The organism is Streptomyces narbonensis (genome assembly GCF_014649015.1).
GTDB lineage: Bacteria > Actinomycetota > Actinomycetes > Streptomycetales > Streptomycetaceae > Streptomyces > Streptomyces narbonensis.
In genome coordinates, this window is record NZ_BMSF01000010.1 from 115,344 (window position 1) to 229,158 (window position 113,815).

Annotated in this window: 104 protein-coding genes, 1 tRNA gene and 3 pseudogenes (2 of these 108 only partly in view); 52 read left to right on the top strand and 56 right to left on the bottom strand. The window is 71.6% G+C overall.

What is annotated here, in order from left to right:
* From IE124_RS20435 to IE124_RS20445, 3 genes are all read left to right on the top strand, one after another.
* Window positions 1–21 carry the end of an ABC transporter permease gene (locus IE124_RS20435; protein ID WP_189509298.1) on the top strand. It extends 759 nt beyond the left edge of the window, so only the last 21 of its 780 coding nucleotides appear in the window; the start codon falls outside the window, past its left edge; it ends in the stop codon at window positions 19–21.
* Window positions 22–209: 188 nt separating this feature from the next.
* A complete protein-coding gene (locus IE124_RS20440) occupies window positions 210–1,376 on the top strand; it encodes an ABC transporter ATP-binding protein (RefSeq protein ID WP_189509299.1) in 1,167 nt (388 codons plus the stop codon).
* The gene (locus IE124_RS20445; RefSeq protein WP_189509300.1) at window positions 1,373–2,209 is read left to right on the top strand and encodes an ABC transporter permease; all 837 of its coding nucleotides are present in this window, start codon (window positions 1,373–1,375) and stop codon (window positions 2,207–2,209) included. The genes IE124_RS20440 and IE124_RS20445 overlap by 4 nt, the downstream gene beginning before the upstream one ends.
* 12 nt (window positions 2,210–2,221) lie before the next feature.
* On the opposite strand, the gene IE124_RS20450 is transcribed toward IE124_RS20445, so the two are convergent.
* Window positions 2,222–2,551: an Rv1322 family protein gene (locus IE124_RS20450; protein WP_189509301.1), complete on the bottom strand. Its 330-nt coding sequence runs from the start codon at window positions 2,549–2,551 to the stop codon at window positions 2,222–2,224.
* A gap of 198 nt (window positions 2,552–2,749) precedes the next feature.
* On the opposite strand from IE124_RS20450, the gene IE124_RS20455 reads away from it, so the two are divergent.
* Window positions 2,750–3,784: an LLM class flavin-dependent oxidoreductase gene (locus IE124_RS20455; protein ID WP_189509302.1), complete on the top strand. Its 1,035-nt coding sequence runs from the start codon at window positions 2,750–2,752 to the stop codon at window positions 3,782–3,784.
* Between the two features lie 106 nt (window positions 3,785–3,890).
* Here the strand turns inward: IE124_RS20455 and IE124_RS20460 are convergent, their stop codons facing one another.
* Entirely contained in the window at window positions 3,891–4,283 is a 393-nt protein-coding gene (locus IE124_RS20460; RefSeq protein WP_055641302.1) for an SCO5389 family protein, read from the bottom strand.
* Window positions 4,284–4,511: 228 nt separating this feature from the next.
* Here IE124_RS20460 and nucS point away from each other — a divergent pair, with 228 nt between their 5' ends.
* A complete protein-coding gene (gene nucS, locus IE124_RS20465) occupies window positions 4,512–5,192 on the top strand; it encodes an endonuclease NucS (RefSeq protein WP_189509303.1) in 681 nt (226 codons plus the stop codon).
* An 85-nt stretch (window positions 5,193–5,277) separates the two neighbouring features.
* Here the strand turns inward: nucS and IE124_RS20470 are convergent, their stop codons facing one another.
* From IE124_RS20470 to IE124_RS20480, 3 genes are all read right to left on the bottom strand, one after another.
* Entirely contained in the window at window positions 5,278–7,983 is a 2,706-nt protein-coding gene (locus tag IE124_RS20470) for an ATP-binding protein (RefSeq protein ID WP_189509304.1), read from the bottom strand.
* A gap of 224 nt (window positions 7,984–8,207) precedes the next feature.
* Window positions 8,208–8,531 (bottom strand): STAS domain-containing protein, encoded by a 324-nt coding sequence (locus IE124_RS20475; RefSeq protein WP_024761898.1) that lies wholly within the window; start codon window positions 8,529–8,531, stop codon window positions 8,208–8,210.
* A 126-nt stretch (window positions 8,532–8,657) separates the two neighbouring features.
* Window positions 8,658–9,506 carry a 3-hydroxyacyl-CoA dehydrogenase family protein gene (locus IE124_RS20480; protein ID WP_189509305.1) on the bottom strand — a complete coding sequence of 283 codons (849 nt, stop codon included), beginning with the start codon at window positions 9,504–9,506 and terminating at the stop codon, window positions 8,658–8,660.
* 324 nt (window positions 9,507–9,830) lie between these two features.
* Between IE124_RS20480 and IE124_RS20485 the strand changes: the two genes are divergently transcribed.
* The 3 genes from IE124_RS20485 to IE124_RS20495 are packed head-to-tail and all read left to right on the top strand — an operon-like array spanning window position 9,831 to window position 12,627.
* Window positions 9,831–10,703, top strand: a complete 873-nt coding sequence (locus IE124_RS20485; RefSeq protein ID WP_189509306.1) for an EamA family transporter — start codon at window positions 9,831–9,833, stop codon at window positions 10,701–10,703.
* Window positions 10,700–11,464: a hypothetical protein gene (locus tag IE124_RS20490; protein WP_189509307.1), complete on the top strand. Its 765-nt coding sequence runs from the start codon at window positions 10,700–10,702 to the stop codon at window positions 11,462–11,464. The genes IE124_RS20485 and IE124_RS20490 overlap by 4 nt, the downstream gene beginning before the upstream one ends.
* Window positions 11,465–11,478: 14 nt before the next feature.
* Window positions 11,479–12,627, top strand: coding sequence for a cysteine desulfurase family protein (locus IE124_RS20495; RefSeq protein ID WP_189509308.1), 1,149 nt, complete (start codon window positions 11,479–11,481; stop codon window positions 12,625–12,627).
* 159 nt (window positions 12,628–12,786) lie between these two features.
* Here the strand turns inward: IE124_RS20495 and IE124_RS20500 are convergent.
* Window positions 12,787–13,278: pseudogene (locus tag IE124_RS20500) on the bottom strand (TetR/AcrR family transcriptional regulator); the annotation flags it as partial.
* Window positions 13,279–13,313: 35 nt separating this feature from the next.
* Entirely contained in the window at window positions 13,314–14,594 is a 1,281-nt protein-coding gene (locus IE124_RS20505; RefSeq protein WP_189509309.1) for an RNA-guided endonuclease InsQ/TnpB family protein, read from the bottom strand.
* 182 nt (window positions 14,595–14,776) lie between these two features.
* Between IE124_RS20505 and IE124_RS20510 the strand changes: the two are divergent.
* A pseudogene (locus tag IE124_RS20510) lies at window positions 14,777–14,920 on the top strand (ABC transporter permease); the annotation flags it as partial.
* Window positions 14,921–14,933: 13 nt separating this feature from the next.
* Window positions 14,934–15,506, top strand: a complete 573-nt coding sequence (locus IE124_RS20515; protein ID WP_189509310.1) for a cob(I)yrinic acid a,c-diamide adenosyltransferase — start codon at window positions 14,934–14,936, stop codon at window positions 15,504–15,506.
* On the opposite strand, the gene IE124_RS20520 is transcribed toward IE124_RS20515, so the two are convergent.
* Window positions 15,423–16,085, bottom strand: coding sequence for a hypothetical protein (locus IE124_RS20520; RefSeq protein WP_189509311.1), 663 nt, complete (start codon window positions 16,083–16,085; stop codon window positions 15,423–15,425). The genes IE124_RS20515 and IE124_RS20520 overlap by 84 nt on opposite strands.
* A gap of 143 nt (window positions 16,086–16,228) precedes the next feature.
* Between IE124_RS20520 and IE124_RS20525 the strand changes: the two genes are divergently transcribed.
* From IE124_RS20525 to IE124_RS20535, 3 genes are all read left to right on the top strand, one after another.
* Window positions 16,229–17,434 carry a sensor histidine kinase gene (locus IE124_RS20525; RefSeq protein ID WP_370468789.1) on the top strand — a complete coding sequence of 402 codons (1,206 nt, stop codon included), beginning with the start codon at window positions 16,229–16,231 and terminating at the stop codon, window positions 17,432–17,434.
* 54 nt (window positions 17,435–17,488) lie between these two features.
* On the top strand, window positions 17,489–18,142 hold the full coding sequence (locus IE124_RS20530; RefSeq protein ID WP_189509313.1) for a response regulator: 654 nt from the start codon (window positions 17,489–17,491) through the stop codon (window positions 18,140–18,142).
* A 123-nt stretch (window positions 18,143–18,265) separates the two neighbouring features.
* A complete protein-coding gene (locus tag IE124_RS20535) occupies window positions 18,266–20,110 on the top strand; it encodes a glycosyl hydrolase family 18 protein (RefSeq protein ID WP_370468790.1) in 1,845 nt (614 codons plus the stop codon).
* A 61-nt stretch (window positions 20,111–20,171) separates the two neighbouring features.
* On the opposite strand, the gene IE124_RS20540 is transcribed toward IE124_RS20535, so the two are convergent.
* The 25 genes from IE124_RS20540 to IE124_RS36015 all read right to left on the bottom strand — a co-directional run bounded on the left by IE124_RS20540 (window position 20,172) and on the right by IE124_RS36015 (window position 46,437).
* Window positions 20,172–20,618: a DUF2550 domain-containing protein gene (locus tag IE124_RS20540; RefSeq protein ID WP_015036211.1), complete on the bottom strand. Its 447-nt coding sequence runs from the start codon at window positions 20,616–20,618 to the stop codon at window positions 20,172–20,174.
* 145 nt (window positions 20,619–20,763) lie between these two features.
* Entirely contained in the window at window positions 20,764–21,138 is a 375-nt protein-coding gene (locus IE124_RS20545) for a F0F1 ATP synthase subunit epsilon (protein ID WP_024761909.1), read from the bottom strand.
* A 110-nt stretch (window positions 21,139–21,248) separates the two neighbouring features.
* Window positions 21,249–22,691: a F0F1 ATP synthase subunit beta gene (atpD, locus tag IE124_RS20550; protein ID WP_189509314.1), complete on the bottom strand. Its 1,443-nt coding sequence runs from the start codon at window positions 22,689–22,691 to the stop codon at window positions 21,249–21,251.
* Window positions 22,691–23,608, bottom strand: a complete 918-nt coding sequence (locus IE124_RS20555; RefSeq protein ID WP_150266029.1) for a F0F1 ATP synthase subunit gamma — start codon at window positions 23,606–23,608, stop codon at window positions 22,691–22,693. The genes atpD and IE124_RS20555 overlap by 1 nt, the downstream gene beginning before the upstream one ends.
* A gap of 20 nt (window positions 23,609–23,628) precedes the next feature.
* Window positions 23,629–25,227, bottom strand: a complete 1,599-nt coding sequence (atpA, locus tag IE124_RS20560) for a F0F1 ATP synthase subunit alpha (RefSeq protein ID WP_150266031.1) — start codon at window positions 25,225–25,227, stop codon at window positions 23,629–23,631.
* 142 nt (window positions 25,228–25,369) lie between these two features.
* Entirely contained in the window at window positions 25,370–26,185 is an 816-nt protein-coding gene (locus IE124_RS20565) for a F0F1 ATP synthase subunit delta (protein ID WP_189509315.1), read from the bottom strand.
* A complete protein-coding gene (locus IE124_RS20570) occupies window positions 26,182–26,727 on the bottom strand; it encodes a F0F1 ATP synthase subunit B (protein WP_150266034.1) in 546 nt (181 codons plus the stop codon). The genes IE124_RS20565 and IE124_RS20570 overlap by 4 nt, the downstream gene beginning before the upstream one ends.
* Before the next feature lie 40 nt (window positions 26,728–26,767).
* A complete protein-coding gene (gene atpE / locus IE124_RS20575) occupies window positions 26,768–27,034 on the bottom strand; it encodes an ATP synthase F0 subunit C (protein WP_055599282.1) in 267 nt (88 codons plus the stop codon).
* A gap of 94 nt (window positions 27,035–27,128) precedes the next feature.
* Complete coding sequence (gene atpB / locus IE124_RS20580; protein WP_150266036.1) at window positions 27,129–27,938, bottom strand: F0F1 ATP synthase subunit A; 810 nt, start codon at window positions 27,936–27,938, stop codon at window positions 27,129–27,131.
* A 222-nt stretch (window positions 27,939–28,160) separates the two neighbouring features.
* A complete protein-coding gene (locus tag IE124_RS20585; protein ID WP_189509316.1) occupies window positions 28,161–28,574 on the bottom strand; it encodes a Cg1360 family ATP-synthase-associated protein in 414 nt (137 codons plus the stop codon).
* Window positions 28,575–28,836: 262 nt separating this feature from the next.
* Window positions 28,837–30,144, bottom strand: coding sequence for an MraY family glycosyltransferase (locus IE124_RS20590; RefSeq protein ID WP_189509317.1), 1,308 nt, complete (start codon window positions 30,142–30,144; stop codon window positions 28,837–28,839).
* A 107-nt stretch (window positions 30,145–30,251) separates the two neighbouring features.
* Window positions 30,252–31,508: a serine hydroxymethyltransferase gene (gene glyA, locus IE124_RS20595; RefSeq protein ID WP_189509318.1), complete on the bottom strand. Its 1,257-nt coding sequence runs from the start codon at window positions 31,506–31,508 to the stop codon at window positions 30,252–30,254.
* Between the two features lie 410 nt (window positions 31,509–31,918).
* The gene (locus IE124_RS20600; protein WP_189509319.1) at window positions 31,919–32,566 is read right to left on the bottom strand and encodes an arsenate reductase/protein-tyrosine-phosphatase family protein; all 648 of its coding nucleotides are present in this window, start codon (window positions 32,564–32,566) and stop codon (window positions 31,919–31,921) included.
* Window positions 32,563–33,210, bottom strand: a complete 648-nt coding sequence (locus IE124_RS20605) for an L-threonylcarbamoyladenylate synthase (RefSeq protein ID WP_024761921.1) — start codon at window positions 33,208–33,210, stop codon at window positions 32,563–32,565. The genes IE124_RS20600 and IE124_RS20605 overlap by 4 nt, the downstream gene beginning before the upstream one ends.
* A gap of 49 nt (window positions 33,211–33,259) precedes the next feature.
* A complete protein-coding gene (gene prmC / locus IE124_RS20610) occupies window positions 33,260–34,105 on the bottom strand; it encodes a peptide chain release factor N(5)-glutamine methyltransferase (RefSeq protein ID WP_189509320.1) in 846 nt (281 codons plus the stop codon).
* A 46-nt stretch (window positions 34,106–34,151) separates the two neighbouring features.
* The gene (gene prfA / locus IE124_RS20615) at window positions 34,152–35,228 is read right to left on the bottom strand and encodes a peptide chain release factor 1 (protein ID WP_189509321.1); all 1,077 of its coding nucleotides are present in this window, start codon (window positions 35,226–35,228) and stop codon (window positions 34,152–34,154) included.
* A 97-nt stretch (window positions 35,229–35,325) separates the two neighbouring features.
* The gene (rpmE, locus tag IE124_RS20620; RefSeq protein ID WP_030321069.1) at window positions 35,326–35,544 is read right to left on the bottom strand and encodes a 50S ribosomal protein L31; all 219 of its coding nucleotides are present in this window, start codon (window positions 35,542–35,544) and stop codon (window positions 35,326–35,328) included.
* A 146-nt stretch (window positions 35,545–35,690) separates the two neighbouring features.
* Window positions 35,691–36,821: an LCP family protein gene (locus IE124_RS20625; RefSeq protein WP_189509322.1), complete on the bottom strand. Its 1,131-nt coding sequence runs from the start codon at window positions 36,819–36,821 to the stop codon at window positions 35,691–35,693.
* Between the two features lie 228 nt (window positions 36,822–37,049).
* Entirely contained in the window at window positions 37,050–39,140 is a 2,091-nt protein-coding gene (gene rho / locus IE124_RS20630; RefSeq protein ID WP_306432415.1) for a transcription termination factor Rho, read from the bottom strand.
* A gap of 483 nt (window positions 39,141–39,623) precedes the next feature.
* Window positions 39,624–40,541, bottom strand: coding sequence for a homoserine kinase (gene thrB / locus IE124_RS20635; protein ID WP_150502986.1), 918 nt, complete (start codon window positions 40,539–40,541; stop codon window positions 39,624–39,626).
* A gap of 324 nt (window positions 40,542–40,865) precedes the next feature.
* Window positions 40,866–41,936 (bottom strand): threonine synthase, encoded by a 1,071-nt coding sequence (thrC, locus tag IE124_RS20640; protein ID WP_189509324.1) that lies wholly within the window; start codon window positions 41,934–41,936, stop codon window positions 40,866–40,868.
* A 7-nt stretch (window positions 41,937–41,943) separates the two neighbouring features.
* On the bottom strand, window positions 41,944–43,236 hold the full coding sequence (locus IE124_RS20645) for a homoserine dehydrogenase (protein ID WP_189509325.1): 1,293 nt from the start codon (window positions 43,234–43,236) through the stop codon (window positions 41,944–41,946).
* Between the two features lie 147 nt (window positions 43,237–43,383).
* Complete coding sequence (gene lysA / locus IE124_RS20650; protein ID WP_189509326.1) at window positions 43,384–44,775, bottom strand: diaminopimelate decarboxylase; 1,392 nt, start codon at window positions 44,773–44,775, stop codon at window positions 43,384–43,386.
* Window positions 44,776–44,793: 18 nt separating this feature from the next.
* Complete coding sequence (gene nrtL, locus IE124_RS20655) at window positions 44,794–45,762, bottom strand: ArgS-related anticodon-binding protein NrtL (protein ID WP_189509327.1); 969 nt, start codon at window positions 45,760–45,762, stop codon at window positions 44,794–44,796.
* An 81-nt stretch (window positions 45,763–45,843) separates the two neighbouring features.
* Window positions 45,844–46,437 carry a response regulator gene (locus IE124_RS36015; protein WP_370468791.1) on the bottom strand — a complete coding sequence of 198 codons (594 nt, stop codon included), beginning with the start codon at window positions 46,435–46,437 and terminating at the stop codon, window positions 45,844–45,846.
* Between the two features lie 169 nt (window positions 46,438–46,606).
* Here IE124_RS36015 and IE124_RS20665 point away from each other — a divergent pair.
* Window positions 46,607–46,678 (top strand) — tRNA-Arg (locus tag IE124_RS20665).
* Between the two features lie 335 nt (window positions 46,679–47,013).
* On the top strand, window positions 47,014–48,645 hold the full coding sequence (locus IE124_RS20670) for an AAA family ATPase (protein ID WP_189509328.1): 1,632 nt from the start codon (window positions 47,014–47,016) through the stop codon (window positions 48,643–48,645).
* Between the two features lie 65 nt (window positions 48,646–48,710).
* Here IE124_RS20670 and IE124_RS20675 read toward each other — a convergent pair whose 3' ends face one another.
* On the bottom strand, window positions 48,711–50,210 hold the full coding sequence (locus IE124_RS20675) for a M4 family metallopeptidase (protein WP_189509513.1): 1,500 nt from the start codon (window positions 50,208–50,210) through the stop codon (window positions 48,711–48,713).
* A gap of 285 nt (window positions 50,211–50,495) precedes the next feature.
* Entirely contained in the window at window positions 50,496–51,449 is a 954-nt protein-coding gene (gene ku, locus IE124_RS20680) for a non-homologous end joining protein Ku (protein ID WP_189509329.1), read from the bottom strand.
* A gap of 51 nt (window positions 51,450–51,500) precedes the next feature.
* Between ku and ligD the strand changes: the two genes are divergently transcribed.
* From ligD to IE124_RS20715, 7 genes are all read left to right on the top strand, one after another.
* Window positions 51,501–52,397, top strand: coding sequence for a non-homologous end-joining DNA ligase (gene ligD / locus IE124_RS20685; RefSeq protein ID WP_189509330.1), 897 nt, complete (start codon window positions 51,501–51,503; stop codon window positions 52,395–52,397).
* Window positions 52,394–53,299: an ATP-dependent DNA ligase gene (locus tag IE124_RS20690; protein WP_229832638.1), complete on the top strand. Its 906-nt coding sequence runs from the start codon at window positions 52,394–52,396 to the stop codon at window positions 53,297–53,299. Before ligD ends, IE124_RS20690 begins: the two co-directional genes overlap by 4 nt.
* A 188-nt stretch (window positions 53,300–53,487) precedes the next feature.
* A complete protein-coding gene (locus IE124_RS20695; protein ID WP_189509331.1) occupies window positions 53,488–55,656 on the top strand; it encodes a HEAT repeat domain-containing protein in 2,169 nt (722 codons plus the stop codon).
* Window positions 55,657–56,015: 359 nt separating this feature from the next.
* The gene (locus IE124_RS20700; protein WP_189509332.1) at window positions 56,016–56,813 is read left to right on the top strand and encodes a hypothetical protein; all 798 of its coding nucleotides are present in this window, start codon (window positions 56,016–56,018) and stop codon (window positions 56,811–56,813) included.
* On the top strand, window positions 56,810–58,279 hold the full coding sequence (locus IE124_RS20705) for a histidine kinase dimerization/phospho-acceptor domain-containing protein (RefSeq protein WP_229832640.1): 1,470 nt from the start codon (window positions 56,810–56,812) through the stop codon (window positions 58,277–58,279). The genes IE124_RS20700 and IE124_RS20705 overlap by 4 nt, the downstream gene beginning before the upstream one ends.
* 67 nt (window positions 58,280–58,346) lie before the next feature.
* Window positions 58,347–59,744 (top strand): FtsW/RodA/SpoVE family cell cycle protein, encoded by a 1,398-nt coding sequence (locus tag IE124_RS20710; RefSeq protein ID WP_189509333.1) that lies wholly within the window; start codon window positions 58,347–58,349, stop codon window positions 59,742–59,744.
* Window positions 59,741–61,216, top strand: a complete 1,476-nt coding sequence (locus tag IE124_RS20715) for a penicillin-binding transpeptidase domain-containing protein (RefSeq protein WP_189509336.1) — start codon at window positions 59,741–59,743, stop codon at window positions 61,214–61,216. Before IE124_RS20710 ends, IE124_RS20715 begins: the two co-directional genes overlap by 4 nt.
* 222 nt (window positions 61,217–61,438) lie before the next feature.
* Here the strand turns inward: IE124_RS20715 and IE124_RS20720 are convergent, their stop codons facing one another.
* Entirely contained in the window at window positions 61,439–62,548 is a 1,110-nt protein-coding gene (locus tag IE124_RS20720) for a ferritin-like domain-containing protein (protein ID WP_189509337.1), read from the bottom strand.
* A 256-nt stretch (window positions 62,549–62,804) separates the two neighbouring features.
* Here IE124_RS20720 and IE124_RS20725 point away from each other — a divergent pair, with 256 nt between their 5' ends.
* From IE124_RS20725 to IE124_RS20740, 4 genes and pseudogenes are all read left to right on the top strand, one after another.
* Window positions 62,805–63,749 carry an AurF N-oxygenase family protein gene (locus IE124_RS20725; RefSeq protein WP_189509338.1) on the top strand — a complete coding sequence of 315 codons (945 nt, stop codon included), beginning with the start codon at window positions 62,805–62,807 and terminating at the stop codon, window positions 63,747–63,749.
* A gap of 80 nt (window positions 63,750–63,829) precedes the next feature.
* Complete coding sequence (locus IE124_RS20730) at window positions 63,830–64,552, top strand: TetR/AcrR family transcriptional regulator (RefSeq protein WP_189509339.1); 723 nt, start codon at window positions 63,830–63,832, stop codon at window positions 64,550–64,552.
* A 27-nt stretch (window positions 64,553–64,579) separates the two neighbouring features.
* Window positions 64,580–64,840, top strand: a pseudogene (locus IE124_RS20735) (DUF8847 domain-containing protein); the annotation flags it as partial.
* 248 nt (window positions 64,841–65,088) lie between these two features.
* Window positions 65,089–66,597, top strand: coding sequence for a C40 family peptidase (locus tag IE124_RS20740; protein ID WP_189509340.1), 1,509 nt, complete (start codon window positions 65,089–65,091; stop codon window positions 66,595–66,597).
* 41 nt (window positions 66,598–66,638) lie between these two features.
* Here the strand turns inward: IE124_RS20740 and IE124_RS20745 are convergent, their stop codons facing one another.
* From IE124_RS20745 to IE124_RS20780, 8 genes are all read right to left on the bottom strand, one after another.
* A complete protein-coding gene (locus IE124_RS20745; RefSeq protein WP_306432419.1) occupies window positions 66,639–67,052 on the bottom strand; it encodes an MFS transporter in 414 nt (137 codons plus the stop codon).
* A gap of 18 nt (window positions 67,053–67,070) precedes the next feature.
* A complete protein-coding gene (locus tag IE124_RS35545; protein WP_189509341.1) occupies window positions 67,071–67,211 on the bottom strand; it encodes a hypothetical protein in 141 nt (46 codons plus the stop codon).
* An 87-nt stretch (window positions 67,212–67,298) separates the two neighbouring features.
* Window positions 67,299–67,826: a DUF6584 family protein gene (locus tag IE124_RS20755; protein ID WP_189509342.1), complete on the bottom strand. Its 528-nt coding sequence runs from the start codon at window positions 67,824–67,826 to the stop codon at window positions 67,299–67,301.
* An 82-nt stretch (window positions 67,827–67,908) separates the two neighbouring features.
* Window positions 67,909–69,144, bottom strand: a complete 1,236-nt coding sequence (locus IE124_RS20760; RefSeq protein WP_189509343.1) for a styrene monooxygenase/indole monooxygenase family protein — start codon at window positions 69,142–69,144, stop codon at window positions 67,909–67,911.
* Between the two features lie 156 nt (window positions 69,145–69,300).
* The gene (locus tag IE124_RS20765; RefSeq protein WP_189509344.1) at window positions 69,301–70,017 is read right to left on the bottom strand and encodes a GTP-binding protein; all 717 of its coding nucleotides are present in this window, start codon (window positions 70,015–70,017) and stop codon (window positions 69,301–69,303) included.
* The gene (locus IE124_RS20770) at window positions 69,998–70,420 is read right to left on the bottom strand and encodes a DUF742 domain-containing protein (RefSeq protein ID WP_189509346.1); all 423 of its coding nucleotides are present in this window, start codon (window positions 70,418–70,420) and stop codon (window positions 69,998–70,000) included. The genes IE124_RS20765 and IE124_RS20770 overlap by 20 nt, the downstream gene beginning before the upstream one ends.
* Before the next feature lie 13 nt (window positions 70,421–70,433).
* Complete coding sequence (locus tag IE124_RS20775; RefSeq protein WP_189509348.1) at window positions 70,434–70,925, bottom strand: roadblock/LC7 domain-containing protein; 492 nt, start codon at window positions 70,923–70,925, stop codon at window positions 70,434–70,436.
* Entirely contained in the window at window positions 70,922–73,957 is a 3,036-nt protein-coding gene (locus IE124_RS20780; RefSeq protein ID WP_189509349.1) for a sensor histidine kinase, read from the bottom strand. Before IE124_RS20780 ends, IE124_RS20775 begins: the two co-directional genes overlap by 4 nt.
* A gap of 359 nt (window positions 73,958–74,316) precedes the next feature.
* Here IE124_RS20780 and IE124_RS20785 point away from each other — a divergent pair, with 359 nt between their 5' ends.
* The gene (locus IE124_RS20785) at window positions 74,317–75,111 is read left to right on the top strand and encodes a protein phosphatase 2C domain-containing protein (RefSeq protein ID WP_189509351.1); all 795 of its coding nucleotides are present in this window, start codon (window positions 74,317–74,319) and stop codon (window positions 75,109–75,111) included.
* A 149-nt stretch (window positions 75,112–75,260) separates the two neighbouring features.
* Here IE124_RS20785 and IE124_RS20790 read toward each other — a convergent pair whose 3' ends face one another.
* Window positions 75,261–75,743, bottom strand: coding sequence for a MarR family winged helix-turn-helix transcriptional regulator (locus IE124_RS20790; protein WP_189509515.1), 483 nt, complete (start codon window positions 75,741–75,743; stop codon window positions 75,261–75,263).
* Window positions 75,744–75,959: 216 nt separating this feature from the next.
* Here IE124_RS20790 and IE124_RS20795 point away from each other — a divergent pair, with 216 nt between their 5' ends.
* Together IE124_RS20795 and IE124_RS20800 are read left to right on the top strand one after the other, a co-directional pair.
* Window positions 75,960–76,790, top strand: coding sequence for a lysozyme (locus tag IE124_RS20795; RefSeq protein WP_189509353.1), 831 nt, complete (start codon window positions 75,960–75,962; stop codon window positions 76,788–76,790).
* A 217-nt stretch (window positions 76,791–77,007) separates the two neighbouring features.
* Window positions 77,008–77,895 carry a lytic polysaccharide monooxygenase auxiliary activity family 9 protein gene (locus tag IE124_RS20800; RefSeq protein ID WP_189509354.1) on the top strand — a complete coding sequence of 296 codons (888 nt, stop codon included), beginning with the start codon at window positions 77,008–77,010 and terminating at the stop codon, window positions 77,893–77,895.
* Window positions 77,896–78,022: 127 nt separating this feature from the next.
* On the opposite strand, the gene IE124_RS20805 is transcribed toward IE124_RS20800, so the two are convergent.
* Together IE124_RS20805 and lon are read right to left on the bottom strand one after the other, a co-directional pair.
* Window positions 78,023–78,631: a DUF4240 domain-containing protein gene (locus IE124_RS20805; protein WP_229832643.1), complete on the bottom strand. Its 609-nt coding sequence runs from the start codon at window positions 78,629–78,631 to the stop codon at window positions 78,023–78,025.
* 111 nt (window positions 78,632–78,742) lie between these two features.
* The gene (gene lon, locus IE124_RS20810) at window positions 78,743–81,154 is read right to left on the bottom strand and encodes an endopeptidase La (protein ID WP_189509356.1); all 2,412 of its coding nucleotides are present in this window, start codon (window positions 81,152–81,154) and stop codon (window positions 78,743–78,745) included.
* A gap of 131 nt (window positions 81,155–81,285) precedes the next feature.
* Between lon and IE124_RS20815 the strand changes: the two genes are divergently transcribed.
* The 7 genes from IE124_RS20815 (at window position 81,286) to IE124_RS20845 (ending at window position 87,041) form a co-directional block, all read left to right on the top strand.
* Window positions 81,286–81,924: a GNAT family N-acetyltransferase gene (locus tag IE124_RS20815; protein WP_189509358.1), complete on the top strand. Its 639-nt coding sequence runs from the start codon at window positions 81,286–81,288 to the stop codon at window positions 81,922–81,924.
* 44 nt (window positions 81,925–81,968) lie between these two features.
* Window positions 81,969–82,634, top strand: coding sequence for a hypothetical protein (locus tag IE124_RS20820; RefSeq protein WP_189509360.1), 666 nt, complete (start codon window positions 81,969–81,971; stop codon window positions 82,632–82,634).
* Window positions 82,635–82,690: 56 nt separating this feature from the next.
* Window positions 82,691–83,302, top strand: coding sequence for an RNA polymerase sigma factor (locus IE124_RS20825; RefSeq protein ID WP_189509362.1), 612 nt, complete (start codon window positions 82,691–82,693; stop codon window positions 83,300–83,302).
* Window positions 83,299–84,183: a zf-HC2 domain-containing protein gene (locus tag IE124_RS20830; protein ID WP_189509364.1), complete on the top strand. Its 885-nt coding sequence runs from the start codon at window positions 83,299–83,301 to the stop codon at window positions 84,181–84,183. Before IE124_RS20825 ends, IE124_RS20830 begins: the two co-directional genes overlap by 4 nt.
* Entirely contained in the window at window positions 84,180–84,995 is an 816-nt protein-coding gene (locus IE124_RS20835; protein ID WP_189509366.1) for an ABC transporter ATP-binding protein, read from the top strand. Before IE124_RS20830 ends, IE124_RS20835 begins: the two co-directional genes overlap by 4 nt.
* Window positions 84,996–85,104: 109 nt before the next feature.
* On the top strand, window positions 85,105–86,430 hold the full coding sequence (locus IE124_RS20840; RefSeq protein ID WP_189509368.1) for a hypothetical protein: 1,326 nt from the start codon (window positions 85,105–85,107) through the stop codon (window positions 86,428–86,430).
* The gene (locus tag IE124_RS20845; protein WP_189509370.1) at window positions 86,427–87,041 is read left to right on the top strand and encodes a hypothetical protein; all 615 of its coding nucleotides are present in this window, start codon (window positions 86,427–86,429) and stop codon (window positions 87,039–87,041) included. Before IE124_RS20840 ends, IE124_RS20845 begins: the two co-directional genes overlap by 4 nt.
* A 145-nt stretch (window positions 87,042–87,186) precedes the next feature.
* Here the strand turns inward: IE124_RS20845 and IE124_RS20850 are convergent, their stop codons facing one another.
* Complete coding sequence (locus IE124_RS20850; protein ID WP_189509372.1) at window positions 87,187–87,747, bottom strand: TetR/AcrR family transcriptional regulator; 561 nt, start codon at window positions 87,745–87,747, stop codon at window positions 87,187–87,189.
* 134 nt (window positions 87,748–87,881) lie between these two features.
* On the opposite strand from IE124_RS20850, the gene IE124_RS20855 reads away from it, so the two are divergent.
* Window positions 87,882–88,523 (top strand): DUF2867 domain-containing protein, encoded by a 642-nt coding sequence (locus IE124_RS20855; RefSeq protein ID WP_189509517.1) that lies wholly within the window; start codon window positions 87,882–87,884, stop codon window positions 88,521–88,523.
* A 23-nt stretch (window positions 88,524–88,546) separates the two neighbouring features.
* Here IE124_RS20855 and IE124_RS20860 read toward each other — a convergent pair whose 3' ends face one another.
* The gene (locus IE124_RS20860; protein WP_189509374.1) at window positions 88,547–89,188 is read right to left on the bottom strand and encodes a TetR/AcrR family transcriptional regulator; all 642 of its coding nucleotides are present in this window, start codon (window positions 89,186–89,188) and stop codon (window positions 88,547–88,549) included.
* A 172-nt stretch (window positions 89,189–89,360) separates the two neighbouring features.
* Between IE124_RS20860 and IE124_RS20865 the strand changes: the two genes are divergently transcribed.
* The 7 genes from IE124_RS20865 (at window position 89,361) to IE124_RS20895 (ending at window position 99,811) form a co-directional block, all read left to right on the top strand.
* Entirely contained in the window at window positions 89,361–91,106 is a 1,746-nt protein-coding gene (locus tag IE124_RS20865; protein ID WP_189509376.1) for a glycoside hydrolase family 3 protein, read from the top strand.
* A gap of 570 nt (window positions 91,107–91,676) precedes the next feature.
* Window positions 91,677–92,744 carry a 5'/3'-nucleotidase SurE gene (gene surE / locus IE124_RS20870; protein ID WP_189509379.1) on the top strand — a complete coding sequence of 356 codons (1,068 nt, stop codon included), beginning with the start codon at window positions 91,677–91,679 and terminating at the stop codon, window positions 92,742–92,744.
* Window positions 92,745–92,874: 130 nt separating this feature from the next.
* The gene (locus tag IE124_RS20875; protein ID WP_189509381.1) at window positions 92,875–93,546 is read left to right on the top strand and encodes a spermidine synthase family protein; all 672 of its coding nucleotides are present in this window, start codon (window positions 92,875–92,877) and stop codon (window positions 93,544–93,546) included.
* Between the two features lie 71 nt (window positions 93,547–93,617).
* On the top strand, window positions 93,618–94,355 hold the full coding sequence (locus tag IE124_RS20880) for a response regulator transcription factor (protein ID WP_056644011.1): 738 nt from the start codon (window positions 93,618–93,620) through the stop codon (window positions 94,353–94,355).
* Window positions 94,352–95,446 carry a HAMP domain-containing sensor histidine kinase gene (locus tag IE124_RS20885; RefSeq protein WP_189509383.1) on the top strand — a complete coding sequence of 365 codons (1,095 nt, stop codon included), beginning with the start codon at window positions 94,352–94,354 and terminating at the stop codon, window positions 95,444–95,446. Before IE124_RS20880 ends, IE124_RS20885 begins: the two co-directional genes overlap by 4 nt.
* A gap of 290 nt (window positions 95,447–95,736) precedes the next feature.
* Window positions 95,737–99,522 (top strand): multifunctional oxoglutarate decarboxylase/oxoglutarate dehydrogenase thiamine pyrophosphate-binding subunit/dihydrolipoyllysine-residue succinyltransferase subunit, encoded by a 3,786-nt coding sequence (locus tag IE124_RS20890; protein WP_189509385.1) that lies wholly within the window; start codon window positions 95,737–95,739, stop codon window positions 99,520–99,522.
* Window positions 99,523–99,625: 103 nt separating this feature from the next.
* A complete protein-coding gene (locus IE124_RS20895; protein WP_189509386.1) occupies window positions 99,626–99,811 on the top strand; it encodes a DUF6104 family protein in 186 nt (61 codons plus the stop codon).
* A gap of 21 nt (window positions 99,812–99,832) precedes the next feature.
* On the opposite strand, the gene IE124_RS20900 is transcribed toward IE124_RS20895, so the two are convergent.
* Entirely contained in the window at window positions 99,833–100,648 is an 816-nt protein-coding gene (locus IE124_RS20900; RefSeq protein WP_189509388.1) for a hypothetical protein, read from the bottom strand.
* Window positions 100,649–100,796: 148 nt separating this feature from the next.
* On the opposite strand from IE124_RS20900, the gene IE124_RS20905 reads away from it, so the two are divergent.
* Both IE124_RS20905 and IE124_RS20910 read left to right on the top strand, forming a co-directional pair.
* Complete coding sequence (locus tag IE124_RS20905) at window positions 100,797–101,702, top strand: DUF4097 family beta strand repeat-containing protein (RefSeq protein WP_189509390.1); 906 nt, start codon at window positions 100,797–100,799, stop codon at window positions 101,700–101,702.
* A 1-nt stretch (window position 101,703) separates the two neighbouring features.
* Window positions 101,704–102,663: a helix-turn-helix transcriptional regulator gene (locus tag IE124_RS20910; protein WP_189509392.1), complete on the top strand. Its 960-nt coding sequence runs from the start codon at window positions 101,704–101,706 to the stop codon at window positions 102,661–102,663.
* A 10-nt stretch (window positions 102,664–102,673) separates the two neighbouring features.
* On the opposite strand, the gene IE124_RS20915 is transcribed toward IE124_RS20910, so the two are convergent.
* From IE124_RS20915 to IE124_RS20925, 3 genes are all read right to left on the bottom strand, one after another.
* The gene (locus tag IE124_RS20915) at window positions 102,674–104,095 is read right to left on the bottom strand and encodes a cellulase family glycosylhydrolase (protein WP_189509394.1); all 1,422 of its coding nucleotides are present in this window, start codon (window positions 104,093–104,095) and stop codon (window positions 102,674–102,676) included.
* Window positions 104,096–104,174: 79 nt separating this feature from the next.
* Window positions 104,175–105,140 carry a zinc-binding dehydrogenase gene (locus tag IE124_RS20920; RefSeq protein WP_189509396.1) on the bottom strand — a complete coding sequence of 322 codons (966 nt, stop codon included), beginning with the start codon at window positions 105,138–105,140 and terminating at the stop codon, window positions 104,175–104,177.
* 195 nt (window positions 105,141–105,335) lie between these two features.
* Window positions 105,336–106,547 (bottom strand): NAD(P)-dependent malic enzyme, encoded by a 1,212-nt coding sequence (locus IE124_RS20925; protein ID WP_189509398.1) that lies wholly within the window; start codon window positions 106,545–106,547, stop codon window positions 105,336–105,338.
* 536 nt (window positions 106,548–107,083) lie between these two features.
* Here IE124_RS20925 and IE124_RS20930 point away from each other — a divergent pair.
* From IE124_RS20930 to IE124_RS20940, 3 genes are read left to right on the top strand one after another with little or no spacing between them, the layout of a single operon-like run.
* Window positions 107,084–108,061, top strand: a complete 978-nt coding sequence (locus IE124_RS20930; protein WP_189509400.1) for an ABC transporter substrate-binding protein — start codon at window positions 107,084–107,086, stop codon at window positions 108,059–108,061.
* Window positions 108,062–108,090: 29 nt separating this feature from the next.
* The gene (locus IE124_RS20935; protein WP_189509402.1) at window positions 108,091–109,029 is read left to right on the top strand and encodes an amino acid ABC transporter permease; all 939 of its coding nucleotides are present in this window, start codon (window positions 108,091–108,093) and stop codon (window positions 109,027–109,029) included.
* Window positions 109,026–109,787, top strand: a complete 762-nt coding sequence (locus IE124_RS20940) for an amino acid ABC transporter ATP-binding protein (protein ID WP_306432416.1) — start codon at window positions 109,026–109,028, stop codon at window positions 109,785–109,787. Before IE124_RS20935 ends, IE124_RS20940 begins: the two co-directional genes overlap by 4 nt.
* A 90-nt stretch (window positions 109,788–109,877) precedes the next feature.
* On the opposite strand, the gene IE124_RS20945 is transcribed toward IE124_RS20940, so the two are convergent.
* Complete coding sequence (locus IE124_RS20945) at window positions 109,878–110,213, bottom strand: hypothetical protein (protein WP_189509404.1); 336 nt, start codon at window positions 110,211–110,213, stop codon at window positions 109,878–109,880.
* Between the two features lie 285 nt (window positions 110,214–110,498).
* Window positions 110,499–111,248 (bottom strand): class I SAM-dependent methyltransferase, encoded by a 750-nt coding sequence (locus IE124_RS20950; protein ID WP_189509406.1) that lies wholly within the window; start codon window positions 111,246–111,248, stop codon window positions 110,499–110,501.
* Window positions 111,249–111,341: 93 nt separating this feature from the next.
* Between IE124_RS20950 and IE124_RS20955 the strand changes: the two genes are divergently transcribed.
* A complete protein-coding gene (locus IE124_RS20955; RefSeq protein WP_189509408.1) occupies window positions 111,342–111,971 on the top strand; it encodes a CGNR zinc finger domain-containing protein in 630 nt (209 codons plus the stop codon).
* On the opposite strand, the gene sodX is transcribed toward IE124_RS20955, so the two are convergent.
* Window positions 111,875–112,312: a nickel-type superoxide dismutase maturation protease gene (sodX, locus tag IE124_RS20960; RefSeq protein WP_189509410.1), complete on the bottom strand. Its 438-nt coding sequence runs from the start codon at window positions 112,310–112,312 to the stop codon at window positions 111,875–111,877. The two genes, IE124_RS20955 and sodX, sit on opposite strands and share 97 nt — an antisense overlap.
* A 171-nt stretch (window positions 112,313–112,483) precedes the next feature.
* On the opposite strand from sodX, the gene sodN reads away from it, so the two are divergent.
* Both sodN and IE124_RS20970 read left to right on the top strand, forming a co-directional pair.
* Window positions 112,484–112,879 (top strand): superoxide dismutase, Ni, encoded by a 396-nt coding sequence (gene sodN / locus IE124_RS20965; RefSeq protein ID WP_189509412.1) that lies wholly within the window; start codon window positions 112,484–112,486, stop codon window positions 112,877–112,879.
* 127 nt (window positions 112,880–113,006) lie between these two features.
* Window positions 113,007–113,815: the 5' portion of a hypothetical protein gene (locus IE124_RS20970; RefSeq protein WP_229832645.1), read on the top strand. It continues 310 nt past the right edge of the window; 809 of the gene's 1,119 nt are visible here — the first part of the coding sequence; its start codon is at window positions 113,007–113,009; its stop codon lies off the right edge, out of view.

Below are 113,815 nucleotides of genomic sequence, written 5' to 3' on the forward strand. Positions count from 1 at the left end.
CTGAAGAAGCGCGACGCCTGACCCCGCGAAGGTCACGGTCCGACCCGTAGGGGGCGACCTGGAAATCTCCCCCACCTTCCCTGCCGCTTCTCTTCCACTTCGCCGGAACCGTCAACGGCTGGATAAGCTCCTCATTCATACGGGGGGCTCCGGCCGTCGGCCGCCACGCCCCGACATGGATGCGACCGACCTGTCGATGGGGCTGGAGAATGATCGAGGCAGTCGGCCTGACGAAGCGCTACGGCGCCAAGACGGCCGTGTACAACCTTTCCTTCCAGGTGAGGCCCGGTGTGGTCACCGGCTTCCTGGGGCCCAACGGGTCGGGCAAGTCGACGACGATGCGCATGATCCTCGGGCTCGACCGGCCCACTTCGGGGCACGTGACGATCGGCGGCCACCCCTTCCGGCAGCTGCCGAACGCGCCCCGGCAGGTCGGCGCACTGCTCGACGCGAAGGCCGTGCACGGCGGCCGGAGCGCGCGCAGCCACCTCCTTTCGCTCGCCCAGCTGGCCGGCATCCCGGCGCAGCGGGTCGACGAGGTCCTCGGCGTGGTCGGGCTCCAGGACGTGGCCAAGCGCCGCTCCAAGGGGTTCTCGCTCGGCATGGGCCAGCGGCTCGGCATCGCGGCGGCGCTCCTCGGCGACCCGCAGGTGCTGCTCTTCGACGAGCCGGTCAACGGCCTGGACCCGGAGGGCATCCTCTGGGTCAGGAACCTGATGAAGAAGCTGGCCGCCGAGGGCCGGACCGTCTTCGTCTCCAGCCACCTCATGAGCGAGATGGCGCTGACGGCGGACCACCTGATCGTGATCGGCCGGGGGCAGCTGCTCGCGGACATGAGCGTCACGGACTTCATCTCGGCGAACTCCGCCGACTTCGCCCGGGTGCGGACCCCGCAGACCGAGCCGGCGCAGCGCGAGAAGCTGACGACGACGCTCACGGAGGCCGGCGGCCAGGTGATGTCGGAGCCGGACGGCGCGCTGCGCGTGACGGGCCTGCCCCTGCCGAGGATCAGCGACCTCGCGCACGACGCGGGCGTACGGCTCTGGGAGCTCTCCCCGCACCAGGCCTCGCTCGAGGAGGCGTACATGCGCCTGACCCAGGGCGCGGTGGACTACCGCTCCACCGACGACCGGCTCGCGCACCTCCAGGCGCCGCTCCAGCCCGGCCAGCCCGGGTACGGGATGCCGCCCCAGCAGCCGACGGCTCCCGAGGTGTCGCAGCAGGGCTGGTACGCCCCGCCGCCGCCCGGACAGAACCCGTACGCCGGCACTCCGCAGGCGCCCGCGCAGAGCCCGTACGCCGGAGCTCCCCAGCCGCCCGCGCAGAGCCCGTACGCCACCCCGCAGCCGAGCGACACCACCAAGGACGCCCGATGACCGCCCCCACCCACCACCACGCACCGGCGCCGCACGCCTACGTCTCCCCCATCCCGGTCCGCAGGGCGCACCTCGGTGACGCGCTCGCCTCCGAGTGGACGAAGATCCGCTCGGTGCGGTCGACGATGTGGACGCTCGGCGTCATGATCCTGCTGATGTTCGGCATCGGCCTGGGTGTGGCGGCCATCGCCTCGGCGTCCGAGGCGCCGATGGGCGAGGAGTCCGCGCTCGGCTTCGGCTTCTTCGGCATGCTTCCGGCGTCGATCTGCGTGATCACGCTCGGGGTCCTGACGATCGCGTCCGAGTACGGCACGGGCATGATCCGTACGACCCTGACCGCCTGCCCGAGCCGGGCCCGGGTGCTGACGGCGAAGGCGATCGTCTTCTTCCTGCTGGTCTTCACGGTGACGACGGTGGTCGGCGCGATCGTGGGCGCCGGACAGGTCGCCCTGGTGGACACGGCGGGCACCCCGACGGGGGCCGAGTGGCTGCGGGCGACGGTCGGCGCGGGCGCCTATCTGGCCATGCTCGGGCTGCTCTCGATGGCGCTCGGCGCGCTGATCCGGCACTCGGCGGGCGCGATCACGGTGATGATCGGTCTGCTGCTGCTGCCGCTGGTGGCGGCCCTCTTCATGTTCTCCGAGGCCCTGAAGTCGGTGCAGGAGTGGCTCTTCACCTACGCGATCCCCTCGCAGATGATCGCGCTGTACGCGGCGCAGCCGCCGTTCGGTGAGGACGGTCCCGCGGGCTGGGAGCCGCTGCTGATCATGACCGGGGCCGCGGGCATCGCGCTGGCCGGCGCCTACGCCCTGATGAACAGCCGGGACGTGTAGGGCCGCGCCTGCTCAGTACTTGGGCGCGTTACGGGACCGCTGCACCCTGCTGGTGCGGCGGTCCTTCGCGTTCCAGCAGGCCTTGTGCCAGTGGCGCCGGTCGTCCACGCCCCCGTACTCGGGCCAGGCGACGACGTGCGGGGCGCCGGGCGGGATCTCCTGGTCGCAGCCGGGGCAGCGGTAGCGCTTGCCGGGCGAGCTGGCCCCGGCGACGAGGCGGACGAACCACTCCTCGCCCTGCCAGGTCTCACTGCGCTGCGCGCCGCCGTACCGGTCGCCGGGTTCGCCCTGCTGATGCTCGGGCTTCTCGCCGCCTCGGGAGCGGTTGTGGCGCGGGGACACGGGCACACCTCACGGGGTCTGGGAACACGGACCGTTCTCTCCAGCCTACGGGCCGCGACGCGGTGCCCCGGGCCCCGCCCGTGACGGCTTAGCCGAAAATCGCAAGAACTTCATGAACGGCCGTTGCCTTTGGCACGTGTCAGACGTTGTTGCCAGTGCGAGGGGAGATACGCGTCGGCCGCAAGGAGGCAGAAGGCGATGCGCGTGGGTACGTTCGTTCTGGCCGCACAGTTCCCGGGCCAGGGACAAGGGGAGGCCCTGCACCGTGCGGTGCGGACCGCCGAGGTCGCCGAGGAGGCGGGGCTCGACTCCGTCTGGCTCGCCGAGCACCACTTCGTGCCGTACGGGGTCTGCCCCTCGGCCGTGACGCTCGCCGCGCTGCTCCTCGGGCGCACGCGGCGGCTGAGGGTGGGCACGGCGGTGAGTGTGCTGCCGACGGTCCACCCGGTCGCCCTGGGAGAGCAGGCGGCGCTGCTGCACCTGACATCGGGCGGCAGGTTCACCCTCGGGGTGGGCCGGGGCGGGCCGTGGGTCGACCTGGAGGTGTTCGGCGCGGGTCTGGCGGCGTACGAGGGGGGCTTCCCCGAATCGCTGGATCTGCTGCTGCGGTGGCTGCGCGAGTCCCGGGTCGGCGCCGAGGGGGAACGATTCGCTTTCCGCGAGGTGGCGGTGGTGCCCCGGACCGACGAGCTGATCGGCGGTGCCCCGGGGCCCGAGGTCGTGGTGGCCTGCACCTCGCCGAAGAGCGTGCGGCTCGCCGCGGAGCGCGGGCTTCCGATGCTTCTCGGGATGCACTGCGGCGACGAGGACAAGGCCGAGATGGTCGCGGCCTGGGCGCGCTGCGCGCGGGAGGCCGGGCGGGACCCGGACGAGATCGCACGGATCGGCGCCGGGCACGTCTCGGCGGGGGTCGTGCAGATCGCGGACCGGGGGGCGGACGCGGCGGAGTCGCTGGTGAAGGCGATGCCGGGCTGGCTGAAGCAGGGGCTCGACGCGCATGTGACGGTCGACGGCCGGCATCGGGCGATGCGGGACCCCGTGGCGTACACGGAGCTGCTGTGCGGGCTGCACCCGGTGGGCACGCCCCGCCTGGCGGCGGACCGGCTCGCGGCGACGGCGGAGCGCACGGGCATCACGCGGTTCGCTCTGCTCGCGGAGGGCTCGGGCGATCTCGCGGCGACCGAGGAGAACGTCCGGCGGCTCGGCGCCGAGGTCCTCCCGCTGCTGGTCTGAGGCCCGGCGGAGAGAGTGAGCCGCCGCTCCGGCATCTCTTCGTGGTCGACGCGTGTCGGCACGCGTCGACCACGTCTCCCGCGATGCGGAGCGGCAGCACCATGTCTCAGCAGTCGCGCATTTCCGGCGACTGGTTGAGCAGCTGCCCCCGTACGGACGTGAAACGGGCGAGCCGCTCGTCCACCGCCGGGTCGAGCGGGAAGACGGCCACGCGGTGGCAGTTCTGGAAGGCGAGACGCACCCCGAAATGCCGCTGCAGGGCGCCACGAATGGCATCGCTCGCGAGCGCACGCAGCAGCTGACCGCGTGCCTGCTCGTTCGGCGGCGGCGTCTGGTTGTCGGCGAACTCTCCGCCGTCGACCTTCAGCTGGGCCACCAGGGAACTGATCATCTCCCATGCGTAGGGCAGGGAGGTCCGGACGCAGTCGACGAAGTCGGCTTCGTCGACCTCGCCTCGCTCGGCCTGTTCCAACAGTGCCGGTGAGACGTCGAGCGACATGGGTTCTCCTCTCGCGACCCCGCGGACGGGGTCTTGCGGGCAGGGACGAAGGCCGGGCCGTGCGCCACGCAGCGTGCACGGACGACGACCTCCAGCTTCCACGGTAAGCGCGCAGACCTGGTCGCACCAGAAGATTGGGAACACAACAGGCTGATAACCGACGGGTGTTCGGCTAAGGATGATGCCCGAATCGCGCGGAAGAGCGCCCGTCTTGTAGCGTTGCGGACCATGCGTCTCGTCATTGCCCGTTGCTCCGTGGACTACGCGGGTCGGCTCACGGCCCACCTGCCCTCCGCGCCCCGTCTGATCCTGATCAAGGCCGATGGGAGCGTCTCGATCCACGCGGACGACCGGGCGTACAAACCGCTCAACTGGATGTCGCCGCCGTGCACCCTGAAGGAAGGCACCGACGGAACGGACGGTGAGGCGGGCATCTGGACCGTGATCAACAAAGCGGGCGAGAAACTGATCATCACGATGGAGGAGATCCTCCACGATTCCTCGCACGAACTCGGCGTGGACCCCGGTCTGATCAAGGACGGCGTGGAGGCCCACCTCCAGGAGCTGCTCGCCGACCGCATCGAGACGCTCGGCGAGGGGTACACCCTGATCCGCCGCGAGTACCCGACGGCGATCGGCCCCGTGGACATCCTGTGCCGCGACGCGGACGGCGCGACGGTCGCGGTGGAGATCAAGCGGCGCGGTGAGATCGACGGCGTCGAGCAGCTGACCCGCTACCTGGAGCTGCTCAACCGCGATCCGCACCTGGCCCCGGTGAAGGGCGTCTTCGCGGCGCAGGAGATCAAGCCCCAGGCGAAGGTGCTCGCGACGGACCGCGGGATCGGCTGTGTGGTGCTCGACTACGACGCGCTGCGCGGCATCGAGGACGACAAGCTCCGCCTCTTCTGACGGAGAACGACGAAGCGGTACGAGTACGGGGACGGCCCCGGGTGCGGTGAGCGCGCCCGGGGCCGTCCCCGTCTGCGTACACGGGTCAGGCGATCGTCGTCTCCGAGGCGGCGGGGCTGTCGGAGGCGGAGGGGCCGCCGAGGGTCGCCGAAGCGGAGTTGCTCGGGGAGTTCTCCTCCGCCGGCGGAGGAGCGCTGGTCGTCGTCGGCGGCGGCGACGTGGTGGTCGGGGGCGGGGTCGTCGACGGGGTGGTCGGCGGGGACGTCGTCGTGGTCGGCGGCGTCTGGCTCGACACCGTCGGACGCGGTCCGCCGGTGCTGGCGGAGGGGCTCGACGGCGGCCGGGTCGTGGACGGCGGGGTGGTGCCCGTCGGGCTGTCCGTGGGCGACGGCGGCGCGGAGGACGACGAGGAGGAGGACGAGGACGGCGGAGCCGAGGAGGAGCCGGGCGAGGAGGTGTCGCCGGGGCTCGTCGAAGGGTTCGACGGGGAGGTGCCGTCGGAGCCGGAGGGGCTCGGGGAGCCGGAGTGCGTGGGGTCGCCCGTCGTACCGGGGTCGCCCGGCTCGCCGTCCTCCCCCTCCTCGCCGTCGGCGGGCGGCTCGTCGCCGTCGATGCCGTCGCCGAGGGTGCTGTCGGTCGCCGTGCTGTCGGAGGTGACGCGGTTCGTGGCGGGGTCCTCGCCGTCGCCGGAGGTCGCGCCGAGGGTGACGACGGTGCCGAGGACGGCCACGAGGAGCGCGCCCGCGCCGACGGCGGCGAGATTGCGGCGGGCGCCGCTGAGGATGCCGCCCGCCAGACCCGGGCGGCGCCCGTCCCGCTCGGTGTCGGGGCGTGTGATGAGCGTCGGGCCCTCGTCGGCGAAGTCCGGGAACGCCGGGATCGGCGGGACCGCCGCGGCCCGCACGGGGCCGCCGGGCAGCGGGGCCGTGGGCGGCTCCGGGGCCGGGAGCGCGGGCCGGGCGGGGGTGCGCCGCAGGGCCGGGGTGCCGCGGGGCGGCGAGACCGGCTCCTCGGTGCGGGCCGCGACGGGGGTGCCGTGCTCTCCGGAGAGGTCGGCGACGAGGGCGAGCGCCCGGCGGCCGGCGACGGTGCCGCGCTTGTCGGCGAGCACCCCGCGCATCCCGATGGAGGCCTCCAGCTCGGCGCGGGCCCGCTCCAGGTTTCCGGCGCAGATCGCGAGGACGCCCAGCTCGTGGTGGAAGTACGCCTCCTCGGCGACGTCCCCGGCGAGCCGGGCGGCCTCCTGTCCGGCGCGCAGGGCCCGCTCCCAGGCGCCCCAGTGCAGACCGGCGGCGAAGGCGGGCGCGGCGGCGCGGGCGAGGAGGACGGCGGTGGCCCGGCGCTCCTCGTCGCCGGCGGTCCCGGTGCCGGGGACGAGCGCGGCCAGGACGGCGAGGAGGGCGTCGGACTCGGCGGCGGCGCGCTCGGGCGTGACGGAGGGGTGGCCGGCCCACCAGGCGTAGTGCTGGGCGGCGGTGTGGACGCGGTCGGCGGCGTCGTGCTCGTAGCCGTGGGCGAGGAGCTGGGTCAGGACGCCGGTGGCGAGCCGGTAGCGGGTGCCGACCGGGGAGAGCAGGCCGCAGGCGACGAGCTCGCCGAGGGCGGCGTCGGCGTGGGTGTCGCCGACCAGGGCCGGCAGGTGGGCCTGGTGCGGGACCTCGCCGCCGAGGGCCACGGTGAAGCGCAGGGCGGCCTGGGCGGAGCGGCTGAGCCGGGAGGCGAGGAGGGCGGCGGGGGCGGCGCCCTCGCCGAGGCTGGGCAGGGGTATCTCGCGGAGTTCGACGTCGGCGTCCTCGACGCCGTCGAAGGCGGCGGCCGCGGCGGCGGCGGCAGCCGCGGGGTCGGTGGGGCCGAAGGCCTCTTCGAGGGCGCCGAAGGCGTCGAACTCGGCCGGGGTGACGCGCAGCCGGTCGCGCTGGCGCAGCAGCGCCCCGGCCTGGACGAAGCGGAGGGGCAGTCCTTCGGACTCGAACCACAGGTCGCCGGCCCAGTTGGCCTCCTCGTCGGTGAGGGTGCGGCCGACGGCGCTCTCCAGGAGCTTGAGGGACGCGCCGCGCCCCAGGCCCGCGAGAGCGACCTCCTCGACGTGGGCGCCGGCCGTGGGGGCGGGCGCGTCGGGGGCGGCGGCGAGGAGGAAGGCGCACTCGGGGGCGGCGGCGAGGAGCTCGTCGAGGGCGGCGCCGCCGAACTCCAGGTCGTCGACGACGACGACGGCGCCGACGTCACGGAGCCGGTCGAGGAGCGCGGTCCGGTCGGGCCGGTGGTTCGGGGCGTATCGGACGGCGGTGAAGAGTTCGTGGAGGAGTTCGATGGGGGTGCGGTGGTGGCCGGAGAGGCGGACGACGCCGTCGGGGGCGAGCTCCGCGCAGTCGGCGGCGACCGCGTCGAGGAGGGTGGTCCGGCCGGATCCGGCCGGTCCGGTCAGGCGGGCGGAGCGGCCGCGGCCGAGGATCTCGGCGAGCCGCTCGCGCTGCTCCTGGCGTTCGAGGAGGGGCAGTGCGGGGGCGGCGGGCCCCGGCGGTACGGGCGGGGCGGCGGTGCGGGCGGCCTCGGCGCGCTCCTCGGGGGTGCGGCGGCGGGGGGCCGCGGGTTCCTGTCCCGGAGGGCAGGGTTCTATCTCGCTGCCGTCGACGGGGTTGACGGTGACGAGCAGGTCGCCGGAGACCAGCTTGACGACGCGGGCGCGCGCGGGGGCCGCGGGCGCGGGCGCGGGCACACCCCTGCCCTGACGGGTCTCGTCACCCTCGGTGTCGTGCCCGTACTGCTCCGACCCAGGGTTGATCGGGTCCATGGTGCAAGCCCCCAAGAAGCGGTGTCCGGTGCCCGCCGGATGGGTCCGTCAATGTGCAGGCGACCGAACCCTAGACCGTGGTCAGGCGCTCGGGAACAGGCGGGGTGCCACGGAGACCAAGACGTCACGGTCTTGTGAGGATTGAGCGTGACGCCTGGATCACACAGCTGCTTCACAGTCGGTAGCGCCCCGGGGAGCACATACGGCGGCAGGCGCCCCGGGGGTCACACCCGGGGCAGCGACTCCGCGGCGAGGCCGCCCTCGATGGCGAGGATGCGGTGCAGCCGGGTGGCCACGAGCAGTCGCTGCATCTGGGGCGGCACCCCGCGCAGGACGAGGCGCCGGCCGCAGCGGCCGGCCCTCCGGTGAGCGCCCATGATCACGCCGAGTCCGGTGGCGTCCCAGGAGTCGAGGCCGGTCAGGTCGAGCACCAGATCGCCGACTCCGTCGTCGACGGCCGAGTGCAGGACCGTACGGGCGTCCGCCGCGCTGCGGACGTCGAGGCGGCCCCCGACGACCAGCTCGACGTGGTCGCCCCTGATGTGCATATGCGCTCCCCGAGAGTGCTCCGTCTTCGCAACAACTGACTGCCGCACCGGCAGATACGTTGCGCCTTGTCAGCGAACCGATACCGAAATTCACCCCACGGGGTGAGGCGGGGTGGCGGACCGGTCTCAGTGCTTGTAGTAGCCCTGCCCGCTCTTGCGCCCGATGTCACCCGCGTCCACCATCCGGCGCATCAGCTCCGGGGGTGCGAACTTCTCGTCCTGGGACTCGGTGTAGATGTTGTTGGCGGCGTTCACCAGGATGTCGATGCCGGTGAGGTCGGCCGTCGCGAGCGGGCCCATGGCGTGGCCGAAGCCGAGCTTGCAGGCGATGTCGATGTCCTCGGCGGTGGCGACGCCCGACTCGTGGAGCTTGGCGGCCTCGACGACGAGGGCGGCGATGAGCCGGGTGGTGACGAAGCCGGCGACGTCGCGGTTGACGACGATGCAGGTCTTGCCGACGGACTCGGCGAACTCGCGGGCGGTGGCGAGGGTGGCGTCGCTCGTCTTGTAGCCGCGGACGAGCTCGCAGAGCTGCATCATCGGGACGGGCGAGAAGAAGTGCGTGCCGACGACGGCCTCGGGGCGCTCGGTCACCGCGGCGATCTTGGTGATCGGGATCGCGGAGGTGTTGGAGGCGAGGACGGCGCCGTCCTTGGCGACCTTGTCCAGCGAGCGGAAGATCTCGTGCTTGACGTCGAGGTTCTCGAAGACGGCCTCGACGACGATGTCGGCGTCGGCGACGGCCTCGAGCTCGGTGGTGGCGGTGATCCGGCCGAGGGCGGCCTCGGCGTCGGCGGCGCCCAGCTTGCCCTTCGCGACGAACCGGTCGTACGACGCCTTGATGCCGTCGGTGCCGCGGGTGAGCGCGGCATCGGTGACGTCACGCAGGACGACGTCCCAGCCCGCCTGTGCCGAGACCTGCGCGATGCCGGATCCCATGAGTCCGGCCCCGATGACGGCGAGCTTCCTGGCCACGATGTTCCACCCCTCAACGCCTGTTCACTTCTGACTCTCCGGCGGAGATTAGCGGGCCCGGAGCGCCATGTGACCGCTAAGTAACGCGCGTCACGCCCTCTTTGACGGACGTCACACTCGCGACACCTCTTCCGCGCGCGAATCCGGTCGCGTAATACCCCCCGGGGGTATAACGTCTTCGACGTCCCCGGTGATCAAGACCCGGAGCCGAGGCCTGGGCCGAGGCCTGGGCCGAGGCCCGGAGCCGAGGACCGGAGAGGAGGTGCCGTCATCCGTCCGTACGCCCTGGGAACCGTCCCCGCGCCCCTGCTGCTCCTGACCGGCATGGTCAGTCTGCAGTTCGGGTCCGCCTTCGCGAAACGTCTTTTCGAGGCAATCGGCCCGGCCGGCGCGACGCTTTTGCGCCTGCTCATCGCCGCCGCCCTGCTCTGCCTGCTGTCCCGGCCCGCACCGCGGCTGCTCAAGGCCCACTGGCGGCTGCTGCTGCCCTACGGAACCGTCTTCACCGTGATGCAGTTCGCCTTCTACGAGGCGACCTCCCGGCTGCCGCTCGGCGTGGTCGTGACGCTCGAGTTCAGCGGGCCGCTGCTGCTCGCCGCGCTCACCTCGCGGCGCGCGCGCGACCGGTTCTGGGTGGCCGTCGCGGCCGTCGGCCTGCTCGTCCTCGGCGGTACGCGGGGCCTGGACGATCCGGTCGGCCTCGCCGCGAGCCTCGTCACCGGCGCGGCGCTGACCGGCTACATCCTGCTCGGCGCCCGGGTGGGCCGCGCCGTGCCCGGCGGCTCCGGTCTGGCGCTCGGCCTGACCGTGGCCTCCGTCCTCGCGCTGCCCACCGCCCCCGCGCTCGGGCTGCCCCCACTGGGCGTCCTGCTCGAACCCGGGGTGCTCGGAGCCGCGCTGGCGGTGGCGGTCCTGACGACCGTCGTCCCCTTCTCGCTGGAGTTCGCCGCGCTGCAGCGGATGCCGCCCCGGGTCTTCGCCGTGCTGGCCACGGTGGAGCCGGTCATCGCGGCCCTCGTGGGCCTCACCCTCCTCGGCGAGCGGCTCTCCCCCGCCCAATGGGCCGCCGTGCTCTGCGTGGTGGCCGCCGCCGTCGGCACGGCCCGCCGGTCGACCGCACCCGCGGCGGCCTCCCCCGAAGACACCCCCGCACCATCCGATCGAACCCCTTCACCGAAGAACGGAGTGCACAGATGACCACCCTCGCCACCTACCGGAAGCCCGCCGTCCCACCACGGGTCGCACCCCTCCTGGAAACCGTCAGCACCTCGGCCCGCTCGGCGTTACTCGTCGCGGGCGGCTACTTCGAGACCACGGCCGGCATCGGGGAGTTCTCACTGAACTCGCTGACCCTGGCCCTGGAGACCGGAGCCGCCGCCCGCCGTCTGCACCGGGGCAACAAGGTCGTGTACGACGTCATCGTCAACGACCTCGGCATGTCCTGTTCCGACGACGTCTGTACGCTGCCGGCCGCCGGCCCCGCCACGACCGACGTCACCCCGCTCACCGAAATGGCGGCCGCGGCCGGGACCTCCCTCACCGTCACCCGCGAGCGGACCCTGCGCAATCGCGCCGCGCGCGCCATGAAGCGCAGACTGCGCGAACCCGCGGAGCACCCGCTGTTCGTCCGTGACGGTGACGAGATCCTCTTCCGCTCCCGCCAGTACGAGAAGGTGCTCGCCGGGGTCGTCAAGGACGACCACGTAGTCCCCCGCTGTCCGCTGATCGTCGCCGAGTACTTCGCGCGCTACTTCGCCCGCCTGCGCGCCGCCTTCCCCGACTGCTCCCACCGCCATGTGATCGACGTCAACTCGCTCGCCGACCGGGACAAGGTGACGAAGGGCGCCGAGATCTACCTCCGTACGCAGGCGGATCCCGACGAGGAGATCGTGCTCGTCTTCGCCGACGCGGCCTGCGCCGATCCGATCGCCCTGCCCTACACCAAGTACGACTTCTGACAGGGAGCACTGGCATGGCCACGATCTACCTCGACCACCAGGCCACGACTCCGCCGGACCCGGCGGTCGTCGAGGCGATGACCTTCGCCGCCACCCACTGCTACGCCAATCCGGCCAGCCCGCACGCCGCCGGCATCCGCGCCTTCCGCGAGGTGGAGCGGGCCCGCGGCGCAGTCGCCCGGCTCATCGGGGCCGCGCGCAGCGAGATCTGCTTCACGTCGGGCGCGACGGAGGGCAACAACCTCGCGATCAAGGGGGTCGTCACGCCCGGCGAGCGGCGCCATGTGGTGACCACGGCGGTGGAGCACAAGTCCGTCCTCGACAGCTGCCGTTCCTTACGGGCCGGGGGCCACGAGGTGACCGTGCTGCCCGTCGACGCCGAGGGCCGGGTCTCCGCGCACCAGGTGGCGGCGGCGCTCCGCCCGGACACCGCGCTGGTCTCCGTGATGCTGGCGAACAACGAGATCTCCACCGTCCAGCCGGTGGCGGAGATCGGCGCGGTCACGCGCGCCGCCGGCGTGCCGCTGCACTGCGACGCGACGCAGGGCGTGGGCTCGCTGCCCGTCGACGTCCGGGCGCTCGGGGTCGACCTCCTCACCTTCTCGGGGCACAAGATCTACGGCCCGAAGGGCGTGGGCGTGCTGTACGTCTCCAACGACCTGTCGGACCGGGCCCCGCTGGCGCCCCTCCTGCACGGCGGCGGCCAGGAGCGCGGGCTGCGCGCGGGCACCGTCAACACGACCGCCGTCATCGGTCTCGGCGCGGCCGTCGGCGTGCTGGCGGAGCACCGCGCGGAGGAGTCCGTCCGGCTGGCCGGCCTGCGGGAGCAATTCCTGTCCACGCTCGCGGAGCTGGTCCCGTACGAGCTGAACAGCGGCACGGGCCCGGGGTTCCTGCCGCACGCGGTGAGCCTGTCCTTCGAGGGCGCGGACGCGCAGCAACTGCTCCTGGAGGTCACGGAGATCGCGGTGTCGACGGGCTCGGCCTGCAACAGCGCGGCGCAGGAGCCCTCGCACGTCCTCACGGCGGCCGGTCTGTCGCCGGAGCGGATCCGGGGCAGCATCCGGGTGGGCCTCGGCCGCTTCACCACCGAGGAGGACGTCGTCCGCGCGGCCCGTGCGCTGGCGGCCGGCGTGACGAGCCGGGCGGTCGGGGCCGCCTGACGCCCCGGGGCCTGCCCGGCCCCGACCGGCAGGACACCTCCAGGGGTCCGACCCGACAGGACGCCCTCGGGGGCCCGCGCCCGGGGGCCGCCCGGCGGGCCGGCCCGGCGGGGCGGCCCGGCGGGGCGGCCCGGCGGGGCGGCCCCCTGGTCTGCTCGCTCAGACCTCGCGTACCGCGTACGTCAGGACCCTCTCGCCCAGTAGGTCCTCGATCTCGTCGAGGAGGACGAGGGCCTCGCGGGAGACGGTCGTCGCCTTGCGTCCCGCGGTCATCTCGCGGGTGATGTAGGCGACGACCGTGCTCTCGATCCAGGCGAGCTGGCCGCCGACGAGCAGCGGCAGGGGGTCGTCGTCCGCGGCCCCGGTCTCCTCGCGCAGGGTGGTGACGACGGCGTCGTGCACCTGCTGCTGGACGTGGAAGAGCCGGGCCTTGAGCGTGGGCGCGTGCTCGATGACGTTCATGAAGGCGTCGAAGCCGTCCATGAGTCCGTACGCGGGCGAGACGGCGCCGATGTCCTGGCGCAGCGCGCGCAGGACGGCCGCGGCGGCGGACTCGCCCCGGTCGCGGCCGCGGATCATCCGCGCGAGGCGCTGGGTGACGCCGTCCATCCGGTCGAGGAAGAGGTCCTCCTTGGCCGGGAAGTAGTTTTGAAGCGCTCTCCCTACGAGATCCGGGAGATTCCCTCCTACCTTGCAGTGGCGGGCTTGACGCGACCTGCGCGCCTGACGACTGCCCTTCCGGCAGCCGGGATGGCCGCAAGGCCCATCCGGTAGAGGTGCAGCACGTTCCTCGACGCGTTGTGGTCGGCATTGCCGGTCCATCCGCAGTCGGGGTTCTTGCACACGAAAGCGGCCTGGGACTCCCGGCTGCCAGGGGTGGTGTGCCCGCAGGTTGAGCAGCGCTGGGAGGTGCCGGGTGCCGGGACCTTGTACAGGACGCCACCGTAGCGCGTGGTCTTGTACGTCAGCAGCTTGACTGTGCGGCCCCACGCTTCTTGGGCGATGGAGCGGTTCAGGCCGGACTTCTGCGCGACGTTCCGGCCCGGGCTGTCAACCGTTCCCTTGGCACTCTTGACCATGCTCGTAACCTGCAATGCCTCCACCACGACGGTGCCGTATGTCCTGGCAATGGCCAAGGTGGTCTGGTGCTGCCAGTCCAGGTGCCTGCGCTTGGCTCTCGCGCGAAGCCCCTGAATCCGGTCATATGTACGCCGCAAGCGGCGAGAGGTCCTCTCTCTGGGCTTGCGGAAGCTCTTGCGGCGGGCAGCCCGCCGCTCCAAGCGGATCAGCGTGGCCTGTTCCTTCTTCGTCGACCACTCGTCGTGGGTGTACACGCTCCCGTCAGAGAGAGCGAGCGGGACGGCAACACCGACGTCGATGCCGACCTCGGGACCCATATGCTCCTCGGGCTCCAGCTCGAGTGTCTGCACGCGAAAAGCAATGTGCCAACCGAGTGCGTCCCTAACCAGCCGCGCCCCTGTCACCCGGTTCTCCTGGTTGGCATGCTTGCCCACGGGCAGACCTTTGGTCCACCGAAAGCGGACACGGCCGACCAGGGGGATCCTGACCATCCCCCATCGACGGTGCACACGGACGATGTGCAGATCTCGTCCCTGAGGGATGTCCACCGACATCAGCTCGCGGACGCGGGCTTTGAAGACCGGCTCACCAGCCCGGCCGTCCCAGCAGTTCCTCCACGCCTGGGCATACGCCTTGAGTACCGCCTGGGCGGCCTGCGCTGGAAGCGCTGCCAGCCACTCGATCTCTTTGCGGGCCTGGCGGATGGCCGCGTCCGCCGCCGCCAGTGAGCGCTTGTCCCGGGGAAGCATGCTCCACCAGTCGTGCAGCAGATTCCACGTGGTTCGCGCCGCGTGTGCCTGGTCGTCCATGGCTCGCACCTGCACAGGCGTCAGCGCCAGCCGGGCACGATGCCCGAACTGCCGCTTCACCCTCGTACGTCCGCTCACCACTCGAAGCTAGAGCACCTCAAGACGCCGCTGATGCGCTTGACGTCATTCGACGGACATTGCTGGAGAAGCACCCGAGCAGTTAGATATGGCTAACAGAGCGCGACCAGAAATGATCGTTAAACTCCGTCAGGCGCGACCGCCCCACGCGGCAACGGCGACGGTGAACCGCTTCCGTACGCCGCTATCTGGTGGACGCGGTCCGGGAGGCGTACATCGGCCACTACACGACACCGGCCATGCTGTACGGGGTGCTCGTCGCCCTCGGCCTGACGGCGCTCGCCGTGACGGTCGGCACACGGACGTTCCGAAGCGCCGGTGCCTAACTAGGCTGGGCCCATGGTCAATCTGACGCGCATCTACACCCGTACCGGCGACCAGGGCACCACGGCCCTCGGTGACATGAGCCGGACCGCCAAGACGGATCTGCGGATCTCGGCCTACGCCGACGCCAACGAGGCCAATGCCGCCATCGGCACGGCCGTCGCCCTCGGGCAGCTGGACGAGGAGGTCGTGAAGGTCCTCGTCCGCGTCCAGAACGACCTCTTCGACGTGGGCGCCGACCTCTGCACGCCCGTGGTCGAGGACCCGAAGTACCCGCCGCTGCGCGTCGAGCAGAGTTACGTCGACAAGCTGGAGGCCGACTGCGACCGCTTCCTGGAGGAGCTGGAGAAGCTGCGCTCCTTCATCCTGCCGGGCGGCACGCCCGGTGCGGCACTGCTGCACCAGGCGTGCACGGTGGTCCGGCGGGCGGAGCGCTCCACGTGGGCGGCGCTGGAGGTGCACGGCGAGACGATGAACACCCTGACCGCCACGTACCTCAACCGGCTATCGGACCTGCTCTTCATCCTTGCCCGGACGGCGAACAAGGAGGTCGGGGACGTGCTCTGGGTCCCGGGCGGCGACCGCTGATCCGTCCTCGCGGGCCTGGGCGCCGCCCTCGGCGGAGTCCCTGCCCTCCGGGGCCTTCTTCGGCCAGATCACGTAGGTGAGCGCGATCAGTCCGTGGATGCCCGCCGCCCGCCAGGCGCCGAAGATCCAGCTCCGCAGCCCGTCGGTGTCGCCGTCGTCCCCGACGTACCAGATCGCCAGGAGCAGCAGCGCGGAGGCGACGGACGCGGCGACGACCGAGCCGAGCCAGACCCGACCCTCGTGTCGGGCGCGCGCCATGCCGTACTGCGGCGGCTTCTGCGGCGGGGGGCCGCCGCCGAGGCGGTGGGCGGCGTGGCCGTCGAGCCACTTCACGGTCCGGTGGCCGTGGCCGACGGTGTAGCCGATGTAGACGGCGGCGAGCCCGTGCCGCCAGCTCGGCTCGGCCCCGTTCTTGAGGTCGATCGCGGTGACGACCAGGAGCAGGACCTCCAGGAGCGGCTCGCACAGCAGCAGCGCCATGCCCGCCTTGGGCATCTTGAGGAGATAGCGGGTGGCGAGGCCGGCGGCCAGCAGGACCCAGAAACCCACCTCGCAGATCACGATCAGCGTGACGATCACGACGTTCCCCTTTCGGTTCCCCCTCAGCGTCCCGTGGCTTCGGGCGGGATTCCTCGTCGTCGGTGACGAAGTCCGGCTACATCCTTCGACGGAGGGACGGATCGGCCGGGACGAGGAGGTCCCCTCTCGCGGAGACGTGTTGGATGGGGTACGTGACGCTCCCCCGCCCGCACCGCATCGACCTGTACATCGCCGCCATCGGGCTGGTCGGCGGCCTGATCCTGTGGTGGTTCGGACTCTTCGTGACCGGGGACCGCCTCATCGGTCCGCGCTGGGCGACGCTGGTGCCGCTGGTCGTGATGGCCACGATGGAGGCCCTGCGCCGCGCAGCTCCGCAGACCGCCCTGCTCGTCGCCACCGCGGCGATCGTCGGCGACCAGTTCACCAACGGCAACCTCGCCACGGTCCTGATGTTCACGGACGTGGTCTACGCGGCGGTGGTGTACGGCACGCCCGCCCAGGCCCGGCGCATCCCGTACACCATGGGCCTGATCACCGTCACGGTCACGGTGGTCTTCCTCGTCTGGTGGCAGAACGCGGTCGCGCTCCTCGTGGGCGTGCTCACGGGCATGCTCTCCTTCCTCCCGGCGATCACGGGCGCGATCGTCCGCAACCACCGGGAGGCGGCCGACTCCGCCCGGCTGCGCGCCGAGCAGACCGCGCTGCTTGCCGAGATGGACCGGACGCAGGCGGTGGTGGCCGAGCGGTCCCGGATGGCGCGCGAGCTGCACGACATGGTGGCGAACCACCTCTCCGCCATCGCGATCCACTCCACGGCCGCGCTCTCGCTCGACGAACCGGCCACCACCCGGCAGGCGCTGACCGTGATCCGGGAGAACAGCGTCGCGGGTCTCGCCGAGATGCGGCGGCTCATCGGACTGCTGCGGGACAGCAGCGGGGACACGGAGCCGGCCGCCGCGCCCACGCTCGCCGGCCTGGACGCGCTGGTGGCGCAGTCCGCGGCCAACGCCGAGCCGAGCGGTCTCGTCCTCGCCCTCGACGACACGCGGCAGAGCCCGGCGGCCCTCCCCGCGCCGGTGGAGCTGGCCGCGTACCGGATCGTGCAGGAGTCGCTGACGAACGCCCTCAAGCACGCGGCGCCCGGCGAGGTGCGGGTGACCCTGGGCCAGGATCCGGGCGCGCTGTGGATCCGGGTGACGAGCCCGTACGGGGAGCGCCCCGGGCCGACCGCGCCCGGTTCGGGCGCGGGCCTGTTGGGGATGCGGGAGCGGGTGGCCCTGCTCGACGGGGCCTTCGAGGCGGGCCCGGTCACCGACGACGAAGGACGGAAGACGTGGCGGGTCCGGGCGGAACTGCCCGTTGGCGCGAGCGACGAGGAGCGGACATGACGGAACGGACGCGCGGAGAGCGGACATGACGGAGCGGGCGGGCGGAGAGCGGACATGACGGTGCGGGTACTGGTCGCCGAGGACCAGAGCGCGGTACGGGCGGGGCTCGTCCTGATCCTGGGCAGCGCCCCGGACATCGAGGTGGTCGGGGAGGCCGCGGACGGGGAGCGGGCGGTGAAGCTGGCCCGCGAGCTGCGCCCGGACCTGGTCCTGATGGATGTGCAGATGCCGCGGATGGACGGGGTGACGGCGACCGGGATCGTCGTCTCGGAGGGGCTCGCGGACGTCCTCGTCCTGACCACCTTCGACCTCGACGAGTACGTGTTCGGCGCGCTGCGCGCGGGCGCCTCGGGCTTCCTCCTGAAGAACGCGGAGGCGCGGGAGCTGATCGAGGCGGTGCGGACGGTGGCGCGCGGCGAGGGGCTCATCGCGCCGTCGGTGACCCGGCGGCTGATCGCCGAGTTCGCCGCGACGGGCCGTCCGGCGCGGCCGTCGGCCGGGACGGACCCGGGGGTGCTCGACGCCCTGACGCCCCGGGAGCGGGAGGTGCTGTCGGCGCTGGGCGGCGGTCTGTCGAACGCCGAGATCGCGGCGCGCCTCGACATGGCGGAGGCGACGGTGAAGACGCACGTCAGCAAGGTGCTCAGCAAGCTGGAGCTGCGCAGCAGGGTTCAAGCGGCAGTGCTGGCACAGGAGTTGGGGGTCTGACCGAGATCGGCGACGTTGGTCTGGACCTCTTGACGATTGGTCCAGACCTTCCTACGCTCGCGGGGCGCGCGCAACTCTCTCGGACCACCCCCACCCAGAACGTCCGCAACTTGAGGAGCACCGTTGAGCACTCAAGCACCGACGCGCCGAAGAGGAATCAGAGCACGGGTCGCAGCCGCCGTGACCGCCCTGGCCCTCCCGCTCGCCGCCATGGTCGGTCTCGCCACCCCCGCGGAGGCGGCCACCTCCGCCACGGCGACCTACACCAAGACCCAGGACTGGGGCACCGGCTTCGGCGCCGGCTGGACCATCAAGAACACCGGCACCACCACGATCAGCTCGTGGAACCTGGAGTGGGACTACCCCTCCGGCACCCGGGTCACCTCCGCGTGGGACGCCACCGTCACCAACAGCGGCAACCACTGGACCGCCAAGAACGTCGGATGGAACGGCACCCTGGCCCCCGGCGCCTCCGTCTCCTTCGGCTACAACGGTGCCGGATCCGGCGCCCCCACCGGCTGCAAGATCAACGGCGCCGCCTGCGACGGCTCCACCCAGCCGGGCGACAACCCGCCCTCGGCCCCCGGCACCCCGGTCGCCTCGGACATCACCAACACCTCGGTGAAGCTCAGCTGGGGCGCTGCCACCGACGACAAGGGCGTCAAGAACTACGACGTCCTCCGCGACGGCACGAAGGTCACCACCACCACCGCCCTGACCTACACCGACCAGGGACTCACCGCCGGCACCGACTACACCTACTCGGTCGTCGCCCGCGACACCATCGACCAGACCGGTCCCGCCGCCGGCCCGACCCCGGTACGGACCACCGGGGGCGACACCCCGCCGCCGCCGAAGGCCGTCAAGCTGGGCTACTTCACCAACTGGGGCGTCTACGGCCGCAATTACCACGTGAAGAACATCGTGACCTCGGGCTCCGCGTCCAAGATCACCCACATCAACTACGCGTTCGGCAACGTCCAGGGCGGCAAGTGCACCATCGGTGACGCCTACGCCGACTACGACAAGGCCTACACCGCCGACCAGTCCGTCGACGGCGTCGCCGACACCTGGGACCAGCCGCTCCGCGGCAACTTCAACCAGTTGCGCAAGCTGAAGAAGGCCTACCCGAACATCAAGGTCCTCTGGTCCTTCGGCGGCTGGACCTGGTCCGGCGGCTTCGGCCAGGCCGTGCAGAACCCGGCCGCCTTCGCCCAGTCCTGCTACGACCTGGTCGAGGACCCGCGCTGGGCCGACGTCTTCGACGGCATCGACCTGGACTGGGAGTACCCGAACGCCTGCGGTCTCACCTGTGACACCAGCGGCGCCGCGTCCTTCAAGAACATGATGCAGGCCATGCGTGCCAAGTTCGGCGCGAACAACCTGGTCACCGCGGCCGTCACGGCCGACGCCTCGGCCGGCGGCAAGATCGACGCCGCCGACTACGCGGGCGCCGCGCCGTACTACGACTGGCTGAACGTGATGACGTACGACTTCTTCGGCGCCTGGGCGGCGCAGGGCCCGACGGCCCCGCACTCCCCGCTCACCTCCTACGCCGGCATCCCGCAGGCGGGCTTCAACTCCGCCGAGGCGATCGCCAAGTTCAAGGCGAAGGGCGTCCCCGCCAAGAAGCTCCTCCTCGGCATCGGCTTCTACGGCCGCGGCTGGACCGGCGTCACCCAGTCCGCCCCCGGCGGCACGGCGACCGGCCCGGCGCAGGGCACGTACGAGCAGGGCATCGAGGACTACAAGGTCCTCAAGAACTCCTGCCCGTCCAACGGCACCGTCGCGGGCACGGCCTACGCCCACTGCGGCACCAACTGGTGGAGCTACGACACCCCCGCCACCGTGAACTCGAAGATGAGCTGGGCCAAGAACCAGGGCCTCGGCGGAGCGTTCTTCTGGGAGTTCAGCGGTGACACCGGCAACGGCGAGCTCGTCGGCGCCATCAACACCGGTCTGAACTAACCCCGACCGGGAACGACGAAGCGGGGGCCGGCGCAGCACGCCGACCCCCGCTTCCTCACACCTACGCGACGTTCACCCTCTGCCCGGGCGGCGCCGCCTCCAGCCAGGCCATGAAGCCGGTCCGGGCGTCCTCGCTCATCGCGAGCTCCAGACGGACGCCCTCGTACATACAGGGCTGGATGACCATGTCGGAGAGGAGCGCGAGCTCCTCCTCGCCCTCGGGCATCCGGCGCTCCAGGGCCACGATGGAGGAACGCTCCAGGACCCGGCGCGGGCGGGGTGCGTACGAGAAGACACGGAACCAGGCGATCTCGTCACCGCTGTAGCGGGCGACGCCGTACACCCAGCCCTTGCCGCTCGGATCCGGCTCATCAGGGACGTTCCAGTGCAGGGAGCAGTCGAAGGTGCCGCCGGCGCGCTGGATCAGCCTCCTGCGCAAGCCGAAGACGAAGAGCCCGATCACCACCAGTGCGACGACCAGGCCGCACACGAGCAGAGCGAGGAACATCTTCACCGACCTCCTCGCTGCGTCCCGTAGCCGGCAGGGCCGACCGAACCGAAATACACCTGCATCTGCATCGCCTCAGCCGCGGCACGGTCTGGATAATTCCAGCCGTGCCGCGGCTGAGGGCACTTCTACTCGGCGCGGACCGTCAGCGGACCGCTACCGCGCGCAGCCGGACATCGGCGCGCCGCTCGGCGGCGGCGTCGGAGTCCGACTTCGCACGCTCCAGCGCGCGCTCGGCGCGCTGGGCGTCGATCTCGTCCGCCAGCTCGCAGATCTCCGCGAGCAGAGACAGCTTGTCGTCGGCGAAGGAGATGAATCCGCCGTGGACGGCGGCGACGACGGTCGCGCCCTCGCTCGTACGGATGGTCACCGGGCCCGACTCCAGCACACCGAGCAGCGGCTGGTGGCCGGGCATGACGCCGATGTCGCCGGAGGTGGTACGCGCGATGACCAGGGTGGCCTCGCCGGACCAGACACTCCGGTCCGCGGCGACCAGCTCGACGTGCAGCTCAGCAGCCAAGGGTGGCTCCTCGGGTCACCACCCGGCGGTCGTGCCGGGTGTTGGGGTCAATTCTAATGGGCGTGGTGAGGGGGGCGGGACAGGTCCCGCCCCCCTCGGGAGCACGGGGCTCAGGAGACGCCAAGCTCCTTGGCGTTCTTCTTGAGGTCCTCGACGCCACCACACATGAAGAAGGCCTGCTCGGGGAAGTGGTCGTACTCACCGTCGCAGATCGCGTTGAACGCGGCGATCGACTCGTCGAGCGGAACGTCCGAACCGTCCACACCGGTGAACTGCTTCGCCGCGTGGGTGTTCTGGGACAGGAAGCGCTCGACACGGCGGGCGCGGTGGACAACGAGCTTGTCCTCCTCGCTCAGCTCGTCGATACCGAGAATCGCGATGATGTCCTGGAGGTCCTTGTACTTCTGCAGGATTCCCTTGACGCGCGTGGCGGCGTCGTAGTGGTCCTGCGCGATGTAGCGCGGGTCCAGGATCCGGGACGTGGAGTCCAGCGGGTCCACGGCCGGGTAGATGCCCTTCTCGGAGATCGGACGGGAGAGAACCGTCGTCGCGTCGAGGTGGGCGAAGGTGGTGGCCGGAGCCGGGTCGGTCAGGTCGTCCGCGGGGACGTAGATCGCCTGCATCGAGGTGATCGAGTGACCACGGGTCGACGTGATGCGCTCCTGGAGGAGACCCATCTCGTCGGCCAGGTTCGGCTGGTAACCCACCGCGGAGGGCATGCGGCCGAGCAGCGTGGAGACCTCGGAACCGGCCTGGGTGAAGCGGAAGATGTTGTCGATGAAGAAGAGAACATCCTGCTTCTGCACATCGCGGAAGTACTCCGCCATGGTCAGACCGGCGAGGGCCACGCGCAGACGCGTGCCCGGCGGCTCGTCCATCTGGCCGAAGACAAGCGCGGTCTTGTCCAGAACGCCCGCTTCTTCCATCTCGACCATGAGGTCGTTGCCCTCACGGGTGCGCTCGCCGACGCCCGCGAAGACCGAAACACCGTCGTGCAGCTTGGCCACACGGACGATCATTTCCTGGATCAGAACGGTCTTGCCGACACCGGCACCACCGAACAGACCGATCTTTCCACCCTTGACGTACGGGGTGAGAAGGTCGACGACCTTCAGGCCGGTCTCGAACATCTCGGTCTTGGACTCGAGCTGGTCGAAGGCCGGGGCCTTGCGGTGGATGGTCCAGCGCGGCGCGTCGGCCACGGTGGAGGAGTCGGCGTTCAGCACCTCACCGAGCGTGTTGAACACACGGCCCTTGGTGACGTCACCGACGGGGACGGTGATGCCCGTGCCCGTGTCGGTCACCGGGGCCTGGCGGACCAGACCGTCGGTGGGCTGCATCGAGATGGTGCGGACGACGCCGTCACCGAGGTGCTGGGCAACCTCGAGCGTCAGCGTCTTGGTGCCACCCTCAACGGCCGGGTCCGGGACCTGGACGTTCAGCGCGTTGTAGATCTCCGGCATCGCGTCGACGGGGAACTCCACGTCGACGACCGGGCCGATGACCCGGGCGACGCGGCCCGTGGCGGCGGCCGTCTCAACAGTGGTCGTCATTACTTGTCACTCCCCGCGGTCGCGTCGGCCAGGGCTGCGGTGCCACCGACGATCTCGCTGATTTCCTGGGTGATTTCGGCCTGGCGGGCCGCGTTGGCAAGTCGGGAGAGGTTGTTGATCAAGTCTCCCGCGTTGTCGGTCGCCGACTTCATCGCGCGGCGCGTGGCGGCGTGCTTGGAAGCAGCCGACTGGAGCAGCGCGTTGTAGATCCGGCTCTCGACGTACCGGGGCAGCAGGGCGTCGAGGACGTCCTCCGCCGACGGCTCGAAGTCGTACAGCGGTCGGAGCGTGTCCGAGTCGCCGGCCTCCTTCGCCACCTCGTCGAGGCTGAGGGGCAGCAGCCGGGCCTCGACCGCCGTCTGGGTCATCATCGAGACGAACTCGGTGTAGACGATGTGGAGCTCGTCCACACCACCCTCGGCCGTGTCCTTCTCGATCGCCTCGATCAGCGGTGCCGCGATCGTCTTGGCGTCGCCGTACGACGGCTGGTCCGTGAACCCGGTCCACGAGCCGGCCAGCTTCCGCTCACGGAAGTTGTAGTGCGCGATACCACGACGGCCGACGACGTAAATCGTGACCTCGCGGCCCTCGCTCTCCAGCTTCGCCGTCAGCTTCTCCGCCGCCTTGATGGCGTTGGAGTTGAAGGCACCGGCCAGACCGCGGTCGCTCGAGAGGAGCAGAACTGCGGCACGGACGGGGTTCTCCGCCTCGGTGGTCAGCGGGTGCTTGTCGTTCGCACCCGTGGCCACCGCCGTGACCGCGCGCGTCAGCTCGGTCGCGTACGGAGTCGACGCCTGCACCTTGCGCTGCGCCTTGACGACACGCGAGGCGGCGATCATCTCCATCGCCTTGGTGATCTTCTTCGTCGCGGTGACGGATTTGATGCGACGCTTGTAGACCCGGAGCTGCGCTCCCATGAGTCAGGTCCCTTCCGTCGTCACTTCGAGACGTTGACGGCGGCCGGAGCGTCCTCGCCCAGCAGCTTGCCGTCAGAGGTCTCGAACTGCTTCTTGAACTCCGCGATGGCGTCGGCGACGGACTGCAGCGTGTCGTCCGACATCTTGCCGCCCTCACGGATGGAGGTCATGAGGCCCGAGTGGTTCTGGCGGAGGTACGCCAGGAGCTCGGCCTCGAAGCGACGGATGTCGACGACCGGGACGTCGTCCATCTTGCCGGTGGTGCCGGCCCAGACGGAGACGACCTGGTTCTCGGTGGGCATCGGCTGGTACTGAGCCTGCTTGAGCAGCTCGACCATCCGCTGTCCACGCTCCAGCTGCGCCTTCGAGGCGGCGTCCAGGTCCGAACCGAAGGCGGCGAACGCCTCCAGCTCACGGAACTGGGCCAGGTCCACGCGGAGGCGGCCGGAGATCTGCTTCATCGCCTTGTGCTGGGCGGAGCCACCGACACGCGAGACCGAGATACCGACGTTCAGGGCCGGGCGCTGGCCGGCGTTGAACAGGTCGGACTCCAGGAAGCACTGGCCGTCGGTGATGGAGATGACGTTGGTCGGGATGAACGCCGACACGTCGTTCGCCTTGGTCTCGACGATCGGAAGACCGGTCATCGAACCGGCACCGAGCTCGTCCGAGAGCTTCGCGCAGCGCTCGAGCAGACGCGAGTGCAGGTAGAAGACGTCACCCGGGTAGGCCTCACGGCCCGGCGGGCGGCGCAGCAGCAGCGACACGGCGCGGTAGGCGTCGGCCTGCTTCGACAGGTCATCGAAGACGATCAGGACGTGCTTGCCCTGGTACATCCAGTGCTGACCGATGGCGGAGCCGGTGTACGGCGCCAGGTACTTGAAGCCGGCCGGGTCGGACGCCGGGGCGGCGACGATCGTCGTGTACTCGAGCGCGCCGGCCTCTTCCAGGGCGCCGCGAACGGACGCGATGGTCGAGCCCTTCTGGCCGACGGCGACGTAGATGCAGCGAACCTGCTTGTTCACGTCGCCCGAGCGCCAGTTGTCGCGCTGGTTGATGATCGTGTCGACACACAGCGCGGTCTTGCCGGTCTGACGGTCACCGATGATCAGCTGACGCTGACCACGGCCGACCGGCGTCATGGCGTCGACGGCCTTGTAGCCGGTCTCCATCGGCTCGTGCACCGACTTACGGGCCATAACGCCCGGGGCCTGCAGCTCGAGGGCGCGGCGGCCCTCGGTCGCGATCTCGCCGAGACCGTCGATCGGGTTGCCGAGCGGGTCGACAACGCGGCCGAGGTAGCCCTCACCGACACCGACGGAGAGGACCTCGCCGGTGCGCTGCACCGACTGTCCCTCCTCGATGCCGCTGAACTCGCCGAGGACGATCGCACCGATCTCGCGCTCTTCGAGGTTCAGCGCGAGGCCGAGGGTGCCGTCCTCGAACTTCAGCAGCTCGTTCGCCATGGCCGAGGGAAGACCCTCGACCTTCGCGATGCCGTCGCCGGCCAGGCTGACCGTGCCGACCTCCTCGCGCGAGGCCGCGTCCGGCTGGTACGACTGGACAAAGTTCTCCAGTGCGTCCCGGATCTCCTCCGGCCGGATCGTGAGCTCCGCCATCTGGGTTCCCTGCTCTCCTTGTTGGGCCCGAAGTTTCTTAAGGGGTCTGGGGGCCGACCCCCAGGAATCTTCTGCAATCTCTGCACGGCCCAACCGGGCCGCTGGTGATGCTGTGATGCTTTTTGCTGTGGTGGCTAAGCCGTCAGCCGGCCAGTCGCCGGGTCGCCTCTCCGAGGCGCTCCGCGATGGTCCCGTTGATGACCTCGTCGCCGACCTGCACGGTGATCCCGCCGAGGACCGCCGGGTCCACGTCCAGGTTCAGGTGCATCTCCCGGCCGTACAGCTTGGCCAGTACGGCACCGAGTCGCTGCTTCTGCTGGTCGGACAGCGGCACCGCCGAGGTGACGACGGCGACCATCCGGTTCCGGCGCGCCGCGGCGAGCTTGGAGAGGGACTCGAGTCCCGCTTCCAGGCTACGTCCCCGGGGCTGGGTCACCAGACGGACGACCAGACGCTCGGTGGTCGCGTTGGCCTTGCCGCCGAGCAGGCTGCGGAGCAGCTCGCCCTTGGCGGTGGCCGTGGCGGCCTTGTCCGTCAGCGCCGAGCGGAGCTCGGGGCTGGAGGACACGATCCGGCCGAACCGGAACAGCTCGTCCTCGACGTCGTCGAGCGCGCCCGCCTTCTGCGCCGCGGTGAGGTCGGCGATGTTCGCCAGCTCCTCGGCCGCGTCGACGAGGTCGCGCGAAGACGACCAGCGGTTGCGCACCATGCCCGAGACCAGGTCGACGGTCTCGCCGCCCACCTGACCGCTCAGGAGTCGCTGCGCGAGCTCGGCCTTGGCCTCGCCCGACTGCGCGGGGTCGGTCAGGACACGGCGCAGCGACACCTCGCGGTCGAGGAGCGCGGTCACGGCGGCCAGCTCGTCCGAGAGCTTCTTCGCGTCGACCGACGTGTTGTCGGTCAGCGCGTCGAGGGACTCACGGGCGGCGGACAGTGCCTCGCGGCTCGCTCCGTTCATCGGACGGCCTCCGCCTTCTCCTCGAGCTCGTCGAGGAAGCGGTCGATCGTCCGGCTCTGGCGGGCGACGTCCTCGAGGGACTCGCCGACCAGCTTGCCGGCCAGGTCGGTGGCGAGCTTGCCCACGTCCTGACGCAGCGACGCGGACGCGGCCTTGCGGTCGGCCTCGATCTGCGAGTGGCCGGCCGCGATGATCTCCTCGCGCTGGCGCTGGCCTTCCGCCTTCATCTCCTGGATGATCGCGGTGCCCTGCTCCGTCGCCTCCTGGCGAAGACGCGCGGCCTCGTGGCGGGCCTCGGCGAGCTGGGCCTTGTACTGCTCCAGCACACTCTGAGCCTCGATCTGGGCCGACTCGGCCTTCTCGATGCCGCCCTCGATGGCCTCGCGACGCTCGTCCAGAACCTTGTTGATGTTCGGGAGGAGCTTCTTGGCGAGGAAGCCGAAGACGATGACGAAGGCGATCAGGCCGATGACGAGCTCGTCAAGATGCGGGATCAGAGGAGGCTGGGGCTCCTCCGCCTGCGCAAGAAGCAGCGCGTTCACATCAGTGCCTTCCGTAAAAGAATCGGGCTGTCGGTCCGGCTTACTGGTAGACGAAGCCCATGACGATGCCGATGAGGGCGAGCGCCTCACAGAAGGCGAAACCCATGATCTGGTTGGTGCGGATCAGGCCGGCAGCCTCGGGCTGGCGGGCGAGAGCCTGCGTACCGTTACCGAAGATGATGCCGACGCCGACGCCGGGGCCGATCGCGGCGAGGCCGTAGCCGATGGACGCGACGTTGCCGACGAGGGTGGTCTTGGCGGAGTCGCCGGGGGCGGCGAGGTTGACCAGTTCGAGAGCAGCGGACATGCCGTTACTTCCTTCTCTTTCAATGACCCGGTGGGGGTTGGCCACCGGACGACTGTTGGATTGGGGGTGAAGCTACGATCCGGGACGGATCGGCTCAGTGGTGCTCGGAGAGCGCGCCCTGGATGTAGCTGCAGGCCAGGAGGACGAAGACGTACGCCTGGACGGCCTGGATGAAGAGCTCGAAGGCGGTCATCACGAGGACCATCACGAACGAGGCGCCGGCGTAGACGAAGCCCAGGCCGTTCATGAGGTACCAGGTGGCCAGCGAGAACATCACGATCAGCAGGTGACCGGCGAACATGTTCGCGAACAGTCGCACCGCGTGCGTGAAGGGGCGGATCAGCAGGTTCGAGAAGAACTCGAGGACGACGACCATCGGAAGGATCGCGCCGAGCGACTTGTCGTAGCCGACGATGTTCTTCCAGCCGCCGACGAAGCCGTGCTTCTTGAACGTCAGCGAGATCCACATGACGTAGACGATCAGCGCGAGACCGGCCGGGAAGGCGATCAGCGAGGTGACCGGGAACTGGGCGAGCGGAATGATCGACCAGAGGTTCATGATCCAGACGAAGAAGAACAGCGACACCATGAAGGGGACGTACTTCTCGCCGTCCTTCTTGCCGATGATCTCGTAGACGATGCCGCGGCGCACGAAGTCGTAACCGGCCTCGCCGACCATCTGCATCTTGCCGGGGATCAGCTTGGGCTTGGCGAAGGCGGCCCAGAAGAACCCGACGACCACGATGGAGCCCAGGATGGCGAGCAGCATCGGCTTGGTGAACTCGATGCCCCCCACCGTGGCGATGGGCTCGTACATGAACGTGTGCAGGCCCGGCGCCGGGAAGCCACATCCACTGAAGATGTGGCAATCCGGGTCGAAGGCAAGCGTCTGGTCAGCACTCACCGCGGGCTCCTTCAGCGTGGCGCATAGGTACGGCAACCTCGTTGTGTCGGCGCGGCACGCAGCCGCGGGTCGGCACTGGACTGGTCTTACGGATAAGGGGGCGGCGGTTCGGCATCGAGCCTCGCGCTGGGACAGGCGTCTCGGATGCCCGCGCCCGCAGTGCCGCAGTTGGCACCGGACGATAGCAGGAAGCCGAACGTGGCTTTATCCCGGCCCTACCCTTCACGACTTCGGCCCCGAGTTTCCGGGGTCGATGTACGTGATCTTGGCCTTCATGTAGGCACGGGCCTGTGCGGCAACCCACACCACGGTCGCCGCGAGCAGCGTGAAAGCGAAAGCCTTGAAGTCGAACAGCGTGGTGTCCTTCAGCAAAGCCAGGAAGATGAAGAGCAGCAGCAACTGGGCCGTGTAGAGCATGAGCCCCATGGCCTGGAAGAGATGCGGGAACGACTTCGCCGTCCGCTGCAGGACGACCTGCCCGATCCCCATGAAGAGGAGCACGACCAGGGTGCCGACGACGGCGCCGAGCGCGCCCTTGCCACCGGCGACCACAGCGCTGATGACCGTGGCGATCGCGCCGACGGCAGCGGTGGGGATGACGGTGCGCAGAAGGATGCGTGCGTCGTTGGACGGCATGGCGGTGTCTCCGCTTGCTGAAGGGGGCGATGGTGTCGTCGAGGACGAGCGTAAGCCCGGTCCGAGGTGGGTCTCGGGGCCAACAGACCGTCGCACTACGGTCTTTCGGCACTGTCGCCGGGTCTCGTGAACGGTATCACAAACTATTTGAGTAGTTCTTTACCCGTAAGGTGTGCCAACTGTCACACATGAGAGTTAGTCCGCGCGTGTGTGCACGACACGAGGGCGAGTTGTCTGCTATTGGCCGCCTGAGCGGCTTTCGTCAACTCGGCGTTCCGGCCTTCCGCCGATCGGTGAAGCGCTCCCGGTTGCCGATGGCGGTGGCCCCGTGGAGCCCCGCGGGCACCGGAACCCGCTCCTCTGTCAGGTCCGCACCCACGCCCTCGGCCACGGGGGCCGGCTTGCGGCGCCGGTACCGCGGCGGGACGACGGCCTGAGCCCAGCGGGGCGCACGCGGCGTGAAGCGCGGGAGCAGGAGCAGGACGAGGCCGATCGCGCTCAGCACGGTGATGCCGAGGACGATCCACATCGACGCCGAGTGGACCGAGTACGCCAGCGTCCCGAAGGCGATCAGCGCCGACCAGAAGTACATGATCAGCACCGCGCGGCTGTGCGAGTGCCCGATCTCCAGGAGCCGGTGGTGCAGGTGGCCTCGGTCGGCCGCGAACGGCGACTGGCCCTTCCACGTACGGCGCACGATCGCGAGGATCAGGTCCGCCATCGGGATCGCGATGATCGTGAGCGGCAGCACCAGCGGGATGAAGACGGGCAGGGCCGCGTGGGTGGCCTCGCGGGTCGAGCCCTCGAAGATCTTCAGCGCGTCCGGGTCGACCTGTCCGGTGATCGAGATCGCCGAGGCGGCCAGGATCAGACCGATCAGCATCGAGCCCGAGTCGCCCATGAAGATGCGCGCCGGGTGCATGTTGTGCGGCAGGAAGCCCAGGCACATGCCCATGAGGATGGCGGTGAAGAGCGTCGCGGGGGCGGCGGCCTCGATCGTGTAGCCGTACCAGAGCCGGTAGGCGTACAGGAAGAAGGCCGCGGCGGCGATGCAGACCATGCCGGCGGCGAGGCCGTCGAGACCGTCGACGAAGTTGACGGCGTTGATGGTGACGACGACCAGGGCGACCGTCAGGAGCGTGCCCTGGCCCGGGGTCAGGGAGACCACGCCGACGCCGGGGATCGGCAGCCACAGGATCGTCAGACCCTGCGCGACCATCACGCCCGCCGAGATCATCTGCGCACCCAGCTTGATGAGCGCGTCCAGCTCGAACTTGTCGTCGAGGACGCCGATCAGCCAGATCAGCGCGGCGCCGGAGAGCAGCGCGCGCGGCTCGTTGGACAGCTCGAAGACACTGCTCAGGTTCTGCAGGTGGTCGGCGACGAGCAGGCCCGTGCACAGCCCGAAGAACATGGCGATGCCACCGAGCCGCGGAGTCGGTTCTCGGTGTACGTCGCGGGCGCGGATCTCCGGCATCGCCCCGGTCGCGATGGCGAACTTCCGCACCGGACCGGTGAGCAGATAGGTCACCGCGGCCGTGACACAGAGCGTCAGCAGGTAATCACGCACGGGCTGCCCCACAGGAATCGCTGGCCATCTCAGCCCCACACCCTAGCCGTGCCGTCCATGTGCTTGGAGACACGCGGGCCACCCGAACGGTTGCGCTCGGACTTTACTCAGCGTCCATACGGGGGAAATCGGCCGGTCAGAGCACGTACTTCCGCCCTGACGCGGGCGGTCTCGGCCGGATCGTCACGCAGCGCGGAGGTGAACAGTGCGGCAATTCTCGCCATCTCCGGGGCGCCCATGCCCTGGGTCGTGACGGCTGCCGTGCCGAGCCGGATGCCGCGCCCCTCCCCGTACGGGAGGGCGCAGGTGTCGAGCACCAGGCCGGCGGCGGCCAGCCGGGCCCGGGCGGTGCGGCCGTCGACGCCGAGGGGCGCGGGGTCCGCGGTGATGAGGTGGGTGTCGGTGCCGCCGGTGGTGAGCGCGAAGCCCTCGGCGGCGAGCGCGGCGGCGAGCACCCGTGCGTGTTCCACCACCTGATGGGCGTACGTGGCGTACGCCGGAGTGGACGCCTCGCCGAACGCGACCGCCTTGGCCGCGATCGTGTGCATCTGTGCGCCGCCCTGAGTGAACGGGAACACCGCCCGGTCGATCCGGGCCGCGAGCTCGGCACCGCACAGGACCATGCCGCCGCGCGGTCCACGCAGGACCTTGTGGGTGGTGGCGCAGACGACGTCGGCGTAGGGGACGGGGCTGGGGGCCGCTCCCCCGGCGACCAGACCGATGGGGTGGGCCGCGTCGGCGATCAGATACGCGCCGACCTCGTCGGCGATCTCCCGGAAGATCCGGTAGTCGAGGTGGCGGGGGTAGGAGATGGAGCCGCAGACGATCGCCTTGGGGCGGTGGTGCCGGGCGAGCGCGGCGACCTGCTCGTAGTCGACGAGGCCGGTCTCGGCGTCGACGCCGTACGGGACGAAGTCGAACCAGCGGCCGGAGAAGTTGGCGGGCGAACCGTGCGTGAGGTGCCCGCCGTGCTCCAGGCCCATGGCGAGGACGGTGTCCCCTGGCCTCAGGAGGGCCGCGTAGGCCGCCAGGACGGCCGAGGAGCCGGAGTGCGCCTGCACGTTCGCGTGCTCGGCTCCGAAGAGCGCGGTGGCCCGCTCGACGGCGATCCGCTCGGCGGCGTCGGCGTACTCGCAGCCGCCGTGGTGCCGGGCGCCGGGATAGCCCTCGGCGTACTTGTTGGCGAGCGGGGAACCGAGGGCGGCGAGGACGGCGGGCGAGGCGAAGTTCTCAGCCGCGATCAGCTGCAGACTGTCGCACTGCCGCCGCACCTCGCCGAGCAGCACGTCGGCGATCTCCGGGTCCTGCCGGCGCAGGACATCGAGATCGCTGAGATCCTCATCGGGAGGCGCGGTGACCGGCATGCCACCAATGTAGGCACGCACCCGCAACGGCGCGCGCCGACAGCTCCCGACGCGTCAATCGCGCGCCGAAACGCCCGTCAGAGCCGTCACCACCGGGTCCAGCGCCTGGTTGAGCCCCACCCCCGACGCACCCCTCGCACCCCTCGGCCCCGAGAGGGCCTCCCGGGCTTCGGGCCGCTGCGGCGGCCTCCGACCGCCGGACGTGCCCGGTGCCAGACGTGACCGTACGGCGTCAGTCGCGCGCCGAAACGCCCGTCAGAGCCGTCACCACCGGGTCCAGCGCCTGGTTGAGCCCCACCCCCGACGCACCCCTCGCACCCCTCGGCCCCGAGAGGGCCTCCCGGGCTTCGGGCCGCTGCGGCGGCCTCCGACCGCCGGACGTGCCCGGTGCCAGACGTGACCGTACGGCGTCAGTCGCGGGCCGAAACGCCCGTCAGAGCCGTCACCACCGGGTCCAGCGCCTGGTTGATCTCGTCGCCGATCGAGCGGAAGAAGGTGATCGGGGCGCCGTACGGGTCGTTGACCTCGTCCGCGTCCACCGACGGGGCCAGGAGCCACCCGCGTAGAGCCGCTGCCGCGCGGACCAGGGCACGGGCGCGTTCCACCATGCCCTCGTCGTGGGCGTCCGGGAGCGTGGCCGGGTCGATCGCGCGGACCAGGCGGGTGAACTCCTTCAGGGTGAAGGTGCGCAGGCCCGCCGAGTGGCCCATCGAGATGACCTGCGCCCGGTGGTCGCGGGTCGCCGTGAGGACGAGGTCGGCCCTGATGACGTGCTCGTCGAGGAGCTCGCGGCCCACGAAGCCGCTGTAGTCCGCGCCGAAGTCCGCGAGGACCAGTTCGGCGTTGGCCTCCATGGGGGCGCCCTCGTGGCCCCACGTGCCGGCGCTCTCCACGATCAGGCCGCCGCCGAGAGGGTCGCCCAGGCGGTCGCACAGGGCATGGCGGGTCAGCCGCTCGGTGATCGGCGAGCGGCAGACGTTGCCGGTGCTGACGTGGAGGATGCGGAAGGTGCTGCTGTCGTCGAACCCCGCTATGCCACGCCCCTCAGGGGCGGTCAATGTGCCACCTCGAGGTCGGGTACGACCTTCCGGAGCTCCTCCGGGGACAGCGCGCCCTCGCGCAGCAGCACCGGCACCTTGCCCGTGACGTCGACGATCGAGGACGGCACGATGCCGGGGGTCGGGCCGCCGTCGAGGTAGACGGAGACGGAGTCGCCGAGCATCTGCTGGGCCGCGTCGCAGTCCTCCGGCGACGGGTGGCCGGTGAGGTTGGCCGAGGAGACGGCCATCGGGCCGACCTCGGTGAGCAGCTCGATGGCGACCGGGTGCAGCGGCATGCGGATGGCGACGGTGCCGCGGGTGTCGCCCAGGTCCCACTGGAGGGACGGCTGGTGCTTGGCGACGAGGGTCAGCGCGCCGGGCCAGAAGGCGTCGACGAGCTCCCAGGCGTGCTCGGAGAAGTCCGTGACCAGGCCGTGGAGGGTGTTCGGGGAGCCGATGAGCACGGGCGTGGGCATGTTGCGGCCCCGGCCCTTGGCGGCCAGCAGGTCCGCGACGGCCTCGCTGCTGAAGGCGTCCGCCCCGATCCCGTACACGGTGTCGGTGGGCAGCACGACCAGCTCGCCCCGGCGGACGGCGGACGCGGCCTCGCGCAGGCCCGTCACACGATCGGTGGCCTCGTTGCAGTCGTATCGCCGTGCCATCAGTTCCCGGCCTCCTCGTTCGCGTGGTTCGTCGTCGCAGTCATGGCGGTCATGGCATTGCCTTGCGGGCGGTCGCGAAGCGCGGCCGGTTGTTCAGGTCCGGGTGGTCGGCGGCGTCGGCCCAGCCGGCCTCTTCGTTGAAGATCCAGGGAACCTGTCCGCCCTGGGTGTCCGCGTGCTCGATGACGACGAGGCCGCCGGGACGCAGCAGCCGGTGGGCGGTGCGCTCGATGCCGCGGATGGTGTCGAGGCCGTCCTCCCCGGAGAAGAGGGCCATCTCCGGGTCGTGGTCGCGGGCCTCGGGGGCGACGTACTCCCACTCGGTGAGCGGGATGTACGGCGGGTTGGAGATGACCAGGTCGACCTGGCCGTCGAGCTCCGGGAGGGCGGCCAGCGCGTCGCCCTGGTGGACGGTGACGCGGGAGCCCTCGGCGTTCTTCCGGGTCCAGACGAGGGCGTCGTCGGAGAGCTCCACCGCGTGCACGCGCGAGCGCGGGACCTCCTGCGCCATGGCGAGGGCGATGGCCCCGGAGCCGGTGCAGAGGTCGACGATGAGCGGTTCGACGACGTCCATGGCGCGTACGGCGTCTATGGCCCAGCCGACGACCGACTCGGTCTCGGGGCGGGGCACGAAGACGCCGGGCCCCACCTGGAGCTCCAGGTAGCGGAAGAACGCCCGGCCGGTGATGTGCTGGAGCGGTTCGCGGGCCTCGCGGCGGGCGATCGTCTCCCAGTAGCGGGCGTCGAAGTCCGCGTCCTTGACGTTGTGCAGCTCCCCCCGCTTGACGCCGTGCACGAACGCGGCGAGCTCCTCCGCGTCGAAACGCGGTGAGGGAACGCCGGCGTCGGCCAGCCGCTGGGTGGCCTGGGCCACCTCGGCAAGCAGCAGGTTCACGCTGGTCCTCCGTGGTGCGGGGTGGGGCTTACGGAACTTACGCCACTCAGGCCGCGGCGAGCTTGGCGGCCGAGTCGGCGTCGACGCACGCCTGGATCATCGTGTCCAGGTCGCCGTCGAGCACCTGGTCGAGGTTGTACGCCTTGAAGCCGACGCGGTGGTCCGAGATGCGGTTCTCCGGGAAGTTGTACGTCCGGATCTTCTCGGAGCGGTCGACGGTGCGGACCTGGCTGCGGCGGGCGTCGGCGGCCTTGGACTCGGCCTCCTCCTGCGCGGCGGCAAGCAGCCGGGAGCGCAGGATGCGCATGGCCTGCTCCTTGTTCTGGAGCTGGCTCTTCTCGTTCTGGCAGGAGGCGACGATGCCGGTCGGCAGGTGGGTGATGCGGACGGCGGAGTCGGTGGTGTTGACCGACTGGCCGCCGGGGCCCGAGGAGCGGTAGACGTCGATGCGCAGGTCGTTGGCGACGATCTCGACCTCGACCTCCTCGGCCTCGGGCGTGACGAGCACGCCGGCGGCGGAGGTGTGGATGCGGCCCTGCGACTCGGTGGCGGGCACGCGCTGCACGCGGTGGACGCCGCCCTCGTACTTGAGGCGGGCCCAGACGCCCTGGCCGGGCTCGGTGGCGCCGTTGCCGCCCTTGGTCTTCACGGCGACCTGGACGTCCTTGTAGCCGCCCAGCTCGGACTCGGTGGCGTCGATGATCTCGGTCTTCCAGCCGACGCGCTCGGCGTACCGGAGGTACATGCGGAGCAGGTCGCCGGCGAAGAGGGCGGACTCGTCGCCGCCCGCGCCCGCCTTGATCTCCAGGATGACGTCCTTGTCGTCGCTCGGGTCGCGCGGGACGAGGAGCAGGCGGAGCTTCTCGGTGAGCCCCTCCCGGTCCTTCTCCAGCTGCTTGACCTCGGCGGCGAAGTCGGGGTCGTCGTGTGCCAGCTCGCGGGCGGTCTCGATGTCGTCACCGGTCTGCTTCCAGGCCCGGTAGGTGGCGACGATCGGGGTCAGCTCGGCGTAGCGCTTGTTCAGCTTGCGCGCGTTCGCCTGGTCGGCGTGGACCGAAGGGTCTGCGAGCTTCGTCTCCAGGTCGGCGTGCTCGCCGACCAGTTCCTCGACCGCCTCGAACATCGGGGGCTCCTGGGTTTTTCGTCAGTTGCTACGGGGACGGCAAAGCGCCGGTCCCGGCCACCCGCGCGGGGCGACCGTGGACCGGCGCAGGGGCTCGCTACTTGGCGGAGCCGGCCTTGCCGAAGCGGGCCTCGAAGCGGGCCACGCGGCCGCCGGTGTCGAGGATCTTCTGCTTGCCCGTGTAGAACGGGTGGCACTCGGAGCAGACCTCGGCACGGATGGTGCCCTCGGTCAGGGTGCTACGAGTGGTGAACGACGCGCCGCAGGTGCAGCTGACCTGGGTCTCGACGTACTCGGGGTGAATCTCGCGCTTCAAGGTGTCTCCTAGTTTCGGGAGGGCTCCGGGTCGCCGCCGCGGTGTTGCGGACAGCGTGAACCGGGGCCGACGTACCAGTCTGCCAGGACCGGCCGCATCTCCCAAAACCGGGGTCCGGCCGAAAGTATTCCTCGGCTGCCCGGGGGCTACCGCACGACGCCGTCGGCCTTGCCGGTGGCGGCGTCCTTCGTGGCCGACGCGGGGATCGGCCGGTCGGTCTTGAGGGCCTTCCAGACCTGCCCGGACTGGGCCTCCAGCGGGATGACGCGGTTGGGGTCGGTGGGGTCGTACTCGACCGGCAGCGTGATCATGTGGACGTTCTGGGGGCCGATGCCCGAGAGGCCCTTGGCGAAGCCCATCAGCTCCTGGACCGAGTCGAGCTCGGAGTCCGGGGTGATGGCCTTGGTGGCCGCGTCGGCGAGGTCGAGGAGCTTGGCCGGGCTGGTGAAGACGCCGACGTCCTTGACCTGGCCGATGAAGGCCTTCATGAAGGCCTGCTGCAGCTGGATGCGGCCGAGGTCGCTGCCGTCGCCGACGCTCTTGCGGGTGCGGACGAGGCCGAGGGACTGCTCGCCGTCGAGGGTGTGGGTGCCCGGGCCGAGGTCGAGGTGGCTCTTGGAGTCCTTGATCGGCTGGGTGGTGGTGATCTCCACGCCGCCGAGTTCGTCGATGAGCTTCTTGAAGCCCGTGAAGTCGACCTCGATGTAGTGGTCCATGCGGATGCCGGACATCGCCTCGACGGTCTTGACGGCGCAGGCCGGGCCGCCGACCTCGTACGCGGTGTTGAACATCGCGCGCCGCTCGCCGGGGACGGGCGCGCCCTTGCCGTCGGCGCACCGCGGCCGGTCGACGAGGGTGTCGCGGGGGATGGAGACCACGCTGGCCTTCTTGTGGCCCTCGTAGACGTGGACGACCATCGCGGTGTCGGACCGGGCGCCCCCCTCGTCCTCGCCGTAGGCGGAGTTGTCGCCGGCGCGGGAGTCGGAGCCGAGGACGAGGATGTCCATCGATCCGTTGTCGACGTCGTCGGGGCGCTCGGTGCCGAGCTGGGCGTTGATGTCGACGCCCTTGATGTTGCCGTCGAGCTTGACGTACACGTAGCCCAGACCGGCCCCGCCCAGGACGAGGACCGCGGCGGCCCCCGACAGGAGGATCGTCAGGCGGCGTCGGCTCTTGGCGGGCGGCTTGCGACGGCGGCCGCTGCCCGCGCCTGGGGGTCCCCCCACGCCCTTGGGGCGTCGGGGGCGTATTCGGCCGCTGGTGTTCTGCTCGGTCATCGTCTTCCCTCGGGCCCTCGGTTCACCATATGTGACGGCGAAGCGCCCAAAAGGGTTGCATGCGGACCTGTGGGGTTTGGATGAGGCGACACCCGGAAACGCACCGCGCCCACCGTGCGAGGCACGGTGGGCGCGGTGGTTTACGCAGGTCACGACAGGGTTACGAGACCTCGGCCTCTCCCCGGTCGCGTGACCTTCGCGTGACGCAGGTCACGCGAAGGTCACGCGTCAGTCGTCGTTCTTGCCGCCAGGCGTCGTCTTCTGGATCTGGAGCAGGAACTCGCCGTTCGACTTCGTCTGCTTCATCTTGTCGAGGAGCAGTTCGATCGCCTGCTGCTGGTCGAGCGCGTGCAGCACACGGCGCAGCTTCCAGGTGACGGCGAGCTCGTCGGCGCCGAGCAGGATCTCTTCCTTACGGGTACCGGACGCGTCGACGTCCACCGCCGGGAAGATGCGCTTGTCGGCGAGCTTCCGGTCGAGCTTGAGCTCCATGTTGCCGGTGCCCTTGAACTCCTCGAAGATCACCTCGTCCATGCGCGAACCGGTGTCGACGAGCGCGGTCGCGAGGATGGTCAGCGAGCCGCCGTCCTCGATGTTGCGCGCGGCACCGAAGAAGCGCTTCGGCGGGTAGAGCGCGGTCGAGTCGACACCACCGGACAGGATGCGGCCGGAGGCCGGCGCCGCGAGGTTGTACGCGCGGCCCAGGCGGGTGATCGAGTCGAGCAGGACGACGACGTCGTGACCCAGCTCCACGAGACGCTTGGCGCGCTCGATGGCCAGCTCGGCGACCGTGGTGTGGTCCTCGGCCGGACGGTCGAAGGTCGAGGAGATGACCTCGCCCTTGACCGACCGCTGCATGTCGGTGACCTCTTCCGGACGCTCGTCGACCAGGACGACCATCAGGTGGCACTCGGGGTTGTTGTGCGTGATCGCGTTGGCGATGGCCTGCATGATCATGGTCTTGCCGGTCTTCGGCGGGGCCACGATCAGACCGCGCTGGCCCTTGCCGATCGGCGACACGAGGTCGATGATCCGCGTGGTCAGCACGCCCGGGTCGGTCTCCAGACGGAGCCGGTCCTGCGGGTAGAGCGGGGTCAGCTTGTTGAACTCCGGGCGGCCGCGGCCGGAGTCGGCCGCCATGCCGTTCGCGGAGTCCAGGCGGACCAGCGCGTTGAACTTCTCGCGGCGCTCGCCGTCCTTCGGCTGACGCACGGCACCGGTGACGTGGTCACCCTTGCGCAGGCCGTTCTTGCGGACCTGCGCGAGGGAGACGTACACGTCGTTCGGGCCGGGCAGGTAGCCGGAGGTCCGGATGAACGCGTAGTTGTCGAGGATGTCGAGGATGCCCGCGACGGGGATCAGGACGTCGTCGTCGGAGACCTGCGGCTCGCCGGCCTGGAAGTCGTCACGGCCACGACGGCCACGGCGGTCGCGGTAGCGACCGCGACGGCCGCGACGGCCGCCCGCCTCGTCGTCGTAGTCGTCCTGCGGACCGGCCTGCTGGCCACCCTGCTGACCCTGGCTCTGGCCCTGGCCCTGCTGGCCCTGACCCTGACCCTGGCCCTGGCCGCCCTGACGCTGGCGCTGGCCGCCCTGGCCACCGCCCTGCTGCTCGTCACCCTTGCCGCGCTCGCGCTGACGGTCACGGCGGTCACGGCGGTCGCCGCGCTCCCCGCGCTCGCCACGGTCACGGCGGCCACGGCCCTCGGCGCCGTCGACGGCGGCCTCGGCCTTGGCGTCGGCCTGCGTGTCGGCCTTGACGTCCGTACGGGCCTCGGTGCGCGCCTCGGTCTTGACGACCTGGGCGGCCTCGGCCTTGGCCTCGCCCTCCGGCGAACCGGCGGGGGCGGTGGCCCGACGACGGCGGCGCTCACCGGCCGGCTGGTCCTCGGAGGCCGGCTGGCCCGGGATGTCGATCTGCTGCTGGGCGACGGCCTTCTCGGCCTTCTCCGCCTGGGGCGCGGCGGCCTCGGCCGCGGTGTCGCCCGTACGGGTCTTGGAGGTGGCGCGGCGCTTCGGCTTGGTCTCGACAGCCTCTGTGCCCACTGCGGGCTTCGCGGCCTTGGCGGGCGCGGCGGTTCCCCCACCGGCCTGCGCCTCCTTGATGACCTCGATCAGCTGGCTCTTGCGCATGCGCGCGGTGCCCCTGATGCCGAGGCCTGACGCGACCTGCTGCAGCTCGGCCAGGACCATGCCGTCGAGGCCGGTGCCGGAGCGGCGGCGCCGTGCGGTGCCGCCGGTGGCAGCACCTGCGGCGGGCGCGGCGGCGTCGACACTGCTGTCGGCAGTCACGCCCATCAGATCGGTGGTGTCGCTCACGAAGGGTCCTTCCCTGGAGCGGACGTCGGCCATCTGGCTCGGCGACCGGTTGTGCTGTCCGGCAGCGGTCCCGTGTTGGGTGGACCGTGTCCGGGGCGGTGGTCCCGCCGGGTACGGCGGAGAGAGAAAACGTGCTGGGGTCCGGCCCGAGCGCCCCCTGCTCGGCCCTCACTGCAGAAGAGCGAGGGGTGTCGTGCCGGTTCCGGAGCGTGCTCGAAACTGCTCAGGCAGGCTGCTCAGGCAGTTGGGGAGGCTCCCGGAAGAATTGGTGGTCCCTGATGGGGACACTCAGCACCGCGCCACAAAGGCGCCGGGTGCTGACTTGAGGTTAACACTACCGGCTCCAACAAACATTCCCCCTCTCCCTCACCGGCAATCTCTTGTCCGGTTGTCTTCCGGCGCACCGCGTTGCCCGGGAGCACCGCCTTGTCCGGAGCACCGCGGGGGGACGCTGCCCGGCGCCCCCCGCCGTCGCGCCGCGCCCTAGGGCGCCAGCGGCAGCACGCTCGCTCCGGACGCGTCGAGGTCGAGCCGGTTCGCGGCCCAGCCCTCGCCCGCCAGTCGGGCGACCTTGTCGGCCGTCCCGTGTTCGGCCAGCGCGAGCACCGTGGGGCCCGCGCCGGAGATGACCGCGGGGACGCCGTCCGCGCGCAGTCGGTTCACAAGGGCGATGCTCTCCGGCATCGCGGGGGCCCGGTACTCCTGGTGCAGCCGGTCCTCGGTGGCCGCGAGCAGCAGCTCGGGGCGGCGGGTCAGGGCCTCGACGAGGAGGGCGGCGCGCCCGGCGTTGGCCGCGGCGTCCACATGCGGGACGGTGCGCGGCAGAAGTCCGCGGGCGGTCTCGGTCAGTACGGGCTTTCCGGGAACGAAAACCACCGGAACGATGGAATCCGAAGGATCCATCCTGATCGCCCGCGCGGCGCCGGACTCGGTCCAGGCGAGGGTGAATCCGCCGAGCAGACAGGCGGCGACGTTGTCGGGGTGGCCCTCGATCTCGGTGGCCAGTTCGAGCAGGGCCGCCTCGTCGAGCTTGGCGTCGCCCCCTATGGTCACGGCGCGGGCGGCGACGATGCCGGCGCAGATGGCGGCGGAGGAGGAGCCGAGGCCGCGGCCGTGCGGGATGCGGTTGGCGCAGACGACCTCGAGGCCGCGCGGCTGCCCGCCGAGCAGGTCGAAGGCCGTACGCAGGGAACGCACGAGCAGGTGGCTCTCGTCGCGCGGGAGGGTCTCCGCGCCTTCTCCGGCGATGTCGACGTGCAGCCCGGAGTCGGCGACACGGACGACGACGTCGTCGTAGAGGCCCAGCGACAGGCCGAAGGCGTCGAAGCCCGGGCCGAGATTGGCGCTGGTGGCGGGGACGCGCACCCGTACGGCGGCGGCGCGGAACGCTGGACCGGCCATCGCTCGATGACTCTCCTTGATTGCGACAACGGTGTTTCGAACAGCGGGTGTTGCGGACTGCTGGTTACTGCAGGTGTTTCGGACAGCGGGTGCTCACGACAGGTGCTCGGGGACCCGGGGTCCGTTTCGGCCTCGGAGGCGACAACGGCAACAACACCGCGCATATGCGTCGGGGCGGGTTCGGTACAGCCTATCGAAGGAAGGTTCTGTGGCGACATAGGGCGCACAGGAGGCGCACGATGCGTGTCGCGAGCCAACCTGTGCGCCTATGTACGTTCCTGATCGGGTTTCGATCAGGACTTCACCCCGCGCAGAGGGGTGGGATCAGGCCAGACCGAGACGCTCGGCGGCGGCCGCGGCGTCGACGGGAACAGTCACCGGCTGCGGCGCGCCGGCCACGGCCCAGTCGGGGTCCTTCAGGCCGTTGCCCGTGACCGTGCAGACGATCCGCTGGCCCGGGTCGACCTTGCCCTGCTCGGCGGCCTTCAGCAGACCGGCGACCGAGGCGGCCGAGGCGGGCTCGACGAAGACGCCCTCCTGCGCGGCCAACAGACGGTAGGCGCGCAGGATCTCACGGTCCGTCACCTCGTCGATGAAGCCGCCCGACTCGTCGCGCGCGGCGATCGCGTAGTCCCACGAGGCCGGGTTGCCGATGCGGATCGCGGTGGCGATCGTCGACGGGTCCTTGACGACCTCGCCGCGCACGAGCGGCGCGGAACCGGAGGCCTGGAAGCCCCACATGCGCGGCCGGTGCGTGGACATGGCGTCGGCGGCGTACTCGGTGTACCCCTTCCAGTACGCCGTGATGTTGCCGGCGTTGCCCACGGGCAGGACGTGGATGTCGGGGGCGTCGCCCAGCATGTCCACGATCTCGAACGCGGCGGTCTTCTGGCCCTCGATACGGACCGGGTTGACCGAATTGACCAGCGCCACCGGGTAGTTCTCGGAGAGGCTGCGGGCCAGCGTCAGACAGTCGTCGAAGTTGCCGTCGACCTGGAGGATCTTCGCGCCGTGCACGAGGGCCTGGCCCATCTTGCCGAGCGCGATCTTGCCCTGGGGCACGAGGACGGCCGAGACCATGCCGGCCCGTACCGCGTAGGCCGCGGCCGAGGCGGAGGTGTTGCCGGTGGACGCGCAGATGACGGCCTGCGCACCCTCCTCCTTGGCCTTGGTGATGGCCATGGTCATGCCCCGGTCCTTGAAGGAGCCGGTGGGGTTGGCGCCCTCGACCTTGAGGTGCACCTCGCAGCCCGTGCGCTCGGACAGGACCTGAGCGGGGACGAGCGGCGTGCCGCCCTCACGGAGCGTGACGACCGGCGTCGTGTCCGTGACCGGAAGGCGGTCCCGGTACTCCTCGATGATGCCGCGCCACTGGTGGGTGCCCTTGCTGGTCATGGGTCCTTTACTCCCCTTCAACACGCATGATGCTGGCGACACCGCGCACGGTGTCGAGCTTGCGCAGCGCCTCGACGGTCCCGGAGAGGGCGGCGTCGGGCGCGCGGTGGGTGACGACGACGAGAGAGGCCTCGCCGTCCTTGCCCTGCTGGCGCACCGTATCGATGGATACGCCGTGCTCGGCGAAGACCGTCGCGACCTGGGCGAGGACGCCCGGCTTGTCGGCCACGTCGAGGCTGATGTGGTACCGCGTCACCACGTCGCCCATGGGACTCACGGGCAGCTGGGTGTACGCGGACTCGCCGGGGCCGGTGGCCTCGTTGAGCTTGTTGCGGCACACGGCGACGAGGTCGCCGAGCACGGCCGAGGCCGTCGGGGCGCCGCCGGCGCCAGGGCCGTAGAACATGAGCTGCCCGGCGGCGTCGGCCTCGACGAAGACGGCGTTGTACGCCTCGCGGACGGAGGCCAGCGGGTGGGTCAGCGGGATCATCGCGGGGTGCACGCGCGCGGTGACGGACTCGCCGTCGGCGGCCCGCTCGCAGATCGCGAGCAGCTTGATGGTGCAGCCCATCTGCTTCGCCGAGGCGAAGTCGGCGGCGGTGACCTCGGTCATGCCCTCGCGGTAGACGTCGTCGAGACGCACGCGGGTGTGGAAGGCGATCCCGGCGAGGATGGCGGCCTTGGCGGCGGCGTCGAAGCCCTCGACGTCGGCGGTCGGGTCGGCCTCGGCGTAACCGAGGGCGGTGGCCTCGTCCAGCGCCTCCGAGTACCCGGCGCCGGAGTTGTCCATCTTGTCCAGGATGAAGTTCGTCGTGCCGTTGACGATGCCCATCACGCGGTTGATCTTGTCGCCGGCGAGCGACTCGCGGAGCGGGCGGATGAGGGGGATGGCGCCCGCGACGGCGGCCTCGTAGTACAGGTCCTGGCCGTGCTGCTCTGCGGCGGCGTAGAGCGTCGCGCCGTCCTGGGCGAGGAGCGCCTTGTTCGCGGAGACCACGGAGGCCCCGTGCTCGAAGGCGGTGGTGATGAGGGAGCGGGCCGGCTCGATCCCGCCGATGACCTCGACGACGACGTCGATGTCGCCCCGTTTGACGAGGGCGGTCGCGTCGGTGGTGATCAGCTCGGCCGGGATGCCCCCACGGACCTTGTCCGGGCGGCGGACCGCCACGCCGGCGAGCTCGACCGGGGCGCCGATGCGCGCGGCGAGGTCGTCGGCGTGCGTCGTCATGATGCGCGCCACCTCTGAGCCGACCACTCCACAGCCCAGCAGCGCCACCTTCAGCGGACGCGTACGCATCATCCGACCTCGTTTCTCGTACTACTTCGTCGTCGTATCTCTACGGTTTTCTACGGTGGAACCAGTCTCACTCACCGGACGGGGGTTTCCGCCCCCTGTCCGGATCCTGAGACATCTATTTCATCACTCGGCTAGGACTCGACTATTTCATCAGCCGACGTCGAGACGCAGAAGATCTTCCTCCGTCTCGCGCCGGACGATCACCCGGGCCTCGCCGTCACGGACGGCGACGACGGGCGGCCGGAGCGCGTGGTTGTAGTTGCTGGCCATCGAGCGGCAGTACGCGCCGGTCGCGGGCACGGCGATGAGGTCGCCGGGGGCCAGGTCGGCGGGGAGGAAGGCGTCCCGTACGACGATGTCACCGCTCTCGCAGTGCTTGCCGACGACACGGGAGAGCATCGGCTCGGCGTCGCTGGTCCGCGAGACGAGGCTGACGCTGTACTCGGCGTCGTACAGGGCGGTACGGATGTTGTCCGACATGCCGCCGTCGACGCTCACGTACGTGCGCAGCCCTTCGAGGGGCTTGACGGTGCCGACCCGGTAGAGCGTGAAGGCGGTGGGGCCCACGATGGCCCGCCCCGGCTCGACGGAGATCCGCGGCGTCCGCAGCCCCGCGGACTCGCACTCCCGCGTGACGATCTCGCTGAGCGCCTTGGCGATCTCGTGCGGCTCGCGCGGGTCGTCCTCGGAGGTGTACGCGATGCCGAGGCCGCCGCCGAGGTCGATCTCGGGCAGCTCGACGCCGTGCTCGTCCCGCACCTCGGCCAGGAGCTGCACGACCCGGCGCGCGGACACCTCGAAGCCGGCCATGTCGAAGATCTGCGACCCGATGTGCGAGTGGATGCCGATGAGCTCGAGCCCGTCGAGCTTCAGCGCCCGGCGAACGGCCTCGGCGGCCTGTCCGCCGGCCAGCGCGATGCCGAACTTCTGGTCCTCGTGCGCGGTGGCGATGAACTCGTGCGTGTGGGCCTCGACGCCGACGGTCACCCGGATCTGCACGCGCTGGCGCTTCCCGAGGGACTGGGCGATGTGGGCGACGCGGACGATCTCCTGGAAGGAGTCGAGCACGATGCGCCCGACGCCGGCCTCGACGGCCGTCCGGATCTCCTCCTCGCTCTTGTTGTTCCCGTGGAAGGCGATCCGCTCGGCGGGCATCCCGGCGGACAGAGCGGTGGTCAGCTCACCGCCGGAACACACATCGAGATTCAGCCCCTCCTCCTTCAGCCACCGCACGATGGCCCGGGAGAGGAACGCCTTCCCCGCGTAGAACACGTCGGCGTCCTTGCCGAAGGCCTCGGCCCAGGCGCGGCAGCGGGCGCGGAAGTCGCTCTCGTCGAGGAAGTAGGCGGGGGTGCCGAACTCCTCGGCGAGCGCGTCGACGCCCAGCCCCCCGACGGTGACGATCCCCCGCTCGTCCCTCGTGACGGTCCGGGCCCATACCTTGGGGTCGAGGACGTTGAGGTCGGCGGGCGGCGCGGTGTAGTGGCCCTCGGTGAGGACGTCGGCGTGGCGGGGGCCTGCGGGGTGGGCGGAACGGCTCATGTCTGGTCTTCTGCTCTTTCAGATCCGGTCGGGTGCGCTGATGCCGAGCACGGAGAGGCCACCGGCGAGCACCGTCCCGGCGGCTTCGGCGAGCGCCAGCCGGGAGCGATGGGTGGCCGAGGGTTTCTCGTCGCCGAGCGGAAGGACGGTGTGCTGGAACGCGAGCAGCGCGTCGGCGAGGGATTCCAGGTGCCGGGCGAGCCGGTCGGGGGCTCGGAGGCGGGCGGCGGTGAGGAGGACGGCGGGGTGGTCGCCGAGCGTGTGGAGGAGCGCGGGCGCGTCCACGAGGACCTCCCACTCGGGGCCGACCCCGAGCTGCTCGCCGTTGACGAGCAGCCGCCGGACCCGGGAGTACGCGTACCGCACCCGGAAGAGGGAGTTGCGCTCGTGCTGGGCGAGGAGGGGGACACCGTCGAGGGGCCGGTCGTGCGGCGCGGCGCGCAGGAGGGCCCAGCGGGCGGCGTCGCTCCCGAGCCTCTCGACCTCGTACGCCCCGGGAAGCACGTGCACCCGCTCGCCACCGACAGCCTGCGATTCGACCTCGGCGCCCTGCGACCGGAGCAGCCGCACGACGACCTCGGTCACGAGCGCGGCCCGCGACTCTGTCACCTCGGCGAGGCGGATGGTGGTGCCGGCGAGCGCGGTGCCGTGCCCGTACGACGATCCGGCGGCGCGGATCGCACGAACGACCTCGCTCCCCGCGTCGCCGCGGAGGGTGAAGTTCAGGAAACCGGGTCCGGTGATCTCGACGCCACGGAGTCCGGGCGCGTCACGGAGCCGTTCCTCAATGATCCCTGCGACCTCGCGGGCGCTGCGGCCGGCGGACCTCGCGAGGGTGAGGGCGACGTTACTGGCGTACTCCCCGGAACCGCCGGGCCGGGCCCGCTCCACCTTGATCCGCGGGGGCACCTCGACCCGCAGCGCACCGTCGTCGACCGCACGGCGCACGGCGTGCAGCACGGTGAGGGAGAGGTCCGCGGGGGTCACGGGACAAGCCTAGGGGAGGAGGGGGGTCAGAACGCGAACCGGTTTCGCCATGCGGGCACCTGCCCCGGCGCGGCGAGCTCCTCAATGACCGCCGGGCGCGCCATGGGCACGGCAGGTTTCCTCCGTGACGTCCTGCGACCCGTCACGCCGAGCACCCTCCCGGGGCTCCACCCGGGGCTCCACCCGGGGCTCCACCCGGGGCTCCGCTCGGTGCTCCACTCGGGGCTCCATCCGGGATTCAAGCCGCCCGTCGGCTGCGGGCGGCTCCTCTCCCCCCTCCGGCCCGGCGGCCTTCCGGGGCGCGCGGCGCTCGTGGTGCATCAACTGCCGCACGACACGGACGAGCTCGGAGGGCTCGAAGGGCTTGGCGAGAAAGGCGTCGACACCGGAAGCGACACCACCGCCCGCCTCGTGCTCACCGCAGGCACTGATGATCGCCACCGGCAGATGTCTGGTCCGCGGGTCGGCCCGCAGCCGCTCGGCCGTCTTGATCCCGTCCAAGCGGGGCATGACGACGTCGAGGGTGACGACATCAGGACAGACCTGATGAACGACATCCAGACACTCGGCACCATCGGCCGCGGTCACGACCTCGAACCCCTCGAGTTCGAGATTGACCCTGATCAACTGCCGGATCACCTTGTTGTCGTCGACAACGAGCACCCGACCGGACATGCCTGACACACGAATGAGAGTAGGACGCCCCGTTGAGCTGCGTCCGGGTTTTGCCCACTTCCGACCCGTGCGGGGGAACCAGCCCCTGGTGACACCACGGAAATACCTGTTCACGGGCACGCCCCACGAGCTGGTAGGGTTCTACCCGTCGCCGCCGAACGCGGCGGACGCCCCCGTAGCTCAGGGGATAGAGCAACGGCCTCCGGAGCCGTGTGCGCAGGTTCGAATCCTGCCGGGGGCACTTCGCAGGAAGTGCCACACAGACCCCGTGATCAGCGGAAACGCTGAGAACGGGGTCTTGTTGTATGTGCAGGCGTGTGCCGCGCTGCGCGGCCGTGTGACAGGGGGCGCCGCGTCCAGCGTGAGCTGATCGTTTCCTCCCGGTGACGGGGCGTCCGGCGCATGGCGCGAGCGCGGGTCGGGGAGATCGGCGCAGTACTACGCTGGAACCGGATCGCCTTGCAGGGTGGTGTTCTGACGGAGCATCACCACGGGGCTCGGGGGAGGAGAAGGATGGCGGGAGGGGCCGTGTCCAGGCGGGCCGCCGGGAAGTGTGAACGGGAATGGGGCTTGGGGGTGGCCTTGCTCCGACAAGGGCAGCTCGAGCGGGCCGCGCTTCGGTTCGGCGACGCCCTGCAGCACGATCCGACGGCCGCCGACGCATGGCTGGGACTGCACGCGACCGGCCGACAGCAGGCCGAGGCGGTCGATGCCATGGAGATGCACCGGCGGTCGTTCGGGGCGTTACGGACCAAATGCGGGCTGCCCCTCGGTTCCCGTTTCTCTCTGGGTGCCTATGCCACGTTCCGGTTGGAGACCGCGCGCGACCTCTGGCTGGCCGGTATCGCGAAGCTGCTCTCCGCGGGCCGTGTCGCCGAGGCGGAGCCGGCGCTCCTGACGGCTGTCCTCGACTGTGACGAGACGCGGTTCATCTGCACCCGTTTCGCCTTCCTCAAGCAGAACTGGCCGCTGGTCCTGCAGTACTCGCGGGGCATCAGCGACAGGTTCCTGAACGAGGAGGCCCAGCTGTACGCCGGTCACGCTCTCGTCCGACAGCACGTCTTCCACCAGGCCCTGAGCACCGTGGCGCCGCTCCCCCTCGCCATGGGCCGGGGAGGGGAGTTCCACGCCGAGGTCGCGTACGTGCGTGGCCTGGCCCACGAGGGGCTCGGCGACCCCGAGGAGGCGCTGCGCCAGTTCCAGTACGCCTTCCGCTGCTCACCCGGCCTGGCCGATGTCGCGGAGCGCGCGCGGGCACGCCTGTCCGCGCCCGTGCCACAGCAGCAGGGGTCGCAGGCGGCTGCCGCGCCGCCCGCCGAGGAGGTTGACGGCGGCGAGGTCGGGGAGCGGCTTCTCGACGAGGCGCTCGCGCGACTCGACCGCATGATCGGGCTCGAACCGGTGAAGCGGCAGGTGCGAACCCTCGTGGCGCAGCTGCGGATGGCCACCGTACGCAAGGAGCAAGGGCTGCCGACCTCCGCCGGGCCGCAGCACTTCGTCTTCGCCGGCCCCCCGGGGACGGGCAAGACGACGGTGGCCCGTGTCATCGGCGACGTCTTCGCGGGACTCGGAATGCTGGAGACGGGCCAGTTGGTCGAGACCCAGCGGGTCGACCTCGTCGGGCAGTACCTCGGGTCGACGGCGCTCAAGACGAGCGCGGTCATCGATTCCGCTCTCGGTGGCGTCCTCTTCGTCGACGAGGCGTACGCACTCTGCAACAGCGGGTATTCCGGTGGTGACGCCTTCGGGAACGAGGCGCTTCAGGTGCTGCTCAAGCGCGCCGAGGACGACCGAGAGCGCCTGGTCGTGATCCTGGCCGGCTATCCGGACGAGATGACCGAGCTGCTCGCCGCGAACCCCGGCCTGACCTCCCGTTTCAATACGCGGGTGGACTTCCCCTCGTACTCGGCGGCGGAACTGCTCCGGATCGTCCACGTGGTTCTGGAGGCCCAGGGAGACACCCTCGACGAAGACGCGGAGACCGTTCTCGAAGCGCACTTTCACCGCGTCGAGCGGGACGGGCTCGTGGACCGTCTCGGCAACGGGCGCTTCGCGCGGGAGCTTTGCCGGAAGGCGGCCTCGGCGCGTGATCTGCGGCTCTTCGACACTCACGGCGGGAGCGCCTCTCCGAGCCGGGACGAGCTCACGACCCTGCGCGTCGCAGACGTCAACGCCGGATACGAGGAGCTGCGCTCCGCCCTCGGCTGAGACCCAGGGCCGCCCGGCCTATGCGTGGTTCCGGGCGGCCCTGGGGTGCAGCGGTGAGTTGCGGGTTACTTGACGTTGATCGCCGTCCAGGCCTTCGCCACCGCCGTGTACTCCGGGCTGTTCGCGCCGTAGAGGTCGGTGGCCGCCGAGAGGGTGGCCGTGCGGGCGCCGGCGTAGGTCGTGGAGGAGGTCATGTAGGTGGAGAGGGCCTTGTACCAGATCTTGTAGGCCTTCGTGCGGCCGATGCCCGTGAGGGTGGAGCCGTCGTAGGTGGCGGAGTTGTAGGTGACTCCGTTGAGCGTCTTCGTGCCGCTGCCCTCGGACAGCAGGTAGAAGAAGTGGTTCGCCGGGCCCGAGGAGTGGTGGACGTCGAGGCGGGCGACCTTGGTGGACCAGTAGTCGGCGGAGCTGCCGTCCCTGCTGGGCGTGTCCATGTAGCGGAGCGGGGTGCCGTTGCCGCGGATGTCGATCTTCTCGCCGATGAGGTAGTCGCCCGCGTCGGTGGCGTTCGCCGCGTAGAACTCGACCGCGGTGCCCAGGATGTCCGAGGTGGCTTCGTTGAGGCCGCCCGACTCCTTGCTGTAGCGCAGGCCCGCGGTGGCGGCCGTCAGGCCGTGGGTCATCTCGTGGCCCGCGACGTCGAGGGACGTGAGCGGCTTCGCGTTGCCCGCGCCGTCTCCGTACGTCATGCAGAAGCAGGAGTCCGACCAGAAGGCGTTGACGTACGCGTTGCCGTAGTGGACGCGCGAGTAGGCCGCGACGCCGTCGCCTCGGATGCCGTTGCGGCCGAGTTCGTTCTTGTAGAAGTCCCAGGTGACGGCCGCGCCGTAGTGGGCGTCCGCGGCGGCGGTCTCGCGGTTCGACGCCAGGCCGTTGCCCCAGGTGTCCGTGCTGTTGGTGAAGAGGGAGCCGGTGCCGTTCGTGCCGCCGTTCAGGTCGTACGTCTTGTGGCCGCCCCGGGCCGCGTCCGTGAGGGTGTAGCCGGGGGTCGTTCCCAGCGTGACCTGGCCGCTGTACTGGGTGTTGCCCGTGCCCGTCTCGATGGCTTCGTAGGCGTAGAGCTCCTTGCCGGTGCTCGCGTCGGTGATCACGTGGCGCTCGCTCGGCGTGCCGTCGTGCTGGACGCCCGTCACGACCGTCTCCCAGGCCAGCGTCGGCTTGCCCGTCGCCGCCCAGATCACCTTGCGGGCCGTGCTCCGCGCGGTCGCCGCCGGGGCCTCGGCCTCCGTCGTCGGGACCGATATGCGGGCGCCGGTCGCCTTCGTCGTCGCGCGGGCGCCGTTCTTCTTCTGGTGCACGACCAGGTCGCCGCCGAGAACCGGCAGGCCTTCGTAGGTGCGCTCGTAGCGCGTGTGCACGGTGCCGTCGGCGTCCTTGACGACGTCCCTGACGAGCAGCTTCTCCTGGCCGGAGAGGCCGATCGCCCTGGCGGTCGCGGCGGCTCCCGCCTGCGCCTCCTGGACGGCCGCCGCGCGCTGCGGGCCGGTGAGGACGAGCGCGGTGGCGCCCGCCTCCCGCTGGGCGTCCGCGTTGGCGGATCCGGTCTGGACTCCGACGACGATCATGGCCGCCGAGGCGATGAGGGCGGTCGAGAGGGCTGTGCGGCGGTGCGAGGACTGCTGGCGGATCACGCGGGCTCCTTCGCTGAAGCACGTGGGGGTCGTGGGGGGGGTGGCGCGGCTGTGAGCGTGCCAGCGAAGAAGGATCTTTGGCAGGTCTACGACAAGGATTTGACCATTTGTTGTCCGAAGGTCGGTCACTCCTGTCCGGAGTGCGGGGAGTTGGTCCGTGTGGATCGGCGCACAGGGCAGCGAGAAGCCCCCGGATCTTCCGGGGGCTTCTCGCTGTTCTCAGGCCGGGCGTTTGCGGGTCGCCTTCTTTGCCTGGGTCGTCTTCTTTGTTGCTGTTGTCTTTTTTGCCGTTGTTGTTTTCTTTGCCGGGGCTGTTTTCTTTGTTGTTGTTTTCTTTGCTGCCGCCTTCTTCGCCCTCGGCTTCAGCTCCGTCACCTCCGCGCCCTCCCCCCGCGCCTCCTTCGCCGCCCGCACGCTGCTCTCCAGTGCCGCCATCAGGTCGATGACCTGGCCGCCTCCGCCCTCCTCGCCCGGAGTCGGGGGTGCCACCGCCTCGCCGCCCTCCGCCTTGGCCGCGATCATCTCCTCCACCGCCGTGCGGTAGTCGTCGTGGAGGGTGCCGATGTCGACCTCGCCCAGGGTGGCCATCAGCGCGTCCGCCAGGTCCAGTTCGGCCTCCCGTACCGTCACCGGCGTCTCCGGGGCCACGCCCTCCGGCGCCCGGATCTCGTCCGGCCAGAGGAGGCCGTGCATCGCGATCACCTCGTCCACGACCCGCAGCATCCCGAGCCGCTCCCGGCCCCGCAGCGCGAACTTCGCCACCGCCACCTTGTCGCTGCGCTTGAGCGCCTCCCGCAGCAGCGTGTACGGCTTGGCCGCCGGCACTCCGTTCGCCGAGAGGTAGTACGCCGCCTCCATCTGGAGCGGGTCGATCTCCCCGGCCGGCACGAAGGCCACGATCTCGATCGTCTTCGCCGTCGGGAGCGGCAGCGCGGCCAGGTCCTCGTCGGTGATCGGGATCATGGTCCCGTCGGCCTCCTCGTACGCCTTGCCGATGTCCGCCGCGGCGACCTCCTCGCCGTCGAGCTCGCACACCTTCTTGTAGCGGATCCGGCCGCCGTCCTCGGTGTGGATCTGCCGGAACGAGACGGACCGGCTCTCGGTGGCGTTCACCAGCTTGATCGGGATGCTGACCAGCCCGAAGGAAATGGCGCCGTTCCAGATGGATCGCACGGTTCTCCTCTTTCGCGGAGGAATGCCGGGAAAACGTGGGATTCTCATCGTATGACGCCCATCACAGAGGTGGAGGGGCGGCGCCTGGCGCTCAGCAACCTGGACAAGGTGCTCCACCCGCTCACCGGGACAACCAAGGGCGAGATGCTGCACTACTACGCCACCGTCGGGGCCGCGATCCTGCCGCATCTGCGCGATCGACCCGTCTCCTTCCTGCGCTATCCCGACGGGCCGGACGGGCAGCTCTTCTTCACCAAGAATCCCCCGCCCGGCACACCCTCCTGGGTGAGGACCACCCCCGTACCCCGCTCCGAGGACCCGCGGGCCCGGCAGGTGGTGATCGAGGAGCTCGCCTCGCTGATGTGGGCCGCGAACCTCGTCGTCGAGTTCCACACGCCCCAGTGGCGGGCCTCCTCCCCCGCCGTCGCCGACCGGCTCGTGTTCGACCTCGACCCCGGGCCGCCCGCCACGGTCGTCGACTGCTGCCGGGTCGCCCTGCACCTGCGCGAGCGGCTCGCCGCCGACGGTCTGGAGGCCTTCGCCAAGACCTCCGGCTCCAAGGGGCTCCACCTGCTGGTCCCGCTCACCCCGACGCCCTCCGGACAGGTCTCCGCCTACGCGAAAGAGCTCGCCGTCGAGGCAGAGGCGGAGCTGCCGCGGCTCGTCGTGCACCGGATGGCCCGCGCCCTGCGCCCCGGCAAGGTCTTCGTCGACCACAGCCAGAACGCCGCCGCCAAGACCACCGCCACCCCCTACACCCTGCGGGCCCGCGCCCTGCCCGCCGTCTCGGCGCCCGTCACCTGGGAGGAGGTCGCGGACGGCGCCGGGCCCGCGGCCGATCCGGAAGAGCTCGTCTTTCTCATGGACGACATCACGCCACGTCTGGAGCGGTACGGGGACCTCCTGGCGCCCCTTTTCGCGCCCGAGCGCGCCGGGGGGCTGCCGTGAAGGGGCGTGCGGGGCCGGCGGTGGCGCTGTTGCCGCCCGTCGACGTCATGCGGCCGCGGGCCGCCGACGAGATCCCCGGGCAGGCGGAGCCGCCGCGGGAGCTCCAGTACTCCCTCAAGCTGGACGGGTTCCGCGCGCTCGCCTTCGTCCTCGACGACGGGAAGGTCGTCCTCCAGTCCCGCTCGCGCCGCGACCTCGCTCCCGAGTTCCCCGAGATCGCCGCTCACCTGCGCGATCAGCTGCCGCCCGGGACCGTGCTCGACGGCGAGCTGTGCGCCTACCGGGACGGGCGGCTCAGCTTCACCGACCTGCTCCGCTCACACGGCGACCGCGTACGGACCGGGGTGCCCGTCTCGTACATCGCCTTCGACCTCCTCGCCGTGCCGGGGCGGGACGTGCGCGCGCTGCCCCTCCGCGACCGGTGGGAGCTGCTCGGAGTGGCCCTCCGGGAGGCGCAACCTCCACTTCAGCGCGTCCTCGCCACCCTGGACGAGGAGACCGCCCGGGGCTGGTTCCGCGACCTGCGGGCCGCCGGCGTCGAGGGGATCGTGGCGAAGTCGCTCGGCTCGGCCTATCGGGCCGGCGGCACCTGGGCCTGGCGCAAGATCCGGCACGCCGATACGAGCGACGGCACGCTCCTCGCGGTGACCGGCCCGCCCGAGCGGCCCCGTGACCTGCTCGTACGGCTCCCCGACGGCCGTACGGTGACGACCTCGCCCCGGCTGACCCCGGCACAGTCCCGACAGGTCGGCGCACTGGTCGCCGACCGCGCCGGCCCCCTCGCCGAGGACCCCGAGCACGGCCCGGTGCGGTGGGTGGACCCGCCCCTGCCCGTCGAGCTCCGCCGGCTCGCGGGACGGCACGAGAACGTGGCGTTCGTCCGCGTCCGGTCGGAGGGGTGACGGGTGGGAAGCGACGGGCATCCGGGTCGCCACCCAGAGCAACCACCCTGCTCCGCCCCGTACATGGCGGAAAGAGGCCGCAACCAGGCCTCCGCGCGCGGCTGGTGGCGTCGGCACGGCGTTCTTCCCCTTCTTGTGGTGCACACTTGCTCACTGGTACAGCGCTCACGGGGGAAGGTGGCCTGGCAATGCTGACGGGGATCGAGGAGGTCGACTGGGCCTCGCTGGGGCACGCCTACGGCCCCGCGGACGACGTGCCGGCACTGCTGCGCGGACTCGCCTCCGCCGATCCCGCCGAGCGCGAGACCGCCCTCGACGGCATGTACGGCGCCGTGCACCACCAGGGTGACGTCTACGACTCCACGCTCGCCTGCATTCCCTTCCTCATAGAGCTCGTCGCCGACCCCTCCGTCCAGGACCGGGGCGGCATCGTCGAGCTGCTCACCAGCATCGGCGGGATCGAGCTGGACGACGACGAGGAACTGGACGAATTCGACCCGGACGACGAGGAGTTCATACCCGCCGCCAACTACGCGATGGCCGCGGCCGCCATCGCCGCCGGCGCCGACGTGTTCCTCGGGCTCGTCGGGGACCCCGACCCCGAGGTGCGGCTCGCCGCGCCCTGCGCGCTCGCCTCGCTGCACCCCGAGCCCGCCCACGTCCTGACCCTCCTGCGGGAGCGGCTCACCGTCGAGCGGGACACCGAGGTGCGGCTCGCCCTCGTGTCCTCCGTCGGGCGGATCGCCCTGCGGCACGCCTCGCTGCGCGCCGAGACCGTCGAGTGGCTCGACTGGCTCGCCCGCGCCGCGCAGGACCCCGGGCTCCGCCTCGCGTCCCTCGCCCAGCTCGCCCGCTGCGCGCCGAGCGAGATCCCGGACGACATCGTGCCGTGGGTGACGGAGCTCCTGGAGGAGATCCGGACCCTCTCCCTCCCGAAGGAGAGAGGGAGAGGGGATGCCGGTCGGGACGGTGACGGGGCCGGAGGCGCGGGCGGGGGCTGCGCCGGGGCCGACGGCGGGTGGCCCGGTGTGCCCACGCTCGCCGGGCAGGTCCGAGAGATCCTGGAGGAGCACGTGGCGGGACGGCCCGCCCCCTGGACCGAGGAGCTGCTCCGGACCCTGCACGCCGCGCTCGACGACCGCGTCGACGACCGGATCGCGCTGATCCTGGCCCAGCTGCGCAGCCCCGACCGGTGGCAGCGGTCCGACGCGATCTGGCTGTGCGGCGGCCTGATCCGGGTGTGGCGCGGGCGGTACGAGGAGATCGTCCGGCTCGTCGGCGCGCAGCTCCACGATCCGGAGCCGCGCCTCCGCGAGGCCGCCACCTCGTTCCTGGAGCGGCTCTTCGAGCTGGGCGGGCCCGCCGCCGACTCGCTCGTGATCCGGCTGGCGGGCGACCCGGGACTGCACGGCTCCTCGCGGGACGGCTCCTGCGGGCTCGTCGGGCGCTCCGGGCGGGACGGGGCGCTCCTCGCGCTGGCCCGCGCCGGGGACACCCGCGCGGTTCCCCTGCTCGCGCGCGCTCTGGAGGAGCCCGACGTGCGGCGCGAGCTCCTGTACGCCATGGACGGCCTCGGGCCGGCCGCCGCGGGCCTCGCCCCGCTCCTGCGGCGCCGGCTCGCCGAGGTCGAGCTCGACGAGGGGCTCTTCGACCGTGCGGCGCCCTTGCTGTACGCCCTCGCGGCCGTACGCGGCGGGCAGGCCGTCCCCGAGGTGCTGCGGGTGCTGCGCGGTGCGCCGGAGCACCGGCGCGACTGGGTGCGGGAGGCGGCCCTGCGGACCCTCGCGGCCTTCGGCCCCGCCGCCCGGAAGGCCGTACCGGAACTGCGCGGGCTGCTGACCGCCGACTCGGCCGCGGTCTCCTCGGCAGCGGCGCGGGCCCTGTGGGCCGCCGAGGGCGACCGGGGGGACGTCCTGCCGGCCCTGGAGCGGTGGCTGCGGCCGGGCTCCTCGGCCCCGGAGTGGTGTTGCGCGGCGCTGGCCCTGGGGGCGATCGGCCCCGCCGCGGCCGGTGCGGCGGCCGCGCTCCGGCCCGGTCTCGCCTCGCGGGACCTGTGGGTGCGGGTCCGCAGCGCCTCGGCCCTGTGGCGGGTCTCCGGCCGCGCCGACCAGGCGCTCCCGGTGCTGCTCGCGGCCTGGGAGGAGAACCGGCACGCGCGCGTGGACATCGCGGAGTGTCTGGCGGAGATGGGCCCGGCGGCGTCGGAGGCCCAGCTCACGATCCTCACCGAGCTCACCCGCAGAGGCCGTCACAACGCCCGCGAGGGCGGCTCGGGCAGCCACGACATCCACCAGGACGAGAAGCTCCTGACCTTGTGCAGGGCGGCTCTGGCGCGGATGGAGCGAGGCGCTTTCTAGAACGTCCTCCGGATTTCCGGAACGGCCGGGGCTCACGGAGCGTCCGGGGTTTCTGGAACGTCCGCTGGGTCTTTGGTACGCCCGCAGGGGATTCTGGAAGGTCAGCAGGGGGTTTCTGCAAGGTCGGCAGAGGATCTCTGGAACGTCCGTAGGCGATTTCTCGGGACGTCCGGCAGGTTTTCCGGAAGGTCCGGGAGGTCTCGGGGGCCCTGCGGGTCCGAGGCGCCGGGGTCACTCAGCGGGTGAACAAAACGGGCGTCCCGTTGAATAGGGTCTGTGCGGAGTCCCTGCCGACCCGTCGGACCGGACAGACCGGTCGGAACCGCCCCGCCGTACCGCCGCCCGCCCCGAGGAGCCGTGTGAGACCGCACCACGTGCAGCTCGTCGCCGCCCTCGGCCTGCTGTGCGCCCTCCTCCTCACGGGCTGCGGCAGCGGCGAGGGCGGGCTCAAGAGCGCGGGGCCCACGTCCACCGCCGTCGGGCCCGTACGGCTCTGGCCCGAGCTGCCGCCCGCCACCGACCCGCCGATCGACTACGGCGAGTCGGACACCCAGCGCGTCCCGGGCGTGAAGGTGCCGGACAACGACGTCCACTCCGTCACCCCCGCCGCCGTCGTCCTCGCCGAGGTGCGCGCGCACCCCGACACGTACTCCGGCGCCGACGGCCTGTACGAGGAGACCGCCCGGGCGATCGAGGCCTGCGGCACGAAGCCCGCCGGGTGCCCCGTCCTGCAGCCGTACTACCGCGACCTCACCGGCAACGGCCGGGACGAGCTGATCGTCGGGATCCGGATGCCCGACCAGCAGGTCGGGGTGCGCGTCTACCTCGCCGAGAACGGCGGGCTCACCCGGATCATGTCCACCGTCGACCAGGTCATCAGCGTGGAGCTGGCCGGCCGGGACCTGATCATGCGGGTGAGCTCGGCCGGCATCCCCGGGTACGAGTACCGCACCGCCTGGTCCTGGGACGAGCAGCAGCACAGCATGCTGCCCACCCGGGACGAGATCATCCGGGTGAAGCCGCCCGGCACAGGGGCGGCGTCCCCCGTGCCGCCCGCACCCCGCCTGGTGAGCCCGACGCCCACGCCCGCGTCGGGGGCCGTGCCACCCGTCCCCGCACCCACCCCCGCCCCGCTCTCCCTGGAGCCCGGCCTGTGAGGGCTCCCCGGCTCCGGCTGCCCGCCTGGACCGCGACCCTCACCTGGAAGGCCGCCGTCTTCATCGCGGTGATGTGCTGCGCCCTCGCCGCGCTCCTCGGCGTCCTCGTCCACGTCTCGGTGACCGGCCAGACCGTGCACGACGCCCGCGAGAAGGCCCTCACCCGGCTCACCGAGGTCACCCGTCTCTACGAGGCGGGCGAGCCGCTCCCCCGGTTCTCCGGCATCGACCCGGAGGGGCTCCCGGCCTCGCTGCGGGCGCTCGCCGAGCGGGGCGAGCACGGCACGATGGTCGCGAACCACGAGGGCCGGCCGACGATGTGGGCGGCGGGCCCCGCGGACGGCCGCGCGCTCGCCATCCGCTTCGACTACACGCAGAGCGCGGAGACGATCGACGCGCTGGACCGGTCGATCCTCGGCTCGTCCGTCCTCGCGATCGGCGCGACGCTGCTCGTCGGCGCCTTCGCCGTCACCCGGGTCACGCGCCGGCTGCACCTCACCGCCCAGGTGGCCCGCCGGATCAGCGCCGGGGACCTGGACGCGCGCGTCCACGACCCCCGTACCGAGGACCCTTCGCGGCCCCAGGACGAGGTGGCGACGGTCTCCGGGGCGCTTGACACGATGGCCTCCTCGCTCCAGCGGAAACTGCAGAGCGAGCAGCGGTTCACCGCCGATGTGGCGCACGAGCTGCGGACCCCGCTGACCGGGCTCTCGGCCGCCGCCGAGCTGCTGCCGGACGGGCGGCCCTCGGAGCTCGTCCAGGACCGGGTGAAGGCCATGCGCGACCTCACCGAGGACCTCCTGGAGATCTCCCGGCTCGACGCCCGCAACGAGGCCGTGGACCTCGCGGTGCACGAGCTCGGTCCGCTCGCCGCGCGGGTCGTCCGCGCCTCGGGCACGCCGACGGAGGTGCGGGTCGTCCGGGACGTCACGGTGGAGACGGACCGGCGGCGGCTCGAACGGGTCCTCGGCAATCTGATCGCCAACGCGCACAAGCACGGGGCCCCTCCGGTGGTGGTGACGGTCGACGGGCCGACGGTGACCGTGCGGGACCACGGACCCGGCTATCCCGCGTACCTGCTGGCCTCGGGGCCGCAGCGGTTCCGTACCGAGCACGGGGGCAAGGGGCACGGCCTCGGGCTGACGATCGCCGTGGGGCAGGCGGAGGTGATCGGCGCGGAACTCGTCTTCGCGAACGCCGAGGGCACGGAGGACGGCCGGGGTGAGGAGCCCGGCCGGGGTGAGGATCGCGGCCGGGGTGAGGATCGCGGCCGGGGTGAGGATCGCGGCCGGGTCACGGAAGGCGGCCGGGGTGAGGATCGCGGCCGGGGGGCGGACGGCGGCCGGGGTGAGGATCGCGGCCGGGGGGCGGACGGCGGCCGGGGGGCGGAAGGCGGCGGGGGTGCGGTCGCCCGGCTGCGGCTGCCCGAGTACGTGCGCCTCGCCGACCCCGTACCGGAGGACTGAACGGCACCGCACGGCACACCGTCACACAAAAGGGACATAGGGCATACCGCTTGCTACGTTGCGGACCATGACCACTCCGCGCACGGACGCTCCCCCGCCCGGGGTACGCATCCCGAAGCGCCGCGGCGTGGAACTCTCCCTCCTCGTCTGCGCCGTCCTCATCTCCGTCTCCGGCTACGCCGCCGTCGGCCTCGCCCGCAGCGGCGCCGTGCCGCCGGACGCCGTCCGCTACGGCGCCGGACTCGGACTGCTCGCGCTCGTCGCCCATCTCGCGGTCCGCTTCCGCGCCCCGTACGCCGATCCGCTGCTGCTGCCGATCGCGGTCCTGCTCAACGGCCTCGGCCTGGTGCTGATCTACCGCCTCGACCTGGAGACGCCGAACGACCAGGCGGCGGCGACGCAGCTCGTCTGGTCGACGCTCGGGGTCGCGCTCTTCATCGTGGTCGTCCTGCTGCTGCGCGACCACCGTGCGCTCCAGGGGTACGCGTACGTCTCCGTGGCCGCCGCGCTCGCCCTGATGATCCTGCCGATCTTCTTCCCCGCCGTGAACGGCGCCAAGATCTGGATCAGGATCGGCGGGCTCTCCTTCCAGCCCGGCGAGTTCGCGAAGATCCTGCTCGCCGTCTTCTTCGCCTCCTACCTCGCCGCCAACCGCAACGCCCTCGCGTACACCGGCCGCCGGATCTGGAAGTTCCAGTTCCCCGCGGGCCGGGTGCTCGGGCCGATCGTGGCGATCTGGCTGCTGAGCGTCGGCGTCCTCGTCCTGGAGCGGGACCTCGGCACCTCGCTGCTCTTCTTCGGCCTCTTCGTGATCATGCTGTACGTGGCGACCGGCCGGACCGGCTGGATCGCGGTCGGGCTGGTGCTGGCCTCCGCCGGGGCCTTCCTCGTCGGCTCGCTCGAACCGCACGTGCACAGCAGGGTGGAGGACTGGCTCGACCCCTTCGCCTCGATCCGGGCGGGCGAGGGACCGGGGCAGCTCGCGCAGTCGCTCTTCGCCTTCGCCGCCGGCGGGATGCTCGGCACGGGGCTCGGTCTCGGCCATTCCGTCCTCATCGGATTCGCCGTGAAGTCGGACTTCATCCTGGCGACGGCGGGCGAGGAGCTCGGGCTCGTCGGCCTCACCGCCCTCTTCCTGCTGTACGCGCTCCTCGTCGCCCGCGGCTACCGCGCCGGCCTCTCGCTGCGCGACCCCTTCGGGCGGCTGCTCGCGATCGGGCTCGCCTCGATCGTGGCGCTCCAGGTCTTCGTGATCGCCGGCGGGGTGATGGGGCTGATCCCGCTGACCGGCATGGCGATGCCGTTCCTGGCCCAGGGAGGTTCTTCGGTGGTCACCAACTGGGTGATCGTGGCGCTCCTCATCCGGGTCAGCGACTCGGCCCGCGCGCCGCAGCCGGACTCCGCCGACACCGGGACCCTCGCCCCGGTCAGGGAGGACACGCGCTTCCGGGAGGGCGCCCCGTGATCCGGTACATCCGGCGGGCCGCCGCCCTCTGTCTCGTCCTCCTCGCCGCCCTCCTCGTCAACGCGGCCCGCGTGATGGTGTTCGAGTCCGGGGAGCTCGACGACAACCCGGCCAACCGGCGGATCGCCATCGACCGGTACGCGAAGCCGCGCGGCGAGATCGTCGTCGACGGGAAGCCGGTGACCGGCTCCCGGGACAGCGGACAGCAGCTGCGCTGGGAACGGACCTACCGGCAGGGCCCGTTGTACGCGCCGGTGACCGGCTACGCCTCCCAGACGTACGGCACGACGCTCGTCGAGCACGCCGAGGACCCCGTCCTCGCCGGGACCGATCCGATGCTCGCGCCCCTCCCCCTCTGGAACGACCTCACCCGGGGGCGGCAGCCCGGTGGCGACGTCGTGACGACGGTCCGCGCGCCCATGCAGGAGGCGGCCTACCGGGGGCTCGACGGGAAGCGGGGCGCGGTCGTGGCGATCGAGCCGTCGAGCGGCCGGATCCTGGCGCTCGTCAGCTCGCCCTCGTACGACCCCGGGGTCCTCTCCGGGACGGGCGGGAAGGTCAAGGACTCCTGGAAGCGGCTCAACTCCTCGCCGAGCCAGCCGATGCTGAACCGGGCGCTGCGCTCGACGTACCCCCCGGGGTCCACCTTCAAGATCGTGACGGCCGCGGCGGCCCTGGACGCGGGGGTGGTGCGGGACGTGGACGCGCCGACCGACACCCCGGACCCCTTCGTCCTCCCGGGCACCCGGCAGGTGCTGCCGAACGAGGCGAAGGGCTGCGCGGACGCCTCCCTCGCGTACGCGATCCAGTGGTCGTGCAACACGGTGATGGCCGGGCTCGGGGTGGAGGTCGGGCTGACGGGGATGGTCGACGCGGTGGAGAGGTTCGGCTTCAACGACAAGGGGCTGCGGGTGCCTTCCTGGGTCGCGAAGTCCAACTTCGACCGGGCGATGAGCCCGGACCAGCTGGCGCTGTCGTCGATCGGACAGTTCGACACGACGGCGACCCCGCTCCAGATGGCGCTGGTAGCGGCGGCCGTGGCGAACAACGGGGAGATCGCCCAGCCGTACCTCGTCGACCGCACCACGACCTCCGGGGGGACGACGGTGGACCGCACGGGCCGGCGCACCTACCGCCAGGCGATGAACCCCTCGACGGCGATCCGGCTCCAGCGGCTCATGGTGAAGGCGGTCGAGGAGGGCACGGGCACGAACGCGGCGATCCCGGGGGCCGTGGTCGGCGGCAAGACCGGCACCGCGCAGCACGGCTTCGGCAACACGGGCACCCCGTACGCCTGGTTCATCGCCTGGGCGCAGGCGGAAGGCTCGGCCCAGCCGGCGGTCGCGGTGGCGGTCGTCGTCGAGGACGCCGAGGCGTCCCGTACGGACATCAGCGGTGGCGGCAGCGCGGCGCCGATCGCCCGGCGGGTGATGGAGGAGGCGCTGCGGCTGGAGGCGGAGGCGCGGGGGTAGGGGGCGGAGGAGGTAGAAGGGCGGGGGGGGGGAGGGGGACGGGGGGGCAGGAGGACGGGGGGCAGGAGGACGGGGGGTAGGAGGACGGGGGGGCAGGAGGACGGGGGGGCAGGAGGACGGGGGGTAGGAGGACGGGGTGCGCCCTTTCCCCTGGGCGCCCTGCTCCGGTGCCGCCCGTGAGGGGCGGACGGCCCACTCCGATGCCATGGGCGACGCGTCCGCCTACTCCGGCGCCGCCCCCTCCGCGATCGCCTCCGCCACCTCCGCGACCCGCGCCCGCTCCTCCGCCGCGAAGCGCTCCGCGTCGAGCCGCTCCGCCATCTCCTCGTCCTGGGTCATCAGCAGATCCAGGTTGGAGTCGCCGAGGTCGAAGACGCCCATGTCGAGGTAGGCCTTCTGAAGCCGCTCTCCCCAGAGGCCGATGTCCTTCACGCAGGGGACGATCCGGCTGAAGAGGAGCTTGCGGAAGAGGTGCAGGAACTCGCTCTGCTCGCTGAGCTCCTCCGCCTCCCGCTTGGGGATGCCGAAGTTCTCCAGGACCTCGACGCCGCGCAGCCGGTCGCGCATCAGGTAGCAGCCCTCGATCACGAACTCCTCGCGCTCCCGGAGCTCCGCGTCCGACAGCTGTCGGTAGTAGTCGCGCAGGGCCATCCGACCGAAGGCCACGTGCCGGGCCTCGTCCTGCATCACGTACGCGAGTATCTGCTTGGGCAGCGGCTTGTCGGTGGTGTCGCGGATCATGCCGAAGGCGGCGAGGGCGAGACCCTCGATGAGGACCTGCATGCCGAGGTAGGGCATGTCCCAGCGGGAGTCGCGCAGGGTGTCGTCGAGGAGGCCCTTGAGGTTGTCGTTGATCGGGTAGAGCATCCCGATCTTCTCGTGGAGGAAGCGGCCGTAGATCTCGGCGTGCCGGGCCTCGTCCATGGTCTGGGTGGCCGAGTAGAACTTGGCGTCCAGGTCGGGGACGGACTCGACGATCCGGGCGGCGCAGATCATGGCGCCCTGCTCGCCGTGGAGGAACTGGCTGAACTGCCAGGAGGAGTAGTGCCGGCGCAGGTCGCCCTTGTCCTTCTCGGTCATCTTCGCCCAGTGGCGGGTGCCGTAGAGGTTGAGGACCTCGTCGGGAGTGCCGAGCGGGTCGTACGGGTCGACGTCGAGGTCCCAGTCGATGCGGGTGGCGCCGTCCCACTGCTTGTCCTTGCCCTTCTGGTAGAGGGCGAGGAGGCGCTCGCGGCCGTCCTCGTACTCCCAGGAGAACCGGGCGGCGCCGGCCGCGGGCACCTGCCAGGTCGGGGTGGACGGGGCCGTGGTGTAGAGGTCGCGCGTCGACACTGACGCCTCCTTGGGGGTCGGATGGCCGTTCCCGTGGTGCGAGTCCTTCGAGCAAGGCCCTCATGCAGGTCTCGGTCTCTCGTACGAGCCCTTCGCGCGAGACCTTCGCGGGCGTTCTCCGGCCAGGCTCACACGGTGGTAGACGGATCGTCAACAAGTCGCGCGCGAGGGATTGACGGGCTTGCTGACGAGCAGTCTGATAGCTGGTGACCCCCGGTAACGTAACGCCACGGCGACCACAGCGAGGTGCGTCCGCATGACCCCCTTCCGCGAGTCCCCCGGTCCCGACTTCAGCCTCCTCCGGGACGCCCTGGGGCCGCTGCGCGACCGTGAGCAGGTCGCCGAACGGCTCCTGGAGTCCTCCCGCAAGCACTCGTACGACCCCGACACCGAGCTCGACTGGGATGCGCCCTTCGAGGACGGCAAGTGGTTCTGGCCGCCCGAGCTCGTCTCCCTCTACGACACCCCGCTGTGGCGCCGGATGTCCGAGGAGCAGCGGATCGCGCTCTCCCGCCACGAGGCGGCCTCGCTCGCCTCGCTCGGCATCTGGTTCGAGATCATCCTGATGCAGCTGCTCGTCCGGCACATCTACGACAAGTCCCTGACCAGCCATCACGTCCGCTACGCGCTCACCGAGATCGCCGACGAGTGCCGGCACTCGATGATGTTCGCCCGGCTGATCCAGCAGGGCGGCACCCCCGCGTACCCGGTGCCCAGGCTCTACCACAATCTGGCACGCCTCCTGAAGACCGTCTCCACGACGCCCGGCTCCTTCGCCTCCACCCTCCTCGGCGAGGAGATCCTCGACTGGATGCAGCGGCTGACCTTCCCGGACGAGCGGGTGCAGACCCTCGTCCGCGGGGTGACCCGGATCCACGTGGTGGAGGAGGCCCGGCACGTCCGGTACGCCCGGGAGGAGCTGCGCCGCCAGATGATGACCGCGCCACGCTGGGAGCAGGAGTTCACCCGGCTGAGCTGCGGGGAGGCGGCCCGCGTCTTCTCCACCTGCTTCGTCAACCCCGCGGTGTACGAGGCCGTGGGCCTGGACCGGCGCGAGGCCGTGGCGCAGGTGAGGGCGAGCGGGCACCGGAGGGAGGTCATGCAGTCCGGCGCGAAGCGTCTGACGGACTTCCTCGACGACATCGGGGTGCTGCGGGGCGCGGGGCGCCGTCTGTGGCGGTCCTCGGGGCTCCTCGCCTGACGGGGGCGGGGCACGCTCCCGGCCGTCGCCGGTTCCGGACCGGCCGCCTGACCGGCCCGTTCCGCGGATACGCTGCGGGCATGACAGGCGCCGCCACCCCCGCGTACCGCAGGCTCAGTGTCGAGGAGCGGCGCGGGCAGCTGCTCGACGCCGCCCTGGGGCTCTTCGCCCACCGGACGCCCGAGGACGTCTCGCTCGACGACGTCGCCGAGGCGGCCGGCGTCTCGCGGCCCCTCGTCTACCGCTACTTCCCCGGCGGCAAGCAGCAGCTGTACGAGGCCGCCCTGCGCTCCTCGGCCGACGCCCTGAACCGCTGCTTCAGCGAACCGCCCGTCGGGGCGCCGACCGAGCGGCTCGGCCGGGTGCTCGACCGGTATCTGACGTTCGTCGACGAGCACGACGCCGGGTTCAGCGCCCTGCTGCGGGGCGGCAGCGTCGCCGAGACCTCCCGGACCAGCGCGATCGTGGACGAGGTCCGGCGGGCCGCGGCCGAGCAGATCCTCGTCCACCTCGGCGCCGAGCGGCCGGGCCCCCGGCTCTCCATGCTGGTGCGGACGTGGATCGCGGCCGTGGAGGCCGCCTCGCTCATCTGGCTCGACGAGGGGAAGCAGCCCCCGGCGCGCGAACTCCGGGAGTGGCTGGTCGACCATCTCGTCGCCCTCCTCGCCGCGACCACCGCCAGCGACGGGGAGACGGCGGCGGTCGTCGGGCGGCTCCTCGCACAGGAGACCCCCGAGGGGCCGGTCGCGGCACTCGCCCGCAAGGTGATCCCCGTCGTGGGCGAGGCGGCCCACCTGCTGTGAACCGGGGCGGCGGGAGAGACTGGAGGGGTGAGAAGCGAGAACACGCCCTTCCGCGGCGGCCCCCTCGACGGCCGGGTCCTGCCGATCCTGCTCGGCCCGACCGGGCACCCGCCGAAGTGGTACGAGGTGCCGGTCCCGGCCCATGACGGACGCCCGCCGATGCTGCACGCGTACCGACGCGAGGCCGCCGGTCACACGAAGCGGCTCGGCATCCAGCGCGGCTGGGTCTACGAGTACGCCCCCGAGGGCCGCGAGCGGCGCGAGCTGAAATGGCCGTGGTCCAAGCCGGGCGGTGGGGCGGGTGGTGGGACGCGGCCCACGGACGCCGGGCCGACGGGTGCCGGGCCCACGGACGCCGGGCCGACAGGTGCCGGGCCCACGGACGCCGGACCGACGGGTGCCGGGCCCACGGACGCCGGGCCGACAGGTGCCGGGCCGACAGGTACTGCGCCGAACGAGTGAGCACGCCGAACGACTCCCCATTCGTACGGTAATCAGATGAAGTGACGCGTCATCATCCCCGTGGAGGTGGTGACGTGTCGCGAAGGCTGCTGCGTACGGTCTGCACGGGAGCGCTGGCCGCGGCGACGGCCCTCACGGGGGTGGTCACGGCGGCGGGAGCGGGGCCGACAGACCCGCCCGCGGAACCCTCGGCGGAGGCCCCGATCGCCTGGGCGGACCCTGCGGCGGAACCGGTCGGCCCGGTGGATCCGGAGGCCGGGGCGGGATCGGTGACGGAGCCGGTCGATCCCACCGATCCGGTGAATCCGGGAGCCGGGGCGGGATCGGTGACGGAGCCGGTCGATCCCACCGATCCGGTCGATCCGGTCGATCCGGCGGACTCGGAGGCCGGGGCTGATCTGGTCGGTCCGGCCGACCAGGCCGATCCGACTCTCGACCCGCCCGACGCGCAGGTCGATCCCGCCGACCCCACCGCCCCTCTCCACCCCACCGACCCCACCGACCCCACCGACCCCACCGACGACGACGCCGCCGCTCTCCCCCCGCCCGGCGGCGACTCCGTCACCGCGCTCCTCACCCGGCTACGGACGCTCTACCAGCGCACCGAGGAGGCCACCGAGCGGTACAACGCCGCCGACGAGGCCCTCAAACTCCAGGCCGCCGACACCAAGAGGGTCACGGCCCGGCTCACCACCGCCCGGACCGAGCTCGCCCGGGGACGGGCCGAGGCCGGGCGACTCGCCAGGGAGCAGTACCAGGGCAGGGCAGCGTTCACCTCGTTCCCCTCCTCCCTCCAGGCCCTCTTCGCCGAGGACCCCCAGTCGGCCCTGGACCAGGGGCGACTGCTCGCACGCGCGGCCCGCGACCGGGCCGGCACCCTCTCGCGGCTCGAAGGGGCCGAGCGCCGGGCCGGCGCGCTGGCGAGCGCGTCCCGCAAGGCCCTCGACCGGCAGCAGTCCCTCGCCGCCGCGCAGCGCGTCCGGCGCGACGACGTGACGGCGAAGCTGCGCGAGGTCGAGAAGCTGCTCGCCTCCCTCTCCCCCGATCAGCTCGCCCGGCTCACCGAGCTGGAGCGCGTCCAGACCGCGGGCGCCCAACGCGAGCTGCTCGACTCGGGCGTCCTGGACGGCCCCCGCACCCCGTCCCGGGCGGGCGCGGCGGCCTTGCGGTTCGCGATCGGCCAGATCGGCAAGCCGTACGTGTGGGGGGCCGAGGGCCCGGAGTCGTACGACTGCTCGGGGCTGACCCAGCAGGCGTGGGCGGCGGCGGGGAGCGAGCTTCCCCGGACCAGCCAGGAGCAGTGGGAGCAGCTGCCCCGGGTGCCGCTGTCCGAACTCCGGCCGGGCGACCTGGTGGTCTACTTCCCGGGCGCGACCCATGTGGCGCTCTATCTCGGCGAGGGCCTGGTGGTGCAGGCGCCGCGGCCCGGCGGGAAGGTGAAGGTCTCCCCCGTCGCGGCGAACCCGCTGCTCGGGGCGGTCCGGCCCGATCCGGGCGGGGAGGCCCTGGAGACGTACGCGCCGCCGGAGCTTCCGGCGGGGGCCACGGCCGGGGGCGACGAGGGGTACGACCATCTCTCGTGAACTACCCCTGCCCGCAAGCCTCTTGCTCTCGCTCGTAATAATCACGAAGAGCGGGGCCCTCCGGCGGCGGGCGAGGGCGCGACGGGCGGCAGGGCGACGAGGACTACCGCGGCGGCCGCGAACGCGAGGGCGTTGCCGACGACCAGGATCCGGTACGCGTCCAGGGTGCCGACCTGGACGGCCCAGCCCGCGAGCAGCGCCCCGAGGGAGATGCCGACGTTGGTCACGGCCCGCAGATAGGAGCGGAACTCCTGGGGCCGGTCCCCGCCGTGGTGCCGGATCAGCGGGGCGCGGGCGGCCAGCCCGGCGGCCTTGGCCCCGGTGGCCGTCGAGACGGCGACGACGAAGGGCCAGAAGCCGTCCGCGAGGACGAAACCCGCCGTGGCCACCGCCTGGACGACCAGGGTCGCCGTGTAGACGCCGCGCGCTCCGTGCCGGTCCGCGAGACGGCCGATCGCCCTGCGGGACCGGCCCTACCTCCTGCTCACCGCGCTCGACGGCGTCATGGCCATCCAGTTCAAGGTGCTCACGGTCGCCGTCCCGCTGTGGCTGGTCGGGGCCACGACCGCGCCGCACTGGCTGGTCTCGGGCGCGATGCTCGCGAACACGGTCATCGTCGTCGGACTCCAGGTCCGGGCGAGCCGGGGCATCGACTCGCCCCGGGCGGTCCGGCGGGCGGAGGCCGCACGCGCCGGGACGGCTCAGTCGAAGAGCGAGATGACGCCCAGGACCCACACCGTCACGAAGGCGATGACGCCCACGGCGCAGCCGACACCCGCGAGCACCCCGCCGACGGTCCACGGCTCGTCGGGCGCCTCGTACTCCCCGTCCGCGTCCTCGTCGTAGGTGGCCGGGTCGTCCCAGTCGACCGGGTGTCCCAGCTCCTCCGCACAGGCGGCCCGCACCGCGACGAGCCGCTCCTCGGCGAGCGCCGTGCCGGCCAGCGCCTCGGGGCCACGCCAGGCAAGGGCCTTCATGCGCCACCCGGGGGAGCCGTACCGCTCCTCGAAGGCTGCCGTCTCGTCCGCGTCCCGGTCCTCTTCGAGGTACATCCAGCGCCCCGCCTCGGCGGCGTCGCCGTACAGCCGGTACACCTCGGCGAGGCGGCGGCGGACGGTCAGGTCGTGCGGGAAGGACGAGACGAGGCCGCGCAGGCGCTGGCGCGCCATCGGCACGCGGCCGGCGGCCAGGTCCGCGTCCACGCGGACCAGGGTGTTCGAGAGGGGCATGCCCCCATCATCGAACACCCTGGCGCCGCGAATCGACCGGATTTCGCTGGCCGAAACCGTTCGAACGCGGGTCGGAGCCTCGTCAGGCTCCGGCGACCTCGGCCAGGTACGCGTTCGTCTTCTCCGGGTCGAAGAAGAAGTTCTCGAAGTCGGCCGGGTTGTCGAAGCCGTTCGCGAAGCGGTCGGCGACCGGCTGGAGTTCGCCCGCTGCGCCGATCAGGTTCAGGACGTGCTCCGGAGGGACGCCCAGCATCGCGTTCGTCCACTTGGTGACGTGCTGCGCGGTCTCCCAGTAGCGGTCGAAGGTGGCCTGCATCCAGGTCTCGTCGAAGGGCTTGTCGCCGTGCTCGACGATGGCCGCGAGGTACGCGGCGGCGCACTTGGACGCCGAGTTGGAACCCTGCCCCGTGATCGGGTCGTTGGCGACGACGACGTCGGCGACACCGAGGACGAGCCCGCCCCCGGGGAGCCTGCCTACGGGGTGGCGGACGGTCGGCGCGTACCGGCCGGCGAGGGTGCCGCCCGCGTCGGTCAGCTCGACCTTGGTGGCACGCGCGTACTCCCACGGCGTGAACTTCTCCATCAGCTCCAGCGTCAGCGCCAGGTGCTCGGAGGGGTCCTTGATGCCCTGGAAGACGTCGACCGGGCCGCCGGGGACACCCTCCCAGAAGAGGATGTCGGCACGGCCGCCGGTCGTCAGGGTGGGCATGACGAAGAGCTCGCCGACACCCGGGACCAGGTTGCAGCGGACCGCGTCGAAGTCCGGGTGCTCGGGGCGCGGGCCGAGGCCGTGGACGTACGCCACGGCGAGCGCCCGCTGCGGCTCCGCGTACGGCGAGCGGGACGCGTCCCGGCCGAACATGGAGACCAGCTCGCCCTTGCCCGCGGCGACCAGCACCAGGTCGTAGTTGCGGGAGAAGTAGTCGAGGTCGCTCACCGCCGCGCCGTGTATGACGAGCTGGCCGCCGCGCTGGGCGAAGGTCTCCATCCAGCCGGCCATCTTCACGCGCTGGTCGACGGACTGCGCGTAGCCGTCGAGCCTGCCGACCCAGTCGATCGCGCGAGCCGAGTCGGGGGTGGCGACGGAGACGCCGAGGCCCTCGGTCCTGGGGGCCTGGGACTCCCAGAAGTTGAGGCCGAGGTCGCGCTCGTGCCGGAGGGCCGTGTCGAACATGCACTGCGTGGACATGACCCGCCCGGAGCGGATCTCGTCCGCCGTCCGGTTCGACATCAGGGTGACCTCGTACCCCTGCGTCTGAAGTCCGAGGGCGAGCTGCAGACCGGACTGGCCGGCGCCGACTATGAGTATCTTCCGCATGGGTGGTGCTCCTGCGACTGGTGCTGCGACGGTACGGGCTGTTCGCTGTTCGGCTGTTCGCTGTTCGGCTATTCGGTTGTTCAGCTGTTCGGCTGTTCGGTTGTTAGACTCTTCGGTTGTTTGGCTCTTCGGCAGTCTGGCTCGTCGGCCGGCCGGCTATTCGGGGGAGGCTTCCAGGGCGTGCGCGACCATGGAGAGCAGGGTCTCGACGACGCTGTAGCGCTTGCGCGCGTCCATGATCACCACCGGCACGTCCGGGGAGACCGTCAGCGCCTCCCTGACGTCCTCCGGCTCGAAGCGTTCGGTGCCCTCGAAGTGGTTGACGGCCACGATGTACGGGAGGCCGCAGCTCTCGAAGTAGTCCAGGGCCGGGAAGCAGTCGGTCAGCCGGCGCGTGTCGGCGAGCACTATCGCCCCGATCGCCCCGCGCACCAGGTCGTCCCACATGAACCAGAAGCGCTGCTGCCCCGGCGTACCGAAGACGTACAGCACGAGGTCGTTGTCGAGGGTGATCCGGCCGAAGTCCATCGCGACCGTGGTGGTGAGCTTGTCCGGGGTGGACGTGAGGTCGTCGGTGTCCTCGCTCGCCCGGGTCATCAGCGCCTCGGTCTGCAGCGGGGTGATCTCCGAGACCGCACGGACGAAGGTGGTCTTGCCGACGCCGAAGCCGCCCGCGACCACGATCTTCGTCGCGATCGGGGCCCGGGTGTGGTCGAGCTGCCAGTCCTGGGCGCCGTCCTCGGCGTCCGGTTCCGCTTCCCGTTCCGGTTCGTGCGGACCGGCCTGGGGCTGGGCGGGGATGCCGGCGGCGACCGCCGGGGCTTCCACCGGTGATTCGGAGACGGCGGTGGCGTCAGAGACGACGGAGTCCACTCAGCACCCTTTCGAGGAGCGCGCGGTCGGGCTGGCCGGTGCCGTGACCGGTCCCGTACACACGGATCTTTCCCTGGTCGGCCAGGTCGCTGAGCAGCACCCGGACGACTCCCAACGGCATCTTCAGCAGCGCCGAGATCTCCGCGACCGTCCGCATGCGGCGGCAGACCTCGACGATGGCCCGCATCTCCGGCATCAGGCCGCGGACGGCGGGCCCGCCGTCCGTCAGGACCTTGCGCACGGGGGCCGCTTCGAGCGCGGCGACGAAGGTCTCGACGAGCAGGACGTGGCCGAAGCGGGTACGGCCTCCGGTCAGCGAGTACGGGCGCACGCGCGAGGGGCGCCGCCCGTCACCGCGCACCGGCAGTTTGTGGGCGTGAAAGGCCGCGGACGCAAACGTCACTTGGTGCTCTCCCTCACTGGCTGCTCTCCATCGACTTACGCAGCTCGCTGCGGACTTCGGGGGTGAGGACGTGTCCGGCGCGGCCCACGAAGAGCGCCATGTGGTACGCCACGACACTCATGTCGCAGTCAGGGGTGGCGTGCACGCCGAGCAGCGAGCCGTCGCTGATCGACATCACGAAGACGCTGCCGTCCTCCATCGCGACCATGGTCTGCTTGACCCCGCCGCCGTCCATCAGCCGTGCGGCGCCGATGGTGAGGCTGCCGATGCCCGAGACGATGGTGGCCAGGTCGGCGCTGGAGCCGCGCGGCCCGTCGGGCCGGACGGTCTCGGCGGCGGCCGCGCCGGCCTGCTGCACGGCCGGGTCGGACGAGAGCAGCAGCAGCCCGTCGGAGGAGACGACGGCGACCGAGCGGACTCCCGGTACCTCCTCCACGAGATTGCCCAGCAGCCATTGCAGGTTGCGGGCCTCCGTGCTCAGTCCGAACGTTCCCGTCGCGGTCAACTGCGTGCCTCCTCGACTGTGTCCCCCGTCATCTCCTCTGTACGTGCAGGCCCTGCGGCGGCTATCCGTGCCGCCGCGTCCGTCTCCGTCCCGATCTCCGCCTCCACGTCCCGGCGTCCGGCCTTGGCCCCCTGGTGGAAGCCGCCGAGCCGGCGGCGCAGGGCCTCGGCGTCCACGCCTCCCTTACGGGGCGCGGTGGGGGCACCGGGCTGGCGGATCACCTGCGGGGTGCGCTTGGGGAGTCCCTTGTCGGTGACCCGCTCCCACTGGGCGGCCCGGGGTCCGGGAACCGGCTGGTCGGAGACCGGGTCGGGGACGGCGGGGGGTGCGGTGGGAGCGGCGGCGACGGGGTCCCCGTCGGCGGCGCGCTCGTGGGTGTCCGGCTCGGGCTGCGGGTCGGGCAGCCGGACCTGGAGCGTGGTCTCGGAGACGGACTCCCCGAGTCCGACGGGCTCATACGCCTCGGTGGGCGCGGTCGCCTCGACGGGCGCCGGCTCGTACACCTCGGTGGGCGCGGTCGCCGCTACGGGCGCCGGCTCGTACACCTCCGCGGGCGCGATCGCCTCTACGGGCGCCGGCTCGTACGTCTCCGCGGGCTCCTGCGCCCCCACGGGCGCGGGCTCCGCTTCTGCCTCCGCCTGGGCTTCTGCCTGGGCCTCCGTCAGGCCTTCCGCTTCAGCCTCCGCCGCGAGGAACGCGCGCTCCGCGGCCTCCACCAGCGGGTCGCGGTTCCGGGACGGCAGGGTGTTGGAATTGGCCTCCGCCGCCGAGCCGGGCAGGTGGATCGTGGGCGCCGTGCCCGCCACCCGTACCGGCTCCGACACCACGGTCGGCGGGGTCGTGGGGAGCAGGGGCAGCGGCAGGACCACGACGGCCGCGATACCGCCCGGCTTCTGCTCGCGCAGTTCGACGCGGACCCCGTGGCGGGCGGCGAGGAGGGCGGTCACGCGCATGCCGAGGCCCTCGCCCTCGAAGGCGTCCGGGTCGGCTTCGGCGAGGCGGGCGTTGAGCTCGGTGAGCCGGGAGCCGGTCATGCCGATGCCGGCGTCCTGGACGGAGAGCATGACCTCGCCGGTCTCCAGGAGCCAGCCGGAGAGCTGGACCTCGGCGTCGGGCGGCGAGAACGACGTGGCGTTCTCCAGGAGCTCGGCGATCAGGTGGCTCAGGTCGTCTGCGGCGAAGCCGGCGATCTGGGCGTGCGGCGGCAGGGACTGGATGGTGACCCGCTCGTACCGCTCGATCTCACTGACGGCGGCGCGCAGCACGTCGACCAGCGGGACTGGCCCGGCGTGGCCGTGGACGTGCTCGTGGCCGGCGAGGACGAGGAGGTTCTCGCTGTGGCGGCGCATGACGGTCGCCAGGTGGTCGAGCCGGAAGAGCGTCGCGAGGCGGTCCGGGTCCTGCTCGCGCTCCTCCAGCTTCTCGATGACGCCGAGCTGGCGCTCGACGAGCCCGAGGCTGCGCAGCGAAAGGTTGACGAAGGTGTGGTGGACGGTGTCCTTGAGGCGTTCCAGGTCGGCGGTGAGGAGCGCGACCCGGCCCTGGAGGTCGGCGCGCTGGGCGGCGAGCTCCGCGCCGAGAGACTCCTTGGCGGCGGCGAGTTCGGTGTTCTCGCGGGTGAGCCGCGCGCTGTGGGCGGCGAGGCCGGCGAGCTTGCCGTGCAGGGTGTTGAGGGAGCGGACGGCCTGGGCGAACTCGTCGTTGCGGCCGGTGAAGCGGACCGGCTCCTCGGTGTGCGGCTCCGGCGCGGCGGCGAGCCGGGCGGCGCCGATGCGGAGCACGGCGAGGGGCCGGGTGAGGGTGCGGGCGACGTACGTGGAGATGCCGATCGCGAGGACGAGGCAGCCGCCGAGGAAGGCGAGGCGCAGTTCGAGTGCGGTGACGTCGTCGTCCCGGAGGGCGGCGAAGTGCTCGACCCGCTCGGTGGAGAGACGGGACTCGACGCCGCGCATCTGCTCGATACGGGCGGACAGCGCGGCCTCCAGGCCGGCCGGGTCGGTACCGCGCTCGGCCTCGGTCAGCCGGGGCTGGTCGGTGAGCGTGGCGAGCGAGCGCTCGGCGCTCTTGACGTCGGGGCCGGTGACGGTCGTGGCGATCGCGTCGCGGGCGGCGGTACCGGCTGCCTGGTCGAAGTCGCCGAGGGCGGCCAGTTCGCGGACGCGGGCCAGCTGGGCGGCGGCCGTGAGGGCGTCGCGGGCGCGCTCTGCCTCGTCGGCGCCCTCGGGCACGTCGGGGACGTAGGTGCCGGTGGTGGGGTCGTAGTGGACCTCGCCGGTCGGCTCGGGCTGCGGCACGGCGAGCGCGGCGACGAGCAGGCCGCGGGTCGCGGAGGCCTGTTCGACGGCGCGGCCGAGGGCGGCGGGGGCGCGGGTGGCCTCGGTGAGCGCGCTGCCGGCGGCGCGGGGCGGGGTCTGCTCGGCCAGCTCGTCGGAGAGGGCCTGGAGCTTGCTTATGACGTCCGTGTAGGCCTTGTGGGCCTCCAGGGCCGTGCCCTTGCCGGTGAGGGCGGCGCGGCGGATGGAGGGGACGCCGGCGAGGTCGCGGCGGAGCTCGGTGGCGGCCGCGGGCCGGATCTCGTCGATCTGGCGGTCGACTCGGGTGGACCGGGTGTCGGTGACCTGGCGCTTGTCCTTGGCGGAGCCGGTCTGCGCGTCGCGGCCCGCGGCGATGTAGGCGACGACCTCGTCGCGCTCGTCGGCGAGGGAGTGCGCGAGGGTGACGGCCTGCCGGTCGAGCTCGGCGAGGGTGACCAGGCGCTGGGAGTCGGTCAGCTCGGAGGAGGCCGTGAGGATCGCGGGGGCGCCGGCGACGAGGACGGTCACGCCCACGAGGGCGACACCGGCGACCAGGCGGTTGCGGACGCGCTTGGAGCGCCCGGCCGGGGGCTGCGGGGCGGGCGTCGCGGCGGGCTCCGAGGGATGGCCGCCGGGGGGCGTCGCGGCGGTGCCGACCGGGGTCGGGGCCGCACCGGGGGTCTGGCTCCGCGCGCCGTTGTTGCTCCGAGGCCGCTTCTTCTCCACCGGTGCTCGCATTCTTGACTCGTCCGCCCACAAAGCAGAGGTGACGGCCGGTCACGTGGAGCGCCCCCACCCCTGGTACGGCTTCCGACCATTCCAGCGGTTCTGGGAAGGGGACGCGCATCGGCCGCTCCGCCACCCGAACGAGTGAACAACACTCATGAGTTGGCGAACAACTCTCCAGGACGGGTGCCGCGGCCCTCCCCGGGCCCCCGGTTGGATCTTCCGCGCGGGCTTTGGCAGGATGCCCGCCCGCAGCTCGACGGAGGTACCGGTTCCGCCTCTCGCGCTGCCTCCGGCCGGTTGGTACAGGCCTTTTACGGCCGTTTGGAGGCGCCGTGAAGGAGTGTGGCGGGGCGGGCACACTGGTCGTCATGCGCAGCGACGTCGCCACCCTCCCCGGCAGCCCCGAACGCCCCAACGAGGACTGGGCAGCCGCAGCTCTGCCCGCCTCGGGCGGCGGGGGGACGGTCGTCCTCCTCGACGGCGTCACACCACCGGCCGGTGATGACGGTTGTGTGCACACCGTGCCGTGGTTCACCGCTCGCCTCGGCGGGGCTTTGACCGAACTGTCCGCTTCTCGCCCGGACATGCCCTTGCCGGAGATCCTGTCCGCGGCAATCCGGCGCACCGCGGAAGCCCATCACGGCACCTGTGACCTTTCTCACGTGCGTACGCCCCAGGCGACGGTGGTCCTCGCGCGCTGGGACGAGGCCTCGGTCGAACATCTCGTCCTCTCCGACTCCGCCCTCCTCCTGGAGGCACCGGACGGCTCGGTCCGTGTGGTGCTCGACGACCGGCTCGACCGGATCCCGGACGAGGTCCTGCGCTCCCTGGAGGCGACGGACCGGCTGCGGAACCGGGAGGGCGGCTTCTTCACGGCGGCGGCCGACCCGTCGGTCGCCGGGCTGGCCGTGACGGGGACGACGCCGCGCGCGGAGGTACGGGCCCTGGCTGCGCTCACGGACGGGGCGAGCCGCTGGGTGGAGCTGTTCGGCGCGGGCGACTGGACGGAGTGCTTCGGCGTCCTGCGCGCGGAGGGCCCGTCGGGGCTGCTCCGGCGGGTGCGGGCGCTGGAGACGGCGGACGCGGAGGCGGGTGGCCGGCGCCGCTGGAAGAGGCACGACGACGCGACGGCGGTGTACGCGGAACTGCGCGCCCTCGCGTGAAGCCGTTCCCTGCCCTCACCTGAGGCCCATGGCCGAGGTCCAACCGTGAGGCCCATGGCCGAGGTCCAAGCCTGAGGCCCATGGCCGAGGTCCAAGCCTGAGGCCTCACGTGCGCACCGTCGCTCAAGCCCGCCCCTCCGGGCCCCGCGTCAGCCCTCGGAGCGGACGTTGAAGTGGTGGAGCAGCCTCGCCAGTTCGGCCACCTCGGCGCGGTCCCAGTCGACGAGCTTGCGGACGTACCGCTCACGGCGGGCGTCCCGGACGTGCCGGAAGCGGTCCCGGCCCTCTTCCGTGAGCCGCACCAGCGAGGCGCGCCCGTCGGCGGGGTCGGGGTCGCGGACGACGAGCCCGAGCATTTCGAGTGCCCGCAGCTGGCGGCTCATGGTCGCCTTGCCGACGCCGAAGTACCCGGCGAGTTCGGTGGCGCGCTGGGGGCCGGCGTCGTCGAGGCGGACGAAGAGCCCGTAGGCGGCCGGCTCCAGCTCGGGGTGCACCTCGCGGGCCATCTCGCCGGACTGGGCGCGGGCACGGCGCAGGAAGACCGCCAGTTCCCGTTCGAGAGCGAGGAATTCCGGGTCCACCCCGGGGGGCGTGACGGCCCGGCCTTCACTTCCCGTACCGCTTCCGTGCACGTCAGCACCTCCCACGCTTTCTCCGACGACTTCCCGGCCGCTGAAAGTTTCTTCCCTCCACGGCCATCGCCGCAGCTCCTTCAGTATTTCGCAGGCGTAGACCAACGGCGGTATCCGGCCCCCCTTCCGCCGGACGGGTCTACGTGCGTAGCGTCATGCATGACATGTTCACACCAGACATGTCGACAGGTCCCCCACCGCCTTTCGGAGGCACGCATGCGTGTGCACAGATCCGGAACGACCCTCGCCGGCGCCGCCCTCGCGGCCCTGGCCCTCCCCCTCCCCCTCGCCGGGTCCGCCGGCGCCGCCCAGGACCCGGGCGCCCGGCAGGTGCCCGCGCGCGGCACCGCCTCCATGGGCATGGGCGTCCTGAAGCACGACGGCCGCGACGGCAAGCCCGGCGGGATCTCGACCCAGGCCGTCCAGACGGAAGGCGTGGACGTCTCCTCGCACCAGGGGAACGTCGCCTGGTCCACGCTGTGGAACAGCGGGGTCAGGTGGGCCTACGTCAAGGCGACGGAAGGCACGTACTACAAGAACACCTACTTCACGCAGCAGTACAACGGCTCGTACGACATCGGCATGATCCGGGGCACGTACCACTTCGCCACCCCGGACACGACGACCGGAGCCGCCCAGGCCGACTACTTCGTCAACAACGGCGGCGGCTGGTCGAAGGACGGCAAGACACTGCCGGGCGTCCTCGACATCGAGTGGAACCCGTACGGCGCGACCTGCTACGGCAAGACCCAGTCCGGGATGGTGACCTGGATCCGCGACTTCCTGAACCGGTACAAGTACCGGACCGGGCGCGACGCGGTCATCTACACGGCGACGAGCTGGTGGACCCAGTGCACGGGCAACTACTCCGGCTTCGCGACGACGAACCCGCTGTGGATCGCGCGGTACGCCTCGACCGTGGGCGAACTCCCGGCCGGCTGGCAGTACTACACGATGTGGCAGTACACCTCCACCGGCCCGACGGTCGGCGACCACAACCACTTCAACGGCGACTACTCGCGCGTCCAGGCGCTCGCCAACGGCTGACCTGGCACTCCCCCTTCTCTCCTCGCCCGGCGCGGCGACGGCGGCCCTCCGGGTGTGCGGCACCCCGGGGGGCCGCTGCGGCTTTTTCCGCCCGGCCCCTTGCTCATTGGTATGGACCAATGCGAGGCTCTACGGCGGTCGCACGGAATTCAACTTCCTTGCACCCAGCGCGCGTTGCTCGTTCCGTACTCCCCCACGCACGAGAGAGAGCCCCCGCATGCCCTCGTACCGCCGCACCTCCGCCGTCGCCGCCTCCGCCCTGTCCGCCGCCGCACTCGTCGGCCTCACGCCCGCCACGGCCGGTGCCCACGGCGCCGTCTTCAACCCCGTGAGCCGGGTGGCGGCCTGTTACGCCGAAGGCCCCGAGACGCCCAAGTCGCAGGTGTGCAAGGACCTCGTCGCCGACTCCGGCACCCAGCCGCTCTACGACTGGAACGAGGTCAACATCGCCAACGCCGACGGGCAGCACCAGGCCCTCATCCCGGACGGCAAGCTCTGCTCGGCGAACCGCGCCAAGTACCGGGCGCTGGACTGGGCGCGCACCGACTGGCCGGCGACGCCGGTCGCGGCGGGCTCCTTCGACTTCAAGGTGCGGGCGACGGCGGCCCACTCGGGCACGATGACGGTCTACATCACCAAGGCGGGCTTCGACCCGACGCAGCCCCTGAAGTGGTCGGACCTGGACGCGACCCCGGTCGCCGTCCACAACACCACCCGCACGGCCACGGACGGCTACTACAACTTCACTGGCAACCTGCCGGCCCGCACCGGCCGCCACATCGTCTACAAGGTGTGGCAGCGCAACGACAGCCCCGAGGCCTTCTACAGCTGCTCGGACGTCACCTTCGGCGGTACGGCGGCGGCGTCGTCGACCCAGCTCAAGGCCCAGGCCCCGACCGAGGCGAAGATCGAGGCTGGCGCCGACCTGTCCACCGTCAGCCACGCCGGCCACGGCGGCGACGAGCAGGCCCCGGCGCTCTCCGCCGAGGCCACCGGCGCCCCCTCCTCGCCGCTCCCCCTGGCACTCGCGGGCGCGGGCGCCCTCGCCGCCTTCGCCGGAGGCACCCTGCTCCTGGGCCGCCGCCGGAACTCGTCCGCCGCCTAGGCCTGTCCGGCGCCTAGGTCTGTCCGGCGCCCAGGACCGTCCGCCGGGCCGGTCCGCCCCGAGGACCGTCCGGAGCCCAGGACTGTCCGGCGGATCGTGGCCCCCGCCGTGATCCGCCGGACAGGACTCAGGAGCCGGACGACCCGAGCGGGAAGAGGGCGGCGAGCCGGGGTATGGCCACCCCCTCCGGCCGGACCCCCCGGGGTTCGCCGTCCTCTTCCTCTTCCTCCGCGAGGTCCCCCTCCTCGGCCGCTTCCGCGTCCTCCGCCTCCTCGACCGCGTCGAGGAACTCGTCCCCCTCGTCGTCCTCCTGGCCGGTCAGCTCGTCGTACGCGTCCTGGGCGACGTAGTCGAGCTCCTCCCACTCGGGCCACTCGTCGTCGTCCCACTCGTCCCGGTCGCGGCCCACGAGGGCCCTGATCCCGGGCACGTCGGCCAGCGCGTCCGGGTCAGCGACGACCGACTCGTACACCTTCCGCCCTTGGCCGACCAGCCAGAGCGTGAAGTAGTGGAAGCCGTCCTCCGTGCAGTCGCCGCCCTCCACGCGGTTCGCCGCGGTCCAGACCGCGCGGGTGTCGGCTCTCTCGCAGACCTTCTCCAGGCGCACCTGGAACGCCACGCTCTCGGCCTCCGGACGCCGCACCAGCTCCGCCCGCAGCCACTCCAGCCGCTCGTCCCGGTCACCCGGGCGGCGGCTCAACTCCTCGATGAGAGCCCAGAAGGCGTCTTCGTTCATGCGTACGAGGATGCCAGCCCCGACTGACATCCGGACACGGATATGAGGGAAGGCCGGAGCGGGGTGCCCCCGAGGGGGACACCCCGCTCATCGCAAGGGAGTTCGGCCCGGTTACGCGGCGACGGCCACCGGCACCGCCGCCGGGGCGAGCGCGATCTCCAGGACCTGCCGGACGTCTGTCACCGGGTGGACCTCCAGCTTCTCCAGGATCTCGGCCGGGACGTCGTCCAGGTCGGCCTCGTTCCGCTTGGGGATCACGACCGTCGTGATGCCCGCCCGGTGCGCGGCGAGCAGCTTCTGCTTCACGCCTCCGATCGGAAGGACCCGGCCGGTGAGGGAGACCTCGCCGGTCATGGCCACGTCCGTACGGACCTGGCGGCCGCTCAGGAGGGACGCGAGGGCGGTCGTCATCGTGATGCCCGCGCTCGGCCCGTCCTTGGGGACGGCCCCGGCCGGGAAGTGGATGTGGACACCCCGGTCCTTGAGCCCGGTGACGGGCAGCTCCAGCTCGGCGCCGTGCGAGCGGAGGAAGGAGAGCGCGATCTGCGCGGACTCCTTCATCACGTCGCCCAGTTGGCCGGTGAGGGTGAGCCCGGCGGCGCCGGTCTCCGGGTCGGCGAGGGAGGCCTCCACGAAGAGGACGTCTCCGCCCGCGCCGGTCACCGCGAGTCCGGTGGCGACGCCCGGCACGGCCGTGCGCCGCTCGGCCGGGTCCTGCGCCGACTCGGGCACGTGGTGCGGGCGGCCGATGAGGTCCCGCAGGTCCTCCGGGGTGACCGTGAACGGCAGCTCGCGGCCGCCCAGTTCGTGCTGCGCCGTGACCTTCCGGAGCAGCCGGGCGATGGCGCGCTCCAGGGTGCGGACGCCGGCCTCGCGGGTGTACTCGCCGGCGAGCTTCCGCAGGGAGGCGTCCTCCAGGACGACCTCGCCGGGCTCCAGGCCGGCCCGCTCCAGCTGGCGCGGGAGGAGGTGGTCGCGGGCGATGACGACCTTCTCGTCCTCGGTGTACCCGTCGAGCCTGACCAGCTCCATGCGGTCGAGGAGCGCCTCCGGGATGGCTTCGAGGACGTTGGCCGTGGCGAGGAAGACGACGTCCGAGAGGTCGAGTTCGACCTCCAGGTAGTGGTCGCGGAAGGTGTGGTTCTGCGCGGGGTCGAGGACTTCGAGGAGGGCCGCGGCCGGGTCGCCCCGGAAGTCGGAGCCGACCTTGTCGATCTCGTCGAGCAGGACCACCGGGTTCATGGACCCGGCCTCCTTGATGGCGCGGACGATCCGGCCGGGCAGGGCGCCGACGTAGGTACGCCGGTGACCGCGGATCTCGGCCTCGTCGCGGACGCCGCCGAGGGCGACGCGGACGAACTTCCGGCCCATCGCGTGGGCGACGGACTCGCCGAGCGAGGTCTTGCCGACGCCGGGCGGGCCGACGAGGGCGAGGACGGCTCCGCCGCGGCGGCCGCCGACGACGCCGAGGCCGCGCTCGGCCCGCCGCTTGCGCACGGCGAGGTACTCGGTGATGCGCTCCTTCACGTCCTCCAGGCCGGCGTGCTCGGCGTCGAGGACCGCCTGGGCGCCCGGGATGTCGTACTGGTCCTCGGTGCGCTCGTTCCAGGGCAGTTCGAGGACGGTGTCGAGCCAGGTGCGGATCCAGGAGCCCTCCGGGGACTGGTCGCTGGACCGCTCCAGCTTCTCGACCTCCTTGAGGGCCGCCTCGCGGACCTTCTCGGGCAGGTCGGCGGCCTCGACGCGGGCGCGGTAGTCGTCGGACTCGTCACCCTCCGCCTCGCCGTTGAGGTCGCGGAGCTCCTTGCGGACGGCTTCGAGCTGGCGGCGGAGCAGGAACTCGCGCTGCTGCTTGTCGACGCCCTCCTGGACGTCCTTGGCGATGGTCTCGGCGACGTCCTGCTCGGCGAGGTGCTCGCGGAGCTGGGCGGTGGCGAGCCGGAGGCGGGCGACCGGGTCGGCGGTCTCCAGGAGTTCGACCTTCTGCTCGACGGTGAGGAAGGGCGAGTAGCCGGAGTTGTCGGCGAGGGCGCCGACGCCGTCGATCTGCTGGACGCGGTCGACGACCTGCCAGGCGCCGCGCTTCTTGAGCCAGCTGGTGGCGAGTGCCTTGTACTCCCTGACCAGCTCGCCGACGGAGCCGGGCAGCGGGTCGGGCAGGGTCTCCTCGACGGTGCTGCCCTCGACCCACAGGGCCCCGCCGGGTCCGGTCGTACCGGCGCCGATGCGGACGCGGCCGAGGCCGCGGATCAGCGCGCCGGGGTCGCCGTCGGACAGCCGTCCGACCTGCTCGACGGTGCCGAGGACACCGGTCCCGGCGTAGGTCCCGTCGACGCGGGGCACGAGCAGCACCTTCGGCTTGCCGCCGCCCGGGCGGGCGGCGGCCTGGGCGGCCTCGACGGCGGCCCGTACGTCGTTGTCGGAGAGGTCCAGCGGCACCACCATGCCGGGCAGCACGACCTCGTCGTCGAGCGGCAGCACAGGCAGAGTGAGCGGCGCGGACGCCTTGGACGCAGAAGCCATGATCTCCCCTTCGGCAGTCAAGTTGAGCTGTACGGACTCAATGCACATGAGCCCAGGAATGTTCCCCGGCCGCAGTTCGCTCTGAGCGATCACTCTTTCGCGGGGCCGCGAGCTGCCGGTGTAATACCTCTATGGATATCGCAGCTATTACCTCTGTGTGGGTGGCCGGCTGGACCGTCTCCCGGGGGACCCCGTCCGCGGTCGTCGAGCCCTGGGGCTACCGGATCGACGTCGGCCTGCCCGGGCACGTCGTCCGACACGTGCTGCCCGCCCCCGACGAGGACTCCGTCGGCGCGCTCTGCGAGCGGCTCACCGAGCCGTACAGCTGGCTCAAGGTGATGGCGACGCCGGAGGACGTGGCGCCCTGGATCACCGAGGGGTGGACGATCCCCGACGACCCGGGCTTCATGATGGTCAAGCCGCTGGACCCCGGCGCGCGCCCCGCGCCACCCGAGGGGTACGCGCGGACCACCGAGGTCCGGGACGGGGTCATCCGGGTCCGCGTCCTCGCCCCGGACGGCACCCTCGCCGCGCGCGGCCAGATCGCCCCGACCGGCTCCACCGCCGTCGCCGACCAGATCGAGACGGACCCCGCGCACCGGCGGCGCGGTCTCGGCGCGAACGTCATGCGGACCCTGGAGGCGGCCGCCGCGCAGGCCGGCGCCGAGACCGGCGTGCTGTCGGCGACCACGGACGGCCTCGCGCTGTACGACTCCCTCGACTGGCGCTACCGCGGGCCCCTCACCGGGATCGTCCGGTCGGGAACCTGACCGTCCGGCTGCGCGGGGCACCCCCCACGGGGCATGCTCGACCCATGGTGCGAGGCCGAGGCGTACGGGGGAAGTGGTGCGGGGCCCTGCTGCTGGCGGCGGTCCTGGCCGGCGGCACGAGCGCGTGCGGGCCCGAGACGCCGCCCGCGCCGGGGGGACCGGCGTCGGGCATGTCCGTACCCCCGGCTCCGAGTGCGCCGAGCGCGCCGGGCGACAGCGGGGAGCCGACCCGTACGCCCGACGCGACCGCGGGGACGAGCACCACCGCGGCCCCGAGCCCGCGGACGAGCACGACCGCGGCCCCGTCCACGAGTACGAGTGCCAGTGCGACCGCGACCGCGACCGCTCCCACCGACGAGCCCCAGCCCGGCGAGGTCCTCGTCGAGGTGGTCGTCAACGGCGGCCTCGCCGGGGTCCGCAACAAGCTCGTCGTCCACTACGACGGCAGCTGGACCAGCCGCTCCGGCACCAAGCCGCCCCGCACCGGGCAGCAGACGCCCGCCGAGGCCGCCGAGCTGCGGGCCGCCCTGGAGGACCCGGCCTACGCGCGCGTCCCGGACCGGCCCACCGGGAGCCCGATCGCCGACGGGTTCCAGTACTTCGTCACCTACCGCCACCGCCTCGTCGTCTCGGGCGACGGCGAGCGGCCGGCGGCCCTCCAGCGCGTCTTCACGGCCCTGCCGGAAGGCGGCCCGCCGACGAGCCCCTGAGCCGGGGCTCCGGACCGCCGTGAACCGAACCGGGGTCCGGGCGCGATAGAGAGGGCGTGAGACTGTTGCGCCCCTCAGGGGCAGGCCCCACAGGGGGAGACGAGGGCGGGGGAGAGGACGACGCGGCGCTGCTGCGCGCGGTCGCCCGGGGGGACTCCGAGGCGCTCGGCGTCCTCTACGACCGGCACGCCGGCTGGCTGCACGCCCGGCTGGCCCGGCGCTGCCCGGACGAGGAGACCGTGCGGGAGGTCCTCCAGGACACCTTCGTCACGGTCTGGCGCTCGGCCGGCTCCCACCGGGGGCGGGGCGAGGCCGGCGGCTGGCTGTGGGTGATCGCCGCCCGACGGCTGGTGGACGCCCAGCGGGTCCACGCCCGCGCCGACCGCGCCGCCGTGCCCACCGAACCGCCCGCCCCCGCGCCCTCCGCCGAGGAACGGGTGCTCGCGGGCCTGGAGTACGGCGAGGTGGGCGCCGCCCTCGACCGGATCTCGCCCGAACTCGCCGAGGTCCTGCGGGCGACCGTCGTCGACGGCCTGACGACCCGCGAGACCGCCCGGCTGCTCGGCATACCCGAAGGCACCGTCAAGACCCGCGCCCTGCGCGCCCGCCGCGAACTGCGCGCCGCCCTCGGCGCCGGCGGCCCGTACCCCCTGGGAGGCACCGCATGACGTCCCCCACGCCACCCCCCTGGCACGTCACCGACGCGCTGGCGCTCCGCTACGCGGAGGGTGCCGCGGCCGAGACGGACGCCTGGTCGCTGGAGAAGCACGTCGAGTCCTGCTCCCCCTGTGCGGGGCGCGTCTCGGCCGCCGTCCGCGCGGGAGCGGCGGGCCCGGCCCTGGCCGCCGTTCGGGCGGAGCTCCTGGCGTCCGTGGGACACCGGCCGGCACCGGCGGCCGCGCCCGCGCCCGCCCGGCATCCTCTCGGGCGGGGCGCGCGGATCTGGTGGGCCGCCGGGCCCGCCCTGCGCGGTTCCTGGGTCGTGGCCGTGGCGCTCGTCCTGGGCGGCGCCTTCGCCCTGGCCTACGGCGCCGGGTTCCAGGGCGCGCGGAGCTGGCTGCTCGCCGCCTCCCCGGTCCTCCCGCTCGGCGGGGTCGCCGTCTCGTACGGACGCCACGCCGACCCGCTGTACGAGATCACCGCCGCCACCCCCTCCGGCGGGCTGCGGCTGCTCCTCACCCGCACCGCCGCCGTGCTCGCCGTCTGCGTACCGCTGCTGACCGCGGGCGGGGCGCTGCTGCCGCCGGTGGCCGGCTTCCCGGGGGCGGCCGCCTGGCTGCTGCCGGGGCTCGCGCTGACCCTGGCGACCCTCGCGCTCGGCTCCTTCGTCGGCTGCCGGGCGGCGGCCGCGACCCTCGCCGGCGGGTGGCTGCTCGCCGTGACGGGCCCTCTCCTCGGGCAGCCGGGGGCCGGCACGGGCGGCGCGGCCGTCCTGACCCGCTACTTCTCCGGCCTCGTCGCGCAAGGGAGCTGGGCTGCCGCCGCGCTGGCCTGCGCCGCCCTGCTCGTGCTGCGGCGCCGTTCCTTCGACCACCTGGAGACCCGGTGAACCAGCCCGCCACAGTCGCGGTGACCGGACTGACCGTCCGGCACCGCCGCACCGTCGCCCTCGACGCGCTCGACCTGTCCCTCTCCCCCGGCATCCACGGCCTGCTCGGCCCGAACGGCGCCGGGAAGACCTCGCTCATCCGGGTCCTCGCGACCGTCGCCGCACCCGCCTCCGGGCGGGTGGAGCTGCTCGGCGGGGACGTCGGCAGCCACGGCGAGCGCACCGGGATCCGGCGCCGGCTCGGCTATCTGCCGCAGGAGTTCGGCTACTACCCGGCCTTCACGGTCCGCGAGTTCGTGGCGTACGTCGCCTGGCTGAAGGAGGTGCCGGCGGACCGTGCCGGAGCGGCCGTGGAGCGGGCCGTCGAGCGCGTCGGGCTCACCGACCGGATCGACGCGCGGATGAAGACCCTCTCGGGCGGCATGGTCCGGCGGGCGGGCATCGCCCAGGCGATCGTGAACGAACCGGAGCTGCTGCTGCTCGACGAGCCGACGGCCGGCCTCGACCCGGAGCAACGGGTCGACTTCCGGGCGCTGCTGCGGGAGCTCGGCACGGAGGCGACGGTCGTGGTCTCCACGCACCTGGTGGAGGACGTCGCAGCGGCCTGCACCGATGTCGCCCTGATCGAGTCGGGAGTGCTCGCCTTCCGCGGCACCACCGCCGAACTCGCCGCGCTCGGCGGCGAGTCGGCGGATTCGGACGACTCGACGACGAACGCGATCGAGCGCGGCTACACGGCGGCCCTGCGCGCCCACCGCGACCGCCGCACCGGAGGCCCCGCCGGGCGGCGCGTGAAGGAGTCGCAGCGATGACGGCACCGGCACCCGTCTCCGCGCGCCCTGCGCCTGAACCGGCTGCGATGACGACACCCCCACCCGCGGCGACGGCGCCCGCCCGAGCCCTCCCGAAGGAGTCGCTCCGATGACGACGACCCTCAGCCCGCCCCGTACGGAGAAGCCGGCTCCGGTACGCCCGCCCGCCCCGCTCCGCACCGAGCTGCGACGTGGCCTCGGGCCGTGGTCCGGTGCCGCCGTCGCGCTCACCGTCCTGGTGACGATGTACGGCAAGGCGCCCGAATGGCAGGGCCGTTGGGCCGACGTGACGAACCTGCTGCACGTCTCCGCCGGACTGCTCTGCGGTCCCCTCGCGCTCGCGGCGGGCTGCTGGCAGGGCGGCCGGGACCGAAGGCGGCGGACGACGGAGCTGTGGGAGTCCGTCCCGCGCTCCCCGCTGCGCCGCCTCCTGGTCTCCGTGGCCCCCTCCGCGCTCTGGCCCGCCGCCGGGCTGCTGCTCGCCGACGCCGTCTGTCTGCTCGCGACCTGGCCGTACGTCTCCGCGGGGCGCCCCTTCCTCGAACTCCTCGCCGCCGACGCGGTCGCCGTCGCCGCCCTCGGCGCGCTCGGCCACCTCGTCGGGCGGGTCGTCCGGTGGCGGCTGACGGCCCCGCTGCTGGGGATCGTCGGGTACGTCGCGCTCGGGCTCGGCGCCTACACGGAGGGCCCCGCGCGCTGGCTCGGCCCTGCGGGCGAGCACCAGTTCTTCTGGGACGGTCCGGTGTGGTGGTTCGGCCCGGTGTCGATGGCGTGGACGGCGGGGCTCGCGCTCGCCGCGCTCCTCGCGTACGGGCTGCGTCCGGCCCGCCTACGGGTGCTCGCCCTGGTCCCGCTGGCCGTCGCGGTCGCCGCCGCCGGCCTGATCCTGCGGCTGCCGCAGGACGAAGGACCGTGGCGCCCGGATCCCGCCCTGTCCCGGCAGGTCTGCGACGACGGCACGCCGCAGGTCTGCGTGACGGCGGTGGACGAAGGGCTGCTGCCCGACGTGTCGGCGGCGCTGGCCCCGCTGAGCGCCCGCCTCAAGGGGGTGCCCGGCGCCCCGGTCCGCTGGGTGAGCGGCCCGGGCGGACCCGCGCTCCCCGGCGACGTCGAACTGCCGGACGCCCGGCGGGACTCGGTGCGCGACCGGCTCGCGCGCCCCGACCTGTACCTCAGCTCGGCCGTCGCCTGGCTGTTCTCGGACACCTGCCGGCCCGGCGACGGCACCGGCCCCGACGCCGAGCGGGCGAGCATCGTCAATCTCGCCGTACAGGAGTGGCTGGCGCCGACCCCGGACGACTACGGCCCCGACACCACCGGCGCCCAGCAGTACATCGACCGGCTGGACGCCAGGTCCCCGGCCGAGCAGCGCGACTACCTGACCCGCTACCTGGCCGCGAACACCTGCCGACCGGACGAGGTGCCGATCCCGTGAGACTCCCTCCGCAGGCCCTCTACCTGCGCTCCCGCGGCCTGCCCGGCGCGCTGGCCGCGCTGCTCGGCATGGCGGGGGCCGCCGCCTGGGCGGCCCGGTGGATGGTGTCGCTGCCGAACTTCGACCACACGGCGCGGCTACCGGTGGTGGTGCTCGGGCCGCTGCTCGCGGCCGGCGTGATCGGGACGAGCCTGCACACGCCGAGCGACGAGCTGGACCGTACGGCGGTACGGGCCTGGTGGCCCCGCCGTCTCGTGCACGTCCTCGTCCCGACCGCGCTCGCCGTGGCGCTGCTCGCCCTCGCCCTGCCGGGGCACGCCGAGGAGTTCGGCGCGCCCGCCGCCGTACGCAACACGCTGGGCCTGATGGGGATGGCGGCGGGCGCCGCCGCCCTCGTCGGCGCCCGGCTGAGCTGGCTGCCGCCGACCTTCTACGCCGGCGTGGTCTATCTGGCGGCTCCGGCCGGGGCGGACGGCGGCGCGGGCTGGTGGGCCTGGGTGATGCGCCCGGGCCCGGAGGGCGAGGCATGGGCGGTCGCCGCCGCCTCCTTCGCGGCGGGCACGACGCTGTACGCGTGGCGAGGCGCCCGGCGCACGACGGGCGAGGCCTGAACCGCCGGACCGGCGACTCCGCAGAGGCTTGAACCTCCCGGCCGGCACCTCAGCCGGGGCCTGAGCCCCACGACCGGCGCCGCCACCGAGACGGAGGCCGCCGACCAGCCCCTCCGCCGAGACCCGAGCCCACGACAAGGCTTGCCTATCTGAGCAGCCAGTCCTTGGTCAGCGCGTTCATCTCGGCGGGGGTGCGCCCGCCGTGGTCGACCGCGATGAAGTGGTCGGCGACGCGCAGCGAGAAGGCGAACAGGCAGCGGATCTCGACCTCGTCCTCGTCGGCGCAGAAGGTCCGGAAGAGCGAACGCAGGTACTCCATACGCCGGTTGTCGGTACGGCGGAGCCGTGCGGCGACGGTCTCGTCGCGCCGGGCCCAGTCCCGCACGGCGAGGTCGACGGCGAGGCCGGTCACCGGCCCGTCGGCGACGTTCTGGACGAACTCGAAGAGCCGCCCGAGCTTGGTGCGGGCGTCTCCCCCGCCGCCCTCGATCCGCTCGATCACCGCCTCGGCGACCTCGCGCTCCCAGGTGTCGAGTATCTCGGCGAGCAGGGCGTCGCGGTTGGTGAAGTACCCGTAGAAGCCGCCCTTGCTGACGCCCAGGGCCTGGGCCAGCGGTTCGATGCGTACGGCCTCCGGGCCGCCCGCGGCGAGCGCGCGGAGGCCCTCCTCGATCCACCGGCCGCGCGGTGTGCGGATCGCGCCCATGATGTGTCCCTCCTCACCTCTCCGCTTTTCCACCCGACTATACGGTGCCGTACAGACGGGTCTACGCTTGATCTATACGCCACCGTACAAGTGCGGGCAGGCGTAGGAACCGACGGAGGAACAGGGGCATGACCATGAGACTTCCCCGCACCGCGCACACCTCCCGCCCTTGGCGGATCCACGAGTTCGCGGACGACTTCCACGTCGAGGACGTGTGGGCACTGCCCGTGACGGGCGGCCCCGACGAACTCGAGCGACTCGTACGGCAGTTCGCGAACGGCGACGGGACCGCCCTCTCCGCCCCCGTGATCCGCACGCTCTTCGCGCTCCGCTGGAAGCTGGGCGCCCTGCTCGGCCTGGACAAGCCGGACGCCGGCCTGCGTACACGGGTGGGCTCGCTCCGGGACCGGCTGCCGGAGGACCTGCGCACGGGGACGCGCGGCCCCGACCTCCAGGTGGTGCCGTTCACGTCCGTCTACCAGACGCACCAGGAGTGGGTGGCCGAGACGGCCAACCGGACCTGCCACGCGGCGATGCACATCGGCTGGGTCCCGGACCCCACCCCCGGTGAGCCCGACCGGCACCGCGCCCGGATGGCCGTCCTGGTGAGGCCCAACGGCCCGCTCGGCGCCGTCTACATGCTGGGGATCAAGCCCTTCCGGTACCTCGGCGTGTACCCGAAGCTGCTGAACGCGATCGGCCGGGAGTGGGAAGCGAGCAGGAAGCCGGAAGCGGCGACTGCGACTGCGACCGGGACCGGGACCGTGACGCGCTGAACGAACGGCGACCCTGCGAGGGTTCACCCCCGCGGCGCCACCATCTCCGCGTACCGCCGCTCCAGGAAGGAGCGGACGCGCGCGGGCATGTCCAGCGACTCCGGGTCGAGGGCCCACTGGATCTGGAGCCCGTCCATGACGGCGAGGTGCTCCTGCCCTACGGCCCGGCAGTCGATGTCGGTGCGCAGCTCGCCACGCCGCACGGCCTCCTCCAGGAGTTCGACCGTGTGCCGGAGCACGCGCGCGTAGCGCTCCTTGAAGTACTGGTGGGCGGGGTGGCCGATGTTGCCGGACTCGCCCACCAGGACGTTGTACATCCGGACGATGCCGGGGCGCCGGGTGTTCTCCTCGATCAGCGCGACCAGGGTCTCCAGGTAGGCGGCGTACGACTCGGGCTCGACACTGAAGAGCCGCTCGATGTCGTGCTGTTCGCTCTGCCCGAGGACCGAGAGGAGCAGGTCCTCCTTGCTGCGGAAGTGGTGCAGCAGTCCGCCCTGGGTGATCCCGCAGTCGTTGGCGATCCGGGCGAGCGAGGAGGCGTGGAAGCCCCAGCGCCCGAAGTGGTCGACGGCGGTGTCCAGGATCTTCTGGCGGCGCGCGTCACCGACCGCGTAACTGCCCCGTCCCGCGGATCTGCGGGGCGTCGGTTCCTTCTTCTCCGGCATGGACCCACCCTACGGGGGCGTCTTTCCGGGGCCGGATCCCCGCCCCAAAAGGACCCTCCCCTCTGTGATCCAGGACACATGACAGAAACCTAGTGGTCACTCGGTTTTCGCACCTAGCCTGACGCCGTTCGGCCATCCGGCCCATCCGGTCACGCAAGCAGGGACGTACGCCATGCACCCCTACGAGGACTCCACCCGTCCCGTCGACGAGCGCGTCGAGGACCTCCTCGCCCGGATGACCCCGGAGGAGAAGGCAGGCCAGCTCTTCCACTCGATGCTGATGATGAACCCCGACGGCACCCCGGTGACCGAGACGGACGGTTCGACGCTGCCGCTCAACACCCCCGACCTCATCGAGGACCGGCGGCTCACCCACTTCAACCTGCTCGGCACCTACGGCGCCCGCGAGATGGCCCTCTGGCACAACGCGATCCAGGAGATGGCCGCGGGCACCCGCCTCGGCATCCCGGTCTCCCTCTCCACCGACCCCCGCCACGCCTTCACCGACAACATCGGCGCCTCCTTCAACGCCGGCGCCTTCTCCGCCTGGCCCGAGGCCCTCGGCCTCGCCGCCATCGGCGACCCCGAGCTGGTCCTCGCCTTCGCCGACACGGTCCGCCGCGAGTACCTCTCCGTCGGCTTCCGTACGGCGCTCCACCCGCAGATCGACCTCGCCACCGAGCCGCGCTGGTCCCGCCAGTCCGGCACCTTCGGCTCCGACGCCAAGCTGACGGGCGAGCTGGTCCGGGCCTACGTCCGCGGGCTCCAGGGCGAGAGCCTCGGCAAGGACTCGGTGGCCGCGATGATCAAGCACTTCCCCGGCGGCGGCCCGCAGAAGGACGGCGAGGACCCGCACTTCCCGCACGGCAAGGAGCAGGTCTACCCGGGCGGGATGCGCGAGCACCACCTGGAGCCGTTCCGGCACGCGATCGCGGCCGGCTGCTCGCAGATGATGCCGTACTACGGCCAGCCGATCGGCACCGACTGGGAGGAGGTCGGCTTCGGCTTCAACAAGGGCGTGATCACGGGGCTCCTCCGCGAGGAGCTCGGCTTCGCCGGCATCGTCTGTACCGACTGGGGCCTGCTCACGGACTCGACGATCTTCGGCGAGCCGCACGAGGCGCGGGCCTGGGGCGTCGAGCACCTGAGCGTGGCCGAGCGCACGGCGAAGGCCCTCGACGCGGGCGTGGACCAGTTCGGCGGCGAGCAGTGCCCCGAGGTCATCGTGGAGCTGATGGCCTCGGGCCGGATCTCCGAGGCCCGCGTCGACACGTCCGTACGCCGCCTGCTGCGCGAGAAGTTCCTCCTCGGGCTCTTCGACGAGCGCCGGTACGTCGACCCCGACGAGGCCGCGGAGACCGTCGGCCGCGCCGACTTCACGGCCGCGGGCGCCGCCGCCCAGCGCCGCTCCCTCACGGTCCTCACCGACGGACCGCTCCCCCTGACGGGACGGCCGAGGCTGTACGTGGAGAACGTCGACCCGGAGGCCGCTGCGGCCTATGGCGAGGTCGTCGCCGACCCGGCCGCGGCGGACCTCGCGGTGCTGCGGCTGCGCACCCCTTACGAGGAGCGGCCGAACCTCTTCGAGTCCTTCTTCCACTCCGGCTCGCTCGCCTTCGCCGAGCCCGAGCTGACCCGGATCCTGGGCCTGCTCGCCACGGTGCCGACGGTCGTCTGCGTCAACCTGGAGCGGCCGGCGGTCCTGCCGGAGATCGCCGAGCGGGCGGCGGCGCTGATCGCCGACTTCGGCGCGAGCGACGAGGCCCTGCTCGACGTGGCCTTCGGGCGGGCGAAGGCCGAGGGGCGGCTCCCCTTCGAGCTGCCGCGCTCGATGGCTGCGGTGGAGGCGGCCCGCCCGGACGTCCCGAACGACACGGCGGACCCGGTCTTCCCCCACGGCCACGGCCTGGACCTGTAGGGGCCTGAGGCCCGAACCCCGGCCCCGAGCCGGGACACCCCTGGACCGCGGGGGACCTGAACGACCCCGCGACCGATCCGGGGCCTGCCCGTGGGGGGCCGGGCCCCGGATCACACCCTCCTGAGCCGGCCCGCCCCCGGTGCCCCGTACGCAGGGCACCACCAGGGCCGGCCCCGGATCACAACCCTCGGAGCCGGCCCGTCCCCTGGCGCCTCGTACGCAGGGCACCACCCAGGGCCGGGCCCCGGATCACACCCTCCCGAGCCGGCCCGCCCCCGGTGCCCCGTACGCAGGGCACCACCAGGGCCGGCCCCGGATCACACCCTCCCGAGCCGGCCCGCCCCCGGTGCCTCGTACACGGGCCACCACCCAGGGCCGGACTCCGGATCGCACTCCCCCGCGCCCGCCCTCCCCCCCGGCCCTTCGGGCCGGGGACCCCAGGGCCGGCCACGGTGCACGCCCTCCCGGGCCCGCCCTTCCCCTACCGCTTCGCATCAGGGGGATCCCCAAGGCGAGCCCGGGAGCCCCTCCCCTCCCCTGCCCGCATGTCATGCACCTGAGAGGTTCTCCATGCGCAAGTCCCTCGCTCTCGCCGCCGCCGGAGCCGTCGCCCTCGCCGCCGCCGGCGTGACGGCCTACGCCGCGCCCCCCGGCGGCCCCTCCGCCTCCCTTCCGCTCGCGGGGATGCGGATCCTGATCTCCAACGACGACTCGATGCAGGCCGCGAAGGCGAGCAACTCCGACGGCCTCGGCCTGTACGAGCTCCGTCGCGCGATGTGCGCCGCCGGCGCCGACGTCGTCGTGATGGCCCCCTGGCAGGTCCAGTCCGGCAAGGGCACCGCCGTCACCAACGGCGGCGTCGTCACCGCCCAGCGCCGTACCGCCCTGCCCGCCGGCTACGAGAACGACTGCGCGGGCGCCCCCGCCCGCGGCGCGGTCTACGGCGTCTGCCTCTCCGACGGCCCCTGCACGAAGGACTCCGCGAGCGCCACCCCCGCCGACACCGTCAAGCTCGCCCTGCGCGGCGGCCTCAAGGCCAAGGCCGGCTGGACCGAGGCCCCCGACCTCGTCCTCACCGGAATCAACTCCGGCCCCAACATCTCCGCCAGCGTCAACGACTCCGGCACCGTCGGCGCAGCCGTCGCCGCCGTCGACCAGGAGGTCCCGGCCCTCGCCTTCTCCTCCTCCGGCGACGAGAGCAACACCTTCTTCCCCCGTGCCAACTACCGCGCCCACGCCGAGTTCGGCGCCCGCCTCGTCGCCGGCCTCAAGCAGCGCGGGCTGCTGACCTCGAAGTTCGCTCTCAAGGTCGACTACCCCGACGTCAGCACGGGTATTCCGGCCAAGTCCCCGGTCTGGACCCGCGTCGGCGACGGGGCGATCGTCTACCACGCCTTCGAACAGCGCGGGAGCGGCGACTCCTTCGACATCGCGCTCGGCCTCTGCCCGCTGGACGGCAGCGGCGAGGGCGAGTGCGCCGAGGGCCGCAAGGACGCCGACTCCACCTGGCTCCTCGACAAGGGCCACGTCACGATCGCCCCGATCACCTGGGACCGCACCTACGGAACCCCGGTCGACGCCCGCCGCGAGCTGAACCGGATCGAGCACTTCGTGAAGCACGAGGCCCCGCACCCGTAAAGAACAAGCCATCTCGCGCATCGCCGCTCCGCGTGATCTCCCGGCTCCGTTAAGTGTTTGTCCCGACCGTCGCCGCCCCGCGAGGATGGCCGGGACATCCACTGCCGAGCCGAGAGCGGAGTGACCGACCTTGACCAGTCCTGTGACACTCGACCGCCGAGACGGGCCGTACGGAGAAGTCGTGCTGCGCCGCCGCGGCGAGCACTTCGAGATCATCGCCAACGGCACCTTCCTCATGGACACCTCCGACGGACGCTCGGAGCGGCTCCTCGTCGACGCGGCCCTGGCCGCCCTGCCCGAGGAGTCCCGCACCGGCGCCGCCGTCCTCGTCGGCGGCCTCGGGGTCGGCTTCTCCCTCGCCCACGCGGCGGCCGACCCGCGCTGGGGCCGGATCGTCGTCGCCGAGCGTGAGGGCGCGATCATCGACTGGCACCGGGAGGGACCGCTCGCCTCGGTCTCCGGACGCGCGCTGGCCGATCCGCGGACCGTGATCCTGCACACGGACCTGGTGACCCACCTCGGCACCTCCTCCGACACGTACGACGCCCTCTGCCTGGACATCGACAACGGGCCGGACTGGACGGTCACCGAGGACAACGAAACCCTGTACTCGGCCGAGGGGTTGGCGGCCTGCGCGGCCCGGCTGAACCCCGGCGGAGTCCTCGCCGTCTGGTCCGCTCAGCCCTCGGCCGATTTCGAAGACTCGTTGCGGAATGCCGGATTCAGCGGGGTACGGACCGAAGAGATCCCCGTTGCCCGGGGCGTCCCCGACGTGGTCCACCTCGGCATCCGTCCCTGGTAACTCCTGGATAGCCGGGACACCACCCGTACCTCTAGGCTGCTGCACCGACATCGGCGACGCGAGGCGGGGCAATGGAGCAGACACACACCACTCACCACGGTGCGGCGGCCACTCCCGGGGCCCAGCGACGGGTCCTCGTGGTCGAGGACGACGCGACGATCGTCGAGGCGATCTCCGCGCGGCTGCGCGCAGAGGGCTTTCTCGTGCAGACCGCGACGGACGGCCCCGCGGCCGTCGACGCCGCCGAGGCCTGGCAGCCGGACCTGATGGTCCTCGACGTGATGCTCCCGGGCTTCGACGGCCTGGAGGTGTGCCGCAGGGTCCAGGCCCAGCGCCCCGTCCCGGTCCTCATGCTGACCGCCCGGGACGACGAGACCGACATGCTGGTCGGGCTCGGCGTCGGCGCGGACGACTACATGACGAAGCCGTTCTCGATGCGCGAGCTCGCCGCCCGGGTGCACGTCCTGCTGCGCCGGGTCGAGCGGGCAGCGCTGGCGGCCGTCACCCCGCGCAGCGGGATCCTGCGCCTCGGCGAGCTGGAGATCGACCACGCGCAGCGCCGGGTCCGGGTGCGCTCCGAGGACGTGCACCTGACCCCGACCGAGTTCGACCTGCTGGTCTGTCTGGCGAGCACCCCGAGGGCGGTCCTCTCGCGCGAGCAGCTGCTCGCCGAGGTGTGGGACTGGGCGGACGCCTCCGGCACCCGGACCGTGGACAGCCACATCAAGGCGCTGCGCCGGAAGATCGGAGCCGAGCGCATCCGTACGGTCCATGGCGTGGGTTACGCGCTGGAGACCCCGGCGCCGTGAGGCGACGGCCGGGCAGGCGCACCGGAGCCCGGCGCCGGATCGTGATCTCGATCAAGACCAAGCTCGGCGCCCTGGTCGTCGGCGCGGTCCTGCTGACCTCGTGTCTCGCCCTGGTGGCGATCCGCACGTCCACCGAGTTCCGGTACATCACGATCTTCGCGATGATCGCGACGCTGCTGATCACCCAGTTCGTGGCGCAGTCGCTGACGGCGCCGCTCGACGAGATGACCACGGTGGCCGGGACGATCTCGCGCGGCGACTTCAGCCGGCGGGTGCGGGGTGCGGACCGGCGGGACGAGCTGGGCGACCTGGCCTCGACGATCAACCGCATGGCGGACGACCTGGAGGCGGTCGACCGGCACCGCAAGGAGCTGGTCGCCAACGTGTCGCACGAGCTGCGCACGCCGATCGCCGCGCTCCGGGCCGTCCTGGAGAACGTCGTGGACGGGGTGTCCGAGGCCGATCCGGAGACGATGCGCTCAGCGCTGAAACAGACGGAGCGGCTGGGCCGGCTGGTGGAGACGCTGCTGGACCTGTCACGTCTTGACAACGGTGTCGTGGCGCTGAAGGCCAGCCGTTTCGAGGTCTGGCCGTACCTGTCGGGCGTGCTGCGGGAGGCGAACCTCGCCGCGTCCCAGCGCGGCCTGTTCTCCACGTCCGGGCTGCACAACCGCACGGACGTCCATCTGCACCTGGACGTGTCGCCGCCCGAGCTGGTCGCCCACGCGGACGCGGAGCGGCTCCACCAGGTCATGGCCAATCTGATCGACAACGCGGTGAAGCACTCGCCGCCGCACGGCCGGGTCACGGTCCGGGCCCGCCGCGGCCCGTATCCGGACTCGCTGGAGCTGGTGGTCGAGGACGAGGGTCCCGGCATCCCGGAGTCCGAGCGGCACAAGGTCTTCGAGCGGTTCAACCGCGGCACCATGCCGCGCCGGCAGGGTCCGGGCAGCGACGGCGGCACCGGGCTCGGGCTCGCGATCGCCCGCTGGGCCGTGGATCTGCACGGTGGCGGGATCGGCGTGGCCGAATCGTCACGCGGCTGCCGCATCCGAGTCACTCTTCCGGGCAGCCTTCCCCCGAGAGATTGACGTAGGGTTCGAACCGGAAGAGCACGTTCTGCGTGTACGTGAGCGGGACCTGCGCGCACGTGAACGGGGTGCGATCAGGGATGCGGTCGAAGTGGGCCGTGCCCGCGCTTTTCCGTACCCTCACACATGCGGAACCACGGTTGTTTCCCGCCATTCACGGTCCCGAAACACCTCGTCAAGTGTGACTTGCGCGACGTTGGAGTGCCTGGCCTGCACCTCCCGGCCGGACAGGCGTAGCCTTTATTTCCGCTGTCCATCACCTTGTGAAGCGGAAGAGGGCGGTTGCCGCCGTGTCGTCTCAGTCCCCCAGTACCCCGAGCTCCCCGACCGACCAAGACGGGCAGGGTAAGAACCCTGCCGCCGCCTTCGGTGCCAATGAGTGGCTCGTCGACGAGATCTACCAGCAGTACCTCCAGGACCCGAATTCGGTCGATCGTGCCTGGTGGGACTTCTTCGCCGACTACAAGCCCGGAGCGTCGGCGACCCCGACCGCCCCGGCTGCCACCACTCCGAGCGCGCCCGCCGCGCCGCAGGCGAGCCCCGCACAGGCCGCGCCTTCGGCTCCCGCGGTCGTTCCGGCCCCCGCGCCCGCCCCGGCCGCGGCCCCGGCTCCGGTGAAGCCGGCCGCGGCCCCCGCGCCGGCCGCCGCGAAGCCCGCTGCCGCCGCTCCGGCCCCTGCGAAGGCCCAGGAGGCCACCGTGGCCCCCGTCGGTCCCGAGCTGATCACGCTGCGCGGCCCCGCCGCCGCGGTCGCGAAGAACATGAACGCCTCGCTCGAGGTGCCGACGGCCACGTCCGTCCGCGCCGTCCCGGTGAAGCTGCTCTTCGACAACCGGATCGTGATCAACAACCACCTGAAGCGCGCCCGGGGCGGGAAGATCTCCTTCACGCACCTGATCGGCTACGCGATGGTGCAGGCGATCAAGGCCATGCCGTCGATGAACTACTCCTTCGCGGAGAAGGACGGCAAGCCGACCCTGGTCAAGCCGGAGCACGTCAACTTCGGTCTCGCGATCGACCTGGTGAAGCCCAACGGCGACCGCCAGCTCGTCGTCGCGGGCATCAAGAAGGCCGAGACGCTCAACTTCTTCGAGTTCTGGCAGGCGTACGAGGACATCGTCAAGCGGGCCCGCGTGGGCAAGCTGTCGATGGACGACTTCACCGGCGTCACGGTCTCCCTGACCAACCCCGGCGGCCTCGGCACCGTCCACTCCGTCCCGCGTCTGATGCCCGGCCAGTCGGTCATCATGGGCGTCGGCTCGATGGACTACCCGGCCGAGTTCCAGGGCACCTCCCAGGACACCCTGAACAAGCTGGGCATCTCGAAGGTCATGACCCTGACCTCGACGTACGACCACCGCGTCATCCAGGGCGCCGCCTCCGGCGAGTTCCTGCGGATCGTCGCGAACTTCCTCCTCGGCGAGGAAGGCTTCTACGACGACATCTTCAAGGCGCTGCGCATCCCCTACGAGCCGGTCCGCTGGCTCAAGGACATCGACGCGTCGCACGACGACGACGTCACGAAGGCCGCGCGCGTCTTCGAGCTGATCCACTCCTACCGGGTCCGCGGCCACGTCATGGCCGACACCGACCCGCTGGAGTACAAGCAGCGCAAGCACCCCGACCTGGACATCACCGAGCACGGCCTCACCCTGTGGGACCTGGAGCGGGAGTTCGCGGTCGGTGGCTTCGCCGGCAAGTCGATGATGAAGCTCCGCGACATCCTCGGCGTCCTGCGCGACTCGTACTGCCGCACCACCGGCGTCGAGTTCATGCACATCCAGGACCCGAAGCAGCGCAAGTGGATCCAGGACCGCGTCGAGCGCCCCCACGCCCGCGTGGAGCGCGAGGAGCAGCTCCGGATCCTGCGCCGGCTGAACGCGGCGGAGGCCTTCGAGACCTTCCTGCAGACGAAGTACGTCGGCCAGAAGCGCTTCTCCCTGGAGGGCGGCGAGTCCGTCATCCCGCTGCTCGACGCGGTCATCGACTCGGCCGCCGAGTCGCGCCTCGACGAGGTCGTCATCGGCATGGCCCACCGCGGCCGCCTGAACGTCCTCGCGAACATCGTGGGCAAGTCGTACGCGCAGATCTTCCGCGAGTTCGAGGGCAACCTCGACCCGAAGTCGATGCACGGCTCCGGCGACGTCAAGTACCACCTGGGCGCCGAGGGCACCTTCACCGGTCTCGACGGCGAGGAGATCACGGTCTCCCTGGCCGCCAACCCCTCGCACCTGGAGGCGGTCGACCCGGTCCTGGAGGGCATCGTCCGCGCCAAGCAGGACGTCATCAACAAGGGCGGCACGGACTTCACCGTCCTGCCGGTCGCCCTGCACGGTGACGCGGCCTTCGCGGGCCAGGGTGTCGTCGCCGAGACCCTGAACATGTCGCAGCTGCGGGGCTACCGCACCGGCGGCACGGTCCACATCGTCATCAACAACCAGGTCGGCTTCACCGCCGCCCCGGAGTCCTCGCGTTCCTCGATGTACGCGACCGACGTGGCCCGCATGATCGAGGCGCCGATCTTCCACGTGAACGGCGACGACCCGGAGGCCGTGGTCCGCGTCGGGCGGCTCGCCTTCGAGTTCCGCCAGACGTTCAACAAGGACGTCGTGATCGACCTCATCTGCTACCGCCGCCGCGGTCACAACGAGGGCGACAACCCGTCGTTCACCAACCCGCAGATGTACAACCTGATCGACAAGAAGCGTTCGGTGCGCAAGCTGTACACCGAGTCGCTCATCGGTCGCGGTGACATCACCCTCGAAGAGGCGGAGCAGTCGCTCCAGGACTTCCAGGGCCAGCTGGAGAAGGTGTTCGCGGAGGTCCGCGAGGCCACCACCGCGCCGTCCCCGACGCAGGTCCCGGACGCCAAGGCCGCCTTCCCGGTCGACGTCACCACCGCGGTCTCCCAGGAGGTCGTGAAGCGGATCGCCGAGTCGCAGGTCAGCATCCCGGAGCGGATCACGGTCCACGCGCGTCTGCTGCCGCAGATGCAGCGCCGTGCCGCCTCCATCGACGACGGCACCATCGACTGGGGCTTCGGCGAGACCCTCGCCATCGGCTCCCTGCTGATGGAGGGCACCCCGGTCCGGCTCTCCGGCCAGGACTCCCGCCGCGGCACCTTCGGCCAGCGTCACGCGGTCCTGGTGGACCAGGAGACCGGCGAGGACTTCACCCCGCTGCTCTACCTGGCCGACGACCAGGCCCACTACAACGTCTACGACTCGCTCCTCAGCGAGTACGCGGCGATGGGCTTCGAGTACGGCTACTCGCTGGCCCGTCCGGACTCCCTGGTCATCTGGGAGGCCCAGTTCGGTGACTTCGTCAACGGCGCGCAGACCGTCGTCGACGAGTTCATCTCCTCGGCCGAGCAGAAGTGGGGCCAGACCTCCGGCGTCACGCTGCTCCTGCCGCACGGCTACGAGGGCCAGGGCCCGGACCACTCGTCCGCGCGCCCGGAGCGCTTCCTCCAGATGTGCGCCCAGGACAACATGACGGTCGCCATGCCGACCCTGCCGTCGAACTACTTCCACCTCCTGCGCTGGCAGGTCCACAACCCGCACCACAAGCCGCTCATCGTCTTCACCCCGAAGTCGATGCTGCGTCTGAAGGCCGCGGCGTCCAAGGTGGAGGAGTTCACCACCGGCGGCTTCCGCCCGGTGATCGGCGACGTCACGGCGAACCCGGCGGACGTCCGCAAGGTCGTCTTCTGCGCGGGCAAGGTCTACTACGACCTGGAGGCCGAGCGTCAGAAGCGCGGCGACACGGAGACCGCGATCATCCGCCTCGAGCGTCTGTACCCGCTGCCGGGTGCCGAGCTCCAGGCCGAGATCGCCAAGTACCCGAACGCCGCGAAGTACATCTGGGCGCAGGAGGAGCCGGCGAACCAGGGTGCCTGGCCGTTCATCGCGCTCAACCTGATCGACCACCTGGACCTGGCGGTCGGTGCGGACATCCCGGCGGGCGAGCGCCTGCGCCGGATCTCGCGTCCGCACTCCTCCTCCCCGGCGGTCGGCTCGGCCAAGCGCCACCAGGCGGAGCAGCAGCAGCTGGTCAACGAGGTCTTCGACGCCTGATCGCGTACGGACCCGGTTCCACGTACGGAGGCCGGCACCCCTTCTCGGGGGTGCCGGCCTCCGGCGTTCCGTGGACCTCGCACGTACGGCCTATCCTGAGCGCATGTACTTCACGGACCGTGGCATCGAGGAACTGGAGAAGCGGCGGGGCGGGGAGGAGGTCACCTTCGAGTGGCTCGCCGAGCAGCTGCGGACCTTCGTCGACCTCAACCCCGACTTCGAGGTGCCGGTCGAGCGCCTCGCGACCTGGCTGGCCCGTCTGGACGACGACGAGGACGACGACGAGTAGGAAGACCGGCGGGCCGCGGGATCAGCGGTCCCGCAGCCGGTTGTAGACGAGTCCGAGCGCGCCGTCGGCGACGAGCAGCGCCCCCGCCGTCGCCCAGCCGCCGCTGCGTCGGCTGACGGCCCAACCCAGCAGCGGCAGGCCCACCGCGAGCTCCGCCCCGCACAGCGCCCGCGCCTTGGGGCCGCGCAGGTACGGGCCGAGGGGTCCTTCCTCCATCACGTCCAGCTCGGCTCGTACGGCGTCCCTCCAGCCGTGCCATTCGAGCTGCTCGGCGCCCTGCGCCAGGGCGACGGAGCGCAGCCGGTCGGCGCTGTCGCCGGGGACGAGTCCGGTCGGCAGGGCGAGACCGGCGCGGGCGAGGACGGCGACGAGGCCGACGAGCCGGCTGTGGGCGTCGGCGTCCTCGTCGGGCTTGGTGAGCGGTTCCAGGGCCTGTACGTCCAGGACGGGGTCGAGGGCGAGCCGGGCCGCGAAGGTACGCATGGCCTCGTCCTCGCCGACGGGCGTGCCGTCCGCGAGCCAGGTGTAGCCGACGGTGCGGCGGAAGCCGGCGGCGAGCGTGAACCCGGCCCGGTCGCGGTCCCACCAGAGGGCGAGGACGGGCCAGGTCGCCGCGGAGACGGCGAGGGCGGTGGCCCAGCCCGTGACGACGTGGTCGACGGACTCGCCGCCGTGCAGCCAGGGCTTCCCCTCCGGCACGAGCACGCTCCAGTCGTCGCCCGCGGGGGCGAGGAGCAGCTGTTCCCGCAGGAGCTGGGCCGGTGGCCTGACCGCGGCGGGGTCGGCACGGCAGAGCAGCAGCGCCCCTGAGGGGCTCGATCCGGATGTCGCGTTCATGCCTCCACGCTAGTCAATTTGTCCCTGTACGGCGGGTATTGCCCCCGATGCATCAGGGAAGAGTCAGGGTTGACTTCCCTCGACCGCGATATATCGTGTCTATCGAGAGTCGCGATATGTTGCGTTGCCGAAACGGGAGGTCAGCACCATGACAGAGTGGTCCGTCACCGAGCCGACGAAACTTGCCCCGGCCGACCCCGTGACGCGCCTGCAGGTCCGCATCGTCAACGGCACGGTGAACGTGGTGGGGACGGAGGAGAGTTCCGCCCGTGTGGAGATCTCCGAGATCCAGGGCCCGCCGCTGATCGTGACGCAGGACGGTTCCACCCTGACCGTGACCTATGAGGACCTGCACTGGAAGAACCTCCTCAAGTGGTTCGACCGCAAGGGCCACAAGCGCCGTGCCGTCGTCTCCGTGGCCGTCCCCGCGGGCGTCGACGTCGAGGTGGGCGCGGTCGACGCGGAGGCGGTCGTCTCCGGCATCAGAGGGCGTACGGAGGTGCGCGGCGTCACGGGCGACACGACCCTCCTCGGGCTCTCCGGCCCGGTCCGCGCCGAGACCGTCTCCGGAAGCCTGGAGGCCCAGTCGGTCACGGGCGCGCTGCGGGTCACCTCGGTGACGGGCGCCGTCACGGTGATCGAGGGCGCGGGCGGTTCCGTGAAGGCCGAGACCGTCAGCGGTGACATGGTCATCGACCTCGACCCGGCCGAGCTCGACGGCCCGCCCGCCGACATCCGGCTCACCAGCGTCTCCGGTCAGGTCGCGATCCGGCTGCCGCACCCGGCCGACGCCCAGGTGGAGGCGAGTACGACGAGCGGCTCCGTGTCGAACGCCTTCGAGGACCTGCGGGTGAGCGGTCAGTGGGGCACCAAGTCCATCACCGGCACCTTGGGTTCCGGTCGGGGCACGCTCAAGGCGACCACCGTCTCCGGCTCCATCGCCCTGCTCCGCCGCCCCGAGACGGCGGAGGACACCGAGTCCGCCCCCGAGTCCGCGACCGGCGCCACTCCCGCGGCCTCCCCCTCCTCCCCCGCGACCGGAAAGGTGCTCTGACATGTCGCCCGTCTTCGCCCATGGCCGCCTCCGCCTCTACCTGCTCAAGCTGCTGGACGAGGCCCCCCGCCACGGCTACGAGGTGATCCGGCTGCTGGAGGAGCGTTTCCAGGGGCTCTACGCCCCCTCGGCCGGCACGGTCTACCCGAGACTCGCCAAGCTGGAGGCCGAAGGTCTCGTCACGCACGCCAGCGAGGGCGGCCGGAAGGTCTACTCGATCACCGACGCGGGCCGCGCCGAGCTGGCCGGCCGCGGTGCCGAACTGACCGACCTGGAGCGGGAGATCCGCGACTCCGTCTCGGAGCTGGCGGCGGAGATCCGGGACGACGTGCGCGGCGCGGCCGGCCGGGTGCGCAGCGAGATGCGCGCGGCGGCGGGCCAGACGCGGAAGGCGGAGGGCCCGTCCTTCGCCGACGCCAAGGAGGAGCTGCGCCGGGCCAAGCAGGAGTGGAAGGAACAGGCCCGCCAGGCCAAGGAGGAGGCCCAGTCGGCCCGCCACCAGGCGAAGGAGTTCCAGCGCATCGCCCAGCAGGTCCAGGAGGAGGTCCAGGACCGGTTCTCCCGGGGAGACTGGCCCAAGGGGGTCTGGGAGGGGCTCTCGGACATCACGGCGCAGCTCGGCGGCCTGGTGGCGGGCACGACCCACCCGAAGGCGGCGGCCCAGGCGGCGGACGCCGGCAGAGCCGCCGGCGAGGCCGCTTCGGCCTACGCCGCCGCCGACGCCGACGCCGCCTATGCCACCGACGAGGCCGGGCGGGCGCCGGAGTGGGCGCGGGACACGGAGGGTTCGGGTGATCCGGGCCGCGATCTCGACCGGCTGCTCGACCGCTTCCGGGACGAGATCCGCGACGCGGCCCGGGACCACGGGGTGACCGGGGACCAGCTGGCCGCGACCCGCCGCCATCTGTCGACGGCGGCGGTGCGGATCACCGACGTGCTGAACCCCCGGCGGGAGAGCTGAGCGGACCGGGTCAGCCCCGGGTGACGGTGACCGTCACCCGGGCGCCCGGGGCCGCGAGGACCCAGGCCCGTCCCCGGTCCTTGCGGAGTACGAGCGCCGCGCCCCGGGCCTTCACCTTCCAGTCGCCGGGCGGGAGCGAGAGCTCGGTGACGCGGGGGCCGCGCCGACCCGCGGCGTCGTACGACAGGCGATAGGCCCCAGCCGCCGCGTCGTAGGCCGAGGAGCGGACCGTGCCCGCGACGGCCTCGGCGTAGGGCTCGGCGGTCAGCTCCTTGTTGGTGCGGAAGGCGCCCGTGCCGTCCACCGCGCAGTAGCCTCCGCCGTAGCACCACTCCCAGCCGGCCCAGCCGGAGCTGTAGCGGCCGAGCGAGGCCATGGCCTCGCGGTAGAAGCGGTTCATATGGGGCTGGGAGTTGTTGAGCGGTCCCCACTCGCCCACCAGGACGGGCACCTTGTACTCCTTCGGGTACAGGGTGACGGCCTGCTCGTAGTTCTCGATCCAGCCGGCGTCCGGGTCGTAGTCCCCGCCCGCCTCCATGGCGCCGTTGTAGAAGTGCGGGGCGTAGACGACCTTCGGGTCGTCGATCCGGCCGAGCCCCGTGGGCACCCCTTCGCCCACGATCGGGGTCGGCTCGACGAAGAGCCAGTTGTCGTCGTCGACCGAGCGGATCGCGTCCGCGATCCGGTTGTACATCGGGGTGATCTGGTCCCGTTCGATGCGCCGGGCGGCCGTCGCCAGGTCCTCGCCCTCCCGCAGCTCGCCCATCGGCTCGTTGATCAGGTCGTAGCCGAGGACGGCCGGGTGGTCCTCGAAGCGGTCGGCGAGCACCCGCCACATGCGGGCCTGGGCGCGCTGGAGGTCCTCGTCCTCGTACAGATGGGTGAAGGCCCGCTGTACGGCGGGCTCGAAGTACTCGGAGAACCAGTCGTCGGGGTGCGGGGTGAAGGGCAGGCCGTCCGTCCTGGTGGCCCAGGCGGGGATGCCCCGGTGGTCGAAGGCCGGCCCGAAGACGTCCTGGTGGGCGTCGAGGACGACCTTGACGTCGTGGCGCTCGGCCCAGTCCAGGACCCGCTCGATCTTGCGGAGGTAGGCCTGGCTGTACCGGCCGGGGCTGGGCTCCAGGTCGTCCCAGAAGACCAGGACCCGGGCGAAGTTGAAGCCCTTGGCCCGCATGTCGCGGAAGTGCTTCTCGGTGATGGCGGAGAGGGCGGCGTCACCGGTGTGCGCCTTGTCCCCGACGTTCCAGCCGCGCAGGGTGAGGACGCGGCCGCGGTCGTCGGTGAGAGCGGGAATGCCCGCCCCCGACGCACTCTTCGGACTCGCCGGACTCGCCGGACTCGCCGGACTCGCCGGACCAGTGGGGTCCGCGTGGGCGGCCGTCGGGGCGAGCAGCGCGGCGACGACGGTCGCCGCGAGGGTGGTTCGCAACAAGGAAGACCTCCGACACGACAAGGTGAGTGATGTTCACGTTTCTCGTGCCGGAGATCCCATCAGGTGTACTGACGAGTCATCAAGAGGTCGTCAGGACGATCTTTCCGAAGAGTTCGCCGGAGGCCATCTTCTCGAAGCCCTCACGGGCCCGGTCCAGCGGCAGGACCTCGTCCACGACCGGCCGGACGCCCGTCGCCGCGCAGAACGACAGCAGGTCCTCCAGCTCGTCCTTGGAGCCCATCGTGGAGCCGACGACCTTCAGCTCCAGGAAGAAGATCCGGGTCAGCTCCGCGTGCGCGGGCCGGTCCCCGCTCGTGGCGCCCGAGATGACGAGGCTGCCGCCCGGCCGCAGGGATTTGACCGAGTGCGACCAGGTGGCGGCGCCGACGGTCTCGATGACCGCGTCCACGCGCTGCGGCAGCCGCGCCCCCGGCTCGAAGGCCTCGACGGCACCGAGCTCGACGGCGCGCTTGCGCTTGGCCTCGTCACGGCTGGTCGCGAAGACCCGCAGGCCGGCCGCCTTGCCGAGGGCGATCGCGGCGGTGGCGACACCGCCGCCCGCGCCCTGCACGAGCACCGAGTCCCCGGGCCGTACACCGGCGTTGGTGAAGAGCATGCGGTACGCGGTGAGCCAGGCGGTGGGCAGGCAGGCGGCCTCCTCGAAGGAGAGCTCCTTCGGCTTGGGCAGCACGTTCCAGCGGGGGACGGTCACGCGCTCGGCGAAGGTGCCCTGGTACCGCTCGGTGAGGATGGAGCGGGGTTCGTCCGGCCCGACGCCGTGGCCGGTCTGGCCGATCACGGAGTGCAGGACGACCTCGTTCCCGTCCTCGTCGATGCCGGCGGCGTCGCAGCCGAGGATCATCGGCAGCTTCTCCTCGGGAAGCCCGACCCCGCGCAGCGACCACAGGTCGTGGTGGTTGAGCGAGGCGGCCTTGACGGTGACGGTGGTCCAGCCGGGCCGGACCTCGGGCTCGGGGCGTTCGCCCAATTCGAGCCCGCTCAGGGGCTGGTCGCGGTCGATTCGGGCGGCGTAGGCAGCGAACATGGCCCCGACCCTAGGGTCCGACGGGTGCGTGGCGGAACCACGCACCCGTGTGACACATACCTCCGCCCGGCGACACGCCGACGGCAGCCGCACACGGCAGGATCCCGCCCCGCACATGCGGAACCTTGCCCCGTACGCGACAGGGCCCCGTCCGGGTGTCCGGAACGGGGCCCTGTCGGGTGCTCAGGTACGAGCTCAGCGGCGCGCGATGCCCTCCGCACGGGCAGCGGCGGCCACCGCGGCCGCGACGGCGGGGGCGACCCGCTCGTCGAACGGCGACGGGATCACGCAGTCGGCGGCGAGCTGGTCGCCGACGACGTCGGCGATGGCGTTGGCCGCGGCGATCTTCATGCCCTCGGTGATCCGGGAGGCCCGGACCTGGAGCGCGCCGGCGAAGATGCCGGGGAACGCGAGGACGTTGTTGATCTGGTTCGGGTAGTCCGAACGCCCGGTCGCCACGACGGCCGCGTACTTGTGCGCGACGTCGGGGTGGACCTCGGGGTTCGGGTTGGCCATGGCGAACACGAAGGCGTTCGGGGCCATGGAGGCGACGGCCGCCTCGGGGACCGTACCGCCGGAGACGCCGATGAACACGTCCGCGCCGGCCAGGGCGGTCTCCAGGGAGCCGGTCAGGCCCGCCTTGTTGGTGATCTCGGCCAGCTCGCGCTTGACGTCGGTGAGGTCCTCGCGGTCGCGGCTCACGATGCCCTTGCGGTCGGCGACGGCGACGTCGCCGAGGCCGGCCTCCAGCAGGAACTTGGCGATGGCCACGCCGGCCGCGCCCGCGCCGGAGATGACGCCGCGGAGGTCGCCGAGGGTCCGGCCGGTCAGCTTCGCCGCGTTGCGCAGGGCCGCGAGGGTGACGATCGCGGTGCCGTGCTGGTCGTCGTGGAAGACCGGGATGTCGAGGCGCTCCTGGAGCTTGCGCTCGATCTCGAAGCACCGCGGCGCCGAGATGTCCTCCAGGTTCACTCCGCCGAAGGACGGGGCGAGCCGGACGACCGTCTCGACGATCTCGTCGGTGTCGGTGGTGGCGAGGGCGATCGGGACCGCGTCCACGCCGCCGAACTGCTTGAAGAGGATGGCCTTCCCCTCCATGACCGGGAGGGAGGCCTCCGGGCCGATGTCACCGAGGCCGAGCACCGCCGTACCGTCGGTCACGACGGCCACGACCTGGGACTTCCAGGTGTAGTCGTTGACCAGCTCGGGCTGCTCGGCGATCGCGGTGCACACCTTGGCGACGCCGGGCGTGTACGCGAGGGACAGGTCGTCCTTGTCCCGGAGGGGCACGGTGGCCTGCACAGCCATCTTGCCGCCCCGGTGGAGGGCGAAGACAGGGTCGAAGAGCTCCTCGGGAGCTCCTTCCGTACCGCTGTCATTGCGAGGATTGACGATCTCCGCTGCCATTGGGTTGACCCCTTAAGTCTGCTTCATTTGAGGGTGGCCGCTCCTGGTTGAGGAGGGGTGGGGAGGCACCGCGGCCGCCTTGTCTGGCAGCCGCTCGGGCGCGCCGCACAACGCGCCCTGAGCCCCGGATGAGGGGTGTAAGGATCCTTCTTACCGGACAGACGGCACCGCAGACGAGTCCATAACCTCTCGGTGACGCGACTCATACCGAGTGCGCCCGGACACGGACGGAGAGCGACACGTCACCCGATGTCCCTATAGATGCCTACGGCACCCGAATGGCCGCTTTCGGCTCGTCCGAATGGCGAGATCAACCGGAGATTTTCCGGTGACGGGGAAGGGTTTCCGTAGATGGTCCGGCCTTGATGTACCGGCCTGTCGGGATTCGGGGGTCACCCGTTACCCGATTTTGACATCCGTGGCCGTCGGTTTGAGGCGGTCCGAATGGCAAGATGCCGTAATCACACGAGGTCGCGACACTCGAAGACGCGTACGTGACCTATGGCAACTCCCTCACCAGCCGGAGGAACCCGACCATGACCGCACGCTCCACGCGCTGCACGACCGCCGCCAAGACCCGCACGTCCCGTCTTGCCGCGGTCGCCGCCATCGCGGTCGCCGGCTCGATGCTGCTGACCGCCTGTGGCGACCAGACGGCGGGCGGTGGCTCCGCGACCCCGACGAAGGCCGGCGAGTCCGTCAACTCCGCCCCGCTCTTCTCCAAGCTCCCGGCCGACATCCAGAAGGCCGGCGTGATCAAGGTCGGCACGGACGCCACCTACGCCCCGATGGAGTTCAAGAAGGGCGAGGAGATCGTCGGCCTCGACCCCGACATCGCCGCCGCCCTGTCGAAGCAGCTCGGCGTGAAGTTCGCGTTCGAGAGCGGGACCTTCGACACCCTGCTCACCTCGCTGACGACCGGCCGCACCAACGTCGTCATGTCCTCGATGACGGACACCAAGGCCCGCCAGGAGGGCCTGGACGACAAGGGCCAGAAGACCGGCTCCGGCGTCGACTTCGTCGACTACTTCTCCGCCTCCACCGGCATCCTGGTGAAGAAGGGCAACCCGGAGAACATCAAGTCCCTCGACGACCTGTGCGGCAAGAAGCTCGCGGTGCAGCGCGGCACGACGTACGAGCAGGCCGCCAAGGACCAGGCCGCCAAGTGCGAGAAGGACGGCAAGCCGAAGCTGACCTTCGAGTCCTACCCGACCGACGCCGAGGCGCAGACCCGCGTCAAGGCCGGCGGCGCGGTGGCCGACCTCAACGACTCGCCGGTCGCCGCCTACATCGCCCAGACGGCCGGTGGCGGCAACGACTTCGACGCGATCGCCAACAAGACGGACGCGGGCCTCTTCGGCATCGCCGTCGACAAGAAGAACTCCCAGCTGCGGGACGCGCTCAAGGAAGCCCTGGACGCGGCCATCAAGGACGGCAGCTACAAGGCCGCCCTCGACAAGTGGAACGCCGGTGAGGGCGCCATCCCCGCGGCCAAGATCAACGGCGGCTCCTGACCCCCACGTACCACTGAAGGGCAGTCGCTGTGACTGACAAGCTCGACAAGGTTCCCGCCGGGTCCCCCACCCCGGCGGGAGTCCCGCCGGAGGCCATCAAGGCCATTCCGGTCCGCCACTACGGACGCTGGGTCGCCGGTGTCGTGGTGGTGGCCCTGCTGGTGCTCCTCGGATACGCCTTCTCCCAGGGCAACGTGCGCTGGGCGACCGTGCCGGAGAAGCTGTTCGACTCCACCATCCTGAGCGGTCTCTGGCACACCATCCTCATCAGCGTGGCCTCTATGGCCCTCGGCCTGGTGCTCGGCGTGGTGTTCGCCGTGATGCGCCTCTCGAAGAACCCGGTGACCAGTTCGGTCGCCTGGCTCTACATCTGGATCTTCCGCGGCACCCCGGTCTACGTGCAGCTGCTGATCTGGTTCAGCCTCGCCCTGATCTTCCCGGTGTTCAACATTGGGTTCTACAAGGACGAGATGACCGATGTCATGACCCCGTTCCTGGCCGCCCTCCTGGGCCTCGGCCTGAACGAGGGCGCGTACATGGCGGAGATCGTCCGGGCCGGCATCCAGTCGGTCGACGAGGGCCAGACCGAGGCCTCGCACGCCCTGGGCATGAGCCAGTCGAAGACCATGCGGCGCGTGGTGCTCCCGCAGTCGATGCGGGTGATCATCCCGCCGACCGGCAACGAGTTCATCAACATGCTCAAGACCTCGTCCCTGGTCGTGGCCGTGCAGTACCCGGAGCTGCTGCGTGCCGCGCAGGACATCGCCTCGACCTCGTTCGCGATCATGGAGATGTTCTTCGTCGCCTCGATCTGGTACCTGATCCTGACCTCGGTGTTCAGCGTGGGCCAGTACTACCTGGAGCGGCACTACGCCCGCGGCTCCCTGCGGTCCCTGCCCGCCACGCCGTGGCAGAAGATCAAGGCGAACCTCTCCCGATTCTCCAACCGTGAGGCGGTGGCCAAGTGACTGCCATGGTGAAGGCCGAGGGCGTCCACAAGTCCTACGGCGCCGCGCACATCCTCAAGGGCATCGACCTCGAGGTGAACAACGGCGAGGTGTTCTGCCTGGTCGGCCCGTCCGGTTCCGGCAAGTCCACCTTCCTCCGGTGCATCAACCACCTGGAGAAGATCAACTCGGGCCGCCTCTACGTCGACGGCCAGCTGGTCGGCTACCGGCAGAAGGGCGACAAGCTCTACGAGCTGAAGGACAGCGAGGTCGCGGTTCAGCGCCGTGACATCGGCATGGTCTTCCAGCGCTTCAACCTCTTCCCGCACATGACGGCCCTGGGCAACGTCATGGAGGCGCCCATCCAGGTGAAGGGCGAGTCCAAGGCGGTGGCGCGCGAGCGTGCCGAGCGCCTGCTCGACCGCGTCGGCCTGCGGGACAAGATGGGGAACTACCCGTCGCAGCTCTCCGGCGGCCAGCAGCAGCGTGTCGCCATCGCCCGCGCGCTGGCGATGGAGCCGAAGCTGATGCTCTTCGACGAGCCGACGTCGGCGCTCGACCCGGAGCTCGTGGGTGACGTCCTCGACGTCATGCGCGACCTGGCCGAGTCGGGCATGACGATGGTCGTCGTCACCCACGAGATGGGCTTCGCCCGCGAGGTCGGCGACAACCTCGTCTTCATGGACGGCGGCGTGGTGGTCGAGTCGGGCCACCCGAGGGACGTCCTGGGCAACCCGCAGCACGACCGGACGAAGGCGTTCCTGTCCAAGGTGCTGTGACAAGGCACGGATATCGCGCCACAGAAACGCGGAATGGGCCCGCCGGAGAAGATCCGGCGGGCCCATTCCGCATTCTGCCGTTCGGTCGGTTCAGCGGCCCGACACGTACCCGATCGGACCGCCCACGTAATACTGCGGCCGTCCGCTGGGGCCGTCCTGCGACTCCACCTTGAAATGCACGAGGTAGCGGCTCGTGCCGTTGAGCTTCCCCTCGGGGAAGTCGTAGTCGCAGACGATCGTCTTGTTCGCCCCGCGGGTGTTGTGACACTCGCCCCGCCGCACGATGTAGCCGGGGGTCCCCTTCTTCGCCCGGTCCCCGAGCTCCCAGCGCAGCACGGTGCGCAGGCCGTCCGCGTAGTTGTCGGTCACCTTGAAGCTGTCGTCGCCGGAGTAGAAGCAGGCGCCGCCCGCCTTGGCGAACGGCATGGTGCAGAATTCCGTGTAACCCGGCCCGGTGGCGGCATAGGCCGAACCGCTGAAGGCCAGCGCACTCACAGCAGACGTGACGAAAACGGCAGCCGTGGTCAAGGTACGCCGCATGATCATGTCTTTCCCCCTCTGTCGATGCATTCGGGATGCGGGTACGAAGCTATCCGTCCGATCCGAAATATCGAGTCACTTGAGGAAGACCTGAGGTTTCCCTTTCCGGGAGCGGCGCGGAATTCCCGGGCCAAAGAACCGGAATTCCGCCGTCCGACCGAATCGCCTCACTCACTTCAAGGCGAGGAGCAGGGTGTCGGAGGGCGAGGCCCAGACGGCCCTGGCCTCGCCGAAGCCGGCGGTGCGGAGGGTGTCGGCGTGCCAGCGGACGGAGGGCATGTCGCCGTCGGCGTGCTCGCCGTAGATCTCGAAGCGGCGGGCCGTGGGCTCGGCGAGGACGGGGTCCTTGGCGGCGAGGGCCCACCACTCGGCCCAGTCCAGCGCTCCACCGGTCCTGGCCCGGTCCATGACGGCATGCCGCTGGGCCCGCTCGGCGGCGTTGATGCGGGGGGTGGTCTCGTCGATCATGTGGTCGGCGTTCATGAAGACGCCGCCGTCGCGGACGAGACCGGCGACCTGCCCGTAGAGGGCGGTCAGGGGCTCGCTGTGGAGCCAGTGGAGCGCGGTGGCGGTGAGGACGGCGTCGTACGAGTCGTGGGGCAGCCGCTCGGCCCACGCGGGGTCCTTGAGGTCGGCGGTGACGAAGGTGACGCGCTCGTCGCCGTCGAAGTACCCCTCGGCGATCGCGAGCAGCGCCGGGTCGAGGTCGACTCCGGTACTGGTCGCCTCCGGGAACCTCTGGAGGAGCCGATCCGTGATACTTCCCGTACCGCACGCGAGGTCGAGGACGCGGGGCTTCGGTCCCACCAAGGCTTCGACCATGTCGAGCATCACCCGGAACCGCTCCTCACGGTCCGGCATGTACCACTCCTGCTGACGGTCCCAGCTCTGCTGCCAGCCCGCCCAGTCGGTTCCGGTCATCGCCGTTCCTCCCCGCCTCGTAATACCCTCGGAGGGGCGACAGCTGTTACCCCTCCCGATCCAGACACTAGCCCGACGGAGTAAGGACTACAAGTGGAACTGGCCTATTACTCGGATTACGCCGTGCGTCTGGTCAACACCGAGGAGCCGGCCCGCAACAAGGACGCCCTGACCTCCGTCGAGGTGATCCGCGAGCTCTTCGGCCCGGCCACCCAGATGGCCCGGCGGGCGACCGACTCCGACGTGACGCGCTTCCGCTCGGTACGCGCGCGCCTGCGGGCGGTCTTCACCGCGGCCGACGAGGGCGATCACACGGGGGCGGTGGACCTCCTCAACTCGCTCCTCCTGGAGTTCCCCGTCAGCCCGCAGATCTCCGGCCACGACACGCTCGACGAGGAGGGCCGGCCCCGCTGGCACATGCACCTCGCCGACCACCCCTCGAACGCGACCGCGGGATACGCGGCGATCGCGGCGATGGGCCTGGCCTTCCACCTCACCGAATTCGGCGCCGACCGGCTCGGCCTCTGCCAGGCACCGCCCTGCCGCAACGCCTACCTGGACACCTCGACCAACCGCTCCCGCCGCTACTGCTCGGACCGCTGCGCGACCCGGGCCAACGTGGCCGCCTACCGGGCCCGCAAGCGCCTGGAGGCCGAGCGGTCGGACCACACGGGCCTGACCGAGGACAAGAGCCAGGAGAGCACCACCCAGGCCGACCGCTGACGCCCCGGCGTCACCGGCCGGTACCGCCCCCGCACCCGCCCGAGGACCAGCTCGGGCGGTACGGCTCCGAAGACCCGGCTGTCCCCCTCGGCGTCCGGGTTGTCGCCCAGCACCCACCAGCCGCCGTCACGTCGCTCGATCAGCCGCTTCACGATGAGCAGATCCTGCTGGAGCGGATGCCGCAGCACGGCGACGGCACCGGGCCGGAGCCGGCCACCGTAGTGCACGAGCAGCTGGTCGCCGTGGAGCAGCGTGGGCACCATCGACACCCCCGTGACCTCGGCGACCCCGAACGGCGGCCCACCCGCCGCACCCACCCGCTCCGGCCCCGCTTCCCTCATCGCCACTCCCGCCGTGCGAGCACCCGTCCCGCGACACGTCTCGTCCACTCGTACACGAGTCCCATGATGACCCTGGACTTTTGACCTAAGCCCCAGGGGGCGCCCGCGAAAACGCCCTTCTCACCGAGTAATGTCCCACCTGAGAAGACGATCACGAGGAAGGACGGCTCAATGCTCTCCCGCCTGTTTGCCCCCAAGGTGAAGGTCAGCGCCCACTGCGACCTCCCGTGCGGCGTGTACGACCCGGCCCAGGCCCGCATCGAGGCCGAGTCGGTCAAGGCTGTCCAGGAGAAGTACCTGGCGAACGAGGACGCGCACTTCCGTGCCCGCGCCACGGTCATCAAGGAGCAGCGTGCGGAGCTCGCGAAGCACCACGTCTCGGTGCTCTGGAGCGACTACTTCAAGCCCCCGCACTTCGAGAAGTACCCCGAGCTCCACACGCTCATCAACGACACCCTGAAGGCCCTCTCGGCCGCCAAGGCGTCGACCGACCCGAAGACGGGCGAGAAGGCGCTGGAGCTCATCGCCGAGATCGACCGCATCTTCTGGGAGACGAAGAAGGCCTGACCTTCCTCGCTCCCTCCGACCGCACCCGCTCCACGGGCCGCCCGACACGGCGTCCCGACGGACCGGGTGCGGTCTGCGTTCCCGGCCCCGGCGCGGGGTGTGCACGCTCCTCACTACGCTGACGGTCATGACCGCCCCGCCGCCCTCGCCGCTGACGCCGGAAGCCGCCCGACGCCTCCAGGGCATGCTGCGGGCCGAGGTCGGGCCGGGGCTGAGCGAGCGGGAGCTGGACGAGGTCGAGGCGCGGTTCGGTTTCGCCTTCTCGGCGGATCACCGGGTGTTCCTCGCCGCCGGCCTTCCGCTCGGTTCGCCGGGGTGGCCCGACTGGCGGGACGGCGACCCCGAGGACCTGGCCTGGCGGCTCGCCCGGCCGGTGGAGGGGGTGCTCTTCGATGTGGAGCACGCAAGGTTCTGGCACCCCTCCTGGCCGCCGCGGCCCGCGGAGACGTCCGACGCGCTGCGCCTCGCGCGGTCGGAGATGGCGACCGTGCCGCCCCTGGTGCCGGTCTACGGGCACCGCTACCTGCCCGGTGTGGCGGGCGCGTACGGGGACCAGGTCCTGTCCGTGGTGCAAACCGACATCATCGTCTACGGCAACGACCTCGGCGACTACCTCCGGTACGAGTTCCTCGGTCAGGCCGGTGGCGCCCACGGCCGCCTGGGCGTCGACTTCTGGTCGTACTTCGTCGACGGCGGGCCGGGCATCGACGTCACCGCGCCCACCCCGTTCACGCCGTACGCCGTGACCGCCCAGGAGGCCGTCGACTGTCTGGGCATGCTGGCCCTGGAGCGGCTGATCGGCCGGCCCCACCGCCCCGAGCAACTCGTCGAGGCCGCCCTCACCGCCCTGGTCCTCGACGTCGAGGCGGAGTCCCTCCCCCTCCTCGCCGGCCTCGCCCGCGCCGAACACCAGCAGGCCGAGGCCCTGTTCGGGGA

Coding starts and splice junctions, on each gene's coding strand:
- IE124_RS20860 (WP_189509374.1), bottom strand. CDS start 89,188: ATGCCGGAGAAGAAGGAACCGACGCCCCGCAGATCCGCGGGACGGGGC.
- IE124_RS20855 (WP_189509517.1), top strand. CDS start 87,882: ATGAGACTTCCCCGCACCGCGCACACCTCCCGCCCTTGGCGGATCCAC.
- IE124_RS20495 (WP_189509308.1), top strand. CDS start 11,479: ATGGCCACGATCTACCTCGACCACCAGGCCACGACTCCGCCGGACCCG.
- IE124_RS20805 (WP_229832643.1), bottom strand. CDS start 78,631: ATGAACGAAGACGCCTTCTGGGCTCTCATCGAGGAGTTGAGCCGCCGC.
- IE124_RS20785 (WP_189509351.1), top strand. CDS start 74,317: ATGCGCAGCGACGTCGCCACCCTCCCCGGCAGCCCCGAACGCCCCAAC.
- IE124_RS20540 (WP_015036211.1), bottom strand. CDS start 20,618: ATGTTCCTCGCTCTGCTCGTGTGCGGCCTGGTCGTCGCACTGGTGGTG.
- IE124_RS20470 (WP_189509304.1), bottom strand. CDS start 7,983: ATGGACCCGATCAACCCTGGGTCGGAGCAGTACGGGCACGACACCGAG.
- IE124_RS35545 (WP_189509341.1), bottom strand. CDS start 67,211: ATGACCGTGTTCGCGAGCATCGCGCCCGAGACCAGCCAGTGCGGCGCG.
- IE124_RS20900 (WP_189509388.1), bottom strand. CDS start 100,648: ATGAACGCGACATCCGGATCGAGCCCCTCAGGGGCGCTGCTGCTCTGC.
- IE124_RS20925 (WP_189509398.1), bottom strand. CDS start 106,547: ATGGCAGCGGAGATCGTCAATCCTCGCAATGACAGCGGTACGGAAGGA.
- thrB (WP_150502986.1), bottom strand. CDS start 40,541: ATGGCCGGTCCAGCGTTCCGCGCCGCCGCCGTACGGGTGCGCGTCCCC.
- IE124_RS20675 (WP_189509513.1), bottom strand. CDS start 50,210: ATGATCGTCGTCGGAGTCCAGACCGGATCCGCCAACGCGGACGCCCAG.
- IE124_RS20800 (WP_189509354.1), top strand. CDS start 77,008: ATGCCCTCGTACCGCCGCACCTCCGCCGTCGCCGCCTCCGCCCTGTCC.
- IE124_RS20490 (WP_189509307.1), top strand. CDS start 10,700: ATGACCACCCTCGCCACCTACCGGAAGCCCGCCGTCCCACCACGGGTC.
- IE124_RS20910 (WP_189509392.1), top strand. CDS start 101,704: ATGTCGCCCGTCTTCGCCCATGGCCGCCTCCGCCTCTACCTGCTCAAG.
- sodN (WP_189509412.1), top strand. CDS start 112,484: ATGCTCTCCCGCCTGTTTGCCCCCAAGGTGAAGGTCAGCGCCCACTGC.
- IE124_RS20920 (WP_189509396.1), bottom strand. CDS start 105,140: ATGTTCGCTGCCTACGCCGCCCGAATCGACCGCGACCAGCCCCTGAGC.
- IE124_RS20645 (WP_189509325.1), bottom strand. CDS start 43,236: ATGATGCGTACGCGTCCGCTGAAGGTGGCGCTGCTGGGCTGTGGAGTG.
- lon (WP_189509356.1), bottom strand. CDS start 81,154: ATGGCTTCTGCGTCCAAGGCGTCCGCGCCGCTCACTCTGCCTGTGCTG.
- atpA (WP_150266031.1), bottom strand. CDS start 25,227: ATGGCGGAGCTCACGATCCGGCCGGAGGAGATCCGGGACGCACTGGAG.
- IE124_RS20440 (WP_189509299.1), top strand. CDS start 210: ATGATCGAGGCAGTCGGCCTGACGAAGCGCTACGGCGCCAAGACGGCC.
- IE124_RS20585 (WP_189509316.1), bottom strand. CDS start 28,574: ATGCCGTCCAACGACGCACGCATCCTTCTGCGCACCGTCATCCCCACC.
- IE124_RS20730 (WP_189509339.1), top strand. CDS start 63,830: ATGACAGGCGCCGCCACCCCCGCGTACCGCAGGCTCAGTGTCGAGGAG.
- IE124_RS20905 (WP_189509390.1), top strand. CDS start 100,797: ATGACAGAGTGGTCCGTCACCGAGCCGACGAAACTTGCCCCGGCCGAC.
- surE (WP_189509379.1), top strand. CDS start 91,677: ATGCGCAAGTCCCTCGCTCTCGCCGCCGCCGGAGCCGTCGCCCTCGCC.
- IE124_RS20555 (WP_150266029.1), bottom strand. CDS start 23,608: ATGGGAGCGCAGCTCCGGGTCTACAAGCGTCGCATCAAATCCGTCACC.
- IE124_RS20525 (WP_370468789.1), top strand. CDS start 16,229: ATGGGGTACGTGACGCTCCCCCGCCCGCACCGCATCGACCTGTACATC.
- nucS (WP_189509303.1), top strand. CDS start 4,512: ATGCGTCTCGTCATTGCCCGTTGCTCCGTGGACTACGCGGGTCGGCTC.
- atpD (WP_189509314.1), bottom strand. CDS start 22,691: ATGACGACCACTGTTGAGACGGCCGCCGCCACGGGCCGCGTCGCCCGG.
- IE124_RS20530 (WP_189509313.1), top strand. CDS start 17,489: ATGACGGTGCGGGTACTGGTCGCCGAGGACCAGAGCGCGGTACGGGCG.
- IE124_RS36015 (WP_370468791.1), bottom strand. CDS start 46,437: ATGTCCGGTCGGGTGCTCGTTGTCGACGACAACAAGGTGATCCGGCAG.
- IE124_RS20795 (WP_189509353.1), top strand. CDS start 75,960: ATGCGTGTGCACAGATCCGGAACGACCCTCGCCGGCGCCGCCCTCGCG.
- IE124_RS20445 (WP_189509300.1), top strand. CDS start 1,373: ATGACCGCCCCCACCCACCACCACGCACCGGCGCCGCACGCCTACGTC.
- IE124_RS20850 (WP_189509372.1), bottom strand. CDS start 87,747: ATGGGCGCGATCCGCACACCGCGCGGCCGGTGGATCGAGGAGGGCCTC.
- IE124_RS20945 (WP_189509404.1), bottom strand. CDS start 110,213: ATGCCGTTCGCCAAGGCGGGCGGCGCCTGCTTCTACTCCGGCGACGAC.
- IE124_RS20625 (WP_189509322.1), bottom strand. CDS start 36,821: ATGACCGAGCAGAACACCAGCGGCCGAATACGCCCCCGACGCCCCAAG.
- IE124_RS20755 (WP_189509342.1), bottom strand. CDS start 67,826: ATGCCCCTCTCGAACACCCTGGTCCGCGTGGACGCGGACCTGGCCGCC.
- IE124_RS20455 (WP_189509302.1), top strand. CDS start 2,750: ATGCGCGTGGGTACGTTCGTTCTGGCCGCACAGTTCCCGGGCCAGGGA.
- IE124_RS20515 (WP_189509310.1), top strand. CDS start 14,934: ATGGTCAATCTGACGCGCATCTACACCCGTACCGGCGACCAGGGCACC.
- IE124_RS20830 (WP_189509364.1), top strand. CDS start 83,299: ATGACGTCCCCCACGCCACCCCCCTGGCACGTCACCGACGCGCTGGCG.
- glyA (WP_189509318.1), bottom strand. CDS start 31,508: ATGCCGGTCACCGCGCCTCCCGATGAGGATCTCAGCGATCTCGATGTC.
- atpE (WP_055599282.1), bottom strand. CDS start 27,034: ATGTCCGCTGCTCTCGAACTGGTCAACCTCGCCGCCCCCGGCGACTCC.
- IE124_RS20950 (WP_189509406.1), bottom strand. CDS start 111,248: ATGACCGGAACCGACTGGGCGGGCTGGCAGCAGAGCTGGGACCGTCAG.
- IE124_RS20710 (WP_189509333.1), top strand. CDS start 58,347: ATGACCACTCCGCGCACGGACGCTCCCCCGCCCGGGGTACGCATCCCG.
- IE124_RS20840 (WP_189509368.1), top strand. CDS start 85,105: ATGACGACGACCCTCAGCCCGCCCCGTACGGAGAAGCCGGCTCCGGTA.
- IE124_RS20895 (WP_189509386.1), top strand. CDS start 99,626: ATGTACTTCACGGACCGTGGCATCGAGGAACTGGAGAAGCGGCGGGGC.
- sodX (WP_189509410.1), bottom strand. CDS start 112,312: ATGAGGGAAGCGGGGCCGGAGCGGGTGGGTGCGGCGGGTGGGCCGCCG.
- IE124_RS20565 (WP_189509315.1), bottom strand. CDS start 26,185: ATGAACGGAGCGAGCCGCGAGGCACTGTCCGCCGCCCGTGAGTCCCTC.
- IE124_RS20485 (WP_189509306.1), top strand. CDS start 9,831: ATGGTCAGTCTGCAGTTCGGGTCCGCCTTCGCGAAACGTCTTTTCGAG.
- lysA (WP_189509326.1), bottom strand. CDS start 44,775: ATGAGCCGTTCCGCCCACCCCGCAGGCCCCCGCCACGCCGACGTCCTC.
- prfA (WP_189509321.1), bottom strand. CDS start 35,228: ATGTTCGAGGCGGTCGAGGAACTGGTCGGCGAGCACGCCGACCTGGAG.
- IE124_RS20820 (WP_189509360.1), top strand. CDS start 81,969: ATGGTGCGAGGCCGAGGCGTACGGGGGAAGTGGTGCGGGGCCCTGCTG.
- IE124_RS20695 (WP_189509331.1), top strand. CDS start 53,488: ATGCTGACGGGGATCGAGGAGGTCGACTGGGCCTCGCTGGGGCACGCC.
- IE124_RS20865 (WP_189509376.1), top strand. CDS start 89,361: ATGCACCCCTACGAGGACTCCACCCGTCCCGTCGACGAGCGCGTCGAG.
- IE124_RS20725 (WP_189509338.1), top strand. CDS start 62,805: ATGACCCCCTTCCGCGAGTCCCCCGGTCCCGACTTCAGCCTCCTCCGG.
- IE124_RS20930 (WP_189509400.1), top strand. CDS start 107,084: ATGACCGCACGCTCCACGCGCTGCACGACCGCCGCCAAGACCCGCACG.
- IE124_RS20475 (WP_024761898.1), bottom strand. CDS start 8,531: ATGCACATCAGGGGCGACCACGTCGAGCTGGTCGTCGGGGGCCGCCTC.
- IE124_RS20460 (WP_055641302.1), bottom strand. CDS start 4,283: ATGTCGCTCGACGTCTCACCGGCACTGTTGGAACAGGCCGAGCGAGGC.
- ligD (WP_189509330.1), top strand. CDS start 51,501: ATGACGCCCATCACAGAGGTGGAGGGGCGGCGCCTGGCGCTCAGCAAC.
- IE124_RS20815 (WP_189509358.1), top strand. CDS start 81,286: ATGGATATCGCAGCTATTACCTCTGTGTGGGTGGCCGGCTGGACCGTC.
- IE124_RS20880 (WP_056644011.1), top strand. CDS start 93,618: ATGGAGCAGACACACACCACTCACCACGGTGCGGCGGCCACTCCCGGG.
- IE124_RS20760 (WP_189509343.1), bottom strand. CDS start 69,144: ATGCGGAAGATACTCATAGTCGGCGCCGGCCAGTCCGGTCTGCAGCTC.
- IE124_RS20605 (WP_024761921.1), bottom strand. CDS start 33,210: ATGGCACGGCGATACGACTGCAACGAGGCCACCGATCGTGTGACGGGC.
- thrC (WP_189509324.1), bottom strand. CDS start 41,936: ATGACCAGCAAGGGCACCCACCAGTGGCGCGGCATCATCGAGGAGTAC.
- IE124_RS20780 (WP_189509349.1), bottom strand. CDS start 73,957: ATGCGAGCACCGGTGGAGAAGAAGCGGCCTCGGAGCAACAACGGCGCG.